Raw genomic sequence first — 114814 nt, 5'->3', positions numbered from 1 at the left:
TAGAAGTTCGCGCCGATGTCGTCCGGCGGCGTGTGCCCGCCCTGCTGCCAGTGGCGGTATTCACCGGCGTTGCTGCCGTACCACGGGTAGTAGAACAGGTGGGTCCGGCTCGACAGCGCCGCCGCGGCGTGCGCGGTGCCCGGCAAAGCCGTGGCCAGCAGGAGAAGCGCGGCGAACCACGCCGAAATCCGTCGCATGCGGGTACCCCTCGGTGGGTGCGGAGTGTTCCAGACCATACGGACGCGTCCCGAACGAGGGCAATAGTTCACCGGACATACGCAAACTTGCGTCGGGAACCCACCAGGAAGCCGCCGGGAAAACGAAAACCGCCCCGGGCGAACCCGGGGCGGTTTCCGTTGAGCGGGACTAGCTCACGGAGTTGACCAGCACCAGCGAGGAGCCGACCGTGACACCCGTGTCGGTCTGCACGGTCAGCTGACCGCGCAGGACCCGGCCCGCCGCGGGGACCGCGGACGCGGTCACCGTCGCCGGCACCGTCCACGAGCTGCCCGACGCCCGCGCCGCGTTCGCGTCGGTCACCGCGACCGAACCGAACGCCGGGTTGGTGAACACGTCGAGGTAGTCGTAGTCCGTGGTGCCCGAAGGCACCGCGAACCCGTCGACCAGCGCGACCCAGACCCCGGCCGCCGGGTTGGCCACGGTCACCGACTCCTCGGAGTCGCCGTCCGCGCTCTGCGCCGCGAGGACACAGCTGCCGGTGGTGCAGTTGTACAGGAACAGATCGAGGTCGGCGCCCACGTCGGACGTCTTGCCGATCGTGGCCGTCAGCGACGTCGAGCCCGGCGTCACCGCGATCTGGTACTGCTGCTGAGCGGCGTCGGCGATCGCCGGCCGCGCGATCTTCGCGCTGCCGAGCGTGGCGCCGTTCAGCTTGCCGGTGAACGCGCCGAGCGTGTTCGTCACGGTGTACGAACGCGCGATCGGCTGGCCCAGCGTCGCCGAAGCGATCGTGTCCGGGTTGGGCGCGACGGTCGTGCCCAGCACCGAAGCCGACAGCTTGAACGCCGCATTGTCCACATCGGACGTCCGGCGCGCTTCCACGACGATCTCCCACACGCCCGGCAGCGGGTTGGCGATGGTCCGGCTGGTCGGCGTGCCGCCGGGGCAGCCCGCGCCCGCGTCAGGGAGGTAGCAGAACGTCGTCGAGGTGCTCGCCTCGGCCGGGACACCGGTCGGGTCGTAGCGCAGGAACCGCACCTGGCCCTTGCCCGGGGCGCCGGCCCCCGCGTCCAGGTCCACCTTCAGCGCGCTGGCACCCTGCGGCACCCGCACGAAGTAGCTGGTCGCCTGGTTGCGGGCGATCTTGCCGGAGACGTCGACCTGGAACCCCTTGGCGGCGGTGAACTCCTGCGGCGCGAAGACCGTGTTGAGGGTCTGCACGTCGATGCCGATGGTCAGCGGGTTGTCCAGGTACAGCAGCGCCGAGTGGACGCCCGCGTTCTTCGGGTTCACCTTGACGTCGAACTTCACCGGCGTGTTCAGCGGCAGCACCACCGTCGACGCCGAGGAGAACGTCCCGTCGTTGCCCGTCCACCGCGCGAAGTACGGCACCGGCTTCGCCGAGCCCGTCGTGCGGGTGATCGTGTACGTGCGGGTGTAGGCCTTGCCCGTGGTCACGCCCTCGCGGTCGTGGATGCCCACGCCGGTGTTCGGGGTGGCCAGCAGGCCCGAGAGCGCGGTGTGCACCTCGACGGACGTCGAAACGGCGTCCGGCTTCGGGTTGAGCGACAGCGCGACGAACGCGGCCGGGACGTTGAACAGGCCCGCGCCCTGGGCGTACGCGCCGATGCCCGGCACGAACCGCGCGGTCGACTTGATGGCCGCGCGCAGCTGCGCGACCGGCGGCCGCTGCCCCTGGTGGGTCGCCTTGTACGCGCTCACCAGCAGTGCCGCCGCGCCGGTCGCCTGCGGCGCCGCCATCGACGTGCCCTGCAGCATCGCGTAGCCCGCGGGCAGGCTGTACGTGCCGGCCACCGGACCCGGCGCCTCCCAGCGCGGAGTGGTCGAGATCGCCGCGCCGGGCGCGATGATGTCCGGCTTGAAGCCGCCGTCCTCACGCGGGCCGCGCGAGGAGAACGGGTGCAGCGACTCGGCGTTCTGGGTCTTCGAGCCGTAGTTCGAGAGCCAGGTCTCCTTGGTGATGTACGAGCCGACCGAGATCGCGTCCGTGGCCACCGACGGGTCGCCGACGGTGTTCGCCCCGGCGCCGCTGTTGCCGGCCGAGATGAAGATCTGGACGTTGTACTCGGCGATCGTGCGGTTGTAGAGCTCCGCGCGGGCGTTGTTGCCGTCGTTGAGGGCCGGCAGGCCGCCGATCGAGATGTTGATGACGTCGGCGCCGTGGCTGGCCGCGTAGACGACACCGTCGATCAGGCCCGAGGACGTGCAGGCGCTGCCGGTGAGGCAGACCTTGACCGCGAGCACCTTCGCGCCCGGGGCCGCGCCGTCCATCTTGCCGCCGAACAGGTCGTTGCCGGTGGCGATGCCCGCGACGTGCGAGCCGTGCTCGGCGCCGGCGATGCCGATGCCGACGAAGCCCGGCTTGTCGGTCTGGACGACGAAGGCCATCCGCTCGGCGATGTCGGTCGCCGGGTTGTCGGTGCCGAAGAAGCCGACGTCGTACTTCTTGGCGTAGTCGGTCATCGGCTTCTCGTCGGCGAAGTCGCCGTTGCCGTTGAGGTCGACGCGGACCTCCTTGGTCACGCTGTCCTGCAGCACGCCCCAGGAGTCGGCGCGGTCGCCGTCGCGGTTGACGTCACCGCCGGTCTCGCTGTCCGCGGCGCCCAGGTCGCCGGCGGTCTCGGTGAACAGGCCGAACGTGTACGGGCCGCCGGTCGCCGGGGCCGTCCAGCTCTTGCCGTTGGAGGTGAAGGTGCCGGTGTAGGTCGCCGTGGACTGCTTGACCCAGGTGCCGTCACCGGAGTTGGTGGCGTTGGCGTTGTACCAGTCGACGATCTTGCGTTCGCCGTGGCTGGTGGTGGCCAGCGCGGGGGTGTCGAGGTCGACGCCGGAGTCGAGCACCGCGACCGTGGTGTCCTTGCCGTCCCAGTTGGGCAGGACCTGGCCGAACTGCGCCGCGTAGGTGTCGCCGGTGGGGAGGTAGGGGTTCACGCGCGGGGTGTTCTTGCCCGGTGCCGGCTGCGGCGAGGGGTCCTGCGCGCCGTCGGGCTTCGGGTCGTCGCGGTAGACGAGGCCGTCGACGTCGACGGCGTTGACCGACTTGAGCTTCGCGGCCTTCTCGGCCTTGTCCGTGGGGACAGTGACCTTGACGTAGTCGAGCTTGGTGTCGGTGGACTGGACGACGCCGCCGAGCGCCTTCAGTTCGTTCACGGCGGCGGCGGTCTGGCCCTTCTCCGCCGCGATCAGCAGCGTGACGTCGGGCTTCCCGGCCTTCTCGGCTTCGGCGACGAGCGCGCGGTCGTGCTCGTCGAGGGTCTTGCCCTCGGCCGCGCCGGAGGTCGGCGGGGCCTGCTGGGCGGACGCCACGGGAACGGCGATGCCGAGGACGGAAGCGCCGAGAGCGGTGGCGAGGACGGTGATCCCGGCCCGCCGTCTCCAGCGCGATCTGTGCGTTGTCACTGAGAACGACCCTTCATGAAGAGATGCGTCCGTGAAGTACACAACGTGAGATCTTCGTCAGCAATCAGACACTTAGCCCATTGACCGCAATTGGTTGCGAGCCAAATGGACTAACGGGATGCCCGGTTAGGAGGCAACCCGAAGCCGCACTTTCACGTGAAAGTGCGGCCTTGCTATACGGGCGTGTAGCGGGCTATATTCTCGTGTAGTCGACTACACGCACGTATAGGACTGCTGATGAGCACGGAAGACTTCACGGCGAGGGCCCGGATCCGCGACGCGGCGATCAAGCTGTTCACCGAGCGCGGCATGGAGAAGACGTCGGTCCTCGACATCGCCGAGGCCGCCGGGGTGTCCGGCGGCCTGATCCGCCACCACTTCGGATCCAAGGACGGCCTGCGCGAGGCGTGTGACACCTACGTCTTCGACGAGCTGCTGAAGTTCAAGGAGGAGGTGCTGGCGAAGGGCGTCGCGAACCCGGGGTTCCTCCCGACGTTCGACGCCCGCCAGCTGCTCTTCCGCCGGTACATGGGCCGGGCCATGATCGACGGCTCCGAAGCCGCCGAGGCGCAGTTCACCGAGATCGTCGACGGCACCGAGCGCTACTTCCGCGAGCAGGGCATGGACATGCCCGACCCGCGGGGCGTCGCCGCCGCGCTCGCCGCGATGACCGGCGGGCTGATGATCCTGCAGGACCACATCGCCCGCGCGCTCGGCGAGGAACCGGGCACCAACGAGGCGATGCTGCGGATGTCCATGGCCGCCGGGCACCTCTTCATGAACCCGCTCGCCACCCCCGAAATCCTCGAAAAGGCCCGCGAAGCGCTGGCCGCCTACCAACGGAAGGAATGACGATGGCCGAAGCGATCACCGCCGACGGCCTCACCAAGGCGTTCGGTGCGGCGATAGCCCTCGACGGGCTCGACCTGACCGTCCACACCGGCGAGGTGCACGGCTTCCTCGGGCCGAACGGCGCCGGCAAGACCACCACGATCCGCGTCCTGCTGGGGCTGATGCGGGCCGACGGCGGCCGCGCCACCCTGCTCGGCGGGAACCCCTGGACCGACGCGACCGAGCTGCACAAGCGCCTCGCGTACGTCCCGGGCGACGTCACGCTCTGGCCCAACCTCACCGGCGGCGAGGTCATCGACCTGCTCGGCCGGCTGCGCGGCGGCCTCGACACCGCCCGCCGCGCCGAGCTCGTCGAGCGCTTCGACCTCGACCCGCGCAAGAAGGGCCGGACGTACTCGAAGGGCAACCGGCAGAAGGTCGCGCTCGTCGCGGCGCTGGCGTCCGATGTGGAGCTGCTGGTGCTCGACGAGCCGACGTCCGGGCTCGACCCGTTGATGGAGGAGGTGTTCCGGCAGGTCGTCGCGGAGGAGCGGGAACGCGGCGACCGGACGGTGCTGCTGTCCTCGCACATCCTGTCCGAGGTCGAGGCGCTCTGCGACCGCGTCACGATCATCCGGGCCGGGCGCACCGTCGAGTCGGGCACCTTGGACGAGCTGCGGCACCTGGGCCGGATCAGCATCGACGCGTCGCTCGCGCGGGTGCCGGACGGCCTGGCGGCGCTGCCGGGCGTCCACGACCTGAGCACGTACGGCTCGCACGTCCACCTGTCCGTCGACCAGTCTTCGCTGGACGACCTCATGCGGCACCTCGCCGAAGCCGGGTTGAAGAGCCTGGTGAGCCGGCCGCCGACGCTCGAAGAGCTGTTCCTGCGCCACTACCGCCACGACGAGCCGGTCGGAGCGGCGCGATGACCGGGACCTGGTCGCTGCTGCGGCTGGTGCTGCGCCGCGACCGGCTGCTGATGCCGCTGTGGATCGTCTGCCTGGCGGTCGCGCCGATGGGTTACCTGTCGTCGATCAAGGCGGCCTACCCGGATGCGGCGGCGCGGCAGCACTTCTACGACCTCAACGCTTCCAGTGCGACGTTCGTGGTCCGCAACGGCCCGCTGTACGGCTCGTCGGTGGGCAATCTTCTGGCGTGGCAGTGCGGGTTCATCCCGGTGGTCGTCGGGCTGATCGCGCTGCTCACGGTCGTCCGGCACACCCGGACCGAGGAGGAGGCGGGCCGCCGGGAGCTGACCGGCGCGACCGTCGTCGGGCGGCACGCGGGGCTGGCGGCCGCGGTGATCGCCACCTGCGGCGCTTGTCTCGTTTACGGGCTGCTGGTCGGGCTCGGCGTTGCCGCGCAAGGGGTTCCGGCGGCGGGCGCGTTCGCGCTGGGTCTCGGGTTTTCGTCGGTCGGCTGGGTGTTCGCCGGTGTCGGCGCGGTCGCCGCGCAGCTGACGTGGGGCGCGGGCGGCGCGCGTGGCATCGGGATCGGCGGGCTGGTCCTGGCGTTCCTGCTGCGGGCGGTGGGTGACAGCAGCGGTTCGGCGGGCTGGGTCGCGTGGCTGTCGCCGATCGGCTGGGCGCACCGGATGCGGCCGTTCGCGGGCGAGCAGTGGTGGGTCCTGGCGCCGGCCGTGGTCTTCACCGGGGTGCTGGTGGTCTCGGCCGTCGCGCTGTCCGCGCGGCGGGACCTCGGCGCGGCGTTGCTCCCGGCGCGGCTGGGGCGGGCGTCCGCGAAGGCGTCATTGCGGTCGCCGCTGGCGCTGGCCTGGCGGCTGCAGCGGGGGACGCTGCTGGTCTGGACCGTCTGCCTGGCGCTGGTCGGGCTGCTGATGGGCGGCGTGGGGAAGAACGTCGCGGAGATGATGCGGGACAACCAGGCCGTGTCGGACGTGTTGTCGCGCCTCGGTGGTGGCGGCGCGGTCACGGACGCGTACCTGGCGGGGACGATGACGTTGTTCGGCCTGGCGGTGGCGGGCTACGCGGTGCAGGCGACGCTGAAGCTGCGTGCCGAAGAGGCGGCGGGCCGGGCGGAACCGCTGCTGGCGACGGCGGTCGGCCGGATCGGCTGGGCGTTCGCGCACTTGACCTTCGCGCTGGCCGGCTCGGCGTTCGTGCTGGTGGTGACGGGATGGGCGACGGGCCTGGCGTTCGGGAGCGGCGCTTCGCTGGTCCCGGCGGCGCTGGCGCAGCTGCCGGCGGTGTGGGTGCTGGCCGGGCTGGCGGCCTTGCTGATCGGCTTCTTCCCGCGCTTCGCGGCGGCGGCGTGGGGGCTGCTGGGCGCGTTCCTGCTGCTGTCGCTGGTGGGGACGGCGTTGCGGTGGAACGACGTGGTGCTGGGGATTTCACCGTTCCAGCACCTGGCGCGGCTGCCGGGCGGGACGTTCTCGGTGGCACCGGTGATCTGGCTGGTGGCGATCGCTCTCGCGGCGGGCGCGGGCGGTCTGGCGGCGTTGCGAAGGCGTGACATGCCGGTGGGCTGAACACGCGAAGAGCCACCGTCTCGCGGCGGTGGCTCTTCGTGTCGGGCGGCAACCGAGGGAGTCGAACCCTGCGCGGCTTATGAGGGCGGCGCCCATGGACCGGCCCTGACCCTTCGGCGGGCGACGGCTGCCAAGTTCTCCAACAGTAGCTACTACCCATCTCATTCCCATCTCACTCCGTGCTTCACCCGGACGGGCCCGGCTGGCAGGGTGGTCGCATGGATGATCTACTCCTGCGCCGCGTGCGGCCGGGCCTCGGCGGGGAGCTCGCGGACGTCCGCGTCAACGACGGCCGCGTCACGGCGATCACCGAGCCGGGTTCGGCCGGGTTCGCCGCGCGGGTCGTCGACGGGCACGGTGGCACGCTGCTGCCGGGGCTGGTCGACGCGCACGTCCACCTCGTGCAGTGGGCGACGTTCCGCCGCCGGATCCCGCTCGAAGCGGCGCGGTCGGCGGGGGAGGCGATCGAGCTGCTGCTGGCGCACCTGCTGGCGACGCCGGCGCCGCAGTCGGAACTGGTGGTGGGCGCGGGCTTCCGCGACGGGCTGTGGCCGGACAAGCCGCACAAGGACCTGCTGCAGCGGGCGCTGCCCGGGCGCGCGGTGGCGTTGTTCAGCGCGGACCTGCACACGCTGTGGCTGAGCCCGGCGGCGCTGAAGCTGATCGGCCGCGACCACCCGACGGGTGTGCTGCTGGAGAACGACTGCATGAGCGCGACGGCCCAGCTCCCGACGGCGGCGATCGACGTCCAGGACGAGTGGGTGACGGAAGCGGTGTCCGCGGCGGCGGCGCGCGGCGTGACGCAGATCGTCGACTACGAGTACGCGGACACGGTGGCGGACTGGACGCGCCGCGGTGCCCCGGCGGCCAGGATTTCGTGCGTGATCGCGAAGCACCTGCTGGACCAGACGATCGAGCGCGGCCACCGCACGGGCGACGTCCTCCCGGATTCGGGCGGGCTGCTGACGGTGGGCCCGTTCAAGCTCTTCGTGGACGGCTCGCTCAACACCCGCACGGCTTATTGTCATGATCCCTACCCGGGTTCGGACTCACCGGGGCTCCTCGAACTCCCGCCGGCTGCCCTGGTTCCGTTGATGGAGCGGGCTTTCGCGCACGGCTTGCTCCCGGCGGTCCACGCGATCGGCGACCAGGCCAACACGATCGCACTGGACGCGTTCGCATCCGTGGGCTGCCCGGGCCGGATCGAGCACGCCCAGCTGCTTTCTCCGTCCGACGTCTCGCGTTTCGCAGCGCTGGGTGTGATCGCGGCGGTCCAGCCGGCGCACCAGCCGGACGACCGCGACGTCGCGGACCGGCATTGGCACGGCCGGACGTCGCGGGCGTTCCCGTACCGCTCTCTGCTGGAATCGGGTGCCCGTCTGGAGTTCGGGTCGGACGCACCGGTGGCACCGCTGGACCCGTGGGACGGAATCGCCGCGGCGGTGTTCCGGACGGACGACGACCGGCCGGCTTGGCACCCGGAGCAGGCGCTCTCCTTCCCGGACGCTTTGGCGGCGGCTTCGGGCGGGCGTCGCGGAGTCTCGGTGGGGGACGTCGCGGACTTGATGGTGACGGCGGCGGACCCGTCGATGCTGTCCGCCGCCGACCTGCGAGCCCTCCCGGTGACGGCGACCATCCTGGCCGGGCACGTCACGCACCAGATCTGACCCCGGCGAACCGTTTCCACGCCGCTTGCCGGCTGACGCCGAGCGCACCGGCGATGGCGACCCAGGTGACGCCGGCTCCGCGGGCCAGCTCGATCTCCAGCGCGAGCAGGCGCTCGGCGGCCACCGTCAGTTCGCGGGCCCGGGCGATCCACTCGCCGAACTCCCCGCACCCGGCGTCCGCCGCGGCACGGTGCCGCTCGGCGAGATCCGCGTAGGCGCGTCCCAGCGAAGCCACGGATTCGGCGTGAGCGTGCAGCGCGCTCGCCATCTCCCTAACCCCCGGCGCGGTCCGGAGCACCGATGAAGGTGTGCCAGGGGGTGATCTTGTCGACGTGCACGACGGCGTCGAACGCGGCGAGCGGGTTCACCAGCTGCTTGTACGGTCCCTGCCGGGTGCTGTCGATCTCGGCGAAGCGGCGAGCCACCTCGCCGTCGCCGGGGACGGCGCGCAGGTCGAGCAGGGCGAGCGGGGCACCGGCGCCGGCGAGCAGGACGTCGAGGCTGCCCGGCTCGGTGAAGGGGGCGACGTCCTCGTAGAACACCTCGGTGTGGCCGGGTGGTCCCTCGGGGAGGGCACGGTGGCTGAACACGCGGCCGCCGTCGTAGGTGGTCGCGATGACCACCATCCCGTCGCCGAGCGAGCGGGCCAGGTGCTGGCCGAGCATGACCTGCTCCTCGTTGATGATCGGGGGCACGCGGTACGGCCAGCGCTGCAGGTGCCCGTTGGCCGCCCCGACGACGACGCGCTCCTCCCGGCCGAGGATCCACTCGACGTTGTCGGCCATCGCCGCGTCCCGCACGTTGGCGCCGCGGTAGGTGCGCCCCGGCGCGGCGGCGATGTTGGCCAGGAACGCGTCCGCGTACCTCGCGGTGACGGCGCACTGCAGCGCGATGTCGGCTCCGGTCGCGTCCACAGTGGAGTAAGGGACGCGCAGGGCGCGGAGTCGTTCGGTGAGCTCACTGATCCGGGCGGTCAGCTCGTGGCGGTGGGCGGCGTCGAGGGCGAGGTAGGCCTGGATCGCGGGCGCGGCCCAGGCCAGCCCGGTCCGGTCGGCGGGGAGGTAATCGAACAGCGGCAGCAGGTTCGTGCGGGCCGCCGCGGCGTAGTCCGGGTCGGCCTCGTCCAGGAACGCCAGGGCCGCCGTGACCCCCGGCAGGGCGGACGCGCTGGAGTCCGGCAGGTCCATGCCGTAGAAGCGGATCTTGCGGTCGTGCGTGCGGTTGTGCTCGCGCATCCAGGTCAGCTGGTCACGCATCTCCGCGCACTTGCCCATGTGGTAGGTGATCCCGGTGTGCAGGAGCCGGTCGAGGTCGCCGTCGCCGCCGAGCACCCAGTCGTGGACCGCCCAGCCCTCCGGGAAGCCGGACTCCATCGCGAACCCGGTGAACCCCAGCTCGTCGGCCAGGAACCGGGTCACCAGGTGGCGCAGCTGGTAGAACTCGTGCACCCGGTGCGTGCTCTCGCCGATGGCCACGACGCGAGCGTCGCCGACGATGGCGCGCAGCGGCTCGAGCTCGTCGTAGCCGGCGTCCGGATCGAGCGTCCGCAGGCGGACCAGGTTCGCCCGGAGCCACCCGGTGATGTCGACGTCCATTCATTCGTCCTTTTCTTCGGGGATGTCTTCGCCCGCGGCGCGGGCCTTGCGCAGGTAGTCGACGACCTCGGCGGCGCCGCCCGGGCCGGACCAGCCGACGCGCTCGTCGAGTTCCCGGCCCAGCCCGGCCCGGTTGTCCTCCCACAGCGCCGTGGTCGCCGCCTCGAACCGGCTGCCGCCGGGGTGGAACGCGGCCGCTGTCGCCCGCCAGCGAGCGACCAGCTCCTGCACGGCCGGATCGTCGACGGGGGTCCCGTCGAGCAGGTGCTGCCGGAGCCGGGAGAAGAGCTCGAGCCACTCGGTCTTCAGGGTCTCGATCGCGCCGCCGCCCAGCTTCGCGGCGCGTCCGGTGATCGTCTCGAGCTGACCGGCGGACAGGTACCGGCCGGTGTCGACGGACATCGGCTCCAGAGCGGCGAGGAACTGCTCCGGCTCCGGCATGACCGCCTCGGCCAGCCGGGCGAGCAGGCCCCGCAGCCGCTGAGCCGACTCCTCGATGCGCGCGGCCCGGGCTTCCAGATCGGTGAGCTGGGCGGTCAGCAGGCCCCGCAGCGAGCCGGGATCGTCCGCCGCGTTCCGCAGCACGACGGCCACCTCGTCCAGGGAAAGCCCCATCCCGCACAAGGTCCGCACCCGGTAGAGCCGGCGCACGTCGGCCTCGACGTAGCGCCGGTGCCCGGCCGGGGTCCGTTCGCCCGGCGACACCAGGCCGATCCGGTCGTAGTGGTGCAATGTGCGCACCGTCACGCCGCTGGCCCGCGCCAGCTCACCGATGCTCCACCTGCGTTCGCTCACCCCTCGACCGTAAAACCTGACGCGACGTCAGGTTCAAGCCCGGAGCCGGGGCTTGCTTTGTCCACCGGACAACGGAAAAGATCACACCGGATATGTGACAACGTTGTCAGGAGGAGACGGATGAGAACGCGCACGCGCGTCCTTGCCACCCTGCTCGCCGGGGCCACCACGATGGCTCTCGCGACCCCCGCCGAGGCGAGCCCCCGCTTCGCCGACGATCCCACGACCCTCGTCGACACCTCGATCGGCAACAACGGGGACGGCACCACCTTCCCGGGCGCCACCACCCCCTTCGGGATGGTGCAGCTCAGCCCGGACACCCAGCTCAAGAAGTACGCGTCCTACGACTACGCGCAGGACACCACCGTCGGCTTCAGCCACACCCACCTCTCCGGCGTCGGCTGCCAGACCATGGGCAACTTCCGGTTCATGCCCACCACCGGGGCCGTCACCAGCAGCGATCCCGCGCAGTACGGCGCGAAGTTCAGCCACGCCAACGAGACCCGCCGGCCCGGGTACTACGGCGTCAAGCTCGACAACGGCATCGAAGCCGAGCTAACCGCCACCCAGCGCACCGGCCAGCACCGCTACACGTTCCCCGACAAGGCGAGCGAGAACGTCCTCATCGAGGTCGGCGAGAGCAACGGCTACACCTACGCCGGCGACGTCCACGTCGTCGGGGACGACACCGTCGAGGGCTGGCTGCAGGGCGGCAACTTCTGCTGGGAGACGCAGAAAGAGCGCTACAAGGTCTTCTTCAGCGCCAAGTTCGACCGCAAGTTCACCAGCTTCGGAACCTGGACCGACAACAAGCTCACCCCGAACCAGCGTGACGCGAAGCTCGGCAGCCAGCGCACCGGCGCCTGGCTCACCTTCGGCTCCGACAAGAGCCAGGTCGGTGCCTCCGTCGGCCTCTCCTACACTTCGATCGACGGCGCTCGCCTCAACCGCGACACCGAGCAGCCCAAGTCGTTCGACAAGGCGGAGAACCAGGCGCACGACACCTGGAAGGACGAGCTGAACCGTCTGCGCGTCGCCGGAGGGACGACCGCCGACCAGCGGACCTACTACAGCGCGCTGTACCGGTCACTGCTGCACCCGTCCGTCGGGTCCGATGTGGACGGTTCCTACCGCGGCTTCGACGACTCCGTCCACCGCAGCCGCGACACCTACTACCAGATGTTCTCGCTGTGGGACACCTATCGCTCGCAGAACCAGCTGGTCGCGCTGCTGCACCCGGACAAGGCGGCGGACATGACCAAGTCCGTCCTCAAGATCTACCAGGACGGCGGCTGGGTACCGCGCTGGGCACTGGCCGGCGGCGAGACGAACGTGATGAGCGGTGACCCCGTCACGCCCTGGGTGGTCGACAACTACCGGCGCGGCCTGCTCGACGATCGCACCGCGCGCCAGCTGTTCGACGCGTTGTGGCGCAACGCCAACGAAGTCCCCGCGGACCAGTCGATCTTCCGCGGCCGCGACGGCAACCCGACCTACGTGAAGAACGGCTGGATCGGCTACCAGGACGTGCCGGGCTACACCTACGGCGACACCCGCCAGGCCGGTTCGGCGACCCTCGAGTACGCCCTCGCCGACTGCGCGCTGTCCACGATGGCCGCCGGTCTGGGCTACCGGGACAAGGCCAAGACGCTCAAGGACCGCTGTGGGAACTTCGCCAACCTGTGGGACACCAGCGTCGAATCCCACGGCTTCACCGGCTTCCCGCGCACGAAGGCCGCGGACGGCACCGGCGTCGGCGACCCCGACCCGGCGCAGTCCGTCGGCTTCCACGAGGGCACGCCGTGGCAGTACCAGTGGCTCGCCCAGCAGGACACCGCGAAGCTGTTCGGCCTGATGGGCGGCCCGGCGCAGGCGGAGCAGCGGCTCGACACGTTCTTCGACCTGCCGCTGCTGCTCACCGACCCGGCGAAGGCCGCCAAGGACTCCTGGGTCCACGGCGCGTACGACTACCACAACAACTTCGCCTTCAACCCGAACAACGAGCCCGACCTGCACGCGCCGTGGATGTACAGCTGGACCGGCGCGCCGTGGAAGACGTCGGCGGTGCTGCGCGCGGCGCGGACGCTCTTCACCGACACGCCGTACGGCATGCCCGGCAACGACGACCTCGGCACGATCTCGTCGTGGCTCGTCTTCGGCATGACCGGCGTCTTCGAAGCCCAGCCCGGCTCCGGGACGTACCTGCTCAGCACGCCGATGTTCGAGAAGGTCGAGATCCACCCGGCCGGTGGCCGCTCGATCGAGATCGAGGCGCCGGGTGCGAGCGCGGCGAAGCTGCAGTACACGAAGGACGTCCAAATCGGACACCGTGGTTACGACCGCAGCTGGATCTCGCACGCGGACCTGCTCCGCGCTGGGAAGATCCAGTTCCGCTTGAGTGACACCCCGACGAGCTGGGGGACGAAGTCGGCGCCGCCGGCGATGTGAGCGCGTAATGGCCTCCCCGGAACGCGGGGAGGCCATTACTATCCCCGCATGCCGACGCCGGACGCCCGTGAGCGCATCCTCGGAACCGCCACCCGGCTGTTCGACCGGCACGGGGTGCACGCCGTCGGGCTGCAGCGGATCATCGACGAGTGCGACTGCGGCAAGAACCTGCTCTACAAGCACTTCGCGAGCAAGGACGACCTGGTCGTGGCGTACCTGAGACGCTGCGCCGCCGGCTGGGACGCCCTGGTGGCCGGCATCCGGGCGGCCTCCCCGGAAGGACGGCTGGTGGAGCTGGTGCGCGAGGCGGGGGTGCGGGCGACCGAGCCCGGCTCACGCGGGTGCGCGCTGCGAGCGACGCTGGCGGAGTTCCCGGAGCCGCGGCACCCGGCCCACCGCGTGGCGGTGGACTACCTGATGCGGGCGCGGACGCGGCTGCGTGAACTGGCTTCCGAGACGTCGGCGCCCGACCCGGACCGGCTGGCGGACCGGGTGCTGCTGATCATCGACGGCCTGTACGCGAACGGCCCGATCTTCGGCGACGACGCGGCCAAGGCGGCGGTGGCCTTCGCGGAGGACGTGGTGCGGGCGGAGACCTCGGCGGAGCCGGTGGAAAGCCGCTGACCAGGTTCGACCCGACCTGCACGGAATGCCGGGCGGTATGGCTGGCCCGCTGCTGACCGGCGCCGACCGGGATCGGCGGCTGCAGCGCGACATTCTCCGCGACCCGGGGAACGGCTGGCCGAGCTGGGTGCGGACCTCGTCGCCCGGGCCGACGAGCTGGACGCCCGGGTCTACGCCATCCTTCCGGACCGCGGCCGGCTCCCCGAAGCGGGTGCACGGCGGCGCGCACTGGCCGTCGCCCACCAGCCTGGTCCGAACCCTGTCCGGTGCGGGCCGACCTTCCTCGCCGTCTGCGGCGTGGCGTGCTTCCCGTTCTACGGCACGGACCCCCGGCCGACCGGGCAGCCCGGCACGAAAGGTGCCGAGACCGCCTCAGGTCGTGACGATGGCCGCCAGCCGGTCATAGTGGCGCTGCGCGCGAGGATCGGGAAACGGCTGGAACAACACCAGCGCCTCGTGGCGGCTCTCCTCGGCCTCCCTTGCGCTGCCCGAATCGGCCAGTGCGGCACCGAGGTGGTCGAGCGTGAGGGCGAGCAGCCAAGTCTCGTTCAGCTCACGGAATACGGACACCGCTCGGCGGTAGAACGGCACGGCCTCTTCGGCTCGCCCCATCGTCCGGTAGGCGATGCCGGTGGCGTCCCAGGTCTCGGCCTCGCGCACGCGGTCACCGAGTTGGCGCTGGACCGTCGCGGAGCGCCGCAACGTCTCCAGGGCTTCCGCTGGCTGACCGAGATCGATCTGGACGCGTCCTTCTTCCAACAACCAGAACGCTTCTCTCGCCGGATTCTCGTCTCCCCTCGCAATGGCCACGGCGGCTTGGATGTGCTCATACGCCTGGGCAGGCCGGCTCAGTTCCCGGTTCAAGTGGCTGAGACCGCGCAGGACGTCCCCTTCACCGTTGCGCAGTCCGAGGCGGCGAAACCGCGCCAGCGCGTCAGTCAACAGCTGATGCGCCTGCTCGAAGGATTCGAGTTCGAGATCGACGTTGGCGGTGTTGTTGATCGCGACCGCCAGCCAGTACTGCTCGCCGAGCGTACCGGCCAGCGTGGTGACTCGATCGAACAGGTCGCGTGCCGCAGTCAGATCGTGCGCACGTAACCGAGCGAGCCCGAGTGCGTTGGCGGACTTCAGCTCGCCGAGTGGGTCGTCGAGCTCACGACGCAGGCGTAGTGCCGCTGACTGCAGCTCGATCCCCTGCGTCCGGTCGAAGTGCTGGGTGTGTGCTTTGCCGAGGCTCTCCAGCACTTCCGCTTCGGCGGCCTGATTTCCGAGGCGGCGGGTCACCCGGAGTGCAATGGTGCTCGTTTCGATCCAGTCGGCGAAATGGTTGTGTTCGGCGTATATCGGGTAGAGCACCGCCGGAAGCTGCCAAGTGATGTCGGAGATGTCCAAGTCGTCGGCCGCGCGAACTGCCCGGACCAGGTTCTCCCGCTCCTGCCCGTACCAGGTGAGAGCAGTCGTCCGGTCCGGGAACGCTGGCGAAGTGATCTCCGCTTCGGGTGGGGCGGGCGTCCACGGCAAAGGCCCGGCGCCGAGGCGGTCACGGGCGGCGAGCGCGCCTTGCAGGTACCACGACAGCGCGCGACGGGTAGCCTCGAAGGCAGCGTCGGCGGGCTCCTCTGCTCGCGCCTGGTCGTTCGCATACATCCGGAGCAGGTCGTGGAACTGGTACCGGTCCGCCTGCGGCTGCTCAAGTAGATGCGCGCCGACCAGATCGTCGAGCACACGCCGGACCTTGGCCGGGGACCGGCCGGCGAGTGCCGCGGCGGCGGCGAGCGAGAACTCCGCGCCAGGGTGCAGTCCGAGGAGCCGGAACATGCGGCTCGCCTCGGGTGTCAGCGCCCGGTAGGACCACGCGAAGACCGTGCGGATGGCGTCGGACTCGTCATCGTCGTCGGCGGTCAGCGCGTCCCACAGCGCGGATTCGTCCCGCAGTTCGGTGATGAGGTCGCACAACGGTGCCCAGGGCCGGTTGATCGCACGTTCGGCGGCGATGCGCAGGGCAAGGGGGAGGCGCGCGCACAGTCCTGCCAGCTCGGTGAGGTCCGCGGTGTCGTCCTGGTCGCGGTAGCCGGAGGTGATGCGCTGGATCAACTCGGTCGCTTCGTCCTCGGAGAGCACGCGCAGGCTCAGCCGGCGAGCGCCGTCCCGGGCGACGAGCCCGGACAAGCTGCTCCGGCTGGTCACGAGCACGAGGCACTCGCTGTCGCCAGGGAGCAGCGGCCGGACCTGCCCGACTGTCGCGGCGTTGTCCAGCACCACGAGCATCTGGCGGCCTGAAATCAACGATCGGAACAAGGCAGCTCGCGATTCGAGGTCGGCCGGAACCGCAGGCCCGGGCACACCCAGTGCGTGCAGGAACCGATCGAGTACCTCGTGCGGCGTGATCGGCGGGCCGGGGTCGTACCCGTGGAGGTTGACGTAGAGCTGCCCGTCCGGGAACCGTTCGCGAATCCGGTGGGCCCAATGCACGGCCAATGACGTCTTGCCGACGCCCGCCGTGCCCACGACGACGATTGTTGCCCCAGGAGCGGTGATGTCGTCGATCATCTCGTCGAGCCGGGCGAGGTCCTGGAGCCGGTTGACGAAACCGCGGACGTCGGCGGGCAGCTGGCGGGGGACCGGACCGGACGGCTCGGTCCCGGGCGTCGACCGGCTCACCACGCCGGGGGAGGCTGCCGTCCGGCGACCTTCTGGGCGAAGTATCCGCCCAGGTCTTCGCCTTGGTCGTAGAGCCGACCGGCCGTTGCCGTCCAGTGCTGGATGAGGTCGGGCACGTCGGACCTGATCGCTCCCTCGAGCTCACCGCTCTCGGTGTACAAGACCTGGTAAATGACCTTCTTGCCGAGGATGAACAGTTCCGGGAGAACCTCGTGCAGTTCCAGCCCGGCCACGACTCCGCCGTCGACGACCCGGATCTTTCCGCCGACCTGGAACCGGACGTGCAAGGAGTTGAGCTCCCAGATCAAATACGGGCTGAGCGGTTCTTCGACGATCCGGATGCGCCGCACTTCGAAGCCGTGCCCGGCGATGCGATTTTCGTAGTCGGCGAGGGCCTGGCGTCGTTCCTCCATGAGTCTCAACGCTTTGGACCAATCGCCTCGGTTGAAGGCATCCCAGCTCGCGTTGCCGCTCTCGACGAAGTGCTGCTGGCGCTCGAGCTTCCAACAACCGGTGTTGTCGGTGTGCCAGAAGTTCCTGTCGTAGTCGGAGAAGTACTCGTCCGGTGTCAACCTGTCACCGGGAAGGGTGACGAGAGGTCTATGCATCGGGGATGTCCTCCTTCGCCGTGCGCATCATGATGCCCGGAATGACGACGAGCCGCTCGTCCGCGCCGATACTGACCCCGCGGGGCAGTCGCATTGCATAGCCCGAAGTGAGATCACGACCGATGATCGCGACATCTCCGTTCGAAAGTTCCCAGATGTCCGGGCATGTCCGGTCGTCGTGGGTGCCGCCGAGTTCGGTTGCGGACTTCCCGAGACGACGTTTGAACGATGCGTTCGGATCGGCTTCCCACAGTCGTGGCATCACGCGCTCCCCTTCTTTGCCGGCGAACGGAAATTACAGCATAGAGATGATCTTGGTGCACTGGCAACGAATTGGGCGCTGGTTCGGGAGATTGGCCAGGAATTGGCCCCTTTTGGGCGCCTGGTGTCTCCGGGTGCGAACACACTGTAGTTGGGGCAGAGTGAGGACGAGAGGAGGCAGCATGACCGAAGCGAAGACGACCGCGACCGAGAAGTTCTTCCGGATCGCGATCGCGATCAAGGGTCTTGACGGCGCGCTGCAGGTCGTCGGGGCGCTGATCCTCGCGTTCATCCCCGCCTCGACCGTCAGCGGGTTCACCCACGCGGTCATCACGCGCGACCTGCTGGGCGACCCGTCCGGCACCCTCGCCCGCCACCTGGAGTCGGCGACGGAGAACTTCCTCCACGGCGACACGAAGACGTTCGCCGTCGCGTACCTGCTCGCCCACGGCCTGATCAAGCTCGGCCTGGTCTGGGCGCTGGCCCGCAAGATCGTCCGCGCATACCCGGTCGCGGCGCTGATCCTCGCCGCGTTCGTCGTCTACGAGGTCATCCGGGCGATCCACACCCACTCGATCGCGCTGCCGTTCTTCGCCGCGCTCGACGTCGTGATCATCGTGCTGGTGCTGCGCGAGTACCGGCAGCTCAAGCGGGGTTAGCCGGGGTCACGCGGCGACCGGAAATCGCACCGTCGTGCTGTCGGCCTCCAGGGGTTCGACGTAGACGGCGGTCGCGTTGTCCGAGCCGCCGCGGGCGAGCGCCGCTTCGACGAGCTCGGCCGCGCCGGTGCCGGGGCGGGCCAGGACCGCGCGGATCCCGCTGCCGGTCAACGGCTTGTGGACGCCGTCACTGGTCAGCAGCAGCCCCGCGCTCGACGTCTCGGCCGTGCCGATCTCCTCCGGCTTGGCCGTGCGGACGCTCGTGGTGACCACGTGCTCCATCCGCGGGGTCACCGGCTGGTGGTGGGAGCGGAAGTATTCGGCGAGCGTGTGGTCGGTGGTCAGGCGGCCGAGCGTGGTGCCATCCCAGGTGTACGCGCGGGCGTCGCCGACCCAGGCGATGCGGTACCCGCCGTGCTCGGCCGGCATGGCGACGACGAGCACGGCGTCCCCGAGCGTCTGCTCGCGAACCGCGCGCTGCGCCGCGAGAACGGCCTCGACAGGTCCTTTGTGGACCGGAGTGCGCGCGGCGGCCGCGGACGCGATGCGAGCGGCCCGAGCGGCAGCGGGATCGTCCCCGACACCGTCGGCGAGGGCGAACACGATCCCGGGTCCACCGGCCGCGGCATAGGCACCGACGGCATCGGCATTGAGCGAGCGCGGCCCCTGGGCGCTCGCGGTGTGCCAGCGCGGGTAACCCGGTCGTGTCGTGATCATCGCGGCCTCCTCGTCCCCTATGTCCTCCATGATCCGCGCCCAACCTGTGGGCCGTCTGAGACTTTCCTGTGCCTGCGGTGTCGGTCCGGGTACCTTGGGAACGGGGTGGGGCATGGAGTTCCGGATTCTCGGGCCGCTGGCGGTGATCCGCGCCGACGGCCACTTGGCTGTGCTCGGCGGGCGGAAGCCGCGGACGCTGCTGGCCGCGCTGCTGCTCGCCCGCGGGCGGGTGGTTCCCGATGAGCGGCTCGTTTCGCTGCTGTGGGAAGGCGTCCGGCCCTCGACGGTCGACGCTCAGCTGTGCACGTACGTTTCCCGGCTGCGCAAGGGGCTCGGGCGGCCCGCGCGGCTCGTTCGGTCGGGTGGTGGGTACCTGCTTGCGCCGGACGGCGGCACGATCGACGCCGAGGAGTTCGAACGGCTGGCTTCCGCGGGGCACGACGAACTGCGCGCGGGTGAGGCCGGGCGCGCGGCGGGGTTGTTCGGTGCCGCGCTCGACCTGTGGCGGGGTCCCGTGCTCGCCGGCATCGCCGAACCGCTTCGCGCGGGGGAGTCGGCGCGGTTCGAGGAGCTCCGGCTGGCCGTCCTGGAGAGCCGGATCGAAGCGGACATGGCGATCGGTGACCACCTGCGCGCGGTGCCGGAGGCCACCGGCCTCGTGCTCGAACACCCGCTGCGGGAACGCGCGCGGGCCCTGCTCATGGCCGCGCTTTGCGCGAGCGGGCGGCCGGCGGACGCGGTGGCGGTCTACCACCGGGGCCGGCGGATCCTCGACGAACGGCTCGGGATCGCGCCGGGCCCGGTGCTGCAGGCGGCGTATCAGCGGGTGCTGTCCGGGTAGGGCGACGAACGGAAGTCGCGGTCGAGTTCGGCGGTCGAGCGCGGCAGCCAGTACCGCGCCTGCGCACGGACCTGCTCGCGCGGCAGACCTGGGTTGACGTGCCGGTGATCGGGACGCGCGATCGACTGCAGCGCCCAGGCGAAGCCGAGCATCGGGGTGATTCGCGCCCAGCGGTGGCGGTCGATGTCCAGCACCATCTGCGCGCGCTGGATGGCGTGCCAGAAGTGGTAGCCCGTCGGCGGATCGCCGTCCATGGTGTGCACTTCGGACTCGACGTCGGCCCGCCGCGGGTCGAACAGGATCCCCTGCCCGAAGGCGGCGAAGGCTTTCGTGAGGCCTTCTTCGTCGCCGCGGTAGAAGCGGTCGAAGTTCCCCAGCTGCAAGGTCGACAGCGTTCTCAGCGGCTGCTCGAGCGGCTTGACGAACTCGGCGTAGTTGCGCGGGTAGCCCGGTTCGAGGCTGAGCGCCCGCCACTTCGCGGGCAGGCCTTCCGGCGCGTTCTGCTGGATGAAAGGGAAGAGGATCGCGTAGGCGTCCCGGACCTCCTGGGCCGGGTGGTACAGCGCGATTTCGTCGAGCTGGTACCAGAGTTCGTTGGCTTTCCGGTCGCCCAGCATGCCCGGCACAGGCGGCAAGGTCGTCGCGGCTTCGGCCGTGCCGGTCATGAGCGTGCTGCTCGCGACCGCGACAGCCGCTCCCGCACCGAGTTTGAGCAGGTTCCGGCGATCGAGCGTCATGGATTCACCCCCGTCGGCGGCCCCCTGCCGCCGTCGCCGCCACGGTACGGAAGGTTTCCATACTTTCTCTGTACGATCGGTTCCCGTGGACGACTACCGCGCGCTCGAGAACCTGCTCTTCTCCTACGCGGCGCTGGTCGACGCGGGGGACTTCGAGGGCGTCGGCGCGCTGTTCGCCGAGGGGGCGTTCGTGGGCAGCGGCGGGACCTTCCGCGGTGCCGAAGTCGCCCGGATGCTGCGCGACAACGTGATCGTCTACGAAGACGGGACGCCGCGGACCAAGCACGTGACGACGAACATCGCGCTGGAGGTGTCCGGCGACACGGCGTCCGGGCGGGCGTACTTCACCGTGCTGCAGGCGGTACCGGGGTTGCCGTTGCAGACGATCGTGGCGGGCCGGTACGCCGACCGGTTCACGCGCACCGCGGACGGGTGGCGATTCACCGAACGCCGGGCCGCGGTCGACCTCGTCGGCGACGTCGGCCACCACCTGCGGCCCCGGCCGTAACGACCCGCTGACCTGCGACGACTTCGGAGAAACGATCCGAAGGAGCCGCGATGCACGACTCCCGGCCGCTCATGGTGTTCGGCCTGCGCCACCCGGGGATGGTGGACCGAGGCGACCTGCTCGCCGCGGTGGAACTGCAGGCCCAGCTCGGGTCGGCCGTGCGGCTCGTCGAGGCCGAGGAGCTCGGCGACGACGAGCTCCTCGAAGACCTCATCCTCATCGGCGGCCCGGACGGCAATTCCCTGACCGGAAGCGTTCTCGCGCGCCTGGACGGGGTGCTCTCGCTCGGGTTCGCCGAGCACGGCTCGTCGGTGTACGACCGCAAGTCCGGCTTCGCGGCCTCGCCGCGGTACGACGACGCCGGCGACCCGCGCGTGGACTACGGCCTGGTCATCCGCGCGGCGAACCCCTTCGCCCCGGAAACCGCGGAGGTCGTGATCGTCGCGGGGTGCGGGGGTCACGGCACCGCGGCCGCGGCGGCGGCGTTCGACGAGGTGGAGGCACTGGGCGGGTACCGGCACTTCGAGGCGCTCGTCGAGACGACGGTGTTTCGCGGGGCCCACCGCGACACGCTGGTTCGCGAAGCCCGCGGGATCGCGTGAAAAGGCCCGGGCTTCGGTGGGAAGCCCGGGCCTTCGGACGTCACTTCTGCAGGTCGTAGACCGTCTGGCCGTCGACCGTGGTGGCGGTGAAGTTCGCCGTCACCCACGCGGTGATCTCCGAAGAGCCGCCGCCCGGGCCGCCGCCGCGGCCGCCGTCGATGTAGTACTTGATTTCGCCCGCCGCGACGTACGCCTTGAACTCGTCCAGCGTCGGAGCCGGGTCGGAGCCGCTCCAGCCGCCGATGCCGATCACCGCCTTTCCGCTGGCCAGTTCGAGGGATGCCGCGTTCTGCGAGCCCGTCGTCGCCGCGGCCCACTTCGTCGTCGTCTTCGCCAGCAGTTCGCCGACTGCGCTCGAGGACGACTCGTCGCCGCCCGGACCGCCACCCATGCCGCCGCCCATCGCGCTCGACGTCGGTCCCGAGGTCGGGATCGAGCCGCTGTGGGCCACCGACGCCGTCTCGACGCCGTAGGCCGCGGTGGAGACGCCCAGGGTCAGGACCACCGCCGCCGCCACGATCGTGGCCGCCTTCTTGAAAGTCGGCACGCCCATCACCAGCACCGTCCCGGCGAGGACGCCGAGCACCGCGACGATCCAGCGCAGCGCCGGAAACCAGTCCGGGGTCCGGTCGAGCAGGATGAACGACCACACCGCCGTCGCCACGACCATTCCGGCGAGCGTCGCCCGCGGGCCGAGGTTGTCCCGGCCCTGCCACAGCGAACGGCCGGAGATCGCGACCAGCGCGGCGATCGCCGGGGCGAGCGCGACCGAGTAGTACGGGTGCACGATGCCGCTCATGTAGCTGAACACCAGCGCCGTCACGAGCAGCCAGCCGCCCCACAGGATCAGCGCCAGGCGCGTCCGGTCGGTGCGCGGCGCGCGGCGGGTGAACCACAGCCCGGCGACCAGCCCGATCAGCGCGGCCGGCAGCAGCCACGAGATCTCCGTGCCGAAGCTCGACCCGAACATCCGGAAGAGCCCGGACGCGCCGCCGAAGCCGGTGTTGCCGCCGCCCATGCCGCCGCCACCGCCGGGCCCGCTGCCGTCACCGCCGCCGAAGATGCGCGACAACCCGTTGTAGCCCAAGGCGAGTTCGAGCAGACTGTCCCCTTCGGACCCGCCGATGTAGGGCCGCGACGCCGTCGGCCAGAGGTCGACCAGCGCGATGAACCAGCCCGCCGAGACGACCAGCGCCGCGACCGCGCCGCCGAGGTGCAGCAGCCGCTTGCCGAGCGACGTCGGCGCCGCGATCAGGTACACCAGCCCGAACGCCGGGAGCACCAGGAACGCCTGCATCATCTTCGTCAGGAAGCCGAAGCCGATGGCGACACCGGCCAGCGCGAGCCACTTCGGGCTGGCCTTTTCCGTGGCCCGCACGACGAAGTAGGCGCCCGCGACCATGAGCAGCACGAGCAGCGCGTCCGGGTTGTTGAATCGGAACATCAGCGCCGCGACCGGGGTGAGCGCCAGCATCGCGCCGGCCATCAGCCCGGCGATCGGGCCCGAAGTCCGTTTCACCGTCAGGTAAAGGATGCCGACGGACGCGACACCCATCAGCGCTTGCGGGGCCAGCACGGTGAAGCTGGAGAACCCGAAGATGCGTGCGAAGAGCGTGCCGACCCACAGTGCCGCGGGCGGCTTGTCGACGGTGAGCACGTTGCCCGAGTCGAGCGACCCGAACAGCCAGGCCTTCCAGTCCTGCGTCCCGGACTGCACGGCGGCTGCGTAGAACGAGTTGCCGAAGCCGGACGCGGTCAGGTTCCAGAAGTACAGCACGGCGGTCGCGGCCAGCAGCCCGAACACCGACGGGCGGACCCAGCGTGGCGGTGCGTGTGCCGCGGAATCCTTGCGGTGGCGCGGTTCCTGCGTCACGGGGTCGGACAGGACGGCGGTCATCAGTACTCCTTCTGGGTAGTGGCCTGGCGGCGCGGGTTGAACACCCAGCCGCGCAGGAGCAGGAACCGGAGCACCGTCGCGGCGAGGTTCGCCAGCACGAGCACGGTGATCTCCAGGACGAGGCCGGGGGTGGTGGATCCGTTGAGCAGGGCCAGCGATCCGCTCGTCAGGGCGAGCCCGAGGCCGAACACGATCAGCCCTTCGAACTGGTGCCGCCCGGCGCCGGCGCGCCCGCGGATGCCGAACGTGAGCCGCCGGTTGAGCGCGGTGTTCCCGACCGCCGTCACCAGCAGCGCGGCGAAGTTCGCCGGCTGCGCGCCGACGGCCGTCCGCAGCAACAGGAACAGCACGAGGTAGGCGAGGGTGCTGCTGACCCCGATGGCGGCGAACCGCACGAGCTGCGTCACCAGCCGCGGCGGCACCCCCGGCGCGTCGACCCCGATCGGTTGCCGGCCGAGCTGTTCGCGCAGCCGGCTGATCGGGATTTCGCCGGTGAAGGTGGCCTTCGTGACGCGGGCGATGCCCTTGAGGTCCGCGGTGGCGGTCTTGACGATGTTGACCGAGGAGTTCGGGTCGTCGACCCAGTCGACGGGCACCTCGTGGATCCGCAGCCCGGCGCGTTGCGCGAGGACGAGCAGCTCGGTGTCGAAGAACCAGCCGGTGTCCTCGACGTGGGGGAGCAGCTCACGCGCGACGTCGGCGCGGATGGCCTTGAAGCCGCACTGCGCGTCGCTGAACTTGGCGGCGAGCGTCGAGCGCAGGATCAGGTTGTAGGCGCGGGAGATGAACTCCCGCTTCGGCCCCCGCACGACTCGCGCTCCCCGGGCGAGCCTGCTGCCGATGGCGAGATCGGAGTGCCCCGAGAGAAGAGGAGCGACGAGCGGTCCGAGCGCGGCGAGATCGGTGGAGAGATCGACGTCCATGTAGGCGAGGACGGCGGCGTCGGAGGCCCGCCAGACGGCGTTGAGCGCGCGGCCGCGGCCTTTCTCGTCGAGGTGGTGGACGGCCACCTCGGGGAACTCCCGGGCGAGTCTTTCGGCCACCCGCAGCGTCGCATCGGTGCTGGCGTTGTCGGCGATCGTGATCCGGTAGGGGTAGGAGACGTGTTCGGCCAGGTGCGCGTGCAGCCGGCGGATGCACGGTTCGAGGTCGGCCTCTTCGTTGTAGACCGGAATGACGACGTCGAGGACGGGCTGCGGGCCGGCCAGATCGACCGGGACGGTCCCGGGCCGCGATGCGGAGGCGGTGGCTGTCATGCCTCATACGGTCGCGGGCCTCGCTTTGGTGATCGTGTGATCGCCCTGTGCGGTTGCTGTGCGCCGGACCCGGCGCCCACCAGGTGGACGCCGGGTCCGGGGCTCAGCTGTGCGCCCGCAGGGGCACGACCTCACCGGGCGACACCGCGCGACCGGGCTCACGCCGGGTCGCCGTGGTGCAGATGGTCAGCGTGATCAGCGCCGCGTACTTCGGGTGGCGGTCGACGTAGACCTCGTTCGCGAAGCACGCGGCCGCCAGTGTCTCGCGGCTCGCGTGGATGTGCTCGAACCCGATGCCCGCCGGGCAGAACAGCCAGACCATGACGTCGCCGTCGACCGGGCGGGTCCACAGGATCGCCGGGCGGCGACCGTCCACCGTGCAGATCCGCGCACCCGCGAAGCCCGTGCGCAACCGGTGCTGCACGACGATCGCGCGCAGCCGGCCGCGCATGTGACGGCGGGCCGCGCGCCAGTAGAAGACCCAGTTGAACGCCGCCACCAGGGCGACCAGGGACCAGACCAGCCCCAGCGCGAGGAAGAGGTTGACCAGGGCGTAGGGCAGGAGCGTCACGGCGAGGATCTCGTAACGCCAGTGGTAGAGCCACAGGACCGGGTTGGGCCGCTTGACGTGGGTCAGCTGCCGGGCCAGTTCGGTGGCGTGGTGGTCGCGGGTCATGACCGTGCTCCTTTCCCTCCTTCGGCAGCCGCGACCGCGGGCGCCGAGCGGATGACTCCGGTGCCGGCGCAGACCGGGCAGGCCGCGCCGTCGGTGGGGATGAGCCCGTGGCCGCCACAGGAAGCGCAGGCGTGCACGCCGTCCCAGCGGGGGTCGCGGTAGACGCGAGTGCCTCGAGCCCCGCGCCGGACTTCCCAGCCGCGCGCGGTGGCGCGGGCGTCTTCGTCGGCTGCGAACAGCCACTCGCCGACGCGGCACAGCAGCCTGTCGAACCATCTGACTCGTTTTAACGTGGATAAGTTGTGGTCTCTCATGGGGAACACCCCGCAGAAACGATCGGACACGGGAGGACGCGCACCACGCCGGCTGGGCCGGCGACCGGGCGTCCGGCAGACGGTCTGAGCCGGGCGCTCGGATGCGGTCCGCATCCCCGTACCGGCCGTGCTCGCTCGCGACCAAGGGCTTCGCAGGGGTGGGCCACGGGTCTTCGCGGGCCCGCAATCTTGGACAAAATCGTGACACGCCTTCGAGCGAACCTGACGCCGCGATTCCAGTTCCGTCCTGTACAGTCCGCAACGTGTCATCGCCTTACCATCCTACATTTACCTACATAAGTAGGTGATGTCGGATGTCGAGCGCCTACTCTGAGCCTACATCGCCTGCGGGCAAGTGGGTAAGTCCTGCGCGGGTAACAGTTACGACCAAGGATGTCGGCAAAGAGCTGCGCAGACTTCGTCGTGCAGCCGGCGAGACACAGGCTCAGCTGGCGGACATCATCGGCGTCTCTCGGGCCAACCTCACCCAGTGGGAAACCGGTAAGTATCTCCCGTCGAGTCGTAACGCTCAACAGCTCGATGATCACTTCGAAGCGGAGAACGCGCTGGTAAAACTGGCTGAGGCGGCGCGCGCCCCGCATGGGAACCTCAGTCCCGTCGCAGTGGTTTCGCCTGTCGTCGACACCGCCGGGTCGCTGCTGGAGGTGTTCGGGAGGGTGGGCCGGAGCCTCGAGCAGCATCTCATCCGCGACGAGCGCGGCAGGGCACTCGGCTGGCGGCACAACCTGCAAAAGGACAGCGGTCAGACGGCGCTGGCCACGGCCTACGGGATCAGTGCGATGTCGGTAGTAGGCGATCCCTACATTGACCTACATTCGGCCGCTGAAAACCTCTACGCGATGCGAACCAGACATGGCTGGCAGGGCCGGTCTGGCGGACGGCGGCCGGAGACCACGGCCGCCGTCATCGATGCCCTGTTTCAAGTCAGCACCCTGCTCTCGGCTGACGACGGCCTCGCCCACCTCGAGCACTCGCTCGATGACTTCAGCAGGACGCGTCCGTTCCTGCTGTCGAGCGCGCTGCGCACCGCCGTCCGACTCCGGCCGGACGCCCCGTTGACCCTTGGCCTGGTCGACGACCTGCTTTCGACCCGGCTCGACTTCGACGGCATCTTGCTTTGGCCCGAGAAGAACGAGCGGGGTCTCGTCGCGCCGGAGCCTTCCACAGTCCACACCGCCCGTGCAGTGGTAGCCCTGCGCGAAGCCCTGCGCAACGGTGCCGAACGCACCGACGTCCGGGAGGCGGTCGAGCAGGCCACGCAGTGGCTGATCGACCGCACCCACCCGGATGACGGCGTCTCCGAAGAACTCATCCGCGAAAAGCCCGGCGAACCGGGGACGACCCGGATCGTCATTCGGCACTTCACGTCCGCCTGGGTGGTGCTCGCGCTGGTGGACGCACCGCTCGTGCCACTCGCCCGGCTCCAGCGTGCGTTGGGCCCGCTCTGGGCGCGGTACGAGCCGAGCCTGGGCCTGTGGGCCTGGGGCAGTGGCGACCTGCCAATCTGGATGACTCTCGACGCCGTCACCGCCCTGCGCGCGGCCGCATTGGCCCTCGTCGCAGCACCCGTCCGTCCTCCCGGAGAGTGACTACCCCGACCGATGAGCACCATCCCGAGTCCCGTCGTTCCCGAATCCTGGTTCGTGCGCGACCTCGCGGCTTCGCTGAGTGACGGCGAGCCCGACATCCACCGGCTCCTCGCGGCCGCCGGAGTGGTGCGCGACGATCCGCACACGTTCGTGTCGTGGCTGGCCGGCCTGAGCCGGAACGTCAACGCCGTGGCGGCCGTCGTAGCCCGCTCGTACTGGCATCCCAACGGGTTCGCCAAGCTGATCTTGCACACCTCGGCGGATCCAGAGTTCCGGATCCGGCTGCACGTCTGGCCCGAGGCTTCCGGTGCCACGGCCCGCGGCGAGTCCAACCCGCACAGCCACCGCTGGGAGTTCGCCTCCGCGGTGCTCACCGGCGTCGGCATGCACATGGTCGAGTACCGGGAGGTCACTGACCGCGGCAAGCCGTTCACCCGCTACCGCTACGGCACCGACCCGGAGAACCCGGCGGCGCTCGTCGCCGACGGCACCGCCCGGCTGTTCCGGACGAACTCGCCGCACGTCTCCCAGGGCGAGGTCTACGCGTGCGACACCGACGTTGTGCACACCGTCGAGCCGATCGGGAGGGGCTTGACCGCCACAATCGTCGTCCAAGGGCCGCGTCGTACGCCGACTACCGTCGTCTACTGCGCTCCGGGGGAGAGCGACGACCAGCCGAACCATCCACTGTCCGAATCGGACTTCCAGTTGCTCGTAAAGGCTGTCGTGACGGAGTGCGGCGGATGATCCTCCAGCCGGTTTCGCTGCGCCCGCGTCTCAAGCGGCGGGGGGTGCTCACCGACCGTGCGATCCGCCGCGCTCACCATCTCGGCGACCTGTACATCGACCCGTTCCGGGAGGAGCTCATCCGCCCTGCCGCGATCAGCCTGAGTCTCGGTGCCGAGGCGTTCGGCCTGCAGTCCACCGGGCCAGTGGACATCGCCGACCGCGCCACTTACCCCGAACTAGTGCCAAAGGCACTCGACGACCGTGGGCGGATCGCTATCGACGCCGGTGAGGTCGTACTCGCGCCCACCTTGGAACGCATCGGTTTGTCCGAGAACCTCGTCGGTCTCGTCGACGGAACCAGCGACTACGCGCGTCTCGGGATCAGTGTCGTGTTGTGCGGCCAGGTCAGCCCCGGCTTCGGCTGGGACAGCGGCGCCGTGCTGACCCTGGAGATCGTCAACCACCTGCGGCACCCGGTGCTGTTGTATCCAGGCGCCCGGATCTGCAACCTGATGCTGTTCGCTTCGACCGGGAGCGAACGGCCCTACGGCGCCATGCCGCACAACTACTCGAGCGACCACGCGGTCGTCGCGTCCCGATTGGCGGATCATGTCCGGCAGCACTGAGCAACGCCTCGGCGATCTGGGTGAGCAACGGATCCAGCGAGAAGTACTCCGGCCCAGGTACGGCGGCACGGAGGGGTTCGGCGACGACAGCGCGTTCCTGGCGAGAGTGGACACGCCGAGCGAACTCGTCGCGACCACCGACAGCTGTCCGACGCCGGTGGTCGACATCCTGCGCGAACCCGATCTGTTCCACGCCGGCTGGTTGCTGGCCACGATCAACCTCTCCGACCTGGCTGCCGCGGGGGCCGAACCGCTCGGGCTCGTCGTCAACTACACGCTGCCCAAGACGACCACCGTGCGGGAGTTCGAGCGCCTGCTCGACGGCGTCGACGAGAGTTGCGCCGCGCACGGCACGAAGGTCGCGGGCGGGGACCTCCGGGACGGCGCCGTCCAGCTGACCGCGACGGCCATCGGCCGGTGTGTGCCGGGCAGCAGGCTGCGGCGGTCCGGCGCGGAGGCCGGGGACCGGCTCATGCTCGTCGGTTCGCCCGGCTACCTCTGGGCCGCGGCGCTGCTGGAGACCGGGCGCGCGAAGCTCCCGGCTCCGGCCCGGGAAGAGATCTGGGAGCGTGCCTGCCGCCCGATGGCCCAGCTCGCGGCCGGGCAGCTGCTGGCCGGGTACGCGCGGGCGGCGATGGACGTCTCCGACGGCTTGTTCGCCACGGTCCGCACGCTGTGCGAGGCGAACGAGGTCGGCGCGACGATCACCGGGGAGTTCGAGCTGGACGAACCACTGGCCGACGTTGCCCGGCAGTGTGGTCTGCGGCCGTTCGACCTCGCGCAGACTTGGGGTGACTGGGGTCTGGTCGCGGCCGTCCGGGCCGACGACGTCCAGGTGGTCACGAAGACCCTGCTCGGCGACGGCATCGCGGCGCAGGAAATCGGAACGCTGACCGCGGACAAGCAGCTGACCGCAGGAACCGCTCCGTGGGAAGGGATCGCCCAGGAGCGGTTCTCGGCCGGTTCGTGGCACGGCGGTGAACTGTCCACTTTGGTCACCGAGGTGCTGGGGATCTAGCTGTGCGCCCGCAAGGGAACCACGTTGCTCGGCAGCACCGCACGCGGCTCACGCGGGGCCTCGGTCGGGCTGATCGTCAACGTCACGAGGCTTGCGTACCTCGGGTGGCGGTCCACGTACACCTCCGGGACCGCGCACGCCGCCGCCAGTGCGGAACGGTTGCGGTGCAAGTGCTCGAATGCCTCGCGGCCGAACAGCGATACCACGATGTCGCCGCCGCGGGGGCGGGACCAGAGGATCGCCGGGAGGCGGCCGCCCGGGAGGCGCAGCAAGGGGAATGCCGCGCGCAGGCGGTGCTGCAGCCGGACCGCCTGGATGCGGGTGCGCACCTGGCGGCGGCGCAGCAGTGCCCACCCCAGCGCCGTGACGAAGACCGCCGAGGCCCACAGCGCGCCGGCCCACAGTGCGAACGTCACCAGGACGTAGGGGAGCAGCGTCACCGCCAGGATCTCCCACCGCCAGTGGTAGAGCCGCGCGGGGAACGACGCTTGCCTGCTGGTCATTTCCGTGTTCCTTCCGGTCAGCCGGCGGCGCAGGAGGCCGCCGAGGTGGCGTGAGAGACGTCCGGTGGCGATGCCGAGCACGAGGGCCGCGACGATCACCAGCCCGGACGTCATGTCGGGATCCGGGTCTTCGGGGCGGGCTCGGGCCGGCGGTCGCGGTCCCGGCCGAGCTGCCAGGTCCAGCGCCACCCCGCCCAGATCGCGACGACCGAGCCCAGCAGGACCAGCACGAAGGCCTGGCCGACCAGACCGTCGAGGGGTGCCAGCCGCAGCAGCACCAGCAGTGCCCAGACCTGCGTGGCGGTGAACGGGATGACCAGCCCGGCCGCGTAAACGCCCCGGCGCCAGCGGCTCTGGCTCGGTGCGGTGGTGTAGGGGTCCATGAATGCCCTCCTCTGCCCGTGGATCCAGGAAACCTCCGGCTCGCCGCGCGGTCTGTGTCAGCTGACACAGAAGGCGGGATTCAGCTCGCCAGACGTCGAAGTTCGGCCAAGCGGTGGATGGTCACCTGTCTTCTGCCGGTGCTGATGACGCCCTGGCGCCGCAGGTCGCGCGTCGCGCGTGCCCAGGACTCGCGCGAGATCGCCGCGGTCATCGCCAGCTCCGCCTGCGTGGCCGGGACGGAGATCCGGATGTCCGGACCGTGGGGGACCCCGTGCTGGACGGCCAGCTGCATCAGCTGCGCGGCCACCCGCCTCGCCGCGGCGCCGCCCCCGAGCTCCAGCCACTGCCGGCCGACCGAACGCAGCCGCGTCGACAGCACGAGCAGCAGCGCCCAGGAGATCCGGGACCGCGTCCGGCACAGCGCTGCGAAGCGGTCGCCGGGGACTTCCAGGACCTCGACGTCGTCGAGCGCTTCGACGGTCGCCGATCGCGGCTGCGCGTCGATCGCGGCCAGCTCGCCGATGACGTCGCCCCGGCTGCGCACCCCCACGACGACCTCGCGCCCGTCCGGCGTCCCGTGCACGATCCGCACGTGCCCGGTGAGCAGCACCAGCACGACGCTGGAGCGGTCGCCCTCGCGGCAGAGGGTCTCGCCGCGCGGATACCTGCGCCGCGTGGCGGACTCCGCCAGCACCCGGCGATCGGCCGGGGCCAGGTCGGCCCAGAATCCCGTCGGTTCCACGTCCCCACCTCGCTTCCGGTCCTACGCGGTCAGTCCCTCCTCGGGCTCGACGACTTCGGGCGTGTAGAGCCAGCCGCGTAGCCGTTCTTCGCCGAGCTTGATGTGGACCGCCTGGGTGAAGGCGGCCCGGTCGATGCCGGGGTAGCCGTGCCGCACGACGGCGCGGTGGATCTCCTGCGACACGGCGAGCGCGAGCGGCGCGGTCGTTTCGCGCAGCCGCCGCTTGAGCTCGGGGGCGTCCACCAGCCGGCAGGCGATGTCGACGTCCTCGCCGTAGGAGGCGCGCGAGTCGCGGTGCACCTCACCGGCGTGCACGGCGACGCGCAGCCGGAACGCGAGCTCGGGGTGACTCTCGGCGTGCTTCTCCAGCAGGTCGCCCAGCGCGGGGACGACGGTGGTGAGCAGGAGCGTCTTCGGCAGCTGGTCGAAGGGCTTGATCAGGCACAGGGCCCCGTCGCCGCGGTCGACGAACGGGTCGCGGTGCTTCTTGCCGATCCCGCCGGCCGCAAGGGCCTCGTCGAGGAGCTGGAAGAGGACATTACGGAGCTGGGTCCGCACCGAGTTCGTCCGCTCGGTCGACTTTTCGATGTCGACCGCCACGATGGCCCGGTGCCGGGGTATGTCAGCTGATGAAGTGTCCATGGCCCGCTCCCTGCCTTCAGGTGTGAAGCTGAAGTTCAGTCAAGTTCACTGTAGGGGTTGAAGTACCCTGGAACAACAGAGTTGAATCGACGTTACCCGTTTGGTGTGAGGGAGTTCGGGTCGACGTAACGTTTCAGTCCCAGCTGTGGCGGGTCGACGACAGCGCCTTTAGCTACAGGGAGTATTATCGCACCACTCTCGGCACTACTGAAATTTACTGAAGGGTGGCGGAGATCGTGTCCCCAGTCGAGCCGCAGCCTGCGCTCGCCCGCCGCCTCAAAGCGCTGAGGGAGCGGTACTGGCCTGACGTGGGAATCAGGCAGGGGCAGCTCGCCAAGGCGTTCGGCGGGGTCAGCACCTCGCTCATCTCGTCGTGGGAGAACACGGAGAAGCCGGTCAGCCCGCCCGTCAAACGGCTCGAGGCCTACGCGACGTTGTTCGCGACGCGACGTTCGTGGACCGGGGGGTCCCTGCGAGTCCTCACGCTCGAAGAACTGACGGACGACGAGCGTGACCAGCGCAAGGAGCTGCTGGACGAGCTTCTGTGGTTGCGCGAAGGCAATGAACCGGAGCCGGGGGTGGTCGACCTCTGGACCTTCGAAGAAGTCGATCAGCGGATCACCATCGTCTGCGCGCCGTTGCCGGAGGAGTACCGCCGGAACCTCGTCTACGCCGATCCCGAGAGCGCGGACTTCGTGTCGCTGTACACGTACGCGGACCCCGACGCGCTGATCGAGCTGTTCGGGCACATCCGGGCGCGCAACCCCGACAACCCGGTCACGTTCCGCACCAGCAACGAGCTCACGGCGGACGACTACACCGGCCACCTCGTCCTCCTGGGAGGCGTCGACTGGAACACCGTGACGAAGGTCGTGATCAATCGAGCGGACCTCCCCCTGGAGCAGGTCGGCCGGGCGGTCGACGCCGAGCACGGCGGGTTCCGGGTCCAGGAGAACGGCCAGCCGCGGCTCATCGAGCCGCGGCTCGACGCCCAGGGGCACCTGGTGGAAGACGTGGCGCACTTCTATCGCGGAGTATCTCCGTTCAACCGAAAGCGCACTGTGACCGTATGCAATGGTATGTACGGTCGAGGAACGCTGGGCGCAGTGAGAGCGTTGACGGACAACCGGTTCCTGGACCGGAACACCGCCTACGTACGGGACCGGTTCGCCGGCGAAGAGTCCTTCAGCATCATCAGCCGGGTGCCCGTCATCGGCGGCCAGGGCCTGACTCCCGACTGGACGCTCGAGGAGAACCGCCTGCACGAGTGGCCCGAGGTCGCGAAGTGAAACCTCAGCAGCACGAGTCGCACCAGGATCTGCTGGACCACTTCGACACGGACTTCACCCCGCGCGCGACCGTCGACGCGATCATCGTGCCCAACGGGCGTCCGGCGGCCTACCTGAAGCAAGCCATCAACGCGGCGAAGCTCCTCGATGCCCACTTGGTGCTCCTGTGCAGCATGCGGGCCAACGCCTCGAACGCGGAGCTGGCGGCGAAGCGGGCGGGCGTCCGGGTGACGGCCGTCGACGTCGACCTCCTGCCCAGCGGCGTCGTCCCCGAGTTCTCCACCGACAAGCTGCTCAAGTTCGGGAAGTTCCACCGCAAGGTCGACACGAGCCTGAAGCGGAACCTCGGCCTGCTCGTCGCGATTTTGACGGGGTGGGAGCGGATCGTCTTCCTCGACGACGACATCGTCCTGCCCCAGCCGGGCGATCTCGCGGCGGCGGCGGGCCTGCTCACCCACCACGCCGTCGTCGGGCTCGCGAACGCCGGGATGCCGGACAACTCGGTGGTCTGCCACGCGCTCCGTGAGGTCGGCGCGCCCCAGGACGTGTTCATCGGCGGGGGCGCCCTCGTCGTCGGCGAGGCGGCGTTCTCGTCGTTCTTCCCGAACATCTACAACGAGGACTGGTTCTTCCTCCTGGACGGGCTGCGGCTGCGCCCGTCGGCCGTCGTCGGGACCGCGTGGCAGTACGACTACGACCCGTACAACGATCCCCGGCGGGCTCGCGGCGAGGAACTGGGCGACACCCTCGCGGAGGGTGTGTTCGGCCTGCTCGACAACGGGCTGGGCCTGGCGCACGCCGACGAGGGGTACTGGGGTGGGTTCCTGCCCGCGCGGCGCCGGATCATCAGCACGACGATCGAGCAGGTGCTCGCCTCGGACATCGAACCGGGGCAGCAGGCCAGGATGGTCGCGGCCCTCAAGGCGTCGATCGGGCGCAGCCACCTGATCACCCCGGAGATGTGCGTCCGCTACCTGCGGGCCTGGCAGGACGACTGCGTGCGCTGGCGCGAGCACATCCGCGAACTCCGCCGCGACCACCGCGGCGGCCTGGGGATCGACGGCGCGCTGGCGACCCTCGAATCGGCCACCACCCGCCGTTCAGTACCGGCTTGAGGCGCCGATCGCCCGTGGCTCGCCCCGCGGTGCCGGCGTGACCACGGCCAGGTCCTTGACCAGCACGTGACAGCGTTCCGGCACCTCGAGGACGCCGCCGTTCGGCAAGGCCAGCTGCGCGTAGCAGATGACCGTGCCGTGGCCCCAGTCCCGGTAGCCCAGCCGCCGGTACAGGCGGGCCGCGGCCGGGTTGTCCGTGCGGACCGCCAGGGCCACCCGCTCGTGGCCCTGCTCGAGGAGGTGCGCCTCCACCGCGCCCACCAGGGCCGCCCCGACGCCGCGGTTGCGCAGCTCGGGGAGAACCTGCAGGTGGGTGAGCAGGGCGACCCCCGGGAGGTGCCGGCGGATCGGGGGCTCCTCGGCCTCCTCCAGCCACAGGTACACGGCGCCGGCGGGACGCGCGCGGACCCACGCGAGGAAGAGGACGCCCTGGTCGTTTCGCTGGCGGGTCAGGCGGTCACGGAAGAATCCGGCGTCACCGAGGGCGGTGGCGAACGGGATCAGGTCTGCGGATCGGGCCCGCCATACGTGGGGCTCGGTCATCTGCAGCGACTCCGTTCTCCGGGTACTTCCATAGTGCCGGAGGCGGCACGGAGTTGACCAGGTCATCCGGCCCTGACCCTGCTTTCGTCGGTGCTCAGGCGGCCGCGGTGAGGTCGTAGACGGTCACGCCGTCCACCGTCGTCGCCCGGTAGGTCGACGCCACCCACTCCGCGATCTGCTGGGCCGCGTCCGAGCCGGTGCTGCCCTGCATCGTCATGCCGTCGCCGAGGAAGTAGTGGATCCGTCCGGCGGCAACGTACTGCTGGAACTGCGCCAGCGTCGGGTACGGGTCGGTGCCGTTGAACCCGCCGACCGCCATCACCGGCGCACCGCTCGCCAGCTGGTACCCCGCCGCCGCGTTCGACAGCACCGTGGCCGCCGTCCACGTGTAGTGGGACGCGTCCTGGCGCAGCAACGCCGTGAGAGACGCGCCGGGCAGTGTCGTCGAAAGCAACGAGCCCGGGCCACCTCCGCGACCGCCGCCGAAGCCGCCCGGACCGCCGGGTCCGCCGGTGCCGCCGCGGAAGCCGCCGAAGCCCGACGACGGGCCCGCTGACGGGATCGCGCCGTCGTGCGTCGTCGCCGCGGTCGCCAGCGTGTACGCGCCCGTGCCGGACAGCAGCACGACCAACCCCAGGACGGCGACCGACGAAGCCGCCCAGCGGGTCAGGTGGGAGGCGAAGAACAGCCCCACCGCCGCCAGGAGCCCGCCGACCAGCACCGCCGGGGCCAGCCACGGCTGCCACGACGATCCCGACAGCAGCAGGTAAGCGGTGAGCGCCGTCAAGGCCACGCCGCCGCTGAGCAGGCCGGACGCGGAGGGACGCGCCCGCAGCCGCCACAGCTGGACCGCCGCCGTGCCGACCAGCGCCGCGATCGCCGGGGCCAGCGCGACCGTGTAGTACGGGTGGATGATCCCGCCCATGTAGCTGAACACCAGCGCCGTCACCAGCAGCCAGCCGCCCCACAGCAGCAACGCCGCCCGCGATCGGTCGGTGCGCGGCGCGCGGCGGGTGAACCACAGGCCGGCGCCCAACGCGAGCAGCGCCGCGGGGATCAACCACGCGATCCCGCCCGCCATCTCGCTGCCGAACAGCCGGGTCAGGCCGGTCGAGCCCCAGCCGCGGCCGCCACCGCCGCCGACGCTGCCCACCTCGTCACCGGTGATCCGGCCGAAGCCGTTGTAGCCGAACACGAGCTCCCACAACGAGTTCGTCTGCGACCCGCCGATGAAGGGCCGATCGGCCGCCGGCCAGAGCGCGACGACCACGAGGTACCAGCCCGCCGCGACCACCGTGGCGGCGAGAGCGCCCAGCAGGTGCAGCAGCCGCTTGCCGAGCGACACCGGCGCCGCGACGAGGTACGCCACGGCGAACGCCGGCAGCACCAGGAACGCCTGCAGCATCTTCGCCAGGAAGCCGAACCCGACCGCGACGCCGGCCAGCGCCAGCCAGCGGGGGCTCGCCTTCTCGAGCGCGCGGACGACGCAGTAGGCACCCGCGACCAGCAGCAGCACGAGCAGCGCGTCCGGGTTGTTGAACCGGAACATCAGCGCGGCGGCCGGTGTCAGGGCGAGCACCAGGCCCGCGACGAGCCCGGCGGCCGGGCCGGAGGTCCGCTTGACCGTCGCGTGCAGCAGCCAGACCGAACCGACGCCCATCAGCGCCTGCGGCACCAGGATGCTCCACGCGTTGACGCCGAACACCCGCGCCGAGAGGCTCATGACCCACAGCGTGGCCGGGGTCTTGTCCACGGTGATCGCGTTCGCCGCGTCGCTGGAACCGAAGAACAGCGCCTTCCAGCTTTCCGAACCGGCCTGGGCGGCCGCGGAGTAGAACGCGTTGGCCCAGCCGGAAGCGCCGAGGCCCCACAGGTAGAGCACGGCGGTCCCGAGCAGCAGGACGGCCAGCGCCGGCCGGTGCCAAGTCCGGGGAGCGGGCGGCGAGGGGGTCACGGCGGTGGTTTCGCGCGACGCGAGTGCGGTCATGAGATCAGCTTCCGGTTTCCAGCTGGGGCCGGGTTGTGCCGATGCTGTGCACTCGCTGTGCGGGCACGGCCACGGGCAGGCGCACCGCGAACTCCGTCCGGCCGGGGCGGCTGTGCACTTCGATCGTGCCGTGGTGGGCGACGACGACGGCGCACGCGATCGCCAGCCCGAGCCCGGTGCTGCCGGCGATGCGGGAGCGCGACGAGTCGCCGCGGGCGAACCGGTCGAAGACGTCCGGGAGCAGGTCCGGCGCGATGCCGGGCCCGTTGTCGGTCACCGTGAGCACGGCGCTGTGGGTGTCCTTTGTGCGGCCGAGCGACGTCGTCACCGTGGTGCCCGGCGGGGTGTGCGTGCGGGCGTTGGCCAGCAGGTTCGCCAGTACCTGGTGCAGCCGCTGGACGTCGCCGAACACGAGCACCGGGTCCGGCGGCAGCTCGAGCAGCCACCGGTGCTCGCGCCCGGCGACCCGGGCGTCGCCGACGGCGTCGGCGACCAGCCGGGTGAGGTCGAGGTCGCGCACGTCCAGCGGGCGGCCCGCGTCGAGCCGCGCCAGCAGCAGGAGGTCCTCGACGAGCGCGCTCATCCGGACGGCCTCGGACTGGATGCGGTTCATCGAGTGCGCGACGTCCGGCGGCACCAGCGCACTGCCGCGGGCGGCCAGCTCGGCGTACCCGCGGATGGCGGCCAGCGGCGTCCGCAGCTCGTGGCTGGCGTCCGCGACGAACTGGCGGGCACGCAGTTCGCTGCCGTGGCGGGCTTCCAGCGCCTGCGCGACGTGGCCGAGCATCAGGTTCAGCGCCGAGCCCACCTGGCCGACCTCGGTGCGCGGGTCGGTGTCGGACTCCGGCACGCGGATGGACAGCGCCACCTGGCCGCGGTCGAGCGGCAGCTCGGTGACGCGCCCGGCGGTGGCCGCGACGCGCTCGAGCGGCCGCAGCGTCCGGCGGACCGCGAACGCGCCGAGGAAGGCCGCGCCGAGCACTCCCGCGGCGGCGACGCCGAAGAGGATCAGCCCGACGGTGAGCAGCGTGTCGGTGACCGGCTTCATCGGCAGGCCGGTCACCACGACCTCGGACGTCCCGGTGACCGGGAGCGCCATCAGGCGGTACTCGCCGAGGTCGTCGAAGGACAGGGTGTGCGGCTGCCCGTCGGTGGGCACCGAGAGCATCACGGCCTGCTGGGCGGCGGTGAGCTTCAGCCGCGAGCCGTGCTCGGAGATGCTGTCGTCGTGGACGAGCTGCCGCCCGTCGAAGGTGCCGCTCACCGTGCCGACGTTCTGCCCCAGCGGGTGTTCGCCCGCCTGGCCGTCCGGCGGCGGCCCCCCGCCATCGGGGTGGGTGTTGCTCGCGAAGGCGAGCGAGCGCGTCGCCGCGGCGGACAGCTGCTGGTCGATCTGACGGGTGAGGAACAGGTCGAGCGCGAACTCGCTGACGACGCCGACGATCAGGCACACCACGGTGAGCAGCACGACCATCGAGCCGGTCAGCTTCGCGCGCAGCGACAGACGCCCCCGGCGGGGGTGCGGTGCAACGGTTCGCGCGGCCATGGGTAGAGCGTCCGTCCGCGCCGTGTGTGCGGGTTGTGTGCTGCCTGTGAGGCGGCTGTGCGGTGACCGGCCGGTCGCGGTTGTCCGGTTCCTCCGGTCACAGGAACGGCTGACGGCAGGCACAGTCCGCACACAGCCGGCCGCTCCACCGTGGATCGCACCGAAGGATTCTCGTCAAGGAGCACACCATGACCACACCGCAGGCACCGTCCACTCCGGACCAGACGTGGGGCGCGGCGCCCGCACCGGGTACACCGCCGCGGCCAGGCTGGACGCCGGGCAAGAAGATCGCGGCGGGCGCCGTCGCGGTGGCGATCGTGGCCGGCGGGGGAGCGGCGATCTGGGCCGCCTCGTCGTCCTCGGCGTCGACGGACTCGCAGGCCGGGCCGGGCGGGATGCAGGGCGGCCCGGGCGGCATGCAGGGCGGCGCGGGCGGCTTGGGCTCGGCACTGCACGGCGAGTACGTGTCGTCGGACGGAAACGGTGGCTACGTCACGAAAATCATGCAGACCGGCGAAGTGACGGAGCTGAGCGCGACGTCGCTGACGGCGAAGAGCGACGACGGGTTCTCGAAGACGTACACGATCACGTCGGCGCAGGCGACGGGCCTGGCGACGGGCGACACGGTGACGGTGGTGGCGACGGAGTCGGGTTCCACGGCGACGGCGACGTCGGTGACCGACGGTGCGGCCGGCGGCCAAGGCCAGGGGCAGGGGCAGATGCCGGGTGGTGGCCAGGGAACCCCGCCATCGGGAGCGCCCACGCAGACCGGCTGACCCAAGGGCGGCCCCGGGGTCAGCGGCGGTCGTAGTCGACCGCGACCTCCGGGGTCGTCGCGTGGGCGCGGCACGTCAGGATCCGGCCCGCCGCCACGTCGTCGACCGTCAGCGCGTAGCGGACGTCCATGTCCACCTGGCCCTGGCGCAGCGTCGCCAGGCACGTGCCGCACGCTCCGCCCGTGCACGAGTACGGGACCTCGAACCCGGCCCGCAGCGCCGCGTCCAGCACCGTCTCGCCGGCGTCGGCCGGGACGCACGTCGTCGTCCCGCCCAGCGTCACCGCCACCTGGGCCGGCCTGCCCGCCGGGTCGCGCAGGGGTGCCGCGCCGCGGAAGAGTTCGAAGTGGACGTTCTCGTCCGGGACGTCCGCGTCGGCCAGCGTCCGGCGGGCCAGGTCGGTCAGGCCGCGCGGCCCGCACAGGAACCACTCGTCGACCTTCGCCGGGTGCAGGCGGTTCTGCAGCAGCGCGCGCAGCCGCGTCCCGTCGAGCCGGCCGCGCTGGTACCGCTCGTGGGAAATCGCCAGTGCTTCGCCGATCGTGTCGAACTGCCGGGGCCGGTGCGCGTGCAGGTCCGGGTCGCGCTCGTCGGTCCGGTAGTGGACGACGTGCAGCCGTCCGCCGAAGCCGTCGGCGAGGGAGCTCAGCTCGCGGGCGAAGAGCGTCGTCGCGCCCGAAGTGTTGACGTACAACAGCGTCGCGCGGCTGTGCGGCTCGGCGGTCAGCGCGCTGACCACGATGGACAGCACCGGCGTGATGCCGCTGCCCGCGGCCAACGCGACGTAGTGCGCGGTCCGCGACGGATCGGGTGTGAGCGTGAACCCTCCCGACGGCGGCAGCACGTCGAGGAAGTCGCCCACGGCCAGCGTCGTGGTCGCGAACCCGGAGAACGCGCCGCCCGGCCGCCGCTTCACCGCGATCCGCAGCTCGCCGGACGCCGCGGGCGCGCAGATCGAGTACGTCCGGCGCACCGGCTGCCCGTCGAGCACCGTGCGGACCGCCACGTGCTGGCCCGGGAGGAACCGGAACTCGCACGCGAGCTGGGGCGGGACGTAGAAGGTGATGGCGACGGCGTCCGCGGTCAGCGGGCTGATCTCGCGCACCCGCAGCCGGTGGAACCGGCTCGGCCCGAGCGGGGGCGGGGCCGGCGCGGGCACGGCGACGTCGGGTTCGGTGTCCAGGCCCGCAGTCACCCGGTACTCCTCCGCGGTCAGGTCCCGGCCCCAGGCGGTGCCGATCGGGACGTCGTGGGCCAGGTACGCCTCGCGGTTCTCCAGCCAGACCCGCCGGTAACGGTGGAACGGCACGGCCGGGTGCAGGTGGTGCACCAGGTGCAGGTTCTGCGCCAGCAGCACCGGGGTCAGCAGCCGCTCGAGGCCGACGCGCACGCGGGTGGTGCCGAACCGCCCGCGCGGCCCCTCGGCGGGCAGGCCGTGGTGCGGCAGCCAGCCGAACGACCAGGCGAGCAGGCCCAGCCCCAGCCGCTGCGGCAGCAGGTACACAAACAGCAGCTCGAGGCCGTACCCGGCCGAGACCAGCGCCACGGCCGCCGACAGGGCCGCCGCCAGCACCACGAGCGTCTCGGCGAGCTCGTGCGGGGGCCGGGACCGCAGCCGGGCGAAGTAGCAGCGCGAGTAGGAGAAGTCGAGGGTGAGCCAGCGCAGCGGGAGCTGCCAGCGCGGGCCGCGGGTGGTCCAGGCGTCCGGATCGGCGTGGACCGGCGCGTTGGTGTGGCGGTGGTGTTCACCGTGGACGTACCGCAGCGAGGGGAACGACGCGTACGCCGCGACGAACGGGACGGCCAGCCGGCCGAGCACTTCGTTGACCCAGGTCAGCTTCCCCGCCGCGTGGTGCGCCGACTCGTGCACCACCGTGTACATCACGAACGTGACGAGGGTGTTCAGCACGACGGTCACCACCGGCGGCACGAGCCCGGCGAGCAGCAGCCAGGTCGCGGTGCCCCACAGCGCGGCGCCGCCGGCGAACAGCAGCAGGGCCGGCACCGAGACGGCGGGCAGCGCGATCCGGGGCGCAGGCACCGTGCTGGCGGTGGCCGGCCCGGTCGCGGGCGCCGCCACTGTGACGGAACCGTGCGGCTCGGTGACGGCGACGGACATCGAGCGGTCTCCTCGGTCGAGAAGCTCCTGGTCAGGCGGGAGTCACCGTAGACAACTCCGGCAGGTTTGTAAACGTTGTAGCAGGCTTCGAAAAAAGGTGTCGGCCAGCGGAACGGAACCGATGGGTAAGCTCGTCGTGTGAACGCGGTCACCCACCCGGTCCCGGCGCGTACCCGGGAGAAGCTGCTGGCCGCGGCGGCCGACGTCATCCACGCCGACGGCTGGGCCGCCGTGACGATGGGCAAGCTGGCCGCGCAGGTCGGCGTCAGCAGGCAGACCGTCTACAACGAACTGGGCTCCAAGGCCGAGCTCGCCAAGGCCCTGATGCTGCGCGAGACCGACCGCTTCGTCGAGCGGGTGGACGCGGACGTCGCCGCGCACCCGGACCACCCGGTCGACGGCGTCACCGCCGCGTTCCGGCACACGCTCGAGGCCGCCCGCGCCAACCCGCTCCTCGAAATCGCGCTCGGCGGCGCGCAGGGTGGCCGCGACGACTTCCTCCCGCTGCTCACCTCGCAGCCCGAGGCGGTGCTCGGGCGGGCCGTCGAAGCCGTCGCGGCCGTCTTCGCGCGGGCCTACCCCGAGGTCCGGCTGACGCCGTCGGAGTGGGCGGTCGCGGTCGAGGCGTTCATGCGGCTGCTGCTTTCCCACCTGGTGCAGCCCAGCGGCTCGGCCGAGCACGCGAGCGGCCAGATGCGCTGGGTGATCGGCCGGATGCTCGGGCGGTGAGGCTTATTCAGCCGTCGGCCACCGCATGACTTCTGCGGTGACCAACACGGTGCGGGCAGGCCGCGGCGGCCTGACCAGAATAAGCCTCAGACGCCGCAGGTGGCCCCCACCCGGGCGGCGCGGGCCCCTGGCCTAGACTCGGACGTCCCGGTCTGCAGGTGACCGGGGCCATTTCCGCTGGATTGTCCACCACAATCGTTACCGCTCGAGGAGAAGACCTTGAAGAGCACCGTCGAGCAGCTGAGCCCGACGCGAGTCAAGATCAATGTCGAGGTGCCGTTCGACGAGTTGAAGCCGAACTTCGACCGCGCCTACCGCAAGATCGCCCAGCAGGTGCGCATCCCGGGCTTCCGGCCCGGCAAGGCGCCCGCTCGCGTCCTGGAAAGCCGGATCGGGCGCGGCCCGGTGCTCGACGAGGTCGTCAACGAGGCCATCCCGGCCAAGTACATCGAGGCCGTTCGCGAGAACGAGGTCCGCACGCTCGGGAACCCCGAGTTCGACGTGACCAAGCTCGAAGACCGCGACGTCCTCGAGTTCACCGCCGAGGTCGACGTGCGCCCGGAGATCGAGCTGCCCGACCTCGAAGGCTTCGAGGTCACCGTCGACGACGTCGAGCTGACCGACGCGGAGGTCGACGAGCAGCTCGACGAGCTGCGCGCCCGCTTCGGCACGCTGACCGGCGTCGAGCGCCCGGCCGAGACCGGCGACTTCGTCTCGATCGACCTGGCCGCGACCGTCGACGGCGAGGCCGTCGAGGAGGCCGCCACCACCGGGCTGTCCTACGAGATCGGCTCCGGCCAGCTCGTGGACGGCATCGACGAGGCCATCGTCGGCGCGAACGCCGGCGAGACCAAGACGTTCACCACCCAGCTCGTCGCCGGCGACCACGCCGGCAACGACGCCGAGGTGACCGTGACCGTCCAGTCGGTCAAGCAGCGCGAGCTGCCCGAGGCCGACGACGAGTTCGCCCAGATGGCGAGCGAGTTCGACACGATCGAGGAGCTCAAGGGCGACCTGCGCGATCGCCTCGGCCGCGTCAAGAAGATGCAGCAGGGCGTCCAGGCCCGCGACAAGGTGCTCGAGGAGCTCCTGGAGCGCACCGAGGTGCCGATCCCGGAGAAGGTCCTCGACTCCGAGATCGAGAACCGCAAGCACGACGCGATCCACCCGTTCGACCACGACGAGGCCCAGTTCGCGCAGGCCCTCGAGGCCGAAGGCCGCACGCTGGAGGAGTTCGACGCGGAGACCCGCACCGAGTCGGAGAAGGCCGTCCGCACGCAGCTGCTGCTGGACACCATCGCCGACAAGGAAGAGGTCTCGGTCAACGACGGCGAGCTCACCGAGCGGATCATCTACCAGGCCCAGCGCTTCGGGATCAGCCCGGACGAGTACGTCCAGCGCGCCCAGCAGTCCGGCCAGCTGACCGCGATCTACGCCGACGTCCGCCGCGGCAAGGCGCTCGCCTCCGTGGTCCGGAAGGCGACCGTCACCGACGGCTCGGGTGCCGAGGTCGACCTCTCGGAGCTGTTCGGCAGCGACGAGCCGGCCGTCGACGAGGCAACCCAGGAGACGCAGGTCACCGACGAGGCGGCGAAGACTCCGGCGGAGTGAAGCTGTGAGCGAACTTGGGCGGTGTCAGGCATTCTGCACCGCCCAAGTTCGTTAGGGTCGGATACAAGATCTCAAGCATCTGAAACGACAGCGGCGGCCGTCAGCACCGGGCCGCTGCCGGCGAAAAGGCAGGCAGACGTGACGCAGCACATGCCCGAGGCGCGGACCGGCACCGCAGGGCTCACCCTCACCGACTCGGTGTTCGAGCGGTTGCTCCAGGAGCGCATCGTCGTCCTCGGTTCCGAGGTGAACGACGAGATCGCCAACCGGATCACCGCGCAGCTGTTGCTGCTCGACGCCGACGACGCCGAGTCCGACATCCGCTTCTACATCAACTCGCCGGGTGGCTCGGTCACGGCCGGGTTCGCCATCTACGACACCATGCAGCTGATCCGCCCGGACGTCGCGACCTACGCGATGGGCATGGCGGCCTCGATGGGGCAGTTCCTGCTCTCCTCGGGCACGCCCGGCAAGCGCTACTCGCTGCCGCACGCGCGCATCCTGATGCACCAGCCGTCGGCGGGTGTCGGCGGTACCGCGTCGGACATCGCGATCCAGGCGGACCTGTTCAACAAGTGGAAGCGCGAGCTGGCCCAGATCACCGCGGACCAGACCGGGCAGACGGTCGAGCAGATCATCGCGGACGGCGACCGCGACCGCTGGTTCACCGCCCAGGAGGCGAAGGACTACGGGTTCGTCGACCACGTCCTCACCCGCGACATCGCCCGTCCGGCCTCGAACTGAGCGCGAAGTACACACAGGAGAGTCGATCATGAGCAACTTCAGGCTCCCGGGTGACTTCCGGGCACCGTCCGTTCCCCAGTCGCGGTACATCCTCCCGTCGTACGTCGAGCGCACCAGCTACGGCGTCAAGGAGTCGAACCCGTACAACAAGCTGTACGAGGAGCGCGTCATCTTCCTCGGCGTGCAGGTGGACGACGCGTCGGCCAACGACGTGATGGCCCAGCTGCTGCACCTCGAGCACGAGGACCCGGACCGCGACATCCTGATCTACATCAACTCACCGGGTGGCTCGTTCACCTCGCTGATGGCGATCTACGACACCATGCAGTTCGTCCGCCCGGACATCCAGACGTACTGCCTCGGCCAGGCCGCGTCCGCGGCCGCGGTGCTGCTGTCGGCCGGCACGCCGGGCAAGCGCTATGCGCTGCCCAACTCGCGCGTGCTGATCCACCAGCCGGCCACTGAGGGCACGTACGGCCAGGTCTCCGACCTGGAGATCCAGGCGAACGAGATCCAGCGGGTGCGGCGCCAGATGGAGGTCATCCTGGCCCATCACACCGGCAAGGACGCCGACCAGATCCGCAAGGACATCGAGCGCGACAAGATCCTGACGGCCGACGAGGCCAAGGCGTACGGCATCATCGACGAGGTGCTGCCGTACCGGAAGGCGTCGGCTCTGTAGATCCGCCAGGCCGGTGTGTGTCGAGGAGACGACATACACCGGCACTCTGGTTTAGGGTCGTCCTCTGACGTGCTCCCGGAGCCTGTGGGTGTTCCCGCCCACGGCATCGGACGGGTACCGTCAGTGGCAATGCGTGAGGCTCCGCTCGGTCGTTCGAGACCGGGGGTCGCACCGTCGCAACACACGTCAGGCGCGGAAACCCGCGCCGGAGGGGACGAGGTCAACGGCCATGGCACGGATCGGTGACGGCGGAGACCTGCTGAAGTGTTCTTTCTGTGGGAAGAGCCAGAAGCAGGTGAAGAAGCTCATTGCCGGCCCCGGGGTCTACATCTGCGATGAGTGCATCGACCTCTGCAACGAGATCATCGAGGAGGAGCTGGCCGAGGCCGGCGACGTCAAGCTCGACGAGCTGCCCAAGCCCGCCGACATCCACGAGTTCCTCGAGCAGTACATCATCGGGCAGAACGACGCCAAGCGGACCCTCGCGGTAGCGGTCTACAACCACTACAAGCGGATCCAGGCGGACGACAAGGCCGGGCCGAAGGACTCCAAGGAGGAGTCGGTCGAGCTGGCCAAGTCGAACATCCTGATGCTCGGCCCCACCGGGTGCGGCAAGACCTACCTGGCGCAGACGCTGGCGAAGCTCCTGAACGTCCCGTTCGCGATCGCGGACGCCACGGCGCTGACCGAGGCCGGGTACGTCGGCGAGGACGTCGAGAACATCCTGCTCAAGCTCATCCAGGCGGCGGACTACGACGTCAAGCGAGCCGAGACCGGGATCATCTACATCGACGAGGTCGACAAGATCGCCCGCAAGAGCGAGAACCCCTCGATCACGCGGGACGTGTCGGGTGAGGGTGTCCAGCAGGCGCTGCTGAAGATCCTCGAAGGCACCACCGCTTCGGTCCCGCCGCAGGGCGGCCGCAAGCACCCGCACCAGGAGTTCATCCAGATCGACACGACGAACGTCCTGTTCATCGTGGCCGGTGCGTTCGCCGGGCTGGAGAAGATCATCAACGAGCGGGTCGGCAAGCGTGGCCTCGGCTTCGGCGCGGAGATCCGCACCAAGTCCGAGATCGAGGAGAGTGACGTCTTCTCGGACACCATGCCCGAGGACCTGATCAAGTTCGGGCTGATCCCGGAGTTCATCGGCCGGCTCCCGGTCGTGGCGACGGTCAACCACCTGGACAAGGAATCGCTGGTCAGCATCCTCACCCAGCCGCGCAACGCCCTGGTGAAGCAGTACAAGAAGCTCTTCGAGATGGACAACGTCGAGCTCGAGTTCACCAAGACCGCGCTCGAGGCCATCGCCGACCAGGCGGTCCTGCGCGGGACCGGTGCCCGCGGGCTGCGCGCCATCATGGAAGAGGTGCTGCAGCCGGTCATGTACGACATCCCGAGCCGCGACGACGTGGCGAAGGTCGTGATCACCGAGCAGACCGTCCGGGAGAACGTGAACCCGACGATCGTCGCCCGGCAGCCGACGCGGCGCACGCGCAGCGAGCGCGGCGAGAAGTCGGCCTGAGGCCGGGCGTCTCCGGGCCACCCGGCCCGGAGACCCGACAGGAAAGCTGAATGACTGCTGACTCTATGCCGGTCACCGGCGGGGGCACCGCTCCCGCCGGTGGCGTGCAGGCACCGCCGCCACCCGAACCGGGGCCGGTGTCCGGCGGCCCGGTCCTCGGGTTCCGCGAGCTGAGCGAACGCGTCATCGCGTCCGTGTTCGACCGGTACCCGTGGCTGAACCGGGTGCTGATGGGCGTGCTGGCCGTGTGTGCCGGTGTGTGCGTCGTGGCCGTGGTGGCCCGGCTGTCGCCGTTGCCGCTGATCCCGGTGCCGCTCTTCGTCCTCGCGGGGTACGCGCTGTGGCGTGCCCGTGGGGTCACCGAGCGGCGTCCGCTGGTCAATTGGGTGCTGTTGTTCGGCGTGGCGACCCTGGTCGGTTTCTGGCTGATCTCCGTCGTCGGCCGTTGGGTGGAGTGAACTTCCTCCGTCCGAGGCGTTTGCGCCCGGCCGTCTCCGGGTAGCAAGGTCCCGTGGTAGGTGCCCTGAGACCGTTTCGGCATCCGGCACTGTTCTACCGCGGTGACAGTGAGTATCTGGACGGCGTCGTTCCGTTCCTGCTCGAAGGTCTCGACCGGGGTGAACCCGTCGCCGTCGCCGTCCCCGCGCGCAATCTCCTGCTCATCGAGAAGGCCCTGGAAGACCGGGCTCGTGAAGTGTGGCTGACCGACATGTGCCGGGTCGGCCGCAACCCCGGTGCGATCCTGCCGACGGTGCTGCTCGCCTTCGCCGGCGAGCACACGGGCCCGGTGCGGATCGTGGCGGAGCAGATGTGGGGCGACCGCACCGGCGCCGAGTACCCCGCGTGCGTCCTGCACGAGGCGCTCATCAACCAGGCGCTCGCCGGGCGGGACCTGGCGGTGCTCTGCCCGTACGACACCGCGGCGCTGCCGCCGGAGGCGCTGGCCGACGCCGAGCGCACCCACCCGGAGGTGTGGGGGCCGGCCGGGCCGTTCGTCAGCGCCCGGTTCGACCCGGCCGGCGCGCACGCGGACTTCATGCGGCCGCTGGACCAGCCGGCGGCCGCGGTCGAGCGGAAGTTCGACATCGGGCAGCTGGGCTCGCTGCGCGGGTTCGCGGAAATCTGGGCCGCGCGCCACGGCCTGCGCCGCCCGCGACGGGACGACTTCACCTTGGCGATCGCGGAGCTGACGACGAACAGCGTCCTCTACGGCGGCGGCGCGGGCGTGCTGCGGCTGTGGGCGGACGAGCGTCAGGTGGTCGGCGAGGTCACCGACACGGGCACGATCACCGAGCCCCTGGCCGGCCGGATCCCACCGGCCGCGGCGGCACTGGGCGGCCGGGGCCTGCTGCTGGTGAACCGGCTGGCGGACCTGGTCCGCACGTACTGGATCCCGGGCCGCACGACGACCCGGGTCCACTTCACCTGCTGAGCGCCGGTCAGTCCTTGCGGGGGACGTGCTTGCCGAGGAAGCTGATCACGCTCGGCACCACCGTCCGGTTGAACGGGTCGCCGTGCTTGCCGTGCGCCGTGTGGGCGACCGCCGGGTGGGCCGCCTCGATGTAGCGGCGGACGCCCGTGATGAACGAGTCCTCCGTGCCGCACCAGATGCCGTTGGCCACGCTCTTCGTCTCGTCGATGTGCTTCAGCGGGTCGAGCGCGGTCCAGTCGTTCAGGCCTGTGAAGATGTGCCGCTTGGCCATCTCCTGCCAGGACAGGATCAACGCCGGGGCCAGCGTCGCGACCGCGGCCGGCGGCTGGCGCCGCTCCACCCGGCGGCGCGTGTACACCAGCGCGCCGAACCCGCCCATCGAGACGCCCGTGCAGGCGAACGGCTGCCCGGTCTCGCCGGCGAAACCGCGGGCCCGCAGCCACTGCGGGACCTCCTCCAGCAGCATCGCCATCGGGTCGTCGCCCGGGTGGACCTCGTGCCAGTAGTTGTCGCCGCCGTCGACGGCGACGAAGCCGAACGCCGGGACCGCCTTGCGCGCGACGTCGCTGGAGAGCTGCTTGAGCGTGCCGGTCGGGGCCGCGCTGCGGGCGTTGCCGTGCAGGCCGTGCAGCATCAGCGACATCGGCAGCCCCTTCGGCGGGGTCTTCGACGGCAGGATGAACACCAGGTCGACCATCCGGCCGCGGGCCTGGGAGTAGACGCGTTCGACGCGGGTGCTGCCGAGCTGGGTCGTCGGGTTCGACGACGTCACGCCCAGCGTCCGCTGCAGGGCCTGGCTGAACGGCAGCTTGCCGGTCGCGGTGCCGAGGGCCAGGCCGCCCACGGCCAGCCCGGACGCGCCCGCGATCAGCACCGAGCGGCGGCTGAGCCACCGCCGGGCGTCCCGGACGGCCGCCGCCCCCGCCGGGAGCTGCGGCTCGGCCTCGCCGTGCCCCTCGTGCTCCCCGTTTTCCTCGTTCACCTGTCTCCGTCCCCCGCCTGCTCTCCTAGGACGCCGCGCACCCGCTCCGCGTTCCCCTCACGTCCCTGTTCGCCGGGTTAGTCGTTCTCACCCTGCCCGGCGTTTCGGGTTCTCGCTCGCCAAGCCGCCTTCGCCGCCTCGGTCGAGTGTTCCGCCCGCTCCACAGTGTCCCCGAGACCCACCGCGAGGGTGATCCCCAGGGGTATCAAAATGTGGTCGATTCCCTGCTCACCGGCGCCGAAGTGCCCCGACGCCTCGAGTGTGACGAAGCCGTGCAGCGCGCTCCACAGCTGGGCGGCCGCCTGGTACTTGTCGGCGGGCCGGAACCGGCCGGCCTCGATGGCCCGTTCGGTCGCCCGGACGATGTGCTCGAACGCCTCCAGGCCCTCCTGAGCGGCTTCGCGGCCTTCCTCGGTGGTCAGGTCGGACAGCGTCGCCCGCTTGCCGCCCGGCGCGGACTGGCCGAACGTCACCGCGAACAGCTGCGGCTGCTCGGCGACCGCCTGCCGGTAGGTCCGGGCCAGGCTGAAGATGTCCGCCACCGGGTCGTCGGTCTCGCCGACCCCGGCGAGCCACGCGCTGAGCTTCAGGAACCCCGTGCGCGCGACCTCGTCGACCAGCGCGGCCATGCCGCCGAAGTGCGTGTACACGGCCATCGTCGAGACGCCGACTTCCGCCGCCAGCTTGCGGGCCTGCAGGGCTTCGGGGCCGCCCTCGGCGAGCAGCCGGATGGCGGCCTCGACGAGCCGCTCCTTGACGTCGTTCGCGCGCGGTTTCGGGCTCATGCTTGCCAGTATCTCATAACCCTGTTATAAATGGATCTATAACCGAGTTATGGCAGCTTCGGAGGGGTCAGTCATGGGCAACAAGTTCCTCGAAGGCAACTTCGCCCCGGTGAGCCGGGAGCACACGATCACCGAACTGGCCGTCACGGGGCGGATCCCCGAGTTCCTCGACGGCCGCTACCTGCGCAACGGGCCCAACCCGCTGTCGGAGGTGGACCCGGCGGCCTACCACTGGTTCATGGGCGACGGCATGGTCCACGGCGTGCGCCTGCGCGACGGCAAGGCCGAGTGGTACCGCAACCGGTGGGTGCGCAACCCGGCCGTGGCGGCGACGCTGAACGGCGAGGACGCGAGCCGCTTCTGCGGGCTGGACGCGCTCGGCGCCAACACCAACGTGATCGGCCACGCCGGCAAGACCCTCGCGCTGATCGAGGCGGGCGCGCCGGTCTACGAGCTGACCGACGAGCTCGACACGGTCGGCAGCTGCGACTTCGACGGCACGCTCCCCGGCGGCTACACCGCCCACCCCAAGCGCGACCCGCGCACCGGCGAGCTGCACGCCGTGTCGTACTTCTTCGGCATGGGCCACAAGGTCCAGTACTCGGTGATCGACGCGCAGGGCCGCGCGCGCCGCACGGTCGACGTCGACGTCACCGGGTCGCCGATGATGCACGACTTCTCGCTGACCGAAAAGCACGTCGTGTTCTACGACCTGCCGGTGACGTTCAACGCGGAGATGGCGGTCGCCGCGAACGTGCCGGGCGCGCTGCGGACGCCGGCGAAGCTCGTGCTCTCGGCCATGGTCGGCAAGGTCCGCGTGCCGGACCCGGTGACGGCGATGATGGCGCGCAAGATCGGCGCGAACGGCGGCCTGCCGTACCGCTGGGACCCGAAGTACCCGGCGCGGATCGGCGTCATGCCGCGTGAGGGCGGCAACGGCGACGTCCGGTGGTTCGAGGTCGAGCCGTGCTACGTCTTCCACCCGCTCAACGCCTACGACGACGGCGACAGCATCGTGCTGGACGTCGTCCGCCACCCGAAGATGTTCGACTCCGAGCTGCACGGCCCGGACGAGGGCGGGCCGACGCTGGACCGCTGGACGGTCGACCTCACCGCGGGCAAGGTCCTGGAGGAGCGGCTCGACGACCGCGGCCAGGAGTTCCCGCGGGTGGACGAGCGCCTGGTCGGCCGGCGCCACCGCTACGGCTATTCGATGTCGGCCGACGGCGGCGCGAACCCGGCCGGATCGCTGTTCAAGCACGACTTCTCGACGGGCGCACGCCAGGAGCGCGCGTTCGGCGAGGGCCGCCAGCCCGGCGAGTTCGTGTTCGTCCCGTCCCACGAGAACGCACCGGAGGACGACGGCGTCCTGATGGGCTTCGTCTTCGACCCGGCGACGCAGCGCAGCGACCTGACGCTGCTCGACGCGGGCACCCTGGAGACGGTCGCCGCGATCCACCTGCCGGACCGCGTCCCCAACGGCTTCCACGGCAACTGGGTGGAGACGGCCTAGTCTCGCGCGTCTGAGTTTCGTTGACAGGGGTCCGGCAGCGCGCTGCCCGGGCGGAATCGTCCGACTGGGGGCATGGCCGCGAGGTGCCGATGGAGGATGGGGGACGCCGGGTGGCCGGAATCCTCCATCGACGAGCACCGAGAGCCCCTGCCGTGACGCGACCCTGACGGCAACGCGCGACACTAGAAGCCTGCCTGGCCGATCAGTGACGCCTCGGCGGCAAGACGCGGAACAGCTCCGCCAGGGCCTTGATGATCGCCGGCCGGTCCCGCGGATCGGTGCCGCGCAGTGCGATGGCGAGGGCGATGATCCGGACGACGGGACCGAGCAAGACCAACCCGACGACGAGAAACGGGTTCGCGTCGGACAAGACACTCATGAGACCCCTTCCAGCCGGCCGGCTGGAAGGGGAGACTCCGTTCGTCCGACGGAGATCCGCTCCAACCGAACCAAGGCGCACTTGGCCGATCGGAGGTCTCTTCCGCCAGCGAACTGACCGATGGTCCCGAGGACGTCACAAGTCCCTCAGACGAGGCCACCGCGAAGGAATACTCCCCTCACTGAGGGAGACTTTAGCAGCGCTGGCACGGCCTAAGTAAGGACCCGGTGATCGCCGGTGTAGAGGTTCATCGAGTCGCCGCGCAGGAAGCCGATCAACGTCATCCCGTTCTCCTCGGCCAGCTCCGCCGCCAGTGACGACGGCGCCGACACCGCGGCCAGCAGCCCGATCCCGGCCATCGCCGCCTTCTGCACCAGTTCGAACGACGCGCGCCCGGACACCAGCAGGCCGTACCCCGGCGCGGGCACGCGATCCTCGAGCACCGCCCAGCCGAGCACCTTGTCGACCGCGTTGTGCCGGCCGACGTCTTCGCGGACGACCGCGAGCTCGCCGTCCGGGGTGAACAGGCCCGCCGCGTGCAGGCCACCCGTGCTGGCGAACACCTTCTGCCGGGCGCGCAGCGCGTCCGGCAAGCCTGCCAGCGTCTCGCTCTTCACCGCGAAGGCGGCTGACGCGGGGGAGAAGCGGGTCTTGAGCTTGACCGCGTCGAGCGCGGCCTTTCCGCAGACCCCGCACGACGACGTCGTGTAGAAGTTGCGCTCGACCCCGGTGTCCGGCGGCGGCACCCCGGGCGCCAGCGCGATGTCCAGCACGTTGTAGGTGTTGCGGCCCTGGTCGTCGACGCCGTCGCAGTAGCGGGCGACCGCGATGTCCTCGCGGCCGCCGATCACCCCTTCGGACAGCAGGAAGCCGTGGGCCAGCTCGACGTCGTTGCCCGGCGTGCGCATCGTCACCGCCAGCGCCTTGCCGCCGACCCGCAGTTCCAGGGGTTCTTCGGCGGCCAGCGCGTCCGGGCGGCGGCGGTCGCCGGTCGCGGAGATCTTCCGCACCGGCCTGCGCACGGTCACCCTGCCCATGACCCACACCCTTCTCCGCCGGAAAGTTTGACACTCGCATGGTGCAACACCGGGTATTTAGTAATACATTCCCTCCATCATCCCCACTCTACGGAGGGATCCGATGGCTCTCGGCTTCCTGGACCGTTCCCGGATCGTCGCACCCCCAGGCTGGACACGCTGGCTGGTGCCCCCGGCGGCCCTCTCGGTACACCTGTCGATCGGGCAGGCTTACGCGTGGAGCGTGTTCAAGACCCCGCTCGAAAAGACGATGCACCTGACCGGCACGCAGAGTTCGCTGCCGTTCCAGCTCGGCATCGTCATGCTGGGCCTGTCCGCGGCGTTCGGCGGCACGCTCGTCGAGAGGAACGGCCCGCGCTGGGCCATGTTCGTCTCGATGTGCTGCTTCGTCACCGGATTCCTCGTCTCGGCGCTCGGCGTCGCGACCGGGCAGTTCTGGCTCGTCGTGGTCGGATACGGCGCGATCGGCGGCGTCGGCCTCGGAATCGGCTACATTTCTCCGGTTTCGACGCTGATCAAGTGGTTCCCGGACCGGCCGGGCATGGCCACCGGCATCGCGATCATGGGCTTCGGCGGCGGCGCGCTGATCGCGTCGCCGTGGTCGTCGTCGATGATCGGCACCACGCCGACCACCGGCAGCATCGCGACGGCGTTCCTCGTGCACGGCGTCGTCTACGCGGTGTTCATGTCGCTCGGCTGGCTGATCGTGCGGGTCCCGGCCGACGGCTGGAAGCCGGCGGGCTGGGAACCGAAGACCGACCACGGCACGGCCATGATCTCCACCGCGAACGTCTCGGCGTCCAACGCCATCAAGACGCCGCAGTTCTGGCTGCTGTGGGTGGTCCTGTGCTTCAACGTGACCGCGGGCATCGGGATCCTGGAGAAGGCGTCCCCGATGATCGTGGACTTCTTCAAGAGCACCTCGACCCCGGTCGGCGCGGCCGCGGCGGCGGGGTTCGTCGCGCTGCTGTCGCTGTGCAACATGCTCGGCCGGTTCGTCTGGTCGTCCACATCGGACGTCATCGGGCGCAAGAACATCTACCGCACCTACCTCGGCGTCGGCGCGGTGCTGTACCTGGTGATCGCGTTGACGGAGAACTCGTCGAAGCTCGTGTTCATCCTGTGCGCGATGGTGATCCTGTCCTTCTACGGCGGCGGGTTCGCGACGGTCCCGGCGTACCTGAAGGACCTCTTCGGCACCTACCAGGTCGGCGCGATCCACGGCCGGCTGCTGACCGCGTGGTCGGTCGCCGGCGTGCTCGGCCCGCTGATCGTCAACCGGATCGCCGACAGCGAGAAGGCAGCGGGCAAGTCCGGCCCGGCGCTCTACCAGCTGTCGTTCTACATCATGATCGGCCTGCTGGTGGTCGGGTTCGTGGCCAACGAGCTGGTGCGGCCGGTGAAGGAGAAGTTCCACGAGCCCGTCACCGCGGGCACGGCCGCGAGGAGTGAGGTGTGATGACGGAACCGGCGACGAAACCCAACCGGGTCCCGCTGATCGTGCTGGCCTGGGCGTGGGTCGTGCTGCCCTTCGCCTACGGCGTGTACCAGCTGTTCCTGAAGCTGGTCCAGCTCTTCGGCTAGCCCGTGTGAGCTGAGTCACCCGTGCAGCGGAAGGAGGCCCGGCGGCGTCGGTAGGAAGTGCACCTACTGGGGAAGATCGCCGTCGCCGGGCTCTCCGCCGTGGTCCTGTGCGGGACCGCTTACGGCTACGAGAACCTCCACGCCCTCGACGACGTCACGCGCGACAGCGTCATCGACGGCGCCACCGCGCCGGGCGAGCAGCCCGCCGACGGCTCGCTCGACATCCTGTTCGTCGGGCGGGACTCGCGGACCGACCAGCAGGGGAAACCGCTTTCCCCGGACATCCTGCGCGAGCTCCGGGTCGGGGCCAACGGCGACGACCTCACCGACACCCTCATCGTCCTGCGGATCCCGAACGGCACGAAGGACGTGAAAGCGTTCTCCATCCCGCGCGACAGCTACGTGTCGATGCCCGGCGGGAAGGGCAAGATCAACGCCGCGTTCGGGCGGGCGAAGGCCGCCGAAGCGAAGCGGCAGCGCGACTCCGGGGAGACCGACAAGGCCAAGATCGACCAGGCCGCCCTCACCGCCGGGCGGCGCGGGACACGGCAGGCCGTCGAGGACCTCACCGGCGTCAAGATCGACCACTTCGCCGAGGTCAACCTGCTGAGCTTCTACGAGATCAGCAAGGCTGTCGGCGGCGTCGACGTCTGCCTCAACGAAGCCACCAAGGACAAGAACTCCGGCGCGGACTTCCCCGCCGGGCGGCAGCGGATCTCGGGTGCCGACGCGCTCGCCTTCGTGCGGCAGCGCGACGGCCTCAAGAACACCGACTTCGACCGCGTCCGGCGCCAGCAGGTGTTCCTCGCCGGGCTGGCCCGGCAGGTGCTCTCGGCGGGGACGCTGGGCGACCCGGGGAAGCTGTCCGATCTCATCGACGCCGTCAAGCGCTCGGTGGTGCTCGACGAGTCGTGGAACCTGCTCGACTTCGTCGGGCAGATGCGCGGGATCAACAGCGGCGGGATCCGGTTCGAAACGATCCCCGTCGGCAACCGCGACTACCGCTACGACCCGCAGAACCCGCGGGCCACGGCCGTGCAGGTCGACCCGGCCGAGGTGAAGGCCTTCGCCGCGGCGCTGATCGGGTCCGCGGCGCCGAAGACGCCGGCTGCCACCCCGGTCACCGTCGACGTCGCCAACGCCGGCCCGAAGGAGGGCCTCGCCGCCCGCGTGGCCGGGTTCCTGGGGGAGCACGGGTTCGCCAAGGGCGACACCGGCAACACCGCGACGCGGCGGACGTCCGTGGTCCGCTTCGGTGCCGATCTCGCGCAGCGGGGCGCGGAGGTCGCGAAGCTGCTGGGCGGGCTGGCGACGCAGGAGTCCGCGGCCGTGCCGGCGGGCCACATCGAGGTCGTGCTCGGGTCGGTGTACGCCGGCCCGGGGACGACCGGTGGCGGGAATGCCCCGGCCGCCGGCGACGAGCCGATCACCTCCGACGGGGTCGTCTGCGTGAATTGATCGCGCGGGGCAATGGAATGCCCGGCTTTTCATCGGGATACCCGAAATTGCGCGAAGAATTTCCGTGAAACGTCGCAACATCGTTTTCCGTCGACCGGACCACAGCGGACCACGAGGGTGATTGGTCTTGACGCTGCGTCCCTGGTGAGGCAGTGTGCGATGACCGTCGACGGCAGCACCGCGCGACGGACCGGAAAAGATCACCGGACCGGTGGCAATCCGGAAAGTCAATTTCAGGAAATACGGAAAGTCCGGAACCTATGCGCAGCAGCGTTGCCCGCGGAGGGTGGCTCCTTCCGGTGCTCGCTTCCGCCGTTCTGTGTGCGGCGTGCCAGTCGGCGTCCGCTTCGGCGCACTACCCCGACAAGATCGACGCCTGCAAGCTCCCCGCCACGAACGCGCGCGACCGGCTCGCGCCGGGCACCGTCGAGATCCCGGCCGATTCGGTGAAGACCGCCGACGCCAAGGTCGTCCCCCAGGATCGCTCCACCGGGAACGACGACGTCACCACCTGCAAGCGCCTGTTCGCCCGCGACCTCGGCGGCGGGAAGCCCAACCTGCAGGACTACCGGCTCGTCACGATCGCCGTCGTGCGCTTCACCGACTCCGACACCGCGGACGCCGCCGCCAAGGCCACCCAGCTGATGACCGACGCGCTCTCCGACCACTCGGGCGTCCGGCTCGCCACCGGTGTCGGCGACGAGTCCGGGTTCTCCGAGCAGTGGGCCGCCGTGCGCTCCGGGAACGTCGTGATGGGCATGGCGATCGCCGACGGTGGCACGGAGGCCGCGCTGATCCCGCCGGCGACCCTCGACAACGTGCAGGCCGAAGTCACCGACATGACCAAGACGCTGCAGCGCGACTACCAGGGCTGACCCGTCAGGGCCGGGGCTCGAGCCGCACCACGATCGCCTTCGACACCGGCGTGTTCGACTTCTCCGCCACGGAGTCCAGCGGTACCAGGGCGTTGGCCTCCGGGAAGTACGCCGCCGCGCACCCGCGGGCCGTCGGGTAGGCCACCACGCGGAAGGACGGCGCGCGCCGGTCGCCGTCGCGCCACTCCGAGACCAGGTCGATCATCGCGCCGTCGGTCAGGCCGAGCGCCGCGATGTCGTCCGGGTTCACCAGGACGACCCGGCGGGCGTTCTCGATGCCGCGGTAGCGGTCGGACAGCCCGTAGATCGTGGTGTTGTACTGGTCGTGGCTGCGCATCGTCTGCAGCAGCAGCCGGCCTTCGGGCACCTGCGGGTACTCCAGTTCGGACACCGTGAAGTTGCCCTTGCCGTTGGCCGTGCCGGTGAACTCGCGGGAGTCGCGCGGCGCGTTCGGCAGCACGAACCCGTCCGGCTCGCGGACGCGGCGGTTGTAGTCGTCGCAGCCCGTCACGACCCGCGCGATCCGGTCGCGGATCAGGTCGTAGTCGGCCTCGAACGTCCGCCACGGCACGGCGTGCCCGGCGCCGAAGAGCGTCTCGGCCAGCCGGCAGACGATGGCGACCTCGGACAGCAGGTGCTCGCTCGCCGGCTTCAGGCGGCCGCGGGAAGCGTGCACCTGGGACATCGAGTCCTCGACCGTGACGAACTGCTCGCCGCTCGCCTGGACGTCGCGCTCGGTGCGGCCGAGCGTCGGCAGGACCAGTGCGGTGCGGCCGTGGACGACGTGCGAGCGGTTCAGCTTCGTCGAGACGTGCACGGTGAGAGAACAGGACCGGAGCGCCTTCTCGGTCGTCTCCGTGTCCGGCGTCGCCGAGGCGAAGTTGCCGCCGACGGCGAAGAAGACCTTGCCACCGCCGTCGCGCATCGCGCGGATCGAGTCGACCGTGTCGAGGCCGTGCTCGCGCGGGACCTCGATGCCGAACTCGCCGGCCAGTGCGTCCATGAAGGACTGCGGCATCTTCTCCCAGATGCCCATCGTCCGGTCGCCCTGGACGTTCGAGTGCCCGCGCACCGGGCACAGGCCCGCGCCCGGCTTGCCGATCATCCCGCGCATCAGGGCCAGGTTCGCGATCTCGGAGATCGTCGGCACGGCGTGCTTGTGCTGGGTCAGGCCCATCGCCCAGCAGTAGATCGTGCGCTCGGAGGAGGCGATCATCCGCGCGACGCGCTCGATTTGCTCGCGCGGCAGCCCGGTGGCGCGCTCGACCTCGGGCCAGTCGATCTCGCGCAGGTGCTTGGCGTAGTCGTCGAAGTACTCGGTCGAGCGGTTCACGAAGTCGCGGTCGATGATCGCGCCCGGCGCCTCCTCGTCCCACGTCAGCAGCAGGTGCCCGACGGCCTGGAACAGCGCGAGGTCGCCGCCGAGGCGGATCTGGGCGAACTCGTCGGCCAGCGGGGTGCCCTTGCCGACGACGCCGCGGACGTTCTGCGGGTTCTTGAACCGCATCAGCCCGGCCTCGGGCAGCGGGTTCACGGCGATGATCTTCGCGCCGTTGCCCTTGGCCTCTTCGAGCGCCGAGAGCATCCGCGGGTGGTTGGTGCCGGGGTTCTGCCCGACGACGACGATCAGGTCGGCCCGGTGGATGTCGGCCAGGGTCACCGACCCCTTGCCGATGCCGGTGGTCGCCTGCAGCGCGGCGCCGGAGGACTCGTGGCACATGTTCGAGCAGTCCGGCAGGTTGTTGGTGCCGAAGGAGCGCACCATCAGCTGGTAGAGGAACGCGGCCTCGTTGCTGGTCCGGCCCGAGGTGTAGAAGAAGGCCTCGTTCGGGTCGGTCAGCGCCTTCAGCTCGCCCGCGACCAGCTCGAACGCGTCGTCCCAGGAGATCGGCTCGTAGTGCGTCGCGCCTTCGCGCAGCACGAACGGCTCGGTGACGCGGCCCTGCTGGCCGAGCCAGTAGTCGGTCTTGCCCCGGAGGTCTTCGATCGGGTGCTTCGCGAAGAACTCGCGGTCCACCCGCCGTTTCGTGGCCTCCTCGGCGACGGCCTTGGCGCCGTTCTCGCAGAACTCGGCCAGCTTGCGCTTTTCGCCGTCGACCTCGCGGGGCTCCGGCCACGCGCAGCCCGGGCAGTCGAAGCCTTCGCGCTGGTTCAGCAGCCGCAGCGCCTTGACGGTCCGGCCGGTGCCCATCTGCTCGACGCTGCGCGCGAGCGACACGGCGACACCGGGTATCCCGGCCGCCCAGCCCTTCGGCTTCCCCACCTCGAGGCGGGTCTCGTCCACGTCCTGCGCCGGTGCTTCACGGGTCATGTGTTCATCGTGCGCCTCGATGACCGCGCGCGCTAAGCAGGGTCACGCTTCGGCCGCGCGCAGGCCCCGATCGGCGACGGTGACGGCGAGCAGGACGACGCTGATCACGATGAGCGCGATCGCCAGCCGGTGCAGCCCCGCCGAGTCGGCGTGCGACCCGTAGCACAGCGCGATGAGCGTCGAGGCCACGATCGCGCCGAGGTACTGGGCCGTGCGGAACAACCCGCTCGCCGTGCCCATCTGCTCGGCGGGTGCCTCGCGGTACAACGTCGTCTGGTTCGCGACGCTCGTCAAACCCTGGGCCAGGCCGAACAACGCGGCCAGGGCCAGCAATGCGCCCACCCAGGTGCCGTCGTGGACGAGCAGCAGCAGTGCCGAGCCGCCGACCAGCGCGACCGCGACCGTGACCAGCCGCGCCTTGATCCCGGAGCCGCGTCCCGAGAACGCCGCCGCGCAGACCGCCGTGCCCGACATCGGGAGCAGCATCAGCCCGGCCGCCTCCTCGGACAGCTGCCGCGTGGTTTCCAGCCACTGGACGTAGCCGAACATGATCGCGTAGATGGCCATGAAGCTCAGGGCCTGCCGCAGGTACGTCCGCAGGATCGCGCCGTTGGCCGCGAGCATCCGCAGGTCGAGGAACGGGTGGTCGCGACGCAGCTCGACCAGCGCGAACGCGACGCCGAAAGCCGCGACGACGGCGAGCAGCCAGGTCTCCGTGCCCGGGTCCATCAGGAAGAACAGGAGCGCGAGCAGGGTCGCCGAGAAGAGCACGATGCCCAGGACGTCGATCGGCTTCGCCGTGCGCGCACCGCGGTCGTCCTTCGGCACCCACAGCAGCGCCAGCACCAGCGACAGCCCGGCGAGCGGGATGTTCACGGCGAAGATCGCCGGCCAGCCGAAGAGGCCGATCAGCAGCCCGCCGAGCGTCGGGCCGATCACCATCACCGTCTGCGCGGACATCGAGAGCACGGACAGCACGCGCGCGGGCACACCCTGGCCGTTCGCTTCCGCGTGGTGGCGCAGGACGGCCATCGCGGCCGGGAAGCCGGCGCACGTGCCGAGCCCCAGGACGACCCGCACGCCGGTCAGCCAGCCGACCGAGAGCGGGACCATGCCCGCGATCCCCGCGGTGATCACCAGCACCGCCCCGGCGAGCAGGACGCGGCGGGCGCCGTAGCGATCCACCAGCAGCCCGACCACCGGCTGCCCGACCGCGGTGGCCAGGTAGAGCGCCGAGATCAGCCAGGCCGTCTGGCCCGGACCGGCGCCGAAGCTCTGCCCGATCGGCACGAGCGCGACGGCGATGAGGGTGGAGTTGATCGGGTTGAGCACCGCGCCGGCCACCAGCGGGGTGACCAGGCGGGTGCCGAACTTCGCGGGGGCGGTGACGGTGCTCGTGAGGGGCTCCTTCGGTGGTGGCCGGCTCAGTGCTGGGCGACGCGTTGCAGCAGCGGCAGCGCGCGGGTGACAGCGTCGAGTTCGTCGGGGGAGAGGGCGTCCAGCAGCGCCTGGGCCAGCCACTCGTCGCGGTGCTGCAGGATGCCGCGCACGGTGTCGGAGCCGGCCTCGGACAGGCTGATCACGACGCGGCGCCGGTCGGCCGGGTCGGGGGTGCGGGCGAGGTAGCCGAGCTCGTCGAGGACGCCGAGGGTGGCGGCCATCGACTGCTGCCGGACGTGCTCGGCGGCGGCCAGCTCGCCTTGGGTGGCGGGGCCGTCCCGGTGGAGCCGGTTGAGCACGGCGGACTGCGACGGCGTCAGGATCCCGGCGTTGTCGACCTGGCGCAGCCGGCGGTGCAGCTGCCCGACGACCGCGCGGATCCAGCCGGCGCTCTCAGCGACGTGTGCAGGTACTTCGCCCATGCACACAGGTTAACTGTACAGTCCAGACTGTGCATCTGGATGTGACGGGAAAGCCATGAAGGGCACCCTCATGGCTTTTACGGCCATGAGGGTGCCCTTCATGGACTTGTCAGTGGCAGCCGTCGAGGGTCGGCACCGGGTACTTCGGGTCGTAGTAGCCGGGCGCGTCCTGGTCGCCGCCGGTCGACGGGCCGGTCTGCGGGTTCGCGTAGCCCGGCGCCAGGAAGCCCTCCCGGGCGGCGGCGCAGCCCACCGACGAAGTCGCGCTCTGGCCGCCGTCGAGCCACAGCCCCCGGCTGGACTTCGCGACGCCGGAGCCGGTGACCACCACGTACTCCTCGTCCACGCGCAGGAAGCTGACGATCTCGTTCGGGCTGGTCAGCGAGTCGGGGTGGACGTTGTCGAAGGCGAAGGCGACGACGTACTTCGCGTCCACGGCCAGCTCGCCGGGCTTCTCGCCGGCGTGCGCGGTGAGCGTGCCGAACGTGCGGGGCCCCGCGTCGAGCAAGTGGTAGCCGTCGGCGATCTCGGTCAGGTAGGAGTCGAAGCCGGCCTTGTCCTTCGCCGATTTCTCGGCCAGCCAGGGCGTCATCTGCTCGCGCTGGTCCGGGGCGAAGAGCGCGAGGTAGGCCTTCGGATCGTGCGAGAACAGCACCGCGGGCTCGAGGTGGGCGGCGGTGATGGCCCGCCGGGCCTGCGCGTAGGCGTCGGCGACCGCTTCGGCCTTGAACGGGCCGACGGCGGCCGCGGCGGGCGAGGTGATGCCGCCGATGCCCTTGGTCCAGTCCTGGGCGGGGGTGTTCGCGTACGGCCGGGCCAGGTCGACGTGGGCGTACTGCGCCACCTGCGTCGGGTTCGGCGTCTCCGGGATCGCCTCACGCGCCGGGGGTCTCCGGCCGGCCACCACGATGGCCGCGGTGGTCACGGCGAGGATCGCCACCAGCAGGCCGAGGATCCGCCAGCGGCGGTGCGGCCTCCGGGAAGTGCGTTTCCGCTGCTTGCGGAGCTGCTTGCGGTCTTGCTTGGCGCCCAGCCAGGCGTCCGTCTGCGCGTGCTTGCGCCACTCCGGGTCCATCAGGTCCGGGTGCGATTCGAGCAGGTTGTCGTCGTCCACGTGCGTGCCCCCAAGGTCGATGCCTGATCATCGACAGCGGGGGACGAGCGTTACGAGCCGAAGAACAGGAACGGGTCCTCGTTGACGCCGATGCCCTGGATCTGGTGCACGACGATCGCCGCCGCGACCAGGACGACGACCAGCAGCAGCGCGAGCACGCCGGGCCAGCGGCTGTGCCCCGGCTGGTGACCGCCGGTGCGGCCCTCGCGTTTGCGGCGCTTTTTGAGCTCCTTCTTCGCGCCCAGCCAGGCGTCCCGCTCGGCGAACTTCTGCCAGTCCGGGTTCATCAGGTCGGGGTGCGTCTCCAGGCGCCGATCGTCCGGATCCTGCGGCTGCTGAGGCTGTGCCATCCCGAGTGCCTTCCCCCTGGGTGACCCGCCGTGACGGGTTCGTAGACTTGTCCATTGTGACCGAGAACGCTCCGCAGCAGACCACCGACCTTCCGGGTGCCTGGGACCCGGCCGCCGAAGAAGCACCGATGTACGACCGCTGGGTAGCGGCCGGGTACTTCACGGCCGACGCCTCGTCGGAGAAGCCGCCGTTCTCGATCGTACTGCCGCCGCCGAACGTGACCGGTTCCCTGCACATGGGCCACGCGCTCAACCACACCCTGATGGACGCGATGAGCCGCCGCCGTCGCATGCAGGGCTACGAGGTGCTGTGGCTGCCGGGCATGGACCATGCGGGCATCGCGACGCAGAACGTCGTCGAGCGCCAGCTGGCCGGCGAGGGCCTTTCGCGCCACGACCTGGGCCGGGAGAAGTTCGTCGAGCGCGTCTGGGAGTGGAAGGCCGAGTACGGCGGCCGGATCCTCGGCCAGATGAAGCGCCTCGGCGACGGCGTCGACTGGTCGCGCGAGCGCTTCACCATGGACGAGAACCTGTCGAAGGCCGTCCAGACGGTGTTCAAGAACTTCTTCGACGAGGGCCTGATCTACCGCGCCGAGCGGATCATCAACTGGTGCCCCCGCTGCCAGACGGCGCTCTCGGACATCGAGGTCGACCACAACGACGACGACGGCGAGCTCGTGTCGATCCGCTACGGCGACGGCGACACCGCGATCGTGGTCGCGACGACGCGCGCGGAGACGATGCTGGGCGACACCGCGGTCGCCGTCCACCCGGACGACGAGCGGTACGCGCACCTGGTCGGCACCGAGGTCGAGCTGCCGCTGACCGGGCGTCGCATCCCGATCGTGGCCGACAAGCACGTCGACCCCGAGTTCGGCACCGGCGCGGTCAAGGTGACCCCGGCGCACGACCCGAACGACTTCGAGATCGGCCGCCGGCACGACCTGCCGATGCTGACGATCATGAACGAGCGCGCCGAGATCACCGCGCCGGGCCCGTTCGAGGGGCTCGACCGGTTCGAGGCGCGCCCGGCGGTCGTCGCCGCGCTGCGGGAGGCCGGCCGGATCGTGGCCGAGAAGCGCCCGTACGTGCACGCGGTCGGCCACTGCTCGCGCTGCGACACGGTCGTCGAGCCGCGGCTGTCGCTGCAGTGGTGGGTCAAGGTCGAGGAGCTGGCGCGCCTGGCCGGCGACGCGGTCCGCGACGGCCGCACGAAGATCCACCCGCCGGAGCTGGGCAAGCGGTACTTCGACTGGGTCGACAACATGCACGACTGGACGATCTCGCGCCAGCTGTGGTGGGGCCACCGGATCCCGGTGTACTACGGCCCCGACGGTGAAGTGGTGTGCGTCGGCCCGGACGAGCAGCCGCCGTCCGGTGAGGGCTGGACGCAGGACCCGGACGTGCTCGACACGTGGTTCTCGTCGGGCCTGTGGCCGATGTCGACGCTGGGCTGGCCCGCGTCTTCGGACGACCTGGCCAAGTTCTACCCGACCAGTGTCCTCTCGACCGGCTACGACATCCTGTTCTTCTGGGTCGTCCGGATGATGATGTTCGGCGTGCAGCAGATGGACGGCAAGCAGCCGTTCGACCATGTCTACCTGCACGGCCTGATCCGTGACGCGAACGGCAAGAAGATGTCGAAGTCGCGCGGCAACGTGATCGACCCGCTGGAGTGGATGGACGCGTACGGCGCGGACGCCACCCGGTTCACCCTGGCCCGCGGCGCGAACCCGGGCGCGGACATGGCCCTGGCCGACGAGTGGGCGGCGGGGTCCCGCAACTTCTGCACGAAGCTGTGGAACGCGACGAAGTTCGCGATGATGAACGGGGCTTCGGTCTCTTCCGATTTGCCTGCCGCTGCATCGCTCACGGAGTCCGACCGCTGGATCCTCGGCCGCCTGGGCGCGCTGGTGTCCGAAGTGGACGGCCTGTTCGAGGACTTCCAGTTCGCGAAGGTGGCGGGCGCGCTCTACCAGTTCACGTGGAACGAGCTGTGCGACTGGTACCTGGAGCTGGCGAAGGTCCAGCTGTACCAAGGGGATTCCGCGCGCGTCGAGTCGACGCGGGCGGTGCTCGGGCACGTGCTCGACACGGTGCTGCGGCTGCTGCACCCGTTCATCCCGTTCATCACGGAGAAGCTCTGGACGGCGCTGACGGGCGGCGAGTCACTAGTGGTCGCCGCGTGGCCTGCGCCGTTCGAGGGCTACGCGGACGCCGTGGCGGACGCCCGGATCGCGGACGTCCAGAAGCTGGTGACGGAAATCCGCCGCTTCCGCGCGGACCAGGGGCTGAAGCCGGGCCAGAAGGTGGCGGCCCGCCTGGCGGGTTACGCGGGCGGCCACGAAGAGGCGGTCCGGTCGCTGGTGCGCCTGACGCCGCCTGCCGAGGACTTCGCGGCGAGCGCGTCGCTCGAGGTGGCCCTGGCGGACGGCGTGGTGACGGTGGAGCTGGACCTGTCGGGCACGGTCGACGTGGCGGCGGAGCGCAAGCGGCTGGAGAAGGACCTGGCGGCGGCTCGGAAGGAGCTGACCCAGACCGAGGCGAAGTTGGGCAACGAGGCGTTCATCGCGAAGGCCCCGGAGCACGTGGTCGACAAGATCAAGGTGCGCAAGGAGACAGCGGCGTCGGACATCGACCGCATCACGGCGAGGTTGGCGGCTCTTCCGGCTTCCTGAGGCTGTCGAGCCAAGCCCGGCACTTTCCCTGCGAAAGTGCCGGGCTTCATCATTTTTCCTCGATGGTTCGCGCCGCTTCGATCAACGCCACCAGCTCCGGAGTCAACCGCCGGTCCGCGGGCGTCGCCAAATACGTCTGCATCCGAGGCGAAGGCTCCACCAACGGCCGGAAAACCACACCCGGGATCGGCAGCAGATTGGCGTGCGCCCGGTAGAACACCGTCCAGTGTGGACGGCCGAACCCCAGCGTCCCCAAAGTGTCCTGCGCCGTGGTGAACTCCTTGCCCAGCACCGGCTCGAACCCCGCCTCGCGGCAGCACGACACGACCAAGTCGTACAACGGCTGATTCCGCGAAGGCGGACTGAGCCGCACCGGCAATGAAGCGAGCGAAGCAAACGAAACATCCGAACAAGAAGCCAGCGGATGAGACGCGGGCAAAGCCACGAGCACATCGTCCATCCACAAAGGAGTGAAGTCGAGGCCGGAAGAAGGCCACGAACCACGCACGATGGTCGCGGAAAGCGAACCGTCCCGGACTCGCTGGAGCCGTTGGACCGTCGGTGCGTGGACCAGCTCCAACGAAGCCGAAGGCGCCAGCCGGGCGAACGCGCCCAGCAGGACATCCAGCCGGTCACCCAGGCCCTCGCTCGTGCCCAACCGGACCAAAGACCCGGAAGAACGGAACTCCGTCACCGAATCCGCCGCCCGGTCGGCCGCCGCCAGTACCGCGAGTGCGTGCGGCAGGAACCGCTGCCCCGCCTCGGTGAGCGCCACCGAACGCGTCGACCGCGTGAACAGCGTCACGCCCAGCGAACGTTCCAGTCGCCGGACCTGCTGGCTCACCGCCGGCTGGACGATGTGCAGCCGCTCCGCCGCCCGCCCGAAGTGCAATTCCTCGGCGACGGCGAGGAAGTAACGAAGCTGCCGTAGCTCCACGACCGACCCCATTCATCAGCGTTCGTGATGAGTGTACGAGCGGACTGCCCCTCGAAACGCGGGCGCCCGGAGGCGACGCTCGGGACATGCCTTACGCAAACATCAACGACACCCGCCTCCACTACGAAGACGCCGGCGACGGCCCCGCCCTGCTGTTCCTGCACGGCTGGGGGACCACCGGCCACGTCTGGCAGGCGTGCCTGCCCGACCTCGTCCGCGACCACCGCGTCGTCACGCTCGACTGGCGCGGGTGTGGCCGCTCGGATCACCCGGCGACCGGGAACACGATCGACGGCAACACCGCCGACATCGCCGCGCTGATCGAGAAGCTGGGGATCAAGCCGGTGATCGTCGGCTCGTCGTTCGGCGCGGTCTTCGCCACCGAACTGGCCCTGGCCAGGCCCGAGCTCGTCGCCGGTGTGGTGGCCGTCGACGGGCCGGGGTACTGGCCCGCGGACGCGATGCGGGAAAAGGTCCTCGACCTGCGCGAACAGATGGCCGGCGACCGCTTCGGCACGCTCGCGGGGTGGGTGCCGAACTGGTTCGCGCCGGGTGCCGCGCCCGCGCTGGTCGACTGGACCGTGCGGCAGCTCGTCGACTCGAGCCCCTACATCGACGCGCTGTTCACCGAGGTGACGACGTACGACCCGCGGCCCCGCCTCGGGAACCTGACGGTCCCGATCACCTACCTGCACGGCGAGCTCGACACCGAGATCCCCCTGGAAGTCCCGCGGACCTGCGCCGCCGCCACGCCGGGCGCCCGGGTGCACGTCCTCGCCGGCTGCGGCCACCTCCCGCACCAGGAGGACCCGCGCGCTTTCACCGCAGCCCTCCGCGCGATCGCCTGAGGAGGACGAGCGATGCCGAAAGTGAAGCTCGAAGACGCCGTCGTCCACTACGACCGGACCGGCGACGGCCCCGCGCTGCTCCTGCTGCACGGCACCGCCGCCTCCCGTGAGCAATGGGCACCGTTGACGGCGAACGCAGAGGGCTACACCGTCCTGGCTCCGGACTTTCCCGGCTCCGGCCTGACCACCGACCCCGGTGGCCCGATCACCATCGAGGCTCTCGCCGCCCAGGCCGCGGCCGTCCTGGACCACGCGGGAGCCGGCGCGGCCCACGTCGTCGGCCATTCGCTCGGCGCCGTCGTGGCGGCTCATCTCGCCGGCACCCGCCCGGATCGCGTCCGGAAAGCGGTCCTGCACGCCGCGTGGCCCGTCACCGACACGCGACAGGACGCCGAGTTCCGGTACTGGCTCGACCTGCTCGAAACCGGGACCTTCGCCCGGATGCTCCCGCTGATGGCGTTCGGCCCGCGCTACTGGGAGCAGGCCACCGCCGAGAGCAACGAACAGCTCGTCAAGACCCTCGAGGCGATGGTCGAGGCGGGAACGGACCGGCAGGTCGAGGCCGACCGGGCCGTCGACCTGCGGGCCGTGCTCCCGAAGATCACCGCGTCCGTCCTCGTGCTCGGCAGCGCGCACGACCGGCTGATCACGGCGGAACAGCAACGGGAGCTGGTCGCCGTGATCCCGGACGCGCGCGCCGCCGAGATCGACGCCGGGCACGGTGCCCCGGCCGAACTGCCGGACGAGTTCGCCCGGATCGTGCTGGAGTTCCTCAGCGCAGGGACTTGAGGACCACCGCCGCCATCCCCGCCATCCCGGTCTTGAGCGGGTGGTAGGCGGCGGCCTCGAAGACGTTCTGGTCCTTGCCGTTGATCCACGCCGAGCCGCCGCGGGCGCAGGCGTCGTGGCCGCGGGACGGGCCGAAGGTGTCGACGAACTCCGCGCTCCCATCCGCGTCCACGGCGTCGCCCAGCGTCCGGTTCAGCGCCTCCTCGACGCTGTTCAGCCACGCGTAGTCACCGTCGGCGAACGGCAGCGCGTCCGGGCAGTAGCCCTTCTCCGGCGCGATCCGCGGGTAGCCGACCACCAGGACCCGCGCCCGCGGCGACCGCTCGTGGATCGCGGCGAGCACCGCCTCGACGCGCGGCCCGATGTTGTCGATCGCCGAGGTGACGGAGCCCGCGAAGTGCTCTTCGCAGGGGTTGCCGGTCGGGTCGCCCGCCCGCAGGCCCGGGCACGTCGAGATCAGGCTGCCGAACACGCCGTAGTCGTTGCCGCCGATGCCGAGCGTGACCAGGTCGGTGTCGATCCGCAGCGCGCCCAGCTGCGGCGGGTTGGTGCCGTTGAACGGCACGCTCTGGGGCTTGGTCATGTTCGTGGTGTCCGCGCCGGCGCAGCTGACGTCGGTGAACCGCCCGGCGTGCAGCGCCGCGGCCAGCACCGACGGGTAGTTCGCGGTGGACCGCCCGCACCCCAGCGGGTCGAGCCGCTGGACCGGGATGAACGGCCCGGAGGTGTACGAGTCGCCGAGGGCGACGTAGCTGCCGATGCTCGCCGCGGAGGCGGCGGTGGCCGACGCCGGCAGCAGGATGGCTGCCGAGACGACGGCGGTGAGCAGCCGGGTGATGCGCATGAAGACCCCGTTCTCGCTGGTGGAAACGCTCCTTCCACATCTAGCGAGCACCGGGCGGCGGGGGTGGGGACTTCACCCGCCAGTCGGGTCACCTTCGCCGTGCTCACGGTAAGTGATCAGCGTGCGCCAGAACAGCAACGGCCGGACGGTGCTTCCGGGCAGCAGCCGGGCCGCCTCCCGGCGTACCTCCGCCAGGGTCGGGAAGTCATCGACGACCGGGGGCTTCGGGCCGTTGTCCCCACCGCCGTTCAAGCGGTCGCCGGCGTAGACGACCAGCCGCGCGAGCGCGTTGACCGGCACCGCCGCGATCGTCCGCACCCAGTCCGCGGGCGTGCTCGGTCTCGCCAGGCCGAGCACCACGAGCACGCCGCCGGGTACCAGGGCGCGGCGCAGCTTGGCGACCGTTTCGAACGGCATGTGGTGCAGGGAAGCGAGGCACGAAATGAAGTCGTAGTGCTCTTCGGGCAGGGGATCGGTGGTGACGTCGGCCTGCCGGTAGACGATCTTGCCCGGTCCCGGCGAACCGAGGCCCGCCGCCGCCTCGACCATCGCGGCCGAGACGTCGACCGCCTCCACCGCCATGCCGGTCGCGGCCAGCCGGCGCGCGAACCGGCCGGTGCCGCACCCGACGTCCAGCGCGATCCCCGGCCCGGGCGGCAGCTGGTCCAGCAGCAGCGGGTGGTAGTGGTCGTTGTGGTTGAACGGCATGGGTCGAGAGTGCCACCTGCCACGCACGTAGACTCGGAAGCAAGTGTTAAAACCCCAGGCCGGAGGAGATTCAGTGCCGCAGGATGAGACAGGTCGCAGGCCGGACCTGTCGGATCTGGACAGCTTCGCGGGCGTCGACGAGCTCGGTGCCGAGGGGTACGAGGACTCGGACGACCACGACCCGGAGCTGGACGCGCGGGACACCGCGTTCGACGTGGGCGGCGGCTCCCGCGGCGGGATCGGCGGCGTCGGCCAGCTCGGCGACAACCTCGCCACCGGCCCGGTGCCCGACCTGAGCGTGCCCGAGGACACCGAGCTGCACGAGCTCGACGACCAGGGCGAACCCGAGGCGTACGGCAGCCCGGACGGCCCGGAGGCCCGGCGCGAGCTGATGGCCGTCGAGGCCGAGCTGAACCAGCGCTGGCCCGAGACGAAGATCGAGCCGTCGCTGACCCGCATCTCCGCGCTGACGCAGCTGCTGGGCGAGCCGAACCACGGCTACCCCGTGCTGCACATCGCCGGCACGAACGGCAAGGGCTCGACGGCGCGGATGATCGACTCGCTGCTGACCCGGATGGGCCTGCGCGTCGGCCGCTACACCAGCCCGCACCTGCAGCTGGTCACCGAGCGGATCGCGCTCGACGGCCGGCCGATCGCCGCCGCGCGCTACGCCGAGCTGTGGCACGACATCGCGCCGTACGTGGCCATGGTGGACGGTGCCGCCGCCGACGGCGTGGCGATGAGCAAGTTCGAGATCCTCACCGGGATGGCGTTCGCCGCGTTCGCCGACGCGCCGGTGGAAGCCGCCGTGCTCGAAGCGGGCCTGGGCGGCGCCTGGGACGCCACGAACGTCGCGGACGCCGACGTCGCGGTCATCACGCCGATCGACATCGACCACGTCGAGTACCTCGGCCCGGACATCCTCGGCGCGGCACGCGAAAAGGCGGGCATCATCAAGGCCGGCTCGGTCGCGGTGATCGCCGAGCAGGACCCCGAAGTGCAGAAGGTGCTGCTGGAACGCGCCGTCGAGGTCGACGCCGCGGTCGCCCGCGCGGGCAGCGAGTTCGGCGTGCTGGAGCGCGAGATCGCCGTCGGCGGGCAGCTGCTGAAGCTGCAGGGCCTCGGCGGGGTGTACGACCAGATCTTCCTGCCGCTGCACGGCGCGCACCAGGCCGCGAACGCCGCGCTCGCGCTGGCCGCGGTCGAGGCGTTCTTCGGCGCGGGCAAGGACAAGCAGCTGGTCGTCGAGGCCGTGCGCGAGGCGTTCGCCGAGGTCGAGACGCCGGGCCGGCTGGAGCGGGTCCGCGCGGCCCCCGCGGTGATGATCGACGCGGCCCACAACCCGCACGGCGCCCGCGCGCTCGCGGCGACCGTGGCCGAGGAGTTCGCCTTCCGCCGCCTGGTCGCGGTGGTCGGCGTGATGGCCGAGAAGGACGCCCACGGCATCCTCGACGCGCTGGAGCCGGTGGTGTCCGACATCGTCGTGACGCGCAACTCCTCGCCGCGCGCGATGCCGCTGGAAGAGCTGAACCAGCTGGCCATCTCGGTGTTCGGCGAGGACCGGGTGGTGGCCGAGACCGACCTGGAGACGGCGATCGAGACGGCGATCGCGCTGGTGGAGACCAGTGACGACCCCGAAGAGCCCCTCGCGGGCGGCGGCGTGCTCGTCACCGGGTCGGTGGTCACCGCGGGCGAGACGCGCACGCTGTTCGGGAAGGAGCCGGCGTGACCACTCCGGAGACCCCCAAGCCGAAGGACCCCATGAAGGGCTTCCGCGGCGTGATGTCGGGAACGCTGATCATGGAGGCGATCACGGTCGCGCTCGCGCTGCCGGTGGTGAACAAGCTCGGTGGCGGGATCAGCACCGGTACCGGCTGGACGGTGCTGGCGGTCGCGCTGGTGCTGGTCGTGCTGTGCGGGTTCGTGAAGAAGCCGTGGGCCGTGCCGGTCGTCCTCGGCCTGCAGGTCGTGCTGATCGCGCTGGTGTTCTGGCTGCCGGCGATCGCCGTGCTGGGCGTGGTGTTCCTGGCGATCTGGCTGTGGCTGCTGTGGCTGCGCAAGGACGTCGCCCGCCGGATGGCGGCCGGCACCCTCGCGAGCCAGCAGCAGCCCCAGCCCTGACCGTCACGGGTGCGGCGCCGACTGACACTCCCGCACCCGGGTGGTGACGGCGTCGAGCGCGTCGAGGGCGTCGGCGGGGACGTCGAGGCGGTAGATCCGGTTCGGGCCCGCGCGGCCCACCGTCAGCAGGCGGGCGTCGAGCAGGATCCGCAGGTGCCGCGACACGGTCGACTGCGGTAGCCCGAGCTCCGACTGCACCTCGCCGACCGTGGCAGAGCCGCCGCGGTCGAGGAACACGCCGATGATCCGCACCCGGGTCGCCTCGCCGAGCGCCCGCAGCACCGGCAGTGCCGTGGTGAGCGCGTCCTCGATCATCCGGCCACCCCTTCGGCCGGGCACAACCGCCGCAGCAGCCCTTCGAGCTCCCCGGCCGGGAGCCCGTGGCGGTGTCCCAGGTCCACCCAGTCGCGCAGCATCCGGACCGTCTGCGTGCCGTGGTCCCCGAAGTGGCCGCGGAGGTAGTCCCGGGCGTCGAACGGCGCCAGCCGGGGGAGCACGGTCAGCGCCGCGCGCACGGCGTTCGGGCGGATCGGGCGCGGCTTCGGGCCGCCGAATCCGGCCGCGACCGCGGCCCGGGCCTGGGTCGCCGCGGCGGCGAGCGCCGCCGACGACCGGCGAGCGGCCGCGAGGTCGAAGTCCACGGCCTGCAGTCCGGCCACGACGGGCATCGTGGTCGCCGCGGACACCAGCGGAGCCGCGAGCGGTGCGTCCGGCGACCACCGCGGGCGGGCGAACAAGACCCGCAGCGACGCCGACGCGGGACCGGCGATCGTGAACCGGGCCCGCGCCGGCTGCCACCACCACACCGGATCGGCGCGGGCGGCGAAGAACTCCGGAACCACCAGTCCCCACGGCCGGTCACCCGCCAGCTCGCGCAGCAGCTCCACTTCGGACGGCACCTGCGTGACCGCGGCGATGATCGCCGCGGACGGCCGGGCGAGCAGCTCGGCCACCTCCGGCGAGGCGGGCGAGGCCGTGCTGATCACCACGTCCCAGCCCGGTGCCCGGTCGTCGGTGGTCGTCAGGTCGACGCTTCGCCGCTCGACCGGCCGGGCGGGTCCCGCGGTGCGGAGCCGGCGGCTCCCGGCGAGCAGGGTGTCGCCGGTCCGCTCGCGCACCGCGAACCCGACCCGGTGACCGCCGGCCATGGACATCGCCAGGACCTGGGCCACCGGGCCCTTTCCCACCACGAGAACGCGCATGCCGAGCACTATATCCGCATATCCGGATATAGTGCTCGGCGAGGTCAGCGCAGCACGACGATCCGCAGCGCGGGCGAGCGCAGGATGTCGGCTTCGCAGAAGCGTTCCTTCACCCATTCACCCCGGCTGTAGAGCTTCGTCTGGTCGCTGAAGTACGGCGAATTCGGGTTCGCCGACTGCGAGTACGTCAGCACCGTCGAGGAGTCCGGGCACGCGCGCCCGCGGAAGCCCACCACCTGGATGTAGCTCGACCCGTGCTGGACCTCCACGTTGCCGCGCGCCGGGTCCCACACCGGTGTCATCACGTTCAGCACGCCCAGGAAGCCCTGGCCGCCGTGGATCGGGATGCGCTCGCCGTTGCGCGTGACCGCCTGGCCGTCGCGCAGCTTCGCGTCCGGGGCGAGCCCGGCCGTGCGCAGCTCCACCAGCGCGTCGCCGAACGCCTTCTGGACGTCCGCGTTGCCGACGTTGAGCGTGTTCGGCGTGGTCAGCGGCGCCTTCGGATCGAAGGGCACCGAGAAGCGGTCGACGTTGCCGAGCCGCGCGGCGAACCGCTGGAACAGCAGTGAACCCCGCGTGTCGAGCGTGTACGTGTGGTCCCAGTTCGCGATCGCGGAGCACGCCGGCCCGACCGGCACCGGGCCGGACGACGACGGCGCCTGCCCGCCCGGGAACGACGCGCACAGCTTCGCCAGGTCCGCCGCCGTCAGGTCGGCGAACAGGCTGTGGTCGGCGAAGAGCATCTTCTTCATCGAGTCCGTCGTGAACCCGCCCTTCTCGGCGGTGAGCAGCGCTTCCCGCGTCCGCGGCGAACGTTCGGTGCCGATGTCCCCGACGATGTGCGGGTACCCCGTGATCGGCGCCTTCGCGTTGGCCAGCCAGGCGCTGTCGTTCGCGTTCAGCTCGTAGTCTCGGCTTTGCTGCCGCGGCAGCCGCGACGGCGCGAAGATGCCCGGCTCGAGCGCGCCGGGGTCGGAACCCCACCGGCACGACGACTTCGATCCGTCCAAAATGGCCAGTCCGACTGCCGGGAAAGTCTGCCGTCCCAGGGGAGTGCTGCACGTCTCGGCTTGTTCGTCGGTGACGTGCGGGACGACCTGGATGTCGGCGTAGAGCGCGTTGCCCGCCCGGTCGGTGGCGATGGTGTTGACCCACGGGACGCCCTGCGTGCGGCTCAGCGCGCCGACGATGTCGGCGGTGCTGCGGGCCTGGTCGAGCTCGAACCACGTGTTGAGCCCGCGCAGGTTCGTCCCGTTGGCGTCCCGCACGGTGAACGCCGACTTCGTGCTCCACGGCAGCGGAATGCCCTGGAAGTCGCTCAGCACCGGCCCGTACCGCGTCGCCCAGAACGTCTGGCGGACCGGCTTCAGCGAGCCGTCGGCCTGGCGCACCTGGACGGTGACGTCGCGGGAGGTCATCTTCTCCGGCTTGCCGTCGACGAGGTAGGTCGTCGGGTCGCCCGCCTTCAGCGGCACCTCGAAGAGGCCGAACGTGACCGGTGTGGACACCGTGTGCGTCCAGGCCGCGTCCGCGGTGTGCCCGATCTGGACGAACGGCATGCCGAGCAGGCTCGCGCCGGCGACGTCGAGCCGGCCGGGGATGGTCAGCTGGCTCTGCCAGAACCGGCGCCCGGCCTGCCACGGGTAGTGCGGGTTGCCGAGCAGCACGCTGCCCTGGCCGTCCGCGGTGGAGTCCGCGCCGACGGCGATGCCGTTGCTGCCGAGCCCGCTGCCGTTCAGCGCCTGCGCCACCTTCGCCGACAACTGCCCGCCGGTGCCCGGGGCGGGCGTCGCGCCGGACGGCGGCGCCGTGAACAGGCCTTCGGTGACGACGCCCTGGCCGCCGGTGATCGCGATCGCGTAGTAGTGCCGGTAGAAGTCCTGCTCGGTGATCGGCCGCACCCAGCCGGCGCCGCGGCAGGCCGGGTCGGAGATGCCGGCGCGGCCGGTGCGCGCGAGGTAGGCGTTGAACCCCTGGACGTAGCCGGAAACGACCTCGCGGACTTCGCGGCGCGGCCCCAGCGGCACCGGTTGCGCGACCAGCCGGTCGACGATCCCGGAGTCGTTGATCTGCTGGAAGAACAGGTCGCTGTGCAGGTTGCTCTCCGCCTCGGACAGCGACGGGTAGCCGCCGCCCTCCGGGCCGAAGTACTGCGACCGCTGCCCGCTCACCGTGAGGTAGATGTTCGCGAGTTCGCAGACGTTGTCGTTCGCCGCCGCGAAGCCGTACCCGTACCCGAGTCCGGCGTAGTCCTTCGCGACGATGTGCGGGATGCCGTGTTCGGTGTAGCGGAGGACGGCTTTCGAGTGGCCCTCTTCGCCGGCCGAAGCGAGGCCGGTCCCCAGTGTGGTGATGGTGAGTGCAGCTGTCAGAACCGCCAGGCTTTTCCTGAATGGTCTCATCTGACCCCCTTGTCGTGATCGCCACGCTACCGACGGAGACGACGCGCGGACATGGGGGAAAACCCGGGGATTCGTTCACCCGCGCGCAATCCGGCGTTGGCCGCGGCGGGATAGAAACCGCGCATGACCGAACCGACCCACCACTCCCGCCGCACGCTGCTCAAGGCCGGTCTCACCGGCGCCGCCGCCACGCTCGTGCTGCCTTCGACGGCTTTCGCCGCGACCCCGCTGCTGCGCGGCGACCGCCCGGTGCTCACCCACGGCGTCCAGTCCGGCGACGTCACACCCGGCTCGGCGATCGTCTGGTCGCGCGCCGACCGGCCGTCGCGGCTGGTCGTGGAGATCGCGCGCGACCCCTCGTTCCGGCACGCCCGCCGGGTGCCCGGCGCCCTCGCCGGGCCGGCCACCGGCGGGACCGGGCAGGTCCGCGTCGCCGGTCTCGCTCCGGGCACCGAATACCACTACCGCGTCACGGCGGAGTCCCTCGACGGGCGCGCGACGAGCGAGCCGCTGACCGGCCGGTTCGCCACCGCGCCGGTGGGCCGCCGCGACACCCGGATCCTGTGGTCGGGCGACGTCGTCGGGCAGAACTGGGGGATCAACCCGGACCTGGGCGGCATGACGATCTTCTCGGCGATGGCGGACCGCCGGCCCGACCTCTTCCTGCACAGCGGCGACACGGTGTACGCCGACGGCCCGCTGACGGAGACGGTCTCCCTGCCCGGCGGCCGCACGTGGCGCAACGTCGTCACGGCGGAGAAGTCGAAGGTCGCCGAGACCCTCGACGAGTACCGCGGCCAGCACGCGTACAACCGCCTCGACGCCCACTTCAAGCGCTTCGCCGCGCAGGTGCCGGTCTATGCCCAGTGGGATGACCATGAAGTCTTGAACAACTGGTACCCGGGCGAGATCCTCGACCTCCCGGCCTACACGGAGAAGCGCGTCGACGTGCTCGCGCCGCGGGCGTACCAGGCGTTCCACGAGTGGCACCCGATCGACTCGCGCCAGGCCGTCGACGGCCGCGTCTACCGGAGCTTCAAGTACGGCTCGCGGGCCGAGATCTTCGTGCTGGACATGCGGACCTACCGCAACGCCAACACCGCGGACCAGACCAAGCCCGGCTACATCCTCGGCGACAAGCAGGCCCGCTGGCTGGCCGACGCGCTCGGCCGCAGCACGGCGACGTGGAAGATCGTCCAGGCGGACATGCCGCTCGGCCTGGTCGTCCCGGACGGCACGGACATCGAAGCGGTGGCGAACAACCTGCCGGGCGCGCCGGGCGGGCGTGAGACGGAACTGGCGTGGGTGCTGCGGGAGATCCAGCGCCGTCGCGTCCGCAACGTGGTCTGGCTGACCGCGGACGTCCACTACACGGCGGCGCACCACTATTCGCCGGACCGCGCGGCCTTCCAGGACTTCGACCCGTTCTGGGAGTTCGTATCCGGGCCGCTGAACGCGGGCGCGTTCGGGCCGAACGCGCTGGACCCGACGTTCGGCCCGGAGGCGGTGTTCGTCCACGCCCCGCCGGTGGCGAACACGGCCCCGATCGACGGCTTCCAGCACTTCGGCGAGCTGAACATCGACGGTGGGAGTGGTGACCTGACGGTGGACCTGCGCGACGCCACGGGCGTGTCGCTCTGGTCGAAGAAGCTGCACCCGCAGGGCCGCCGCTGACGGCAGCGTCCGGCCGGACCGGGAACGCGCCCCGGCACGCCGGTCTTGAATGAGTCATTCAGGACCTCCCACGCCTGAATGACTCATTCAAGACACCGCGGCCGGATTTCGACCGGCGAATCGGTCACCCGAGGAGGGTCGGCTACGCTCACGCGCACCGACACGCACCCGTACCAAGGAGAAACACCGTCGTGACTGAACGCACGCTGGTCCTCGTCAAGCCCGATGGCGTCGCGCGCGGCCTCGTCGGCGAGGTCGTCTCGCGGATCGAGCGCAAGGGCCTCAAGCTCGCCGCCCTCGAGCTGCGGACCGTTCCGCGGGCACTGGCCGAGGAGCACTACGCCGAGCACAAGGAGCGTGCGTTCTTCGGCGACCTGCTGGAGTTCATCACCTCGGGCCCGCTGGTCGCGCTCGCCGTCGAAGGCCCGCGCGCCATCGCCGCGTTCCGCCAGCTGGCCGGCGGCACCGACCCGGTCGAGAAGGCCACCCCGGGCACCATCCGCGGCGACTTCGCGCTGGAGACCCAGTACAACCTGGTCCACGGCTCGGACTCGCCGGAGTCGGCCGAGCGCGAGCTGAAGCTCTGGTTCCCCGACCTGTGATCGGCACCGGGGCCACGCCCGCGCGTGGCCCCGGTTCTCCCCAGGAGCACCCGTGACGACGATGCCGTTCCCGGCCCGCGACTACCTCCCCGTGCTGCGGGAGCTGACCGGCGCGTTCGCCGAGGCCCTGCGCGTCGGCGACCTGTCCGCGCCGGTGCCGGACTGCGCCGGCTGGACCCTGGCCGACCTCGGCACGCACCTCGGGAACGTGCACCGCTGGGCGGCCGCCGTCGTCACGACCGGCGAGGTCCAGCCGCAGGACTTCGACAGCGGCGCGGACGCCGGCCTGGCGTCCTGGTACGCCGAAAGCGCCGGCCTGCTCCTCGACGCCCTCGAGCGGGCCACCCCCGAAGACCGGTGCTGGCACTTCGGCGGTACCGAGAAGACCAAGGCGTTCTGGTTCCGCCGCCAGGTGCACGAAACCGCCGTCCACCTCGCCGACTCGGGGAGCGGGCACGTGCTCGACCCGGCCGTGGCCGCGGACGGCGTCGACGAGGTCCTCGGCGCTTGGCTCCCGCGCGTCACGCGCTGGCACACCGCGCCGTCGCTGGCCGCGCCACTCGCGCTGCGCACCACCGACACCGGCGACGCCTGGACGCTGCACCCGGGGGAACCGCCCGCGCTCGGGCCGGCCGCCGAACCCGCCGCGACCGCCGAGGCGACGGCGCGGGACCTCTTGCTGCACCTGTGGAAGCGGACGGCCACCCCGCCGCGGCTGTCCGGTGACACCGCGCTCGCCGGAGGATTCCTCCAGGCTCCTTTCACCGCCTGACCCGGTAGCTGTTCTAGACCATTCAGGCGGCGTTCACCGGGAAGTCTTCCCCCGGCCGTGCCACTGCGCTGTGCTGGTCCGGCTCACTCTCACTCGATACTGGGGTACCTGGTGAAGAAGTCACGCATTGCGCTGCCGTTCGTCGCCCTGGTCGCGACGGCGTTCGCCGTTCCCGCTCACGCCGACCCGCTCCGGGCGCCGCTCGGCACACCGCCGGTCGAGGCCGCGCCCGCCGCGTCGTCGGACCACCAGGGCCCGGCCGCCTTCGCCGCCGCGGACCCCGACGACGGGCTCGTCACCGGCAGCGCGACCACCGAGGTCGCACCCGGCCTGAACCTCACCCAGTTCGACCGGTTCGACCCGGCCGGCTGGATCCGCGGCGACACCCTCGCCGTCGACCTGGGCAGCAAGGTCGTGAAGCCGACCTACCTCAGCCCCGGCACGGTGTCCGCGCGCACGCCGCTTTCGCAGCAGGTCGCGCGCACCGGCGCGGTCGCCGGCGTGAACGGCGACTTCTTCGACATCAACGCCACCGGCGCGCCGATCGGCGTCGGCATCGACCACGGGCAGCTGCAGACCGCGCCCGCCGCCGGCCACAACTACACCGCCGCGATCACCGACGCGGGCAAGGCGGAGCTGGCTTCGGTCTTCCTGGAAGCCGCCGTGACGCTGCCCGGCGGGACAGTGAAGGCGACGAACTTCAACAGCCCGGTCCTCGGCGCCGACGCGATCGGCGTCTACACGCCGTTGTGGGGCGCGTCGGGCCGCGCGACTTCGGTGGCCGGGGCGTCCCGGGTGCGCGAGGTCGAGCTCCGCGACGGCGTCGTCACCGCCGTGCGCGCGCAGCCCGCGGACGGCCCCATCGCGGCGGGCACCACGCTGCTGCTGGCTCGCGAGGCAGGGGCGGACGCTCTCGCGTCGCTCAAGCCGGGCGACGCCGTCGGCGTCACGTACGCGCCGCGCTCGGACGCCGGGAAGATCGCGGTCGCCGTGGGCGGCAACGAAGTCCTGCTCCGCGACGGCGTCGTGCAGCCGGTCGACAACGTGGCCATGCACCCGCGGACGGCGGTCGGCTTCTCCGCCGACGGCAAGCGGCTGTGGCTGGCCACTGTGGACGGACGGCAGGCCGACAGCCGCGGCATGACCGAGCTGGAACTGGCCCGGCACATGAAGAGCCTCGGCGCCGACGACGCGATCAACCTCGACGGCGGCGGCTCGTCGACGCTGCTGGCACGCGACGAGGGCGAAGCCGCGCCGAGCGTCCGCAACGCGCCGTCCGACGGCGGGGAACGCCTGGTGCCCAACGGAATCGGCTTCGCGACCGTGCCGGGCAGCGGCAAGCTCACGGCGTTCTCCCCGGCGCCCGCCGTGGCCACCGGCGACGCGAACCGCGTGCTGACCGGCCTGACCCGGCACCTGGTCGCCGACGGCCACGACGAAACCGGCGCCGCGGTGGCTGCCGACCCGCGCTGGAGCACGTCCGACCCCCGGCGGGCCACCGTGACCCGCGGGGTCGTCACCGGCCACGGCGCGGGCGGTGTCGATGTCGTCGCGCGTTCCGGCCGGGCGTCCGGGAAGACGGCGCTTTCGGTGCTGGGCAGGCCGGTCCGGCTCGGCACGAGCACCGAGCAGGTCGCGCTGACCGGCGCCGGCGCGAAGAGCACCTTCAAGGTCTACGGCTACGACGCCGACGGCTACGGCACCTGGCTGGAAGCCGACGACGTCAAGCTCGACTACGACCACTCCGTCGTGCGGGTCGAGCCGTCGGACGACGGGTACGCGGTGACCTCGCTGACCGCGTCCGGCGCCACCGCGATCACCGCGACCGCGGCGGGCCTCACCACGCACCTGGCCGCCTCGGTGGGGACCGTGCCGCAGGTCGCGTCGCCGCTGGACGGGCCGGCGGGCTGGACGGCGACGGTGTTCCCGGCGGTCGTCGGCGCGGCGCTGTCCGCGGCGCCCGGGCGGGACGGCGGTGCCGGTCTCGCGCTGGACTACCGGCTCACCGGCACGACCGCGACGCGCGCCGCGTACGTCACGCCGTCCTCTCCGCTCGCGGTTCCCGTGGGCACCCAGAAGATCGGGCTGTGGGTGAACGGCGACGGCAAGGGCGCGTGGCTGCGGGCGGAGCTGCGCGACGCGGCGAATGTCGCGTCCATTGTGGACTTGTCGCTGAGCGTCGACTGGACGGGCTGGCGGTACGTCACCGCCGCGGTCCCGGCCGGGCTGCCCGACGGCCAGCGGCTGGCGCGCTTCTACGCCGTCGAGAACGTGCCGGACCAGCAGTACGAAGGTCACCTCGTGTTCGACGACCTGACCTTCGAGGTGGCGCCGACGACGGCGGTGCCGGCCGACCCGGCCCCGCACGACCCGGCGCTGGTCACCGACGGCACCCTGGCCGGCGGCCTGCGCGTCGCGGTCGTCAGCGACGCGCAGTTCACCGCGGACGACCCGGCCGGGCCGCTGGTCGCGCAGGCCCGCCGCGCCCTGCGCGAAGCCGTCGCGGCGAAACCGGACCTGGTGCTGATCAACGGCGACTTCGTCGACCGCGGCACGGCGCCCGATTTCGTGCTGGCTCGCCAGGTCATCACTGACGAGCTCGACGGCAAGGTGCCCTGGTACTACGTGCCGGGCAACCACGAGGCCGAGGGCGGCAACGGCCTCGCCAACTTCCAGGCCGCGTTCGGCGTGACGCATCAAGTCGTCGACGTGCACGGCATCCGGCTGGTGCTCATGGACTCCTCGCGCGGATCGCTGCGGGCGGGCGGGTTCGACCAGGTCCGGATGCTGCGTTCGGCCCTGGACTCCGCCGCCGCGGACCGGTCGATCCACGGGGTCGTCGTCGCGATGCACCACCCGGTGAAGGACCCGAGCCCGACCGGGAACTCCCAGCTCGGCGACCGGAAGGAAGCCACGCTGCTGACCCAGTGGCTCACCGGGTTCGAGCAGGCGTCCGGCAAACCGGCCGCTTCGGTGGCTTCGCACGCCGGCGTGTTCTCGCTGTCCCGGGTGGACGGCGTGCCGTACCTGGTCAACGGAAACTCGGGCAAGGCGCCCGCGGCCGCGCCCGGCGACGGCGGGTTCGTCGGCTGGACGCTGCTGCGCGTCGACCCGGCCGACCGCGCGCAGCCGGTGCGCTTCGAGACGCGGCCGAACGTCGACTCGCTCACCGTTTCGGGACCGTCTTCGCTGGCCCGCGGCGAACGCGCGGTGGTTCGCGCTTCCGTCCGGCAGGGCACCCGGGACGTGCCGGTGTCGTACCCGGTGAGCGCCGACTGGACGGTCGGCTGGGGCGTGGTTGCGTTCGATTCTTCGACCGGCGCGCTGACGGCGTTGCGCCCGGGCGTCGCGCGGCTGTCGGTGACGGTCAACGGGGTGACGCAGTCGCTGGTCGTGACCGTCCGCGGCTAAACCGTTCGGTTTTTGTCGGTGCCCGCTCGTATGGTCGGGGTGTGGACGAATCGGAGGACCGGGAACCGGCACTGGTGCAGGCCAAGGCGCTGGTGAAGCGCTTCGGCGAGTTCGAGGCCGTGCGCGGGATCGACGTCGAGGTGCGGCGCGGGGAGGCGTTCGGCTTCCTCGGCCCGAACGGCGCGGGCAAGTCGTCGACCATGCGGATGATCGCGTGCGTGTCCCCGCGCACCGACGGCGACCTCCGCGTGCTGGGGCTGGATCCGGAGCTGGCCGGGCCGAGGATCCGCGCGCGCCTCGGCGTGGTGCCGCAGCTGGACAACCTGGACGTCGAGCTGACGGTCCGGGAGAACCTGCTGATCTACGGCCGCTACTTCGGGATGTCGCGCGCGGCGGCCCGGAGCAAGGCCGACGAGCTGCTGGAGTTCGCGCAGCTGGCCGACCGGGCGGGGGACAAGGTCGACCCGCTCTCAGGCGGCATGAAACGCCGGCTGACGATCGCGCGTTCACTGGTCAACGACCCGGAGCTGCTGCTGCTCGACGAGCCGACGACGGGCCTCGACCCGCAGGCTCGCCACCTGCTGTGGGACAGGCTGTTCCGGCTCAAGGAGCAGGGCACGACGCTGATCGTCACCACGCACTACATGGACGAGGCGGAGCAGCTGTGCGACCGCCTGGTCGTGATGGACCACGGCCGGATCGCCGCGGAGGGCTCGCCTTCGGAGCTGATCAGCCGGTACTCGACGCGGGAGGTCGTCGAACTGCGGTTCGCGACGGGCCAGCAGGTGGCGGCGGCGCAGCAGGTCGAGGGGCTCGCTGAGCGCGTGGAGGTGCTGCCGGACCGCGTTCTGCTCTACAGCAACGACGGCGAGGACACCCTGGAACACGCGCACTCGCGCGGGCTGAGGCCGCTGTCGAGCCTGGTGCGGCGCAGTTCCCTGGAGGACGTGTTCCTCCGCCTGACCGGCCGGACGCTGGTCGACTGATGACCACCGTCGAATCCACCGGCCGCGTGGTCGGCAGCTGGCACGGCGCCTGGCTGCGCGTCGAGGGGCACTGGACCTGGTACCGGCGCCACTGGCTGTCCACTTTGTACTCCACCGGACTCCAGCCGGTGCTGTTCCTCGCCGCGATGGGCCTCGGCTTCGGGTCGCAGGTCCGCCCGGGCGCGGTCACCGGCGGCCTGTCCTACCTGCAGTACATCGCGCCGGCGCTGCTCGCCGCCGGTGCCGCGCAACAGGCCGTCGGCGACTCGAGCTACCCCGTGCTCTCCGGGTTCAAGTGGCAGAAGGACTACCTGGCGGTCACCGCCACCCCGGTGTCGCCGGGGCAGGTACTCGGCGGCCACCTGATCTGGACGGCCCTGCGGCTGACGCTCGCCGGCGCGATCTACGCGTTCGTCGCGCTGTTCTTCGGCGCCTGGACCGGGCCCGGCGTGCTGCTGGTGATCCTCGTGGGCACGGTCACCGGGCTCGCCTGCGCCACGCCGATCACCGCGCTCGCGGCGCGGACGTTCGACGAAGGCCAGCGCTTCGGGCTGATCTTCCGCTTCGTCGTCATGCCGATGACGTTGTTCTCCGGCACGTTCTTCCCGATCTCCCAGCTGCCGGGCGCGATCCGCTGGCTGGCCTGGCTTTCCCCGCTGTGGCACGGCACGCAACTGGCCCGCGGGGTGAGCGTCGGGGGAGTCGGCGGCTGGGCGATGCTCGGCCACTTCGCGGTGCTCGCGGCGTTGTTCGCGGCCGGGTGGGCGGTCGCGCACCGGGCCTTCTACCGGAGGCTGATGGAGTGATGGTGAGCGTCCAAGCTCCCCCGGCGCGGGCCGGTCTGCTGCTGCGGATCCTGCCGCCCGGGCTGTACGCGGGCCGCGCCCGCATGCTCGTCGAGCGGTCGGTGCGGGTGAGCCGCGCAAGCTGGGCGATCTTCGTCTCCGGCGCGGCCGAGCCGTTCCTCTACCTGCTGGCCTTCCAGCTGGGGTTCGGCAAGCTGGTCACCGAGGTGGCGGGCCCGGACGGCCGCCCGATGGGCTACGTCGCGTTCGTGGCGCCGGCGCTGCTCGCGACGTCGGCGATGAACGGCGCGATCTTCGAGTCGACGTACAACATGTTCTTCAAGCTGCGCTACGCGAAGCTGTACGACGCGATGCTGGCGACGCCGATCGGCCCGCTGGACGTGGCGATCGGCGAGATCGGCTGGGCGATGACCCGGGGCGGCATCTACGCGGTGGCGTTCCTCGCGATCGCGGCGGCGATGGGGTTGCTGGCGTCGTGGTGGGCACTGCTGATGGTCCCGGCGGCGCTGCTGGTGGGGCTGGCGTTCTCGGCGATCGGCATGGCCCTGGTGACGTTCCTGAAATCGACGGCCCAGTTCGACTACATCGCGCTCGTCCTGATGCCGATGTTCCTGTTCGCGACGACGTTCTTCCCGCTGTCGGTGTACCCGGAGCCGCTGCAGTGGGTGGTCCGCTGCCTCCCGCTCTACCACGCGATCGAGCTGATGCGCGGCCTCGCGACGGGCCTGCTGTCCGGCAGCATGCTGATCAACCTGGCCTACCTGCTGGCCCTGGGCGCGATAGGCCTGTGGGCCTCGACCCGCCGAATCGCCAAACTCCTCCTGACCTGACGCCGTGACGTCCGCCCAGGTACGCGACCCGATCCTCCAATCACGCGTGATGCCCCCTCAATCACGCGAGATGCCCCTCCAGACACACGAGTTACCCGCCCAATCACGCGAGTTCCGCCTCTGATCACGCGAGTCCCGGCCGCGATCACGCGAGTTCCGGTTTCCCGCACGCGCAGGAGCGGCTCAGCGGGCCGGGTCGGGCCGTCCCCGGGGTGCGACGGCGGCCAGCGCGTCCACCATCCCGTGCCCGTAGAAGCCGTTGAACCCCTCGTACCCCGCGCAGTAGGCGTCCTGGGTGCCGTCGCCGGTGAGGTCGTAGTCGGCCGGGCACGGCATCGGCATCGCCTGGTTGTCCAGCGTCCGCCGCAGCTGCCGCGGCCCGGCGTCCCGGTGCGCCGACGCCAGCAGCGCCAGCACCCCGGTGACGTGCGGCGCGGCCATCGACGTCCCGCACAGCGGCGCGTACCCGCCCGGCACCGTCGAAAGCACGCACTCGCCCGTCTCCCCACCGGGCGCGGTGACGTCGATCACGCCCAGCCCGTACGAGCTGTAGCCCGCCTTCACCCGGTCCGAGCCGACGGCCGACACCGCGACGACGTCCCGCAGCGCGGCCGGCAGCGCTTCACACCCCGAGCCCGCTCCGGGCGAGCCGGACCGCGCCGACGGCGTCAGGTCGACGGCCTCGTTGGTCGCCGCCGCGACGTTCAGCGTGCCCGCCGACGTGCTGTACTCCACCGCCCGCGCCAGCGCCTCGTGCACCACCCCGCGGTCGTCGCCGCGGATGCACGACAGCGTCCACGGGTTCACGAAGAAGCTGCTGTTCGTCAGCCGCATGTGCCGTGACGCCGCCCACATCAGCCCGCACACCGCGGCCTCCGGGTCGGCGTAGCCGCGGTCGTCGATCACTTTCACCGACGCCACCCTGACCCCGGGCGCCACACCTGTCACGCCGTGGCCGTCGTCGGCCGCCGCGATGATCCCCGCCACATGCGTGCCGTGCACCGACGTCGTCGGCACCCAGGCCGACGGCGACCGGTCGGGGGCGCCGGTCAGGCAGCCGGCGGAGTCGTCCCGGTCGAGTGCGCCGCTGAGGTCGGGGTGATCCGGGTCGATCCCCGAGTCGAGGACGCCGACGACGACGTCCCGGCTGCCGTCGGACACGCCCGGCGCGCGGCCCGCGTTGATCATCTTCATGTCCCACTGCCGGTCGCTCAGGTCCGCGGTGGGGACGCGAGCCGGGTCGGTGGCGGCCAGCGTCGCCCGGGCGGGCTGCGGCTTGACCTCGGTGGCGCGTTGCGCGGCCAGCCGCTCGGCCTGGGCGCTGAACGCCCGGTCGAGCCCGACCCGCGTGCCGAACGAAGGGTCGCCCGAGGTAGCGACGGCGACGGCGATCTGCGGGTAGTAGACGGTGGTGGCCCCGCACGCGCCGGTGACCTGCGCGCGAGCGGTGGACTCGGGCGTGCCGCGGTCGAAGGTGACGACGTAACGCAGGTTCCGGCCGTGGCCGCAGGAAGGTTCGTCGGCCGCCGCGGGACTGGCGGTGACGCATCCCGAAAGCACCAGTACGGTGCACACGGCCGCCCGCAGGGGCCGCGCCAGCAGGGACACCGGACCTCCCACCGGATGCAGGAACCGCGGGTGCCGGCGCGCGAGATCCCGGTCACCCCGAGCCGCACGGTAGCCACCCCGTGCCCGGCGGACAAGCGCTACGGCCAAGTTCCCCCGGCCGGTGGGGGTCGCGGCGCGCCCGGCGGCGTGGGCGGAGGTACCGAGTACGACGGAGCAGTCACCCGGTGTGGGATACTCGGGGTGGCCACTGGGCCGCGGGGCGCACGTGAGAGGTGCTGCCTGCGGCGTTGAGGCCCGGTGATGTGCGCGAACTCCCGCGACGCGCGTCGCCGCCCGCGAGCGCGGGCGGCTGGACGACGTGGCGGGCGGCCCGGGTGCCGCGAGTCCCAACGCATGCCGCCGAGCAGACCTTTGACCGGGTTGCGCCATCGAGGCGGTGGTGCGGCGCCCGGTCGTCGGGCCAGGATTCCCGTCGCTGGTGACCACCACGGCGGAACGAACAGAAAGGGGCCCCTGCGCGGCCGCGTCCCTGCCGGTGAGCATCGGCAGACGCGCCCGGGGGCGGAGGAGACATATGTCGAACGCGGAAACACCCGCCGAGCAGACCGGCGGGAATCCCGCCGCACCCGCGAGCGGTCCACTGGCCGACCTGCCTGCCCGGATCCGGGTGCACGCGCTGGCCAAGCTGCTGGAGAAGAACAGCCGGGACGTCCTCGCCAAGCTCGCCGAGCTGGGCGAAAGCGTGCGCAGCGCGCAGTCGAGCGTGACCAGGGACGTCGCGCTCAAGGTGGCCGAGACCTTCGAGCCGGCCGACGCCGGTGAAGCACCCGTCGAGCAGGCCCCGGCGCCGGTGGAGCAGGCCCGCCCCGTGGTGCCCGAGGTGCCGGTCGCCGAGGCCGAGAAGCCGCGCCCGCGGCAGAAGACCCGCGCGCACCTGCCGGTGTTCGCCGCGCCGTCGCCGGTCTTCCTGCCGCCGGAGCCCGCCGCCAAGCCGGCCCGCAAGCCCGCCGACCCGTTCGCGGAGCCGGAAGCCCGTCCGCGGTCCCGGCCCGAACCGCAGCCCGAGCCCGAGGCCGCCGAGGACGAGACCGAAGACACCACCTCGGCCCTCGACGCGGGCGACGACGACGGTGACGACGCCGGCAGCCGCCGCCGTCGCCGCCGGGGCCGTCGCGGCCGTGGCCGGGGCAAGGGCGCCGACGGCAGCGACGAGGCCGGCGACAACGAGGACGAGAAGCCCGAGGAGCCGCGCCGCAAGGGCCGCAACGGGGACGAAAAGGCCGAAGCGGACACCGAGGAGAGCGAGGAGACCGCCGAGTCTTCTTCCGACTCGGACAACGACAACGACAGCGACGAGGGCGAGGGTGGCAGCAAGCGCCGTCGCCGCCGCCGTCGTCGCAAGGGCTCGGACGGCGAAGACGCCGAAACCACCGACGACCCGCCCAACACCGTCACCCACGTCCGCCAGGCCAAGGCCGAGCAGGCCGAGCGCGAACGCCCGGCGCGCGACGAGGTGCGCAGCGTCCGCGGCTCGACGCGGCTGGAAGCCAAGCGCCAGCGCCGCCGCGACGGCCGCGAGGCCGGCCGCCGCCGCGCCCCGATCCTGTCCGAGGCCGAGTTCCTGGCCCGCCGGGAGTCGGTCGAGCGCACGATGGTCGTCCTCGAGAAGGGCGACGCGACGCAGATCGCCGTGCTCGAGGACGGCGTGCTGGTCGAGCACTTCGTGACGCAGTCGGGCTCCGGCTCGATCGTCGGCAACGTCTACCTCGGCCGCGTCCAGAACGTGCTGCCGAGCATGGAAGCCGCGTTCATCGACATCGGCCGCGGCCGCAACGCCGTGCTCTACGCCGGTGAGGTCGACTGGGACGCCGCCGGTCTCGAGGGCAAGGCCCGCAAGATCGAGCAGGCGCTGTCCACCGGCGACTCCGTGCTGGTCCAGGTCACCAAGGACCCGGTCGGGCACAAGGGCGCCCGGCTGACCACGCAGATCTCGCTGCCCGGCCGCTTCCTGGTGTACGTGCCCGCGGGCGGCGCCACCGGCATCTCCCGCAAGCTGCCGGAGAACGAGCGCCGCCGGCTCAAGGACATTCTCAAGCGGATCGTCCCGGAGGACGCGGGCGTCATCATCCGCACCGCCTCCGAGGGCATCGGCGAGGAGGAGCTGGGCCGCGACGTCGACCGCCTGAAGGCGCAGTGGGACGTCATCAAGGAGAAGGCCGCCGCCGGTTCCGGCAAGAAGGGCGGCGCGCCGACCATGCTCTACGAGGAGCCCGACCTGCTGGTCAAGGTCGTGCGTGACCTCTTCACCGAGGACTTCACCAAGCTGGAGATCCAGGGCAACCGCTCCTGGGAGACCATCAACGGCTACGTCAGCCACGTCGCGCCGGAGCTCGCCGAGCGCCTCAAGCGCTACATCGGCACCGGCGACGCGTTCTCCGACCACCGGATCGACGAGCAGATCACCAAGGCGCTCGACCGGAAGGTCTGGCTGCCGTCCGGCGGTTACCTGGTCATCGACCGCACCGAGGCGATGACGGTCATCGACGTCAACACCGGCAAGTTCACCGGTTCGGGCGGCAACCTCGAGGAGACGGTGACCCGCAACAACCTGGAGTCGGCGGAGGAGATCGTCCGCCAGCTCCGGCTGCGGGACATCGGCGGCATCATCGTGATCGACTTCATCGACATGGTGCTCGAGTCCAACCGCGAGCTGGTGCTGCGCCGCCTGACCGAGTGCCTCGGCCGCGACCGCACGCGCCACCAGGTCGCCGAGGTCACCTCGCTCGGCCTGGTGCAGATGACCCGCAAGAAGATCGGCACGGGCCTGCTGGAGGCGTTCTCGACGCCGTGTGAGCACTGCAAGGGCCGGGGCGTGCTCGTCTCGACCGAGGTGCAGCGCACGGGCGGCGGCTCGCAGTCCCACGGCGGCAACGGCAATGGCGGCGGCAACACTGGCGGCGGCAACGGCGGCGGTGGCGGGGAGAAGAGCTCCCGCCGGTCGCGGGGCCGCGGCAAGGGCGAAGAGGCCGCCAAGGAGCAGGCCGAGGCCGCCAAGGCCGAGGTCCACGCGGTTCCGCCGCCGGAGCAGCGCGCGTCGGTCGCCTCGGCGGTGGCGGCCATGGCCAACGCCTCGAAGGCGGCCAAGGACCACGACCACGGCGCGCTGAACGGCAACGGGCACGTCCCGGAGGCGGCCGAGGCCGCCGAAGAGACGCGTCAGGAGGCCGTCGCCGAGCCGGCCACCGAGGTCGCGGACGTCCCGGTGACCACCGAGGCGGACGAGACCCCGGTGCCGCAGGAGGAGCCGGCGGTCGAGCGGACCTCGGCGCCGGAGCCGGTGGAAGAGCCGGTGACGGCGGCTGTGGAGGCTGTGGAGTCTTCGGAGTCTTCGGAACCCGTCGACGCGGACATCAACGTGCCTGAACCGGCCACGCGCCCCACCCGGCGCCGGTCGCGCCGGGCCGCGTCGCGTCCGGCGGGTCCGCCGGTGCACGCGTCCGACCAGAGCCAGTGAACGACTAGGGGACCCCGGTGGTAACGCACCGGGGCACCCCACGTAACCTGTAGTACGGCCTGCCACCAGAGCAGGTCGCCTGCGCGAGTCCTGGACCACCCGTTCCATCAGGTGGGCCGGTTGCGCAAGCCCCCACCCATTGTCGAGTAATGCAGGAGACTTCCGTGTCGGCGTACGCGATCGTCAAGACCGGCGGCAAGCAGTACAAGGTTGCCGTCGGCGACGTGGTCGAGGTCGAGAAGCTCGAGGGCGAGCCGGGCACCGAGCACATTCTCCCCGCCGTTTTGTACGTCGACGGTGGCGATGTCACCACGGACGCCGACGCGCTGGCGAAGGTCTCGGTCACCGGCAAGGTCGTCGAGCAGACCAAGGGTCCGAAGATCCGGATCCACAAGTTCAAGAACAAGACGGGCTACCACAAGCGTCAGGGTCACCGGCAGAAGCTGACCCGCGTCGAGGTCACCGCCATCTCCCTGTAAAGAACTTCTCCGGATCTTCGTAAGACTGAAAGAGGACTGAGCTATGGCTCACAAGAAGGGTGCGTCCAGCTCCCGCAACGGTCGCGATTCGAACGCCCAGCGCCTCGGCGTCAAGCGCTTCGGCGGCCAGCAGGTCAACGCCGGCGAGATCCTGATCCGCCAGCGTGGCACCAAGTTCCACCCGGGCGTGAACGTCGGCCGTGGCGGCGACGACACGCTGTTCGCGCTGGCCACCGGCGCGGTTCAGTTCGGCGAGAAGCGTGGCCGCAAGACGGTCAACATCGTCGTGCCGGTCGAAGTCTGAGTTTCGGCTTCGAGTTAGACCTCTGACGAGGGGTGGGGCCGGAATATCCGGTGCCACCCCTCGTTTGTTTTGTACGGGTTCTTTTTTCGCGAGTGAATAGAGGCAAGTCATGGCGTCCCGGTTCGTGGACCGAGCGGTCATCCACCTGACCGCCGGCGACGGGGGCAACGGCTGCGCCTCGGTGCACCGCGAGAAGTTCAAACCCCTCGGCGGCCCGGACGGCGGCAACGGCGGCAACGGCGGCGACGTCCTGCTGGTCGTCGACCCGAACGTGCACACCCTGCTCGACTTCCACTTCCGCCCGCACGCCAAGGCGGGCAGCGGAAAGATGGGCCAGGGCGGCAACCGCGCGGGCGCGGCGGGGGAGACCCTGGTGATGAAGGTCCCGTCCGGCACCGTCGTGTTCACCGAAGACGGCGAGATGGTCGCCGACCTCATCGGCCCGGGCACCACGTTCGTCGCGGCGCAGGGCGGCCGCGGTGGCCTCGGCAACGCGTCGCTGTCGTCGAAGGCTCGCAAGGCCCCCGGGTTCGCGCTGCTGGGCGAGCCCGGCGAGACCCGCAACCTGGTGCTGGAGCTGCGCTCGGTCGCCGACGTCGGCCTGCTCGGCTTCCCGTCCGCCGGCAAGTCGTCGCTGATCTCGGTGCTGTCCGCGGCCAAGCCGAAGATCGCCGACTACCCGTTCACCACGCTGGTGCCGAACCTCGGCGTCATCACCGGCGGCGAGACGGTGTTCACGATGGCCGACGTGCCCGGCCTGATCCCCGGCGCGTCCGAGGGCAAGGGCCTCGGCCTCGACTTCCTGCGCCACATCGAGCGCTGCGCGGTGCTGGTGCACGTCGTCGACTGCGCGACCCTCGAGCCCGGCCGCGACCCGGTGTCCGATGTGGACGCTCTGGAAGAGGAGCTCGCCAAGTACACGCCGGGTCTCGGCGGGAAGCTCGAGGAGCGCCCGCGCGTGGTCGTGCTCAACAAGATCGACGTCCCGGAGGCCGCCGAGCTCGCCGAGTTCGTCCGGCCGGAGTTCGAAGCCCGTGGCCTGCAGGTGTTCGAGGTTTCCACGGCGTCGCGCAAGGGCCTGCGGGAGTTGACCTTCGCACTCGCCAAGGTGGTCGAGCAGTACCGCGAGATGCAGCCGGTGCTGGAGCCGGAGAAGATCGTCCTGCGGCCGCTCGCCGTCGACGACACCGGGTTCACCGTCGAGGTCGACCCCGAAGAAGAGGGCGCGTTCATCGTGCGCGGCGTCCGGCCGGAGCGGTGGATCCGCCAGACCAACTTCGGCAACGACGAGGCCGTCGGCTACCTGGGCGACCGGCTCAACCGCCTCGGCGTCGAGGACAAGCTGGCGAAGCTCGGCGCGCGGCCGGGCAGCCCGGTCACGATCGGCGACGTCCAGTTCGAGTGGGAGCCGTCGACGCCGAGCGTCGCGATGCACCTTTCCGGGCGCGGCACGGACGTCCGCCTCGAGAACCACGACCGCATCGGCGCGGCCGAGCGCAAGGAAGCCCGCCGGATCCGGCGGGACGGCTCGGACGAGCTGGAAGGCGACGACCTGGACCTCGACGCGTGAGCGGCACGCGGGAAGCCATCGCGGCCGCCCGGCGTCTGGTGGTCAAGGTCGGCTCGTCGGCGCTGACCACGGCGGGCAGCGGGCTCGACGCGGCCCGGCTGGACGCGCTGGTCGACGCGATCGCGGAGCGCGTCTCCCGGGACGCGCAGATCGTCCTGGTGTCTTCGGGCGCGATCGGGGCCGGGCTGGCCCCGCTTTCGCTCGGCAAGCGTCCCCACGACCTCGCGACCCAGCAGGCGGCGGCGAGCGTCGGCCAGCTGGCCCTGGCGCACGCGTACGCGGAGTCGTTCGGCCGGTTTTCGCTGACGGTCGGCCAGGTCCTGCTGACCTCTGACGACGTCGTCCGCCGGTCGCACTACCGCAACGCGCAGCGGACGTTCTCGAGGTTGCTGGCGCTCGGCGCGGTCCCGGTGGTCAACGAGAACGACACGGTGGCCACGGAAGAGATCCGCTTCGGCGACAACGACCGCCTGGCGGCCCTGGTGGCCCACCTGATCGGCGCGGACGCGCTGGTCCTGCTGTCCGATGTGGACGGTCTCTACGACGGCGACCCCCGCGACGGCGCCACCCGCAAGCTCACCGAGGTCCTCTCGGAGTCCGATGTGGACGGAATCTCGGTCGGCATGTCCAGCTCCGGCCTCGGCACGGGCGGCATGGTGTCGAAGCTGGCTGCGGCCCGCACGGCGGCGGGCGCGGGCATCCCGGTCCTGCTGGCGGCGGCATCGGAGGCCTCCGCGGCCCTGACGACGGCGTCTCCGGGAACGGCGTTCGCCCCGGCGGACACGCGCCTGTCGGCCCGCCGCTTCTGGCTGGGCTACGCGGCGGACACGACCGGCAAGCTCCGCCTGGACGACGGCGCGGTGACGGCGGTGGTCCGCCGCCGCAGGTCGTTGCTGGCGGCCGGGATCACGGGCGTGGAGGGCGAGTTCCAGGCGGGCGACGTGGTCGATTTGGTGGACGCGAAGGACCGCCCGGTGGCCCGCGGAGTGGTGGCGTTCGACGCGACTGAGCTCCCGGACCTGATCGGCCGATCCAGCCACGAGCTCCCGGCCGAGCAGCGCCGCGAGGTAGTCCACGCCGACGACCTGGTCCCCCTCCGCCGCTAACCCTGGCACCACCACCCGCACCCGGCGCCGCATCCCCGCGATCCGGCGGCATCACCGTGATTGGCGGGGCATCTCGCGTGATCCAGCGGGCATCACCCGTGACTGGGCGGGTATCTCGCGTGATCCGGCGGGCATCTCGCCCGATTGGCCGGGCCCGCCGTGTCGTCCCTCCAATCACACGTGATGCCCCTCTGATCACGCGAGATGCCTCTCCAATCACGCGTGATGCCCCGGCCGGCTCAGCCCATTGAGACCAATCGGGCACCGCCGTCGGCTTCCAAGACCGTGCCGCTCAGGTTGCGGTTCGTCGCCGCCAGTGCCACCACCTCGGCCACGTCGTCCGCCGTCGCCACGCGGCGGGATGGGATCGAAGCCGCCGTCTGGGCGAAGAACCCTTCCCGCATCTCCGCCGGGAAGCCGTTCCACCACGCCGTGTCCACGACCCCCGGCGAAACCGCGTTCACCCGCCGCGGCGCCAGCTCGACCGCCAGCGGCTTGACCAGCGCCTCCACCGCCGCGTTGAGCGCGCCGATGCCCGCCGTCCCCGGCATGGCCGCGTGTGCGCTGATCGCGCCCAGCAGCGTGATCGACCCGTCCTCGGCCAGGCGCGGCAGCACCGCCTGGATCGTGGTCAGGTGCGCCCAGAACTTCGCGTCGAACGCCCGCCGCAGCATCTCGAGATCCAGCGACGCGATCGGCCCCATCCCTTCGGCGCCGGACAGGCTCACCACCAGCACGTCGACCGTCCCGAGTGACTCCGCCAGCGCGGCCATCGCGGTGGCGTCGCCGCCGTCGGCCTGGTGTCCCGTCAGCCGCGGGTCGCTCGCCGCGACGTCGTCGAGGCGCTCCTTGCCGCGCCCGGTGACGTGGACGTCGTAACCCCGCTCGCTCAGCCGCCGCGCGGTCGCCAGGCCGATGCCCGAAGTGCCGCCGGCGACAAGTGCGATGCTCATGCTCGTTCCCCATTTCGAACCGGTACGTCTCGTTTCGAAATCGACGCTACCATCGGATCCCATGACCGACCAGTCCCGTCCCGGCCGCAAGCGCAGCGAACAGAGCCGGCTGGCGATCCTCGCCGCCACGCTCGACCTGGTCGCGGAAGCGGGCTACGGCACGCTGACCGTCGAGGGCATCGCCGCGCGCTCCGGCGTCGGCAAGCAGACGATCTACCGCTGGTGGCCGTCGAAGGCCGACGTCCTGCTCGACGCGCTCGCGACGAAGGCGGACCTCTACGTGCCGATCCCCGACGAGGGGACGTTCCGCGCCGACCTCGCCGGCTTCCTGGACAGCACGTTCGAGCTGGGCGGGAAAGCCCAGGTGGCGGACACGCTGCGCGCGCTGATGGCGCAGGCGCAGATCGACCCGGACTTCGGCAAGCGGTTCCGCGAAGACTTCCTCAACCGCCGCCGCGACGCGCTCGGCGTCATCGTCGACCGCGCCCGCGAGCGCGGCGAACTGCCCGAGGGAGTCGACTCCGGCACGGTGATCGACGTCGTCTTCGGCACGCTCTGGTACCGGCTCCTCGCGACGCGGGAGCCGATCGGCCGCGGCCTGGCCGGTGAACTGGTGGCGCTACTGGCCGATCACGGCGCCTCGACCGCCGAAATCCGGTAGCGCGCCACCGACGCGTCGAGGATCTGCACGGCCTGCTCGTCCGACGGCCCGGACCCGCGGAAGCGCTCGAGGTCCTCGTCGGACTCCCAGCGTTCGTACACGGTGATCCGGCCGGGATCGAGCAGGTCGGCGCCCAGCGAGTATTCGAGGCACCCACGAGCTTCCCGCGCCAGCCGCACCGCCTCGCGACAGTCGTCGAGGTAGGCATCACGGCTTTCGGGAGCGACGGCGAGCCAGCCGGCGACGATGATCATGTCGGGTTGATCCGGTCCGGCTTGATCGTGAGCAGCAGCCGCGTCTGGTCCCGGCCGCCCCACCACGGGTACGGGCCGCCGAGGTAGCGCTGCGAGAGTTTCTCGATGTGCTCGACCGCGCCGTCCTCGGTCATCTCCTGCACGCGCCCGCGGATCGCGTAGTAGCGCGACGGCCGTTCGCGGTCGGCGACGTTGAGCGCCACCCGCGGGTCACGCTCGATGTTGCGCTGCTTCTGGTGGCCCAGCACGGTGTTGACGAGGATGTGCGTCCCATCGGTGTCCACCCAGGTCTGGGTGAGTTGCGGAGAGCCGTCCGGCATCAAGGTCGACAGGAAGCAGAGGCTGGGCTCGCGCAGCAGAGCGAGCAGATCGCCGGGCAGTTCCACAGTGGTCTCCCGCTAGAGCTGGTCGGGCGCTTCGATGCCGAGCAGGGAGAGCCCGAGCGCGAGCGTGTGCGACGTCAGCGTAGTCAACCTCAGCCGGGACGCGCGCAGTGACGGCGAAGACGCTTTCAAGACCGGACATTCCTCGAAGAACCGGGAAAACGCGACCGCTGTCTCGTAGAGGTACGTACAGAGCTTGTGCGGCGCGTAGCCGTCTGTCGCGGTCTTCAGCGCTTCGCCGAACCTGAGCAGCTTCAGCGCGAGAGCCCGTTCGGCCGGAGCCTCCAAGAGGACCGCGGTACCGTCCGGCACTCCGCCCGCCTTCCGCAGGATCGACCGCGTCCGCGCGTGCGCGTACTGCAGGTAGACCGAGGTGTTGCCCTCCTTGGCGAGCATCCGGTCCCAGGCGAAGAGGTAGTCGCGCTCGCGGTCGCCGGACAGGTCGGCGTACTTGACCGCGCCGATGCCGACCGCCCGGGCGACCTCGGCCTGCCCCGCGGCGTCCAGCTCACTGCGTTCGGCGACGACCGCCGCGGCCTGCGTCACGGCCTCGGTGAGCAGGTCGGCCAGCTTGACCGTGTCGCCGGAGCGGGTCCGCATGGTCTTGCCGTCCGCGCCCAGCACCGTGCCGAAGCCGATGTGCTCGGCGTGCCCGGTCAGCCAGCCGGCGGCGCGGCAGACGGCGAACACCATCGCGAAGTGCTGCGCCTGCGGCGTCCCGACGACGTAGAGGAGGTCGGTCGCGCCGCGTTCGGCCGTCCAGTACCGGACGGTCGCCAGGTCGGTCGCGGCGTACCCGTAGCCGCCGTCGCGCTTGCGGACGATCAGCGGCAGCCGGTCGCCTTCGCGGTTGCGGAACCCCTCGGGGAACACGCAGACCGCGCCGTCGCTGATCTCGGTCAGCCCGGCCGTCTCGAGGTCGTCGACCACCGTCGCGAGGTACGGGTTGTAGAAGCTCTCGCCGTAGATGTCCTGGTCCGTCAACGAGATTCCGAGCAGCGCGTAGACCTCGTCGAAGTGCCGGGTCGATTCGGCGACGAGCTCCCGCCAGACGGCCAGGGTTTCTTCGTCGCCACTCTGCAGCTGCACGACGCGGTCGCGTGCGCGGGTCGCGAACGCTTCGTCGCCGTCGAACTTCCGCCGCGCTTCGCGGTAGAACGCGTCGAGGTCGGCGATGGCGCGTTGCCCGGCCGGTACGTCGAGGAGGTGCTCGATGAGCATGCCGAACGGCGTGCCCCAGTCGCCGAGGTGGTTGTGCGGCAGCAACTCGTGCCCAGCGAACCGCAGCAGGCGCGCGAGCGTGTCGCCGATCACCGTCGTGCGCAGGTGCCCGACGTGCATCTCCTTCGCGACGTTCGGGCTGCTGTAGTCCAGCGCGATCCGCCGTGGCGACGTGGTTTCCGGCACGCCCAGGCGCGGATCGCCGAGCAGCGCGGCGGTGCGCGTCTCCAGCCATTCCTTGCGCAGCACGAAGTTCAGGAACCCCGGCCCGGCGACTTCGGGCGGGTCGGCTATCCCGTCGAGCTCGAGGGCACCGGCGATCAGCGTCGCGACTTCGCGCGGCGAGCGGCCGAGCCGTTTGCCCAGGCTCATCGCGAGGTTGCCCTGGTAGTCGACGCCTTCGCGCGGCGACGCCTGGATCAGCGCCTGCTCCGGCGTCAGCTCGACGTCCAGTGCCTTGCCGGCGGCGGCCACCACGCGGCGCGCCAGCTCCTCGGTAACGTCGGCGGTCTGCACGGTGTCCCTCCTTCGGCTCGGTCTTGGAGCACGCAGCGTAGCGAGCGTGACCGGCCGGTGACGAAGGGTTTACCGCAGCTCGCTGCCCTTCGTTTCGGGCAGCGTGAGGATGACGGCGAACGCGATCGCCGCGCCGGCCGCGACGTACCAGAAGTAGAGCGTCGGCGAGACCGCGCCGAAGACGGTGATGAGCAGCGGCGCGGTGCCGCCGAAGATCGCGACGGTCAGGTTGTACCACGCGCCGATCCCGAGCCCGCGCAGTTCGGTGGGGAACAGCTCGCTCATGATGGCCGGCGCGATCGACGTCATCGCCGTGTACAGCCCGAGCCCGACGCAGAACACCACGAGCAGGCCGCCGATGTTCGGGCCGATCAACGTGGACAGCGGCACGACGACGACCGCGGTCACCCCGGACCAGACGAGCAGCTGCGGCTTCCGCCCGACCCGGTCCGCCAGCGCGCCCATCGGGTACTGCAGGGCGATGAACAGGGCCGTGCCGACGGAAAGTGCGAGGAACACGGCGTCCGCGTCGGCGTGCCGGTTCTTCACCGCGAAGGACGTGAGCGCGCTGAAGAACGTGTAGTAGCAAAGGGTCGAGAGCATCGTGAAGCCGACGAGCCTGCCGACGGCCTTGGGGTGGTGCGTCAGCGTCGTCAGCAACGGCCGTTCGAGCTTCCGCGCCTTGGCCTTCGTCTGCTCGAACAGCTCGGTCTCGGCGAGGCTGCGGCGCAGCCACAGGCCGACCAGGCCGAAGACACCGCCCAGCAGGAACGGCAGCCGCCAGCCCCACGACGCGAGCTGCGCCTTGTCCAGCGCCCGGGCCAGGACGAACCCGAGGACGGTCGCGATCAGCACGGCCGTCCCGGTCGAGATGTAGAAGAACGCCGAGTACCGCCCGCGACGCTCCGGCGGCGCGATCTCGCCCAGGTAGGCCGACGCGTTCGACACCTCACCGCCGAGCGACAGCCCCTGCGCGATGCGGGCGAGCAGCAGCAGGATCGGCGCCAGCCAGCCGACCTGCGAGAACGTCGGCAGCAGGCCGATCGCGACCGAGCCGCCGGCCATCAGCACGATGGTGAGGATCATGGCGGGCTTGCGGCCGCGCGTGTCCGCGAAGCGCCCGAGCAGCACGCCGCCGAGCGGGCGGAAGAAGAACGCGAGCGCGTAGGTGGCGAACGTGTTGATCAGCGCAAGCGTGTCGTTCCCGGCCGGGAAGAACGCGCTGGCGAAGTAGATGCTGAACGTCGCGTAGATCGTCCAGTCGAACCACTCCAGCGCATTGCCCGCGCTCGCCGCGAACAGCTTGCGCACCGGCAGCCGGTGCCGCCGGGATGCCTGCACGGTGGACTCGGTCATGGCGGCCTCCACGTCACCCCCGAAGGTGCAACGGGACTTTGCCACATACGTCCGCGGTCCGAAAGGTTCCCACCGTCCGGAATCCCGGTTCTTCCTCCTAGGCGGTGCTCGCCAGCGCGAACGGCAGGACCGCGGGTGCCCCGGCCTTCCGCAGCAGGCGCGTGGCCAGCGTCATCGTCCAGCCGGTGTCGATGACGTCGTCGACCAGCAGGACCGGCCCGCTGGGGAGGACTCCGGCGAGGTCGGCCGGCATGCTCATCCGCCGCCACAGGTCGGCGAGCCGCTGCGCGCTGTTCGCCTGCCGCGGGGGTGGCCCTTCGGCGTCGAGCGCGCCGAGGAAGTCCAGCTTGCCGATCTCGGCCAGCCGCGTAGCGAGGCTGTAGACGAGCTGTGGCCGCGTTTCCGACGGCACCGCCACCACCGCGACCGGCCGCTCCGACCACTGCCACCCGGCGAGCACCTGGACGCAGGCCTTGAACACCGAGTCCGGCACCTCGGTGTCCTTCGCCTGGGGACCCACCAGTTCCCGCAGCCGGTTGCCCCACCCGACGTCGGTGAGCCGCCCGAGCACCTGGCCCGGCTCGGCTTGGTCGTCGGCGCTGATCCGGCCGGACACCGGAACGTCCAAAGAGGACATTCCGGTGGGCCACTGCTTCCGCGGTGCGACCTCGACGCCGGGACGCTGCAGCCGCTCCCGGGTCGCTTCGGCGACGTCGTCGGCCACCGTCGTGTCCCAGTGCTGGCCGGTGCAGTTGTCGCACCGCCCGCACGGCGCCGCCTCGGGGTCGTCGAGCTGGCGCCGCAGGTACTCCATCCGGCAGCCGTCAGTCGCCAGGTAGCCGACCATCGCGTCCTGCTCGCGGTTGCGGGCCTCCGCAACGCGCTTGTAGCGCCCGCTGTCGTACTCCCAGTTCTCGCCCGTGCTCGTCCAGCCGCCCTTGACGCGCCGCACCGCGCCGTCGACGTCCAGGACCTTGAGCACCATTTCCAGCCGTGACCGGGAAAGCTCCACCGACGGCTCGAGCGCGGCCGTCGAAAGAGGACGGTCGGCGTAGGAGAGCGTGTTCAGCACCTGGGTCACCCGCAGCTCGTCCGGGAAGGCGAGCGACCCGAAGTACGCCCAGATCGCCTTGTCCTCCTCACCGGGCAGCAGCACGACCTCGGCGCGCTCCACGCCACGCCCGGCGCGGCCGACCTGCTGGTAGTACGCGATCGGCGACGACGGCGCCCCGAGGTGCACGACGAACCCGAGGTCCGGCTTGTCGAACCCCATGCCCAGCGCGGACGTCGCGACCAGCGCCTTGACCCGGTTGCCGAGCAGGTCGTCCTCGGCGGCCTGCCGGTCGGCCGGGTCGGTCTTGCCGGTGTAGGCCGCCACCGGGTAGCCGCGGTCCTTCAGCAGCGACGCGACGTCGTGCGCCGCCGCCACGGTCAGCGTGTAGATGATCCCCGACCCGGGCAGCTCGGCCAGGTGCTCGGCCAGCCAGGCCAGGCGCGCCTGCGACGTCGGCAGCCGGCACACCGACAACCGCAGGCTCTCGCGGTCGAGGCTGCCGCGCAGGACCAGCGTGTCGGTGCCCGTGCCGAGGCCCAGCTGCTCGGCGACATCGGTGACGACGCGGTCGTTCGCCGTCGCCGTGGTCGCCAGCACCGGCACGCCGTCGGGCAGGTCGCCCAGCAACGTGCGCAGGCGCCGGTAGTCCGGCCGGAAGTCGTGCCCCCAGTCGGAGATGCAGTGCGCCTCGTCGACCACCAGCAGCCCGGTGCTCGCGGTCAGCTTCGGCAGGACGTTGTCGCGGAAGTCCGGGTTGTTCAGTCGTTCGGGGCTGACCAGGAGGACGTCCACCTCGCCGGCCGCGACCGAGGCCTGGACCTGCTCCCACTCCTGGGGGTTCGCGGAGTTCATGGTCGCCGCGTGGATCCCGGCACGGGCCGCCGCCGAGATCTGGTTGCGCATCAGGGCGAGCAGGGGCGAGACGATGACCGTCGGCCCGCTGCCCTGTTCCCGCAGCAGCGCCGTGGCCAGGAAGTACACCGCCGACTTGCCCCAGCCGGTGCGCTGCACGACCAGCGCGCGACGCCGCTGCGCGACGAGGGCCTCGATGGCCGTCCACTGGTCTTCGCGCAGCTTCGCCGAGTCGCCGGCCAGGGCCCGGAGGAGGGTCTCGGCGCGGTCGCGGAGGGCTGGGGTGGTGCTGGTCGTGTCCACGTCCCCACGTCTACCCCATGGCACCGACGAACCGGGAATCGGCGGCGTCGCGAACGGACCGTTCGTGTCGAATACGGGTGGTTATGTGACCTGAATCACATTCACTGCCCGGTCGGGCGAGGTGGTGCACAGCACCCGGCGTCTCGCGCGCGCGATGTATAGGCTCCCGGGTCATGTCACCACGGCGGATCGGGGTCATGGGCGGCACGTTCGACCCCGTGCACCACGGCCACCTCGTCGCGGCCAGCGAGGTCCAGTCCCGGTTCGGGCTCGACGAAGTGATCTTCGTCCCCACCGGGCAGCCCTGGCAGAAGACCAGCCGCCAGGTGACCAAGGCCGAGGACCGCTACCTGATGACGGTCATCGCGACCGCGTCCAACCCGGTCTTCTCGGTCAGCCGCGTCGACATCGACCGCGCCGGCCAGACCTACACCGTCGACACCCTGCGCGACCTCCACGCCGAGTACCCCGAGGACCAGCTCTTCTTCATCACCGGCGCCGACGCCCTCGAGCAGATCCTGACCTGGCACAAAGCCGACGAGCTGTTCGACTTCGCGCACTTCATCGGCGTCACCCGGCCCGGCTACCGGCTCAACTCGCACCACCTGCCCAGCGGCAAGGTGAGCCTCGTCGAGGTCACCGCGATGGCGATCTCGTCGACCGGCTGCCGCGACCGCGTCGAACGCGGGGAGCCGGTCTGGTACCTCGTTCCCGACGGCGTGGTCCGCTACATCACCAAGAAGGATCTCTACCGGAAGAGCGACTGAAGCGCCGCTGGTCGCGGCGGGTACTCTTCTCGGGCGAACCCGATCTGTGAAGGAGCACCGTGGCAGCCACGTCCGAGGCACGAGAGCTGGCCGTAGCGGCCGCACACGCGGCGGCGGACAAGAAGGCCAGCGACGTAGTCGTGCTGGACGTGTCCGAGCAGCTCGTCATCACCGACGCCTTCGTCATCGCCTCCGCGTCCAACGAGCGCCTGGTCGGCGCGATCGTCGACAACGTCGAGGAGAAGCTCCGCGAGAGCGGGCACAAGCCGGTCCGCCGCGAAGGCGCTCGCGAGGGCCGCTGGGTCCTGCTGGACTACGTCGACGTCGTCGTGCACGTCCAGCACGTCGAGGAGCGCACGTTCTACGGCCTCGAGCGGCTGTGGAAGGACTGCCCGCGCATCGAGGTGGCCGGTCTCGAGGAGCTGCCCGCCGACGAGGACCCGGACGTCCCGTGAGCCCGCGGCGGCTCGTGCTCTGGCGCCACGGCGAGACGGACTACAACGCCGCCGGGCGGATGCAGGGTCACCTCGACTCGGCGCTGACGCCGGTCGGCTGGAACCAGGCCCGGTTCGCGGTCCCCGCGCTGGCCCGGTTCTCCCCGGACCTCGTCATCGCGTCCGACCTGCGCCGCGCCACCGACACGGCCACCGTGCTCACCGACGCGATCGGCGTCCCGCTGCGGATCGACAAGCGCCTGCGCGAGACGCACCTCGGCGACTGGCAGGGCCTCACCGGCGCGGAGGTCGACGCGGCCTACCCCGGTGAGCGCGACCGCTGGCGCAAGGACGCGACCTGGGCGCCTCCCGGCGGCGAGAACCGCCTCGACGTCGCCGACCGCGCGGGCGAAGTGGTCACCGACTTGCAGCAGGCCAACTCCTCGGTGGGCGACACCGTGCTGCTGGCCGCGCACGGCGGGCTGATCACCGCGCTCACCGCGCGGCTGCTGAACCTGCCGGTCGAGGTCTGGCCGTCGCTGGGCGGGATCTCGAACTGCCACTGGGTCGAGCTGGGCGCGCGCGACGGGAAGTGGCGGCTGCACGCCTACAACGCGGGGATGCACGGCTAGCCGATGGGGCCGCGCCTGCTCGTGTTCGGCGATTCGCTGAGCTTTCACGGTCCCGAAGGACCCTGCGCCGCGGACGAGCCGCGGCTGTGGCCCAACGTCGCCGCTGCCGCGCTGGGCGGCACCGCCGACCTGGTCGCCGGGATCGGCTGGACCGCCCGGGACGCCTGGTGGTCGCTCACCGGCGATCCGCGGGTCTGGGCCGATCTGCACCACGTCGACGCGGTCGTGCTGGCGGTCGGCAGCATGGACACGCTGCCTTCGCCGTTGCCGACCTACCTGCGCACGGGGCTGAAGTACCTGCGTCCCGACCCCGTGCGGCGGGTGGTGCGCAAGGCTTACCTGGCCGCGCAGCCCCGGCTTTCGGTCGCGTTCCGCGGCCGTCCCGTGGTGCTGCCGGCCAAGCTCACCGTCCAGTACCTCGACACGGCGGTGGGTGCGCTGCGCGTCCTGCGTCCCGAACTGCCGATCTTCAGCATGCTGCCCTCGGTGCACCGCGCGGCCGCCTACGGGGGCGTGCACACCGCGCGGCCGGGCGCCACCGCCGCGATGACGGCCTGGGGCGCGCGAGCGGGAGTCCCGTTGCTGGACCTCGAAGCCGTTGTCGGAGAGCACGTCCTGAGCGGCGAAGGCAACCCGGACGGCATGCACTGGGGCTGGAAGGGACACGCTTCCGTGGGCGACGCGATGTCCGTGTTGATGGCGCCGGTGCTGGCCCCCGGCCACGTAGGCTGACGGCGTGTCGGTCGCCGTAGTCACGGATTCCACCGCCCACCTGCCGGAGGGCTTCGCCGAACGGCACGCGGTCCGGGTGGTGCCGCTGCACGTCCTGGTCGACGGCGTGGTCTCCCTCGACGGCGTCGAGACCGGCCCGGCGGCGGTCGCCGAGGCGATGAGCCAGCGCAAGATCGTCACGACGTCCCGGCCGACGCCCACGGAGTTCGTGAAGGAGTACCGCGCGGCACTGGCCGACGGCGCGGACTCGATCGTTTCGGTGCACCTCTCGCGCGAGCTGTCGGGCACCTGGGAAGCGGCGGTGCTGGCGGCGCAGGAGGTCGGGCCGGACCGGGTGCGCGTGGTCGACTCCCGCACCACCGCGATGGGGCTCGGGTTCGCCGCGCTGCACGCCGCTTCGGCTGCTGCGGAAGGGGCTTCGGCGGCGGAAGTCGAGGCCGCGGCCGTGACCGCGGCCGGGTGCTCGTCGACGTTGTTCGTCGTGGAAACCCTCGACCACCTGCGCCGCGGCGGCCGGATCGGCCCGGCGGCCGCGCTGCTCGGCACGGCACTGGCGGTGAAGCCGGTGCTGCACATGTCCGAAGGCCGGATCCTGCCGCTGGAGAAGGTCCGCACCATGAACCGGGCGCTCGCGCGGCTGGTCGAGCTCGCCGCCCAGGCTGCGCGGGACGACGACGTCGAACTGGCCGTTCACCACCTCGCTTCGCCGGAGCGGGCGGTCGAGCTGGCGAACCGGCTGGAAGAGGCCGTGCCGCGCTCGGCGGGCTGCGTGGTTTCCGAGCTGGGAGCGGTGATCGGGGCCCACACCGGGCCCGGCGTGCTCGGGGTGGTCGTTCAGCGGACGGTTCCCTCGCGCGGCTAGTGCGCCGGCCGTGAACCGGCAGGTGCACCGTAGGAACGTTCCCTTCAGGCACCCGGGCGGCCGGCGGTTCCGGCCACCGCACCGGCCGACGGCGCGCCGAACCCTCCAGGATGCCACCCGGGTACGACGGAAACGGCCGGTCCCGGCCCGGGCGGGGTGGATCCGTCCACATCACCCCGGTTGTCCACAGGACGCGGCGGCACCCCTGTCGGACGCCGTCCCGCGAGCCCTAACGTCGATCGTGTGTTCGAGCAGCCCGCCCGGGATCCGGGCCCACCCGTCAACGACCGGCTCACCTGGCTGGCCGACCAGCTCTCGCCCGACGAGAGCACGGTCGGGCCCGGCGGCCGGCTGGTCCGGCGCTGGCTGCCGGGCGGACCGGCCGGTGCCGGCCGCCGGCGGTGGGCGTTCGCCGGTGTCCTCGTGTCGGTCGTGGTGATCGTCCTCGGTTCGGTCGCGCTCTTCGGCGGCCCGCCGGCACCCGAGCCACCACCCGCGCTGCCCAGCGCGAAGCCGGCGAGCGAGGCGTCGGCCCGGGCCGCCCCGCAGGTCGGTCTGGTCGTCAGCGTGATCGGCCGCGTCCGGTCGCCCGGCCTCGTCACCGTGGTCCAGGGCGCCCGCGTCGCGGACGTGCTGCGGGCCGCGGGCGGCGCCGAGCCCGGCGCGGACCTGAGCGCGCTCAACCTCGCCCGCCGGGTGACCGACGGGGAACAGCTCGCGGTCGGGATCCCGGCGCCGGCCGCCGTGGCCGCCGGTGCTCCGGCCGGCGCCAGGGTCGACCTGAACGCGGCGAGCGCGGACCAGCTGGACACACTGCCCGGGGTCGGCGAGGTGACGGCTCAGCGGATCGTCCAGTGGCGCACCGAGCACGGCGGCTTCACGAAGGTCGAGCAACTGCGCGATGTCGGCGGCATCGGGGAAAGCAAGTTCGAAAAGCTGCGCGAGCAGGTGATGGTCGGATGAGCTCGCTGCCTGCGACCGACACCCGGCAGGACATGCGGCTCGTCCCGGCGGCGCTGGCGTGCTGGCTCGCCGCACTCGACGGCCTGCTGCTGGGCTGGTGGACGGCTGTCGCCGTCGGCCTCGCCTCGGCGGTGCTGGCCGGGCTGGTGCTCTGGCGGGCGCGGGGACGTCCCCGCGCGCTCGGCGCGGCGGCGGCCCTGCTGGTGCTGGGACTCGTCGCGGCGGGGCCGGTCGCCTGGCGGATCCGGGACGCGCAGCACGACGACCTCCGCGCGGCTGCGGCGGACGGGCTCCCCGCGTCGGTGCGGGTCGTCGTCGCCGAGCGACCGAAGCCCGTGCGCAGTGCGGGTTACGCCGACCAGCAGGCCGGTGCCCGGTCGGTCGTGCTGACTGCCGACGTCCGCACGGCATCGGTCGACGGCCGGCCGGTGAGGTCGTCCGGACGCGTCCTGCTGCTGGCACCGGTCGCGCAGTGGGCTTCGCTGCTGCCGGGCCAGGACGTGACGGCGAGCGGCCTGCTGATGCCGCCGCGCGGCTCGGACCTGACCGTCGCGGTGCTGTCCGTGCGCGGCCCGCCGGGCGACCTCGGGCCGGCGCCGTGGTGGCAGCGGACCGCGGCCGGGCTGCGTGCCGGGCTCCACGACCTGTGCCAGGTTCTGCCGGACGAACCGGCCGGCCTGCTGCCGGGGCTGGTCCTGGGCGACACGAGCGGGTTGTCGCCGCGCGTCGAGCAGGAGTTCGTCACCGCCGGGCTCGCCCATCTGACCGCCGTCAGCGGGGGAAATCTCGCCGTGGTGTGTGGCGCGGTCCTGCTCCTGCTGCGCTTGCTGCGGCTCGGGCCTCGGCTGTCGGCGGTGGCGGCCGGCACCTGTCTGGCGGGGTTCCTCGTCCTGGTCGGGCCGGAGCCGAGTGTGCTGCGGGCCGGGGTGATGGCGGCGGTCGCGTTGCTGGCTCTGGCGCTGGGCAGGCGAGGCTCGGCGTTGCCCGCGCTGGCGCTCGCGGTGTGCGTGCTGGTGGTGACGGATCCGGCGATGGCGACGGACTTCGGGTTCGCGCTCTCGGTGTTCGCCACGGCCGGGCTGGTCCTCATCGCGCCCCGCTGGGCCGCCACGCTGGCTCGTCGCGGCGTCCCGCCGGGGTTCGCCGAAGGACTGGCGATCCCGCTGGCCGCCTTCCTCGTGACGGCGCCGGTTCTCGCGGGGATGGCGGGCACGGTGAGCCTGGTTTCGGTGCTGACCAACGTCCTCGCCGCGCCCGTCGTGGCCCCGGCGACGGTGCTCGGCGTGCTGGCGACGGTGCTCGGCCCCTGGTGGCCGGGCGCCGGGAAGGTCCTGGTGCACCTGGCCGACCCGGAGGCCCGGTGGCTGATCACCGTGGCGCGCCACGGCGCGCGGGCTCCCGGCGCGGTCGTCGCGTGGCCCGGCGGCTGGGCGGGCGGGCTGCTCGCCGCCGCCGCGCTGGTGGTGCTGGTGCTGGCCGCCCGGCACCGGCGCGTGCGGCTGGCGATGGCGGTGCTGGTCGTCGGCGCGCTGCTGGTGTTCGTGCCGGTCCGGGTGCTCGCGCCGGCGTGGCCACCGCGGAACTGGGCGATGGTCGAGTGCGACGTCGGGCAGGGTGACGCGGTCGTGCTGGCGACCGCCGAGCCGGGACGCGCGGTCGTCGTGGACACCGGACCCGAGCCGGGGCCGGTGGACGAGTGCCTGCACCGGCTGGCGGTCGACCGGATCCCGCTACTGGTGCTGAGCCACCTGCACGCCGACCACATCGGCGGGCTGGCGTCGGTCTTCGACGGCCGGGCGGTCGGCGCGGTCGCCGTCGGCCCGGGGCGGGCGCCGGAGTGGGCGTGGCGGCAGGTCGCCGCGGAGGCGCGCCGGTGGGACGTGCCGCTGGTGGAGCTGAACCCGGGGGAGCGGCTGGCGTGGCCTGGGCTGTCGCTCGACGTCCTCGGCCCGCGCTACGTGCCGGAGCGCTCGGCCGGGCAGCAGGACGGCACGACGATCAACAACAGCTCGGTCGTCCTGCGGGCGCAGTCCGCGGCCGGCCGGATGCTCCTGACCGGCGACGTCGAACTGGCGGCGCAGGCGGATCTCTTGGCGGACATCGGAAATCTGAAGGCGGAGGTGTTGAAGGTGCCGCATCACGGGTCGCGTTATTCGCTGCCGGCTTTCCTCGCGGCGGTGGCGCCGCGGGTGGCGTTGGTCAGCGTCGGCGCGGGCAACACCTACGGGCATCCGAACAAGTCCACAATGGACACACTGACGGCGCTGGGTGCCCTGGTCACCCGGACCGACCTGGACGGCGACACCGCGGTGGTCGGCGACCCGGCGGGTCCGGCGGTCTCGCGCCGGGGCGAGCCGCGTGGCCCGCCCCGGCGCTGAAACCGGGGCGGGGACGGCGGAGCCCGTCAGTAGCCGAGCGCCTCGTTCACGGCCTTGGCCGACGGCGGCACGGTCGCCTTCGGGCCGACGTGGTTCTCGATCGCGTCGAGGGTCTTGAGGCCGTCGCCGGTGATCAGCAGCACCGTCTCGGCGTCCGGGTCGAGCTTGCCCGTCTCGATCAGCTTCTTCGCCGTCGCCACGGTGACCCCGCCCGCGGTCTCGGTGAAGATGCCTTCGGTGCGGGCCAGCAGCCGGATGCCTTCGACGACCTCTTCGTCGCTGACGTCCTCGATCGAGCCGCCGGTGCGGTTGACGATGTCGAGCACGTACGGGCCGTCGGCCGGGTTGCCGATCGCCAGCGAGCGGGCGATCGTGTCCGGCTTCACCGGCTGGACCACGTCCTGGCCTGCGCGGAACGCGGCCGACACCGGCGAGCAGCCGGTGGCCTGCGCGCCGAACACCTTGTACGGGCTGGCGTCCACGAGACCGAGCTGGCCCAGCTCGCGGAAACCCTTGTCCACCTTGGTCAGCTGCGAACCGGAGGCGATCGGCACGACGATCTGCGGCGGGATGCGCCAGCCGAGCTGCTCGGCGACCTCGAAGGCCAGCGTCTTCGAGCCTTCCGAGTAGTACGGCCGGACGTTCACGTTCACGAACGCCCACTTCGGGTGCTCACCGGCGAGCTCGGTGGCGAGGCGGTTGACGTCGTCGTAGTTGCCGTCGACGGCGATCAGATCACCGTCGTAGACCGCGGTGGTGAGGATCTTGGCGCGCTCGAGGGTCTTCGGGATCAGCACGACCGACCGCCAGCCCGCGCGGGCCGCGGCGGCGGCCGTCGCGTTGGCCAGGTTGCCGGTCGACGGACAGGCGAGCACCTCGAACCCGAACTCGCGGGCCGCGGCCAGCGCGACGGCGACGACGCGGTCCTTGAACGAGTGCGTCGGGTTGCCGGTGTCGTCCTTGACCCAGAGGCGCTTGAGGCCGAGCTCCTTGGCGAGGCGGTCGGCGCGGATGAGCCGGGTCGCGCCGGGCTCGGTGTTCGGGATCTCTTCGACGTTGGACGGAACCGGGAGGAGCTTCTTGTAGCGCCAGATGTTCTTGGGGCCGGCCTCGATGTCTTCGCGGCGGACGCGGCCGAAGTCGTAGGCGACCTCGAGCGGCGAGAAATCCTCGGCGGAGACGAACTCCGGGGCGAGCGGCTGCCGGTGGCCCTCTTCCTTCGACACCAGTTCGACGGCCGGACCGAGATCCGGGGTCTTCGTGGTGGAGGTCGTGCCGAGGGTTGCGGTCATCGCGAGGTTCCTTTCCTCATCTGCCCCGCCGAAGCGGGCCGGAATTGGCACCGTGGTCGTCAGCTACCCCGCGATCGCGGGATGACAGGCTGTACGCCGGTTGCCGGGGCTTCGTCGGGCCGTTCCCTCTGCCCCTCTGGATGAGCGGTATTCGGTTGTCGGTGCGCGCCAACGAGCGCGCCGCCTCCAGGACACCGTACGACATGGCGCTCACGCTGTGCCATGCCGGCCGCTCGACATCACCGGAGCGGGCGCACGGCAGCGCAAGTGAGAGGATTCACCCGTGACCGCGCAAGCCACCGCCCCGGCCCCGCTGCACCTGGTCCTGGGTGAGGAAGAACTGCTGATCGAGCGCGCCGTCCGCGAGACGCTCGCCGCGGCCCGCGCGATCGACGCCACGGCCGAGCTGACCCGGGTCCGGGTGTCCGATCTCACAGCCCCCGAGCTGGCCGAACTCGTCAGCCCGTCGCTGTTCAGCGAGGGCCGCGTGATCGTCCTGGAGTCGGCGCAGGACATCTCGCAGGAGCTGGCCGACGCGATGGCGTCCTACCTGAAGGACCCGGCGGACGGCGTCGTGCTGGTCGTCGTGCACACCGGCGGCGGCCGCAGCAAGGCGGGCAAGACGCTCCCGGCAGCATTGAAGAAGGCCGGCGCCGAGGTCACGGAGTGCCCGAAGCTCACCAAGCCGGCCGAGCGCGAGCAGTTCGTGCGGCACGAGGTGCGCCGGGCGGGCGGCAAGATCGACCCGGCCGGAGTCGCCGCGCTGATCGAGGCCGTGGGCTCCGACCTGCGGGAACTCTCCTCGGCCGCGATGCAGCTCGTCGCGGACGCGGGTGGGTCCGTCGACGCGGACGCGGTCCACCGCTACCACCGCGGCCGCGCGGACGTGACCGGGTTCGCGGTCGCGGAGAAGGCCGTGAGCGGCGACCGTTCGGCGGCCCTGGAGTCACTGCGCTGGGCGATGCAGCTGGGTGTCCCGCACGTCCTGGTCGCGGACGCACTGGCCGACGCGGTCCGCACGATCGCCCGGGTCTCGGGCGCGGGCCGGGGCAACCCGAACCAGCTGGCCGGCGAGCTGGGCATGCCGCCGTGGAAGATCCGCAAGGCGCAGGGCCAGGTCCGCGGCTGGAACCAGGACGGCCTGGCGACGGCGATGCGCGTGGTGGCGAGGCTGAACGCCGAGGTCAAGGGCGTGGCGGCGGACCCGGGCTACGCGCTGGAACGCGCGGTCCTCCAGGTGGCGGCCGCCAAGGGCGACCGCTGACCGCTCTTCCGGCTCGGAATCGCGCGAGTGCCGGTCCGCGCTCGCAAGCGCCCGCCGGCGGGGCCGCCTACGCCACGCGCGCTACGGCCACTGGATGATCGACGACGCCGCCATTCTCCCGCGCCCGCAGCTGCGCCGACAGCCTCAGGTCTCCTACGCCCGCAGCTGCGCCGACGGCCTCAGGTCCGGTGCTCGCAGCACCGCCCTCCACCGCGCGAAGCCGCCCCCGGGCATGAAGAAAGCCCCGGCCGAAGCCGGGGCTTTCCCAGAAATCAACCAGCTCAGAGCGCGTTGACGCGCTTCGCCAGCGCCGACTTCTTGTTGGCGGCCTGGTTGGCGTGGATGACGCCCTTCGAGACGGCCTTGTCCAGCTTCTGGGCGGCGTCGCGCTGCAGCTCGGCGGCCTTCGCCTTGTCGCCGGCGTCGGCGGCTTCGCGGACCTTGCGGATCGCGGTCTTCACCGAGGACCGGATCGCCTGGTTGCGCTGACGCGCCTTCTCGTTCGTCGTGATGCGCTTGATCTGCGACTTGATGTTGGCCATAGGGCAACTCCTGTTTCACTCGGTGAGATTCGCCGCCGCGCTGAAGTGGCCCCGCTCGCAAGAGCAGGTTTCCTCCATGACGGAATGCCGCACGGGCAGCGAGCGACAACTTTAACAGCCCAGCTCGGACGGCCCGCGACCGCGTCCGGCAAGACCCCGATCACCAGGAGTACGGTGGACGACGGTCAGTGCCTAGGGTTCCGTCGCCGGTCCGCGCGCTCCGCACCACACAACCAGGACCCGGCGAGTCTGGTCCGAGCGGCACCATCGGCGGGCCCGGACGGCCGGTCGTTCATCTGACGGGGCAAAAGCCTGGAGGACCCGGTTTTCGCGCGCGCGAAAACCCGTAAGGGGTCCCGTGAACACCACCGCCTTGTCCTTCGTCCTCATCGCCGCCGTCGTGCACGCCGCGTGGAACCTCGCCGCCAAGCGGATCTCCTCCGGCGGCACGCAGTTCGTCTGGCTCTACTACACGGTTTCCGCCGTCGTCCTGCTGCCCGTGACGGTCGTGCTGCTGGTCGTCGAGCCGCAACGTCCACAGTGGAGCTGGCTGCTGGCCGCCGTGGGCACGTCGGTGCTGCACGTCGCCTACGGCATCGTCCTGCAACGCGGCTACCGCGTCGGCGACCTCTCCGTCGTCTACCCCGTCGCGCGGGGCACCGGGCCGCTGCTGTCGGTGCTGGCGGCCGTCCTGGTGCTCGGCGAACGGCCCGGCTGGCTCGGGCTGCTCGGCGCGTTCCTGGTGATCACCGGGGTGCTGGTGATCAGCACCGGCCGCGGCGCCGGTGCGCACGACCCGGCCGCCGCGAAGGCACGGCGCGCGGGGATCCTGTACGGCCTCCTGACCGGCGCCACGATCGCCGGCTACACGCTCTGGGACGCGCACTCGGTGACCGGCATCGGCATGCCGCCGGTCGTCTACTTCGGCCTCGGCTCGGTGCTCCAGAGCGTCATGCTCGTGCCCGGCGCGCTGGCCGGCCGCGACGAGGTGGCCCGGATCTGGCGTGAACAGCGTCGTGAAGTGCTGATCGTCGCGCTGCTGTCGCCGCTGGCCTACATCCTCGTGCTGTTCGCGCTCACGATGGCGCCGGTCAGCCTGGTCGCGCCCGCCCGGGAGCTGAGCATCGTGCTCGGCGGCCTCGCCGCCTGGCTGGTGCTGGGCGAACGCGACGCCGCGCGGCGGCTCGCCGGGTCGGTGATCGTGCTGTCCGGGATCGCCGCGATTGCGGCCGCCTGAGCGCGTCCGGTAGGGATGGTCGGATGGAAGTCCTGAAGAGCCGGCTGCTGATCCGCCCGCGCGACGTGGCCGCCGCCACGGCGTTCTACCGCGACACCCTCGGCCTGGCCGTGGAGCGTGAGTTCCCCGGCGGCACGGTGTTCTTCCTCGGCCACGGCTCCCTGGAGGTCTCCGGCCGGGGCGAGACGGGCTCGTCGCCCGATCTGGTGCTCTGGGTGCAGGTCCGGGACCTGGCCGGCACCATGGCCGGCCTGAAGGCGAAGGGCCTGGAGCCGGTGCGGGACGCCCAGCGCGAGCCCTGGGGCCTCGACGAGGCCTGGATCGCCGACCCGGACGGCACGCGGATCGTGCTGGTCGAGGTGCCCGAAGGCCACCCGATCCGCACGGACACCCGCTAGGCGGGCTTGACGGCGCGCAGCTGCGCGGCCAGCGCCGCGAAGCCGGGCGGCTCCCAGGTCCAGGTCTGCAGGTCGGCGAAGCCCGCTTCGGCGGCTTCGTCGGCCAGGACGTGCCTGCTCACGGGCAGCCACTTCTCGTGCGCGGACAGCAGCAGCCGTCCGCCGGGGCGCAGCACCCGGACCAGCTCGGCGAACCCGGCCGCGCGGTCGTCCCAGAGCATGACGTTGTTGACGGTCAGCACGACGTCGACGGACCCCTCGGGTTCGCCGGTGTGCGCCGCCGACCCTTCGCGCAGCTCGACGCGGTCGCCGCAGCGCTCCTGGCAGAGCCCGAGCATCTCGGGGGAGGGGTCGACGCCGATGGTGCGCCCGGCCAGCCGCGCGGCGGCGTCCAGGCCGACGCCGGGGCCGGGGCCGACGACCAGGACGGTCTCGTCCGGCTCGATCCGGGCGAGGTCGACGATGCGCTGCTCGGTGGCGGCGTTGCCCCGCGCCATCACCCAGCCGCCGAGGCGGCCGAGCGCTCCGGAGGGGTGACCGAAGACACGGTCGAGGACGCGGGCGAAGCCGCCTGGATCCGGCTGGGGAGGTGGTGCCGGCTGGTGCGATGTGCTCATACTTCGAGGGCACCACGGATCAGCTGGCCTCGCATCGGGGATGACCCCCACCCGCACCCGGAGCGCCATGGGAGCATAGAGGTGGCCATCCCCGACTTTCCGAGGACTCATTCGAGTGACGACGTTCGCCGACACCACCTTCACGCCTCCGGAGCTCATCCGGAACTTCTGCATCATCGCGCACATCGACCACGGCAAGTCCACCCTGGCCGACCGCATGCTGCAGCTCACCGGCGTCGTGGAAGAGCGGGCCATGCGCGCGCAGTACCTCGACCGGATGGACATCGAGCGCGAGCGCGGGATCACGATCAAGGCGCAGAACGTCCGGCTGCCCTGGCAGGTCGACGGGCAGGACCACGTCCTGCACATGATCGACACCCCGGGCCACGTCGACTTCACCTACGAGGTCTCCCGGGCGCTGGAGGCGTGCGAAGGCGCTGTCCTGCTGGTCGACGCCGCGCAGGGGATCGAGGCCCAGACGCTGGCCAACCTGTACCTCGCGCTGGAGAACAACCTCCAGATCATCCCGGTGCTCAACAAGATCGACCTGCCCTCGGCCGACCCCGACAAGTACGCCGGTGAGCTGGCCCACATCATCGGCTGCGAGCCCGACGACGTCCTGCGGGTCTCGGCCAAGACCGGCATGGGCGTCGGCGCGCTGCTCGACGAGGTCGTGAAAATGGTTCCGGCGCCGCAGGGCGACGCGGACGCGCCGGCCCGCGCGATGATCTTCGACTCGGTGTACGACACCTACCGCGGCGTCGTCACCTACATCCGGGTCGTCGACGGCAAGATCACCCCGCGCGAGCGCATCAAGATGATGTCCACCGGCGCCACCCACGAGCTCCTGGAAGTCGGCATCATCTCGCCGGAACCGAAGGCCAGCAAGGGACTCGGCGTCGGCGAGGTCGGCTACCTGATCACCGGCGTGAAGGACGTCCGCCAGTCGAAGGTCGGCGACACCGTGACGTCCGAGCGCCACGGCGCCAAGGAAGCGCTGGCGGGCTACCGCGAACCGAAGCCGATGGTCTACTCCGGACTGTATCCGGTGGACGGTTCCGACTACCCGGAGCTGCGCGAGGCGCTGGACAAGCTCCAGCTCAACGACGCCGCGCTCGACTACGAGCCGGAGACGTCGGTGGCGCTGGGCTTCGGCTTCCGCTGCGGCTTCCTCGGCCTGCTGCACCTGGAGATCACACGTGACCGTCTCGAGCGCGAGTTCGGCCTCGACCTGATCTCGACGGCGCCGAACGTGGTCTACGACGTGGTCCTGGACGACGGCAAGGAAATCCACGTCACCAACCCGTCGGACTGGCCGACCGGCAGCAAGATCGACAAGGTGCTGGAGCCGGTCAGCAAGGTCAGCATCCTGGCGCCGTCGGAGTTCATCGGCACGATCATGGAGCTGTGCCAGAACAAGCGCGGCCAGCTGCTCGGCATGGACTACCTGTCCGAGGACCGCGTCGAGCTGCGCTACAACATGCCGCTGGGCGAAATCATCTTCGACTTCTTCGACACGCTGAAGTCGCGTACGCGCGGCTACGCGTCACTGGACTACGAAGAGGCCGGCACGCAGGCGGCGGACCTGGTCAAGGTGGACATCCTGCTGCAGGGCGAGGGCGTGGACGCGTTCTCCGCGATCGTGCACAAGGAAGACGCCTACAACTACGGCAACCGCATGGTGAACCGGCTCCGCGAGCTGATCCCGCGGCAGAACTTCGAGGTGCCGATCCAGGCGGCGATCGGTGCGCGGATCATCGCCCGCGAAACGATTCGCGCGATCCGCAAGGACGTTCTGGCCAAGTGCTACGGCGGTGACATCTCGCGGAAGCGGAAACTGCTGGAGAAGCAGAAGGAAGGCAAGAAGCGGATGAAGACCGTGGGCCGGGTGGAGGTCCCGCAGGAGGCCTTCGTCGCCGCACTGTCCACTGAGGACTCGGGCAAGAACAAGAAGTAACGCTTTCGAGTGAATGGCGGCCGCGGGACTCCCCGCGGCCGCCATTTGTGTCGGTGCCTTCTGGTGTGCTCTGGTCAGGGCAACGAAAGGAGAGCACGATGAACGACATCCGGTGCGTGGAGGAACTGAAGCAGGACGGTTCGACGTGGTTGCCGCGCCGTTCTCGATCCGGTTGTCCGACCAGCTCGAACTGCAACCGGATGTCTTGGTCGGCCGGATCGAAGACTTCACCGAGGACGATCTGCCGGCGCCACCGGTACTGGCGGTCGAGGTGCTGTCGCCGAGCACCGCGATCCACGACCTCAACACCAAGAAGGCGGTTTACGAACGGCTCGGCACAGCCAGCTACTGGGTGATCGATCCGGAGGAGCCCGCGCTGACGGTGTTCGAGCTGGACGAGGACGGTCACTACCAGCAGGTGGCCAAGGCCGCGGGCGACGAGATCTTCGAGGCCGAGCGGCCGTTCCCGATACGGATCGTGCCGAAAGAACTGCTGGGCCGGCTCGGCTGACCGCGACTCAGCGGATGCGGGGCGTGCCGCGGAGCTGGGCGTGCAGCTGCCGGTGGCGCAGTTCCTTCCGCACCCGGTCGATCACCGCGTCGAACAGGGCCGGGTCGAGGATCGCCGTCTGGTCGAACTGCCG

Annotated in this window: 106 protein-coding genes and 1 riboswitch (2 of these 107 running past the window's edge); of the genes, 59 read left to right on the top strand and 47 right to left on the bottom strand. The window is 71.1% G+C overall.

Going from position 1 to position 114814, the window contains the following annotated elements:
* Positions 1–197 carry the beginning of a glycoside hydrolase family 99 protein gene (locus QQ657_RS11855; protein WP_284742131.1) on the bottom strand. 835 nt of this gene lie to the left of the window's left edge, so 197 of the gene's 1032 nt are visible here — the first part of the coding sequence; it begins with the start codon at positions 195–197; its stop codon lies off the left edge, out of view.
* A gap of 169 nt (positions 198–366) precedes the next feature.
* Positions 367–3600, bottom strand: a complete 3234-nt coding sequence (locus QQ657_RS11850; RefSeq protein WP_284742130.1) for a S8 family serine peptidase — start codon at positions 3598–3600, stop codon at positions 367–369.
* Between the two features lie 237 nt (positions 3601–3837).
* On the opposite strand from QQ657_RS11850, the gene QQ657_RS11845 reads away from it, so the two are divergent.
* The 4 genes from QQ657_RS11845 (at position 3838) to QQ657_RS11830 (ending at position 8589) form a co-directional block, all read left to right on the top strand.
* A complete protein-coding gene (locus tag QQ657_RS11845; protein ID WP_284742129.1) occupies positions 3838–4452 on the top strand; it encodes a TetR/AcrR family transcriptional regulator in 615 nt (204 codons plus the stop codon).
* Between the two features lie 2 nt (positions 4453–4454).
* Positions 4455–5363 (top strand): ABC transporter ATP-binding protein, encoded by a 909-nt coding sequence (locus QQ657_RS11840; protein ID WP_284742128.1) that lies wholly within the window; start codon positions 4455–4457, stop codon positions 5361–5363.
* Positions 5360–6922 carry an ABC transporter permease gene (locus QQ657_RS11835; protein ID WP_284742127.1) on the top strand — a complete coding sequence of 521 codons (1563 nt, stop codon included), beginning with the start codon at positions 5360–5362 and terminating at the stop codon, positions 6920–6922. Before QQ657_RS11840 ends, QQ657_RS11835 begins: the two co-directional genes overlap by 4 nt.
* Positions 6923–7140: 218 nt before the next feature.
* Entirely contained in the window at positions 7141–8589 is a 1449-nt protein-coding gene (locus QQ657_RS11830) for an amidohydrolase (protein ID WP_284742126.1), read from the top strand.
* Here QQ657_RS11830 and QQ657_RS11825 read toward each other — a convergent pair.
* From QQ657_RS11825 to QQ657_RS11815, 3 genes are read right to left on the bottom strand one after another with little or no spacing between them, the layout of a single operon-like run.
* A complete protein-coding gene (locus QQ657_RS11825; protein ID WP_284742125.1) occupies positions 8573–8857 on the bottom strand; it encodes a hypothetical protein in 285 nt (94 codons plus the stop codon). The two genes, QQ657_RS11830 and QQ657_RS11825, sit on opposite strands and share 17 nt — an antisense overlap.
* A gap of 4 nt (positions 8858–8861) precedes the next feature.
* A complete protein-coding gene (locus QQ657_RS11820) occupies positions 8862–10184 on the bottom strand; it encodes an erythromycin esterase family protein (RefSeq protein ID WP_284742124.1) in 1323 nt (440 codons plus the stop codon).
* Complete coding sequence (locus QQ657_RS11815; RefSeq protein ID WP_284742123.1) at positions 10185–10979, bottom strand: MerR family transcriptional regulator; 795 nt, start codon at positions 10977–10979, stop codon at positions 10185–10187. It lies immediately after the preceding gene.
* A 120-nt stretch (positions 10980–11099) separates the two neighbouring features.
* On the opposite strand from QQ657_RS11815, the gene QQ657_RS11810 reads away from it, so the two are divergent.
* Positions 11100–13427 carry a GH92 family glycosyl hydrolase gene (locus QQ657_RS11810; RefSeq protein ID WP_284742122.1) on the top strand — a complete coding sequence of 776 codons (2328 nt, stop codon included), beginning with the start codon at positions 11100–11102 and terminating at the stop codon, positions 13425–13427.
* A gap of 48 nt (positions 13428–13475) precedes the next feature.
* A complete protein-coding gene (locus tag QQ657_RS11805) occupies positions 13476–14051 on the top strand; it encodes a TetR/AcrR family transcriptional regulator (protein ID WP_284742121.1) in 576 nt (191 codons plus the stop codon).
* A 372-nt stretch (positions 14052–14423) separates the two neighbouring features.
* On the opposite strand, the gene QQ657_RS11800 is transcribed toward QQ657_RS11805, so the two are convergent.
* The 3 genes from QQ657_RS11800 to QQ657_RS11790 form a co-directional block, all read right to left on the bottom strand.
* On the bottom strand, positions 14424–16601 hold the full coding sequence (locus QQ657_RS11800) for an ATP-binding protein (RefSeq protein WP_284742120.1): 2178 nt from the start codon (positions 16599–16601) through the stop codon (positions 14424–14426).
* A gap of 107 nt (positions 16602–16708) precedes the next feature.
* Positions 16709–17320 (bottom strand): DUF6879 family protein, encoded by a 612-nt coding sequence (locus tag QQ657_RS11795; RefSeq protein WP_284742119.1) that lies wholly within the window; start codon positions 17318–17320, stop codon positions 16709–16711.
* Positions 17313–17582, bottom strand: coding sequence for a hypothetical protein (locus QQ657_RS11790; RefSeq protein WP_284742118.1), 270 nt, complete (start codon positions 17580–17582; stop codon positions 17313–17315). Before QQ657_RS11790 ends, QQ657_RS11795 begins: the two co-directional genes overlap by 8 nt.
* A gap of 181 nt (positions 17583–17763) precedes the next feature.
* On the opposite strand from QQ657_RS11790, the gene QQ657_RS11785 reads away from it, so the two are divergent.
* A complete protein-coding gene (locus QQ657_RS11785; protein ID WP_284742117.1) occupies positions 17764–18240 on the top strand; it encodes a DUF2127 domain-containing protein in 477 nt (158 codons plus the stop codon).
* A gap of 6 nt (positions 18241–18246) precedes the next feature.
* Here QQ657_RS11785 and QQ657_RS11780 read toward each other — a convergent pair whose 3' ends face one another.
* Positions 18247–18957 carry a PP2C family protein-serine/threonine phosphatase gene (locus QQ657_RS11780; RefSeq protein ID WP_284742116.1) on the bottom strand — a complete coding sequence of 237 codons (711 nt, stop codon included), beginning with the start codon at positions 18955–18957 and terminating at the stop codon, positions 18247–18249.
* A 112-nt stretch (positions 18958–19069) separates the two neighbouring features.
* Between QQ657_RS11780 and QQ657_RS11775 the strand changes: the two genes are divergently transcribed.
* A complete protein-coding gene (locus QQ657_RS11775; protein WP_284742115.1) occupies positions 19070–19798 on the top strand; it encodes an AfsR/SARP family transcriptional regulator in 729 nt (242 codons plus the stop codon).
* Here the strand turns inward: QQ657_RS11775 and QQ657_RS11770 are convergent.
* Positions 19777–20535, bottom strand: coding sequence for a hypothetical protein (locus QQ657_RS11770; protein ID WP_284742114.1), 759 nt, complete (start codon positions 20533–20535; stop codon positions 19777–19779). The genes QQ657_RS11775 and QQ657_RS11770 overlap by 22 nt on opposite strands.
* An 85-nt stretch (positions 20536–20620) precedes the next feature.
* Between QQ657_RS11770 and QQ657_RS11765 the strand changes: the two genes are divergently transcribed.
* Both QQ657_RS11765 and QQ657_RS11760 read left to right on the top strand, forming a co-directional pair.
* The gene (locus tag QQ657_RS11765) at positions 20621–21043 is read left to right on the top strand and encodes a nuclear transport factor 2 family protein (RefSeq protein ID WP_284742113.1); all 423 of its coding nucleotides are present in this window, start codon (positions 20621–20623) and stop codon (positions 21041–21043) included.
* A gap of 50 nt (positions 21044–21093) precedes the next feature.
* Positions 21094–21645, top strand: a complete 552-nt coding sequence (locus tag QQ657_RS11760) for a hypothetical protein (RefSeq protein ID WP_284742112.1) — start codon at positions 21094–21096, stop codon at positions 21643–21645.
* A 40-nt stretch (positions 21646–21685) separates the two neighbouring features.
* Here QQ657_RS11760 and QQ657_RS11755 read toward each other — a convergent pair whose 3' ends face one another.
* From QQ657_RS11755 to QQ657_RS11745, 3 genes are all read right to left on the bottom strand, one after another.
* Entirely contained in the window at positions 21686–23542 is a 1857-nt protein-coding gene (locus QQ657_RS11755; protein ID WP_284742111.1) for a glycosyltransferase family 39 protein, read from the bottom strand.
* Positions 23542–24798, bottom strand: a complete 1257-nt coding sequence (locus tag QQ657_RS11750; RefSeq protein WP_284742110.1) for a bifunctional glycosyltransferase family 2/GtrA family protein — start codon at positions 24796–24798, stop codon at positions 23542–23544. The genes QQ657_RS11755 and QQ657_RS11750 overlap by 1 nt, the downstream gene beginning before the upstream one ends.
* A 103-nt stretch (positions 24799–24901) precedes the next feature.
* Positions 24902–25474, bottom strand: coding sequence for a hypothetical protein (locus QQ657_RS11745; protein WP_284742109.1), 573 nt, complete (start codon positions 25472–25474; stop codon positions 24902–24904).
* Positions 25475–26102: 628 nt separating this feature from the next.
* Between QQ657_RS11745 and QQ657_RS11740 the strand changes: the two genes are divergently transcribed.
* Genes QQ657_RS11740 through QQ657_RS11725 form a run of 4 tightly spaced genes read left to right on the top strand, consistent with a single transcriptional unit; the run spans position 26103 to position 29771 of the window.
* A complete protein-coding gene (locus QQ657_RS11740; protein WP_284742108.1) occupies positions 26103–27398 on the top strand; it encodes a helix-turn-helix transcriptional regulator in 1296 nt (431 codons plus the stop codon).
* Between the two features lie 12 nt (positions 27399–27410).
* Positions 27411–28145, top strand: a complete 735-nt coding sequence (locus tag QQ657_RS11735) for a hypothetical protein (RefSeq protein ID WP_284742107.1) — start codon at positions 27411–27413, stop codon at positions 28143–28145.
* On the top strand, positions 28142–28753 hold the full coding sequence (dcd, locus tag QQ657_RS11730) for a dCTP deaminase (protein ID WP_284742106.1): 612 nt from the start codon (positions 28142–28144) through the stop codon (positions 28751–28753). The genes QQ657_RS11735 and dcd overlap by 4 nt, the downstream gene beginning before the upstream one ends.
* The gene (locus QQ657_RS11725; RefSeq protein ID WP_284742105.1) at positions 28737–29771 is read left to right on the top strand and encodes a thiamine-phosphate kinase; all 1035 of its coding nucleotides are present in this window, start codon (positions 28737–28739) and stop codon (positions 29769–29771) included. Before dcd ends, QQ657_RS11725 begins: the two co-directional genes overlap by 17 nt.
* Here QQ657_RS11725 and QQ657_RS11720 read toward each other — a convergent pair.
* From QQ657_RS11720 to QQ657_RS11705, 4 genes are all read right to left on the bottom strand, one after another.
* Positions 29768–30388: a hypothetical protein gene (locus QQ657_RS11720; protein WP_284742104.1), complete on the bottom strand. Its 621-nt coding sequence runs from the start codon at positions 30386–30388 to the stop codon at positions 29768–29770. The two genes, QQ657_RS11725 and QQ657_RS11720, sit on opposite strands and share 4 nt — an antisense overlap.
* Positions 30385–30657: a hypothetical protein gene (locus tag QQ657_RS11715; RefSeq protein ID WP_284742103.1), complete on the bottom strand. Its 273-nt coding sequence runs from the start codon at positions 30655–30657 to the stop codon at positions 30385–30387. Before QQ657_RS11715 ends, QQ657_RS11720 begins: the two co-directional genes overlap by 4 nt.
* An 80-nt stretch (positions 30658–30737) precedes the next feature.
* Positions 30738–31400: a Crp/Fnr family transcriptional regulator gene (locus QQ657_RS11710; RefSeq protein ID WP_284742102.1), complete on the bottom strand. Its 663-nt coding sequence runs from the start codon at positions 31398–31400 to the stop codon at positions 30738–30740.
* Positions 31401–31421: 21 nt separating this feature from the next.
* Complete coding sequence (locus QQ657_RS11705; RefSeq protein ID WP_284742101.1) at positions 31422–32042, bottom strand: hypothetical protein; 621 nt, start codon at positions 32040–32042, stop codon at positions 31422–31424.
* A 308-nt stretch (positions 32043–32350) separates the two neighbouring features.
* Between QQ657_RS11705 and QQ657_RS11700 the strand changes: the two genes are divergently transcribed.
* Entirely contained in the window at positions 32351–33331 is a 981-nt protein-coding gene (locus tag QQ657_RS11700; protein ID WP_284742100.1) for an XRE family transcriptional regulator, read from the top strand.
* Positions 33328–34446, top strand: coding sequence for a hypothetical protein (locus tag QQ657_RS11695; RefSeq protein ID WP_284742099.1), 1119 nt, complete (start codon positions 33328–33330; stop codon positions 34444–34446). Before QQ657_RS11700 ends, QQ657_RS11695 begins: the two co-directional genes overlap by 4 nt.
* Here QQ657_RS11695 and QQ657_RS11690 read toward each other — a convergent pair.
* The 3 genes from QQ657_RS11690 to QQ657_RS11680 form a co-directional block, all read right to left on the bottom strand.
* Positions 34432–34989 carry a GNAT family N-acetyltransferase gene (locus tag QQ657_RS11690; protein ID WP_284742098.1) on the bottom strand — a complete coding sequence of 186 codons (558 nt, stop codon included), beginning with the start codon at positions 34987–34989 and terminating at the stop codon, positions 34432–34434. The genes QQ657_RS11695 and QQ657_RS11690 overlap by 15 nt on opposite strands.
* A gap of 94 nt (positions 34990–35083) precedes the next feature.
* A complete protein-coding gene (locus tag QQ657_RS11685) occupies positions 35084–36976 on the bottom strand; it encodes an ArnT family glycosyltransferase (RefSeq protein ID WP_284742097.1) in 1893 nt (630 codons plus the stop codon).
* 4 nt (positions 36977–36980) lie between these two features.
* On the bottom strand, positions 36981–38522 hold the full coding sequence (locus QQ657_RS11680) for a sensor histidine kinase (protein WP_284742096.1): 1542 nt from the start codon (positions 38520–38522) through the stop codon (positions 36981–36983).
* A gap of 188 nt (positions 38523–38710) precedes the next feature.
* Between QQ657_RS11680 and QQ657_RS11675 the strand changes: the two genes are divergently transcribed.
* Positions 38711–39298 carry a hypothetical protein gene (locus tag QQ657_RS11675; RefSeq protein ID WP_284742095.1) on the top strand — a complete coding sequence of 196 codons (588 nt, stop codon included), beginning with the start codon at positions 38711–38713 and terminating at the stop codon, positions 39296–39298.
* Positions 39299–39317: 19 nt separating this feature from the next.
* On the opposite strand, the gene QQ657_RS11670 is transcribed toward QQ657_RS11675, so the two are convergent.
* A complete protein-coding gene (locus QQ657_RS11670) occupies positions 39318–41417 on the bottom strand; it encodes a fatty acid desaturase (protein WP_284742094.1) in 2100 nt (699 codons plus the stop codon).
* Between the two features lie 138 nt (positions 41418–41555).
* On the opposite strand from QQ657_RS11670, the gene QQ657_RS11665 reads away from it, so the two are divergent.
* The 7 genes from QQ657_RS11665 to QQ657_RS11635 all read left to right on the top strand — a co-directional run bounded on the left by QQ657_RS11665 (position 41556) and on the right by QQ657_RS11635 (position 48140).
* Positions 41556–42146, top strand: a complete 591-nt coding sequence (locus QQ657_RS11665; protein WP_284742093.1) for a TetR/AcrR family transcriptional regulator — start codon at positions 41556–41558, stop codon at positions 42144–42146.
* Positions 42147–42365: 219 nt separating this feature from the next.
* On the top strand, positions 42366–43757 hold the full coding sequence (gene tig / locus QQ657_RS11660) for a trigger factor (RefSeq protein ID WP_284742092.1): 1392 nt from the start codon (positions 42366–42368) through the stop codon (positions 43755–43757).
* A 138-nt stretch (positions 43758–43895) separates the two neighbouring features.
* Positions 43896–44501, top strand: coding sequence for a ClpP family protease (locus QQ657_RS11655; RefSeq protein ID WP_284742091.1), 606 nt, complete (start codon positions 43896–43898; stop codon positions 44499–44501).
* Positions 44502–44529: 28 nt separating this feature from the next.
* Positions 44530–45183: an ATP-dependent Clp protease proteolytic subunit gene (locus tag QQ657_RS11650; protein ID WP_284742090.1), complete on the top strand. Its 654-nt coding sequence runs from the start codon at positions 44530–44532 to the stop codon at positions 45181–45183.
* Between the two features lie 229 nt (positions 45184–45412).
* Positions 45413–46708, top strand: a complete 1296-nt coding sequence (gene clpX, locus QQ657_RS11645; RefSeq protein WP_155545639.1) for an ATP-dependent Clp protease ATP-binding subunit ClpX — start codon at positions 45413–45415, stop codon at positions 46706–46708.
* Between the two features lie 50 nt (positions 46709–46758).
* Positions 46759–47166: a hypothetical protein gene (locus tag QQ657_RS11640; RefSeq protein WP_284742089.1), complete on the top strand. Its 408-nt coding sequence runs from the start codon at positions 46759–46761 to the stop codon at positions 47164–47166.
* 53 nt (positions 47167–47219) lie between these two features.
* Positions 47220–48140, top strand: a complete 921-nt coding sequence (locus QQ657_RS11635) for an anti-sigma factor RsbA family regulatory protein (protein ID WP_284742088.1) — start codon at positions 47220–47222, stop codon at positions 48138–48140.
* A 7-nt stretch (positions 48141–48147) separates the two neighbouring features.
* On the opposite strand, the gene QQ657_RS11630 is transcribed toward QQ657_RS11635, so the two are convergent.
* Positions 48148–49122 carry an alpha/beta hydrolase gene (locus QQ657_RS11630; protein ID WP_434056731.1) on the bottom strand — a complete coding sequence of 325 codons (975 nt, stop codon included), beginning with the start codon at positions 49120–49122 and terminating at the stop codon, positions 48148–48150.
* Between the two features lie 77 nt (positions 49123–49199).
* On the bottom strand, positions 49200–49907 hold the full coding sequence (locus QQ657_RS11625) for a TetR/AcrR family transcriptional regulator (protein WP_284742087.1): 708 nt from the start codon (positions 49905–49907) through the stop codon (positions 49200–49202).
* 73 nt (positions 49908–49980) lie between these two features.
* Between QQ657_RS11625 and QQ657_RS11620 the strand changes: the two genes are divergently transcribed.
* Positions 49981–51420 carry a carotenoid oxygenase family protein gene (locus QQ657_RS11620; RefSeq protein WP_284742086.1) on the top strand — a complete coding sequence of 480 codons (1440 nt, stop codon included), beginning with the start codon at positions 49981–49983 and terminating at the stop codon, positions 51418–51420.
* Positions 51421–51622: 202 nt separating this feature from the next.
* On the opposite strand, the gene QQ657_RS11615 is transcribed toward QQ657_RS11620, so the two are convergent.
* Both QQ657_RS11615 and fdhD read right to left on the bottom strand, forming a co-directional pair.
* A complete protein-coding gene (locus QQ657_RS11615; RefSeq protein WP_284742085.1) occupies positions 51623–51799 on the bottom strand; it encodes a hypothetical protein in 177 nt (58 codons plus the stop codon).
* A 212-nt stretch (positions 51800–52011) separates the two neighbouring features.
* Entirely contained in the window at positions 52012–52836 is an 825-nt protein-coding gene (gene fdhD / locus QQ657_RS11610) for a formate dehydrogenase accessory sulfurtransferase FdhD (protein ID WP_284742084.1), read from the bottom strand.
* 103 nt (positions 52837–52939) lie between these two features.
* On the opposite strand from fdhD, the gene QQ657_RS11605 reads away from it, so the two are divergent.
* From QQ657_RS11605 to QQ657_RS11590, 4 genes are all read left to right on the top strand, one after another.
* Positions 52940–54295 (top strand): L-lactate MFS transporter, encoded by a 1356-nt coding sequence (locus tag QQ657_RS11605; RefSeq protein WP_284742083.1) that lies wholly within the window; start codon positions 52940–52942, stop codon positions 54293–54295.
* On the top strand, positions 54295–54420 hold the full coding sequence (locus tag QQ657_RS11600) for an MFS transporter small subunit (protein WP_284742082.1): 126 nt from the start codon (positions 54295–54297) through the stop codon (positions 54418–54420). The genes QQ657_RS11605 and QQ657_RS11600 overlap by 1 nt, the downstream gene beginning before the upstream one ends.
* Before the next feature lie 57 nt (positions 54421–54477).
* On the top strand, positions 54478–55878 hold the full coding sequence (locus QQ657_RS11595; RefSeq protein WP_284742081.1) for an LCP family protein: 1401 nt from the start codon (positions 54478–54480) through the stop codon (positions 55876–55878).
* A 299-nt stretch (positions 55879–56177) separates the two neighbouring features.
* Positions 56178–56753 (top strand): hypothetical protein, encoded by a 576-nt coding sequence (locus QQ657_RS11590; protein ID WP_284742080.1) that lies wholly within the window; start codon positions 56178–56180, stop codon positions 56751–56753.
* Positions 56754–56757: 4 nt separating this feature from the next.
* On the opposite strand, the gene QQ657_RS11585 is transcribed toward QQ657_RS11590, so the two are convergent.
* The 5 genes from QQ657_RS11585 to QQ657_RS11565 all read right to left on the bottom strand — a co-directional run bounded on the left by QQ657_RS11585 (position 56758) and on the right by QQ657_RS11565 (position 62390).
* Entirely contained in the window at positions 56758–59064 is a 2307-nt protein-coding gene (locus QQ657_RS11585) for an FdhF/YdeP family oxidoreductase (RefSeq protein ID WP_284742079.1), read from the bottom strand.
* Positions 59065–59106: 42 nt separating this feature from the next.
* Entirely contained in the window at positions 59107–60408 is a 1302-nt protein-coding gene (locus QQ657_RS11580; RefSeq protein WP_284742078.1) for an MFS transporter, read from the bottom strand.
* Positions 60409–60488: 80 nt separating this feature from the next.
* Positions 60489–60926 carry a MarR family winged helix-turn-helix transcriptional regulator gene (locus tag QQ657_RS11575; protein WP_284742077.1) on the bottom strand — a complete coding sequence of 146 codons (438 nt, stop codon included), beginning with the start codon at positions 60924–60926 and terminating at the stop codon, positions 60489–60491.
* Positions 60927–61035: 109 nt separating this feature from the next.
* Positions 61036–62040, bottom strand: a complete 1005-nt coding sequence (locus tag QQ657_RS11570) for a hypothetical protein (protein ID WP_284742076.1) — start codon at positions 62038–62040, stop codon at positions 61036–61038.
* A gap of 50 nt (positions 62041–62090) precedes the next feature.
* Positions 62091–62390, bottom strand: a complete 300-nt coding sequence (locus tag QQ657_RS11565) for a hypothetical protein (protein ID WP_284742075.1) — start codon at positions 62388–62390, stop codon at positions 62091–62093.
* A gap of 56 nt (positions 62391–62446) precedes the next feature.
* Between QQ657_RS11565 and QQ657_RS11560 the strand changes: the two genes are divergently transcribed.
* Positions 62447–65068, top strand: a complete 2622-nt coding sequence (locus QQ657_RS11560) for a valine--tRNA ligase (protein WP_284742074.1) — start codon at positions 62447–62449, stop codon at positions 65066–65068.
* A 49-nt stretch (positions 65069–65117) separates the two neighbouring features.
* Here the strand turns inward: QQ657_RS11560 and QQ657_RS11555 are convergent, their stop codons facing one another.
* Positions 65118–66005 carry a LysR family transcriptional regulator gene (locus QQ657_RS11555; RefSeq protein ID WP_284742073.1) on the bottom strand — a complete coding sequence of 296 codons (888 nt, stop codon included), beginning with the start codon at positions 66003–66005 and terminating at the stop codon, positions 65118–65120.
* Between the two features lie 86 nt (positions 66006–66091).
* On the opposite strand from QQ657_RS11555, the gene QQ657_RS11550 reads away from it, so the two are divergent.
* Together QQ657_RS11550 and QQ657_RS11545 are read left to right on the top strand one after the other, a co-directional pair.
* Positions 66092–66853 carry an alpha/beta fold hydrolase gene (locus tag QQ657_RS11550; RefSeq protein ID WP_284742072.1) on the top strand — a complete coding sequence of 254 codons (762 nt, stop codon included), beginning with the start codon at positions 66092–66094 and terminating at the stop codon, positions 66851–66853.
* Positions 66854–66865: 12 nt separating this feature from the next.
* Positions 66866–67642 (top strand): alpha/beta fold hydrolase, encoded by a 777-nt coding sequence (locus QQ657_RS11545; RefSeq protein ID WP_284742071.1) that lies wholly within the window; start codon positions 66866–66868, stop codon positions 67640–67642.
* Here QQ657_RS11545 and QQ657_RS11540 read toward each other — a convergent pair.
* Positions 67626–68486, bottom strand: a complete 861-nt coding sequence (locus tag QQ657_RS11540) for an SGNH/GDSL hydrolase family protein (RefSeq protein ID WP_284742070.1) — start codon at positions 68484–68486, stop codon at positions 67626–67628. The genes QQ657_RS11545 and QQ657_RS11540 overlap by 17 nt on opposite strands.
* A 72-nt stretch (positions 68487–68558) precedes the next feature.
* On the bottom strand, positions 68559–69194 hold the full coding sequence (locus QQ657_RS11535; RefSeq protein ID WP_284742069.1) for a class I SAM-dependent methyltransferase: 636 nt from the start codon (positions 69192–69194) through the stop codon (positions 68559–68561).
* A gap of 73 nt (positions 69195–69267) precedes the next feature.
* Here QQ657_RS11535 and folC point away from each other — a divergent pair, with 73 nt between their 5' ends.
* Both folC and QQ657_RS11525 read left to right on the top strand, forming a co-directional pair.
* Positions 69268–70923: a bifunctional tetrahydrofolate synthase/dihydrofolate synthase gene (gene folC, locus QQ657_RS11530; RefSeq protein ID WP_284742068.1), complete on the top strand. Its 1656-nt coding sequence runs from the start codon at positions 69268–69270 to the stop codon at positions 70921–70923.
* A gap of 32 nt (positions 70924–70955) precedes the next feature.
* Positions 70956–71315: a DUF4233 domain-containing protein gene (locus tag QQ657_RS11525; RefSeq protein ID WP_285480919.1), complete on the top strand. Its 360-nt coding sequence runs from the start codon at positions 70956–70958 to the stop codon at positions 71313–71315.
* Between the two features lie 3 nt (positions 71316–71318).
* On the opposite strand, the gene QQ657_RS11520 is transcribed toward QQ657_RS11525, so the two are convergent.
* The 3 genes from QQ657_RS11520 to QQ657_RS11510 are packed head-to-tail and all read right to left on the bottom strand — an operon-like array spanning position 71319 to position 74919.
* On the bottom strand, positions 71319–71630 hold the full coding sequence (locus QQ657_RS11520) for an ArsR/SmtB family transcription factor (protein ID WP_284742066.1): 312 nt from the start codon (positions 71628–71630) through the stop codon (positions 71319–71321).
* The gene (locus tag QQ657_RS11515; protein WP_284742065.1) at positions 71627–72517 is read right to left on the bottom strand and encodes a ketopantoate reductase family protein; all 891 of its coding nucleotides are present in this window, start codon (positions 72515–72517) and stop codon (positions 71627–71629) included. Before QQ657_RS11515 ends, QQ657_RS11520 begins: the two co-directional genes overlap by 4 nt.
* A gap of 44 nt (positions 72518–72561) precedes the next feature.
* Positions 72562–74919, bottom strand: coding sequence for a penicillin acylase family protein (locus tag QQ657_RS11510; protein ID WP_284742064.1), 2358 nt, complete (start codon positions 74917–74919; stop codon positions 72562–72564).
* Between the two features lie 123 nt (positions 74920–75042).
* On the opposite strand from QQ657_RS11510, the gene QQ657_RS11505 reads away from it, so the two are divergent.
* The 7 genes from QQ657_RS11505 to QQ657_RS11475 all read left to right on the top strand — a co-directional run bounded on the left by QQ657_RS11505 (position 75043) and on the right by QQ657_RS11475 (position 84000).
* On the top strand, positions 75043–76593 hold the full coding sequence (locus tag QQ657_RS11505) for an alkaline phosphatase D family protein (RefSeq protein ID WP_284742063.1): 1551 nt from the start codon (positions 75043–75045) through the stop codon (positions 76591–76593).
* A gap of 191 nt (positions 76594–76784) precedes the next feature.
* Positions 76785–77195: a nucleoside-diphosphate kinase gene (gene ndk / locus QQ657_RS11500; protein WP_284742062.1), complete on the top strand. Its 411-nt coding sequence runs from the start codon at positions 76785–76787 to the stop codon at positions 77193–77195.
* Positions 77196–77247: 52 nt separating this feature from the next.
* Positions 77248–77967 carry a maleylpyruvate isomerase family mycothiol-dependent enzyme gene (locus tag QQ657_RS11495; RefSeq protein WP_284742061.1) on the top strand — a complete coding sequence of 240 codons (720 nt, stop codon included), beginning with the start codon at positions 77248–77250 and terminating at the stop codon, positions 77965–77967.
* Positions 77968–78078: 111 nt separating this feature from the next.
* Complete coding sequence (locus QQ657_RS11490) at positions 78079–81378, top strand: phosphodiester glycosidase family protein (RefSeq protein WP_434056730.1); 3300 nt, start codon at positions 78079–78081, stop codon at positions 81376–81378.
* A gap of 41 nt (positions 81379–81419) precedes the next feature.
* Positions 81420–82364, top strand: a complete 945-nt coding sequence (locus tag QQ657_RS11485) for an ABC transporter ATP-binding protein (RefSeq protein WP_284742060.1) — start codon at positions 81420–81422, stop codon at positions 82362–82364.
* Positions 82364–83170: an ABC transporter permease gene (locus tag QQ657_RS11480; RefSeq protein ID WP_284742059.1), complete on the top strand. Its 807-nt coding sequence runs from the start codon at positions 82364–82366 to the stop codon at positions 83168–83170. The genes QQ657_RS11485 and QQ657_RS11480 overlap by 1 nt, the downstream gene beginning before the upstream one ends.
* Positions 83170–84000: an ABC transporter permease gene (locus QQ657_RS11475; protein WP_284742058.1), complete on the top strand. Its 831-nt coding sequence runs from the start codon at positions 83170–83172 to the stop codon at positions 83998–84000. Before QQ657_RS11480 ends, QQ657_RS11475 begins: the two co-directional genes overlap by 1 nt.
* Positions 84001–84183: 183 nt before the next feature.
* Here the strand turns inward: QQ657_RS11475 and QQ657_RS11470 are convergent, their stop codons facing one another.
* Positions 84184–85608, bottom strand: coding sequence for a S8 family peptidase (locus tag QQ657_RS11470; protein WP_284742057.1), 1425 nt, complete (start codon positions 85606–85608; stop codon positions 84184–84186).
* Between the two features lie 535 nt (positions 85609–86143).
* On the opposite strand from QQ657_RS11470, the gene QQ657_RS11465 reads away from it, so the two are divergent.
* From QQ657_RS11465 to proB, 5 genes are all read left to right on the top strand, one after another.
* Positions 86144–89083, top strand: a complete 2940-nt coding sequence (locus QQ657_RS11465; protein WP_284742056.1) for a translation initiation factor IF-2 N-terminal domain-containing protein — start codon at positions 86144–86146, stop codon at positions 89081–89083.
* Between the two features lie 164 nt (positions 89084–89247).
* The gene (gene rplU, locus QQ657_RS11460; RefSeq protein WP_003067132.1) at positions 89248–89562 is read left to right on the top strand and encodes a 50S ribosomal protein L21; all 315 of its coding nucleotides are present in this window, start codon (positions 89248–89250) and stop codon (positions 89560–89562) included.
* Between the two features lie 43 nt (positions 89563–89605).
* Positions 89606–89866: a 50S ribosomal protein L27 gene (gene rpmA / locus QQ657_RS11455; RefSeq protein ID WP_284742055.1), complete on the top strand. Its 261-nt coding sequence runs from the start codon at positions 89606–89608 to the stop codon at positions 89864–89866.
* Between the two features lie 109 nt (positions 89867–89975).
* The gene (gene obgE, locus QQ657_RS11450) at positions 89976–91436 is read left to right on the top strand and encodes a GTPase ObgE (protein WP_284742054.1); all 1461 of its coding nucleotides are present in this window, start codon (positions 89976–89978) and stop codon (positions 91434–91436) included.
* Positions 91433–92542: a glutamate 5-kinase gene (proB, locus tag QQ657_RS11445; protein ID WP_284742053.1), complete on the top strand. Its 1110-nt coding sequence runs from the start codon at positions 91433–91435 to the stop codon at positions 92540–92542. The genes obgE and proB overlap by 4 nt, the downstream gene beginning before the upstream one ends.
* A gap of 239 nt (positions 92543–92781) precedes the next feature.
* Here the strand turns inward: proB and QQ657_RS11440 are convergent, their stop codons facing one another.
* Positions 92782–93495, bottom strand: a complete 714-nt coding sequence (locus tag QQ657_RS11440) for an SDR family oxidoreductase (RefSeq protein WP_284742052.1) — start codon at positions 93493–93495, stop codon at positions 92782–92784.
* A gap of 61 nt (positions 93496–93556) precedes the next feature.
* Between QQ657_RS11440 and QQ657_RS11435 the strand changes: the two genes are divergently transcribed.
* Positions 93557–94156: a TetR/AcrR family transcriptional regulator gene (locus QQ657_RS11435; protein WP_284742051.1), complete on the top strand. Its 600-nt coding sequence runs from the start codon at positions 93557–93559 to the stop codon at positions 94154–94156.
* Here QQ657_RS11435 and QQ657_RS11430 read toward each other — a convergent pair.
* The 5 genes from QQ657_RS11430 to QQ657_RS11410 form a co-directional block, all read right to left on the bottom strand.
* Positions 94126–94410, bottom strand: a complete 285-nt coding sequence (locus tag QQ657_RS11430; protein ID WP_284742050.1) for a putative quinol monooxygenase — start codon at positions 94408–94410, stop codon at positions 94126–94128. The two genes, QQ657_RS11435 and QQ657_RS11430, sit on opposite strands and share 31 nt — an antisense overlap.
* Entirely contained in the window at positions 94407–94796 is a 390-nt protein-coding gene (locus QQ657_RS11425) for a PPOX class F420-dependent oxidoreductase (RefSeq protein ID WP_284742049.1), read from the bottom strand. Before QQ657_RS11425 ends, QQ657_RS11430 begins: the two co-directional genes overlap by 4 nt.
* Before the next feature lie 12 nt (positions 94797–94808).
* Positions 94809–96530 (bottom strand): arginine--tRNA ligase, encoded by a 1722-nt coding sequence (gene argS, locus QQ657_RS11420; protein ID WP_284742048.1) that lies wholly within the window; start codon positions 96528–96530, stop codon positions 94809–94811.
* Between the two features lie 69 nt (positions 96531–96599).
* On the bottom strand, positions 96600–97886 hold the full coding sequence (locus QQ657_RS11415) for an MFS transporter (protein ID WP_284742047.1): 1287 nt from the start codon (positions 97884–97886) through the stop codon (positions 96600–96602).
* A gap of 97 nt (positions 97887–97983) precedes the next feature.
* Entirely contained in the window at positions 97984–100095 is a 2112-nt protein-coding gene (locus QQ657_RS11410) for a RecQ family ATP-dependent DNA helicase (RefSeq protein WP_284742046.1), read from the bottom strand.
* 197 nt (positions 100096–100292) lie between these two features.
* Here QQ657_RS11410 and nadD point away from each other — a divergent pair, with 197 nt between their 5' ends.
* The 7 genes from nadD to QQ657_RS11375 all read left to right on the top strand — a co-directional run bounded on the left by nadD (position 100293) and on the right by QQ657_RS11375 (position 106863).
* Positions 100293–100862, top strand: coding sequence for a nicotinate-nucleotide adenylyltransferase (gene nadD / locus QQ657_RS11405; RefSeq protein ID WP_434056734.1), 570 nt, complete (start codon positions 100293–100295; stop codon positions 100860–100862).
* 59 nt (positions 100863–100921) lie between these two features.
* Entirely contained in the window at positions 100922–101317 is a 396-nt protein-coding gene (gene rsfS, locus QQ657_RS11400; protein ID WP_284742044.1) for a ribosome silencing factor, read from the top strand.
* The gene (locus QQ657_RS11395) at positions 101314–101928 is read left to right on the top strand and encodes a histidine phosphatase family protein (protein ID WP_284742043.1); all 615 of its coding nucleotides are present in this window, start codon (positions 101314–101316) and stop codon (positions 101926–101928) included. Before rsfS ends, QQ657_RS11395 begins: the two co-directional genes overlap by 4 nt.
* A gap of 3 nt (positions 101929–101931) precedes the next feature.
* Positions 101932–102660: a diglucosylglycerate octanoyltransferase gene (gene octT, locus QQ657_RS11390; RefSeq protein ID WP_284742042.1), complete on the top strand. Its 729-nt coding sequence runs from the start codon at positions 101932–101934 to the stop codon at positions 102658–102660.
* A 4-nt stretch (positions 102661–102664) separates the two neighbouring features.
* Entirely contained in the window at positions 102665–103522 is an 858-nt protein-coding gene (locus QQ657_RS11385) for a DegV family protein (RefSeq protein WP_284742041.1), read from the top strand.
* Positions 103523–103765: 243 nt separating this feature from the next.
* On the top strand, positions 103766–104485 hold the full coding sequence (locus QQ657_RS11380) for a ComEA family DNA-binding protein (protein WP_284742040.1): 720 nt from the start codon (positions 103766–103768) through the stop codon (positions 104483–104485).
* On the top strand, positions 104482–106863 hold the full coding sequence (locus QQ657_RS11375; protein WP_284742039.1) for a ComEC/Rec2 family competence protein: 2382 nt from the start codon (positions 104482–104484) through the stop codon (positions 106861–106863). The genes QQ657_RS11380 and QQ657_RS11375 overlap by 4 nt, the downstream gene beginning before the upstream one ends.
* A gap of 26 nt (positions 106864–106889) precedes the next feature.
* On the opposite strand, the gene thrC is transcribed toward QQ657_RS11375, so the two are convergent.
* On the bottom strand, positions 106890–108155 hold the full coding sequence (thrC, locus tag QQ657_RS11370; RefSeq protein WP_284742038.1) for a threonine synthase: 1266 nt from the start codon (positions 108153–108155) through the stop codon (positions 106890–106892).
* A gap of 13 nt (positions 108156–108168) precedes the next feature.
* Positions 108169–108302, bottom strand: a riboswitch (SAM riboswitch).
* A gap of 136 nt (positions 108303–108438) precedes the next feature.
* Here thrC and holA point away from each other — a divergent pair.
* Entirely contained in the window at positions 108439–109419 is a 981-nt protein-coding gene (gene holA, locus QQ657_RS11365; RefSeq protein ID WP_284742037.1) for a DNA polymerase III subunit delta, read from the top strand.
* A gap of 281 nt (positions 109420–109700) precedes the next feature.
* Here the strand turns inward: holA and rpsT are convergent, their stop codons facing one another.
* The gene (gene rpsT, locus QQ657_RS11360) at positions 109701–109961 is read right to left on the bottom strand and encodes a 30S ribosomal protein S20 (RefSeq protein ID WP_284742036.1); all 261 of its coding nucleotides are present in this window, start codon (positions 109959–109961) and stop codon (positions 109701–109703) included.
* Positions 109962–110319: 358 nt separating this feature from the next.
* Here rpsT and QQ657_RS11355 point away from each other — a divergent pair, with 358 nt between their 5' ends.
* Positions 110320–111198, top strand: a complete 879-nt coding sequence (locus tag QQ657_RS11355; RefSeq protein WP_284742035.1) for a DMT family transporter — start codon at positions 110320–110322, stop codon at positions 111196–111198.
* A gap of 23 nt (positions 111199–111221) precedes the next feature.
* Positions 111222–111596: a VOC family protein gene (locus QQ657_RS11350; protein ID WP_284742034.1), complete on the top strand. Its 375-nt coding sequence runs from the start codon at positions 111222–111224 to the stop codon at positions 111594–111596.
* Here the strand turns inward: QQ657_RS11350 and QQ657_RS11345 are convergent.
* Entirely contained in the window at positions 111593–112213 is a 621-nt protein-coding gene (locus QQ657_RS11345; protein ID WP_284742033.1) for a class I SAM-dependent methyltransferase, read from the bottom strand. The two genes, QQ657_RS11350 and QQ657_RS11345, sit on opposite strands and share 4 nt — an antisense overlap.
* A gap of 115 nt (positions 112214–112328) precedes the next feature.
* On the opposite strand from QQ657_RS11345, the gene lepA reads away from it, so the two are divergent.
* Positions 112329–114170, top strand: a complete 1842-nt coding sequence (lepA, locus tag QQ657_RS11340) for a translation elongation factor 4 (RefSeq protein ID WP_284742032.1) — start codon at positions 112329–112331, stop codon at positions 114168–114170.
* Positions 114171–114183: 13 nt separating this feature from the next.
* Positions 114184–114681 (top strand): Uma2 family endonuclease, encoded by a 498-nt coding sequence (locus tag QQ657_RS11335; RefSeq protein ID WP_284742031.1) that lies wholly within the window; start codon positions 114184–114186, stop codon positions 114679–114681.
* Between the two features lie 7 nt (positions 114682–114688).
* Here the strand turns inward: QQ657_RS11335 and QQ657_RS11330 are convergent, their stop codons facing one another.
* Positions 114689–114814 carry the end of a PH domain-containing protein gene (locus QQ657_RS11330; protein WP_284742030.1) on the bottom strand. Its footprint extends 450 nt past the window's final position, so 126 of the gene's 576 nt are visible here — the last part of the coding sequence; the start codon falls outside the window, past its right edge — the gene reads right to left on this strand; its stop codon occupies positions 114689–114691.

This window comes from Amycolatopsis ponsaeliensis, from assembly GCF_030182635.1.
GTDB lineage: Bacteria > Actinomycetota > Actinomycetes > Mycobacteriales > Pseudonocardiaceae > Amycolatopsis > Amycolatopsis ponsaeliensis.
Note: the sequence above shows the minus strand (reverse complement) of the source record. Positions and strands in the feature narration are given on the sequence as shown.

Coding starts and splice junctions, on each gene's coding strand:
- QQ657_RS11845 (WP_284742129.1), top strand. CDS start 3,838: ATGAGCACGGAAGACTTCACGGCGAGGGCCCGGATCCGCGACGCGGCG.
- QQ657_RS11840 (WP_284742128.1), top strand. CDS start 4,455: ATGGCCGAAGCGATCACCGCCGACGGCCTCACCAAGGCGTTCGGTGCG.
- QQ657_RS11835 (WP_284742127.1), top strand. CDS start 5,360: ATGACCGGGACCTGGTCGCTGCTGCGGCTGGTGCTGCGCCGCGACCGG.
- QQ657_RS11830 (WP_284742126.1), top strand. CDS start 7,141: ATGGATGATCTACTCCTGCGCCGCGTGCGGCCGGGCCTCGGCGGGGAG.
- QQ657_RS11825 (WP_284742125.1), bottom strand. CDS start 8,857: ATGGCGAGCGCGCTGCACGCTCACGCCGAATCCGTGGCTTCGCTGGGA.
- QQ657_RS11820 (WP_284742124.1), bottom strand. CDS start 10,184: ATGGACGTCGACATCACCGGGTGGCTCCGGGCGAACCTGGTCCGCCTG.
- QQ657_RS11810 (WP_284742122.1), top strand. CDS start 11,100: ATGAGAACGCGCACGCGCGTCCTTGCCACCCTGCTCGCCGGGGCCACC.
- QQ657_RS11805 (WP_284742121.1), top strand. CDS start 13,476: ATGCCGACGCCGGACGCCCGTGAGCGCATCCTCGGAACCGCCACCCGG.
- QQ657_RS11800 (WP_284742120.1), bottom strand. CDS start 16,601: ATGATCGACGACATCACCGCTCCTGGGGCAACAATCGTCGTCGTGGGC.
- QQ657_RS11795 (WP_284742119.1), bottom strand. CDS start 17,320: ATGCATAGACCTCTCGTCACCCTTCCCGGTGACAGGTTGACACCGGAC.
- QQ657_RS11790 (WP_284742118.1), bottom strand. CDS start 17,582: ATGCCACGACTGTGGGAAGCCGATCCGAACGCATCGTTCAAACGTCGT.
- QQ657_RS11785 (WP_284742117.1), top strand. CDS start 17,764: ATGACCGAAGCGAAGACGACCGCGACCGAGAAGTTCTTCCGGATCGCG.
- QQ657_RS11780 (WP_284742116.1), bottom strand. CDS start 18,957: ATGATCACGACACGACCGGGTTACCCGCGCTGGCACACCGCGAGCGCC.
- QQ657_RS11775 (WP_284742115.1), top strand. CDS start 19,070: ATGGAGTTCCGGATTCTCGGGCCGCTGGCGGTGATCCGCGCCGACGGC.
- QQ657_RS11770 (WP_284742114.1), bottom strand. CDS start 20,535: ATGACGCTCGATCGCCGGAACCTGCTCAAACTCGGTGCGGGAGCGGCT.
- QQ657_RS11760 (WP_284742112.1), top strand. CDS start 21,094: ATGCACGACTCCCGGCCGCTCATGGTGTTCGGCCTGCGCCACCCGGGG.
- QQ657_RS11755 (WP_284742111.1), bottom strand. CDS start 23,542: ATGACCGCCGTCCTGTCCGACCCCGTGACGCAGGAACCGCGCCACCGC.
- QQ657_RS11750 (WP_284742110.1), bottom strand. CDS start 24,798: ATGACAGCCACCGCCTCCGCATCGCGGCCCGGGACCGTCCCGGTCGAT.
- QQ657_RS11745 (WP_284742109.1), bottom strand. CDS start 25,474: ATGACCCGCGACCACCACGCCACCGAACTGGCCCGGCAGCTGACCCAC.
- QQ657_RS11740 (WP_284742108.1), top strand. CDS start 26,103: ATGTCGAGCGCCTACTCTGAGCCTACATCGCCTGCGGGCAAGTGGGTA.
- QQ657_RS11735 (WP_284742107.1), top strand. CDS start 27,411: ATGAGCACCATCCCGAGTCCCGTCGTTCCCGAATCCTGGTTCGTGCGC.
- dcd (WP_284742106.1), top strand. CDS start 28,142: ATGATCCTCCAGCCGGTTTCGCTGCGCCCGCGTCTCAAGCGGCGGGGG.
- QQ657_RS11725 (WP_284742105.1), top strand. CDS start 28,737: ATGTCCGGCAGCACTGAGCAACGCCTCGGCGATCTGGGTGAGCAACGG.
- QQ657_RS11720 (WP_284742104.1), bottom strand. CDS start 30,388: ATGACGTCCGGGCTGGTGATCGTCGCGGCCCTCGTGCTCGGCATCGCC.
- QQ657_RS11715 (WP_284742103.1), bottom strand. CDS start 30,657: ATGGACCCCTACACCACCGCACCGAGCCAGAGCCGCTGGCGCCGGGGC.
- QQ657_RS11705 (WP_284742101.1), bottom strand. CDS start 32,042: ATGGACACTTCATCAGCTGACATACCCCGGCACCGGGCCATCGTGGCG.
- QQ657_RS11690 (WP_284742098.1), bottom strand. CDS start 34,989: ATGACCGAGCCCCACGTATGGCGGGCCCGATCCGCAGACCTGATCCCG.
- QQ657_RS11685 (WP_284742097.1), bottom strand. CDS start 36,976: ATGACCGCACTCGCGTCGCGCGAAACCACCGCCGTGACCCCCTCGCCG.
- QQ657_RS11680 (WP_284742096.1), bottom strand. CDS start 38,522: ATGGCCGCGCGAACCGTTGCACCGCACCCCCGCCGGGGGCGTCTGTCG.
- QQ657_RS11675 (WP_284742095.1), top strand. CDS start 38,711: ATGACCACACCGCAGGCACCGTCCACTCCGGACCAGACGTGGGGCGCG.
- QQ657_RS11670 (WP_284742094.1), bottom strand. CDS start 41,417: ATGTCCGTCGCCGTCACCGAGCCGCACGGTTCCGTCACAGTGGCGGCG.
- QQ657_RS11650 (WP_284742090.1), top strand. CDS start 44,530: ATGAGCAACTTCAGGCTCCCGGGTGACTTCCGGGCACCGTCCGTTCCC.
- clpX (WP_155545639.1), top strand. CDS start 45,413: ATGGCACGGATCGGTGACGGCGGAGACCTGCTGAAGTGTTCTTTCTGT.
- QQ657_RS11640 (WP_284742089.1), top strand. CDS start 46,759: ATGACTGCTGACTCTATGCCGGTCACCGGCGGGGGCACCGCTCCCGCC.
- QQ657_RS11625 (WP_284742087.1), bottom strand. CDS start 49,907: ATGAGCCCGAAACCGCGCGCGAACGACGTCAAGGAGCGGCTCGTCGAG.
- QQ657_RS11620 (WP_284742086.1), top strand. CDS start 49,981: ATGGGCAACAAGTTCCTCGAAGGCAACTTCGCCCCGGTGAGCCGGGAG.
- QQ657_RS11615 (WP_284742085.1), bottom strand. CDS start 51,799: ATGAGTGTCTTGTCCGACGCGAACCCGTTTCTCGTCGTCGGGTTGGTC.
- fdhD (WP_284742084.1), bottom strand. CDS start 52,836: ATGGGCAGGGTGACCGTGCGCAGGCCGGTGCGGAAGATCTCCGCGACC.
- QQ657_RS11605 (WP_284742083.1), top strand. CDS start 52,940: ATGGCTCTCGGCTTCCTGGACCGTTCCCGGATCGTCGCACCCCCAGGC.
- QQ657_RS11600 (WP_284742082.1), top strand. CDS start 54,295: ATGACGGAACCGGCGACGAAACCCAACCGGGTCCCGCTGATCGTGCTG.
- QQ657_RS11585 (WP_284742079.1), bottom strand. CDS start 59,064: ATGACCCGTGAAGCACCGGCGCAGGACGTGGACGAGACCCGCCTCGAG.
- QQ657_RS11575 (WP_284742077.1), bottom strand. CDS start 60,926: ATGGGCGAAGTACCTGCACACGTCGCTGAGAGCGCCGGCTGGATCCGC.
- QQ657_RS11565 (WP_284742075.1), bottom strand. CDS start 62,390: ATGGCACAGCCTCAGCAGCCGCAGGATCCGGACGATCGGCGCCTGGAG.
- QQ657_RS11550 (WP_284742072.1), top strand. CDS start 66,092: ATGCCTTACGCAAACATCAACGACACCCGCCTCCACTACGAAGACGCC.
- QQ657_RS11545 (WP_284742071.1), top strand. CDS start 66,866: ATGCCGAAAGTGAAGCTCGAAGACGCCGTCGTCCACTACGACCGGACC.
- QQ657_RS11540 (WP_284742070.1), bottom strand. CDS start 68,486: ATGCGCATCACCCGGCTGCTCACCGCCGTCGTCTCGGCAGCCATCCTG.
- QQ657_RS11535 (WP_284742069.1), bottom strand. CDS start 69,194: ATGCCGTTCAACCACAACGACCACTACCACCCGCTGCTGCTGGACCAG.
- QQ657_RS11525 (WP_285480919.1), top strand. CDS start 70,956: ATGAAGGGCTTCCGCGGCGTGATGTCGGGAACGCTGATCATGGAGGCG.
- QQ657_RS11520 (WP_284742066.1), bottom strand. CDS start 71,630: ATGATCGAGGACGCGCTCACCACGGCACTGCCGGTGCTGCGGGCGCTC.
- QQ657_RS11515 (WP_284742065.1), bottom strand. CDS start 72,517: ATGCGCGTTCTCGTGGTGGGAAAGGGCCCGGTGGCCCAGGTCCTGGCG.
- QQ657_RS11510 (WP_284742064.1), bottom strand. CDS start 74,919: ATGAGACCATTCAGGAAAAGCCTGGCGGTTCTGACAGCTGCACTCACC.
- QQ657_RS11505 (WP_284742063.1), top strand. CDS start 75,043: ATGACCGAACCGACCCACCACTCCCGCCGCACGCTGCTCAAGGCCGGT.
- QQ657_RS11480 (WP_284742059.1), top strand. CDS start 82,364: ATGACCACCGTCGAATCCACCGGCCGCGTGGTCGGCAGCTGGCACGGC.
- QQ657_RS11475 (WP_284742058.1), top strand. CDS start 83,170: ATGGTGAGCGTCCAAGCTCCCCCGGCGCGGGCCGGTCTGCTGCTGCGG.
- QQ657_RS11465 (WP_284742056.1), top strand. CDS start 86,144: ATGTCGAACGCGGAAACACCCGCCGAGCAGACCGGCGGGAATCCCGCC.
- rpmA (WP_284742055.1), top strand. CDS start 89,606: ATGGCTCACAAGAAGGGTGCGTCCAGCTCCCGCAACGGTCGCGATTCG.
- obgE (WP_284742054.1), top strand. CDS start 89,976: ATGGCGTCCCGGTTCGTGGACCGAGCGGTCATCCACCTGACCGCCGGC.
- QQ657_RS11440 (WP_284742052.1), bottom strand. CDS start 93,495: ATGAGCATCGCACTTGTCGCCGGCGGCACTTCGGGCATCGGCCTGGCG.
- QQ657_RS11435 (WP_284742051.1), top strand. CDS start 93,557: ATGACCGACCAGTCCCGTCCCGGCCGCAAGCGCAGCGAACAGAGCCGG.
- QQ657_RS11430 (WP_284742050.1), bottom strand. CDS start 94,410: ATGATCATCGTCGCCGGCTGGCTCGCCGTCGCTCCCGAAAGCCGTGAT.
- QQ657_RS11415 (WP_284742047.1), bottom strand. CDS start 97,886: ATGACCGAGTCCACCGTGCAGGCATCCCGGCGGCACCGGCTGCCGGTG.
- nadD (WP_434056734.1), top strand. CDS start 100,293: ATGGGCGGCACGTTCGACCCCGTGCACCACGGCCACCTCGTCGCGGCC.
- octT (WP_284742042.1), top strand. CDS start 101,932: ATGGGGCCGCGCCTGCTCGTGTTCGGCGATTCGCTGAGCTTTCACGGT.
- QQ657_RS11375 (WP_284742039.1), top strand. CDS start 104,482: ATGAGCTCGCTGCCTGCGACCGACACCCGGCAGGACATGCGGCTCGTC.
- thrC (WP_284742038.1), bottom strand. CDS start 108,155: ATGACCGCAACCCTCGGCACGACCTCCACCACGAAGACCCCGGATCTC.
- rpsT (WP_284742036.1), bottom strand. CDS start 109,961: ATGGCCAACATCAAGTCGCAGATCAAGCGCATCACGACGAACGAGAAG.
- QQ657_RS11350 (WP_284742034.1), top strand. CDS start 111,222: ATGGAAGTCCTGAAGAGCCGGCTGCTGATCCGCCCGCGCGACGTGGCC.
- QQ657_RS11345 (WP_284742033.1), bottom strand. CDS start 112,213: ATGAGCACATCGCACCAGCCGGCACCACCTCCCCAGCCGGATCCAGGC.
- QQ657_RS11335 (WP_284742031.1), top strand. CDS start 114,184: ATGGCGGCCGCGGGACTCCCCGCGGCCGCCATTTGTGTCGGTGCCTTC.